The sequence below is a fragment of the Novosphingobium sp. BF6 genome (assembly GCF_058273105.1).
This window is the reverse complement of record NZ_CM177776.1, coordinates 1155037-1270379: the sequence shown is the minus strand read 5'-3', so window position 1 is coordinate 1270379 and position 115343 is coordinate 1155037. Positions and strand designations below refer to the sequence as shown.

At 64.0% G+C, this 115343-nt stretch carries 82 protein-coding genes, 1 tRNA gene and 1 pseudogene (2 of these 84 only partly in view); 40 read left to right on the top strand and 44 right to left on the bottom strand.

Annotated elements, in window-relative coordinates:
- The 4 genes in view from AC4D6D_RS20895 to AC4D6D_RS20880 are tightly spaced (at most 35 nt apart) and all read right to left on the bottom strand, a layout consistent with a single transcriptional unit that may run on beyond the window.
- Positions 1–6125: the 5' portion of an amino acid adenylation domain-containing protein gene (locus tag AC4D6D_RS20895; RefSeq protein ID WP_491327448.1), read on the bottom strand. The gene continues 736 nt to the left of window position 1, outside the view; 6125 of the gene's 6861 nt are visible here — the first part of the coding sequence; the start codon lies at positions 6123–6125; its stop codon lies off the left edge, out of view.
- A gap of 35 nt (positions 6126–6160) precedes the next feature.
- Positions 6161–9925: an amino acid adenylation domain-containing protein gene (locus AC4D6D_RS20890; RefSeq protein ID WP_491327447.1), complete on the bottom strand. Its 3765-nt coding sequence runs from the start codon at positions 9923–9925 to the stop codon at positions 6161–6163.
- Positions 9922–11523 carry an MBL fold metallo-hydrolase gene (locus tag AC4D6D_RS20885; RefSeq protein ID WP_491327446.1) on the bottom strand — a complete coding sequence of 534 codons (1602 nt, stop codon included), beginning with the start codon at positions 11521–11523 and terminating at the stop codon, positions 9922–9924. The genes AC4D6D_RS20890 and AC4D6D_RS20885 overlap by 4 nt, the downstream gene beginning before the upstream one ends.
- A complete protein-coding gene (locus AC4D6D_RS20880) occupies positions 11520–12248 on the bottom strand; it encodes a hypothetical protein (RefSeq protein ID WP_491327445.1) in 729 nt (242 codons plus the stop codon). The genes AC4D6D_RS20885 and AC4D6D_RS20880 overlap by 4 nt, the downstream gene beginning before the upstream one ends.
- A 541-nt stretch (positions 12249–12789) precedes the next feature.
- Here AC4D6D_RS20880 and AC4D6D_RS20875 point away from each other — a divergent pair.
- The 3 genes from AC4D6D_RS20875 (at position 12790) to AC4D6D_RS20865 (ending at position 18324) form a co-directional block, all read left to right on the top strand.
- Positions 12790–16470 (top strand): PAS domain S-box protein, encoded by a 3681-nt coding sequence (locus tag AC4D6D_RS20875; protein WP_491327444.1) that lies wholly within the window; start codon positions 12790–12792, stop codon positions 16468–16470.
- Between the two features lie 4 nt (positions 16471–16474).
- Positions 16475–16843: a response regulator gene (locus AC4D6D_RS20870; RefSeq protein ID WP_491327443.1), complete on the top strand. Its 369-nt coding sequence runs from the start codon at positions 16475–16477 to the stop codon at positions 16841–16843.
- A gap of 167 nt (positions 16844–17010) precedes the next feature.
- On the top strand, positions 17011–18324 hold the full coding sequence (locus AC4D6D_RS20865; protein ID WP_491327442.1) for an MFS transporter: 1314 nt from the start codon (positions 17011–17013) through the stop codon (positions 18322–18324).
- On the opposite strand, the gene AC4D6D_RS20860 is transcribed toward AC4D6D_RS20865, so the two are convergent.
- Positions 18321–18740 carry a MerC domain-containing protein gene (locus tag AC4D6D_RS20860; RefSeq protein ID WP_491327441.1) on the bottom strand — a complete coding sequence of 140 codons (420 nt, stop codon included), beginning with the start codon at positions 18738–18740 and terminating at the stop codon, positions 18321–18323. The genes AC4D6D_RS20865 and AC4D6D_RS20860 overlap by 4 nt on opposite strands.
- A gap of 76 nt (positions 18741–18816) precedes the next feature.
- Between AC4D6D_RS20860 and AC4D6D_RS20855 the strand changes: the two genes are divergently transcribed.
- The 3 genes from AC4D6D_RS20855 to AC4D6D_RS20845 all read left to right on the top strand — a co-directional run bounded on the left by AC4D6D_RS20855 (position 18817) and on the right by AC4D6D_RS20845 (position 22263).
- The gene (locus AC4D6D_RS20855) at positions 18817–19416 is read left to right on the top strand and encodes a DUF1826 domain-containing protein (protein WP_491327440.1); all 600 of its coding nucleotides are present in this window, start codon (positions 18817–18819) and stop codon (positions 19414–19416) included.
- Between the two features lie 112 nt (positions 19417–19528).
- A complete protein-coding gene (locus tag AC4D6D_RS20850) occupies positions 19529–20038 on the top strand; it encodes a CHAP domain-containing protein (RefSeq protein WP_491327439.1) in 510 nt (169 codons plus the stop codon).
- Positions 20039–20154: 116 nt separating this feature from the next.
- A complete protein-coding gene (locus AC4D6D_RS20845) occupies positions 20155–22263 on the top strand; it encodes a TonB-dependent receptor domain-containing protein (protein ID WP_491327438.1) in 2109 nt (702 codons plus the stop codon).
- Positions 22264–22403: 140 nt separating this feature from the next.
- On the opposite strand, the gene AC4D6D_RS20840 is transcribed toward AC4D6D_RS20845, so the two are convergent.
- Positions 22404–25577, bottom strand: a complete 3174-nt coding sequence (locus AC4D6D_RS20840; RefSeq protein ID WP_491327437.1) for a TonB-dependent receptor — start codon at positions 25575–25577, stop codon at positions 22404–22406.
- 155 nt (positions 25578–25732) lie between these two features.
- Between AC4D6D_RS20840 and AC4D6D_RS20835 the strand changes: the two genes are divergently transcribed.
- From AC4D6D_RS20835 to AC4D6D_RS20825, 3 genes are all read left to right on the top strand, one after another.
- Complete coding sequence (locus tag AC4D6D_RS20835; protein WP_491327436.1) at positions 25733–27670, top strand: rhamnogalacturonan lyase; 1938 nt, start codon at positions 25733–25735, stop codon at positions 27668–27670.
- Between the two features lie 180 nt (positions 27671–27850).
- Positions 27851–30625: an exo-rhamnogalacturonan lyase family protein gene (locus tag AC4D6D_RS20830; protein WP_491327435.1), complete on the top strand. Its 2775-nt coding sequence runs from the start codon at positions 27851–27853 to the stop codon at positions 30623–30625.
- Complete coding sequence (locus tag AC4D6D_RS20825) at positions 30622–31299, top strand: DUF6250 domain-containing protein (RefSeq protein ID WP_491327434.1); 678 nt, start codon at positions 30622–30624, stop codon at positions 31297–31299. Before AC4D6D_RS20830 ends, AC4D6D_RS20825 begins: the two co-directional genes overlap by 4 nt.
- Positions 31300–31353: 54 nt before the next feature.
- Here the strand turns inward: AC4D6D_RS20825 and AC4D6D_RS20820 are convergent, their stop codons facing one another.
- Both AC4D6D_RS20820 and AC4D6D_RS20815 read right to left on the bottom strand, forming a co-directional pair.
- A complete protein-coding gene (locus AC4D6D_RS20820; RefSeq protein WP_491327433.1) occupies positions 31354–32346 on the bottom strand; it encodes an alpha/beta hydrolase in 993 nt (330 codons plus the stop codon).
- Between the two features lie 136 nt (positions 32347–32482).
- A complete protein-coding gene (locus tag AC4D6D_RS20815) occupies positions 32483–33394 on the bottom strand; it encodes a LysR family transcriptional regulator (protein WP_491327432.1) in 912 nt (303 codons plus the stop codon).
- 96 nt (positions 33395–33490) lie between these two features.
- On the opposite strand from AC4D6D_RS20815, the gene AC4D6D_RS20810 reads away from it, so the two are divergent.
- From AC4D6D_RS20810 to AC4D6D_RS20800, 3 genes are all read left to right on the top strand, one after another.
- A complete protein-coding gene (locus AC4D6D_RS20810) occupies positions 33491–33820 on the top strand; it encodes a Cif family virulence factor (protein ID WP_491328785.1) in 330 nt (109 codons plus the stop codon).
- The gene (locus tag AC4D6D_RS20805) at positions 33817–34605 is read left to right on the top strand and encodes an SDR family oxidoreductase (protein WP_491327431.1); all 789 of its coding nucleotides are present in this window, start codon (positions 33817–33819) and stop codon (positions 34603–34605) included. Before AC4D6D_RS20810 ends, AC4D6D_RS20805 begins: the two co-directional genes overlap by 4 nt.
- 161 nt (positions 34606–34766) lie before the next feature.
- Positions 34767–35333: a DNA-3-methyladenine glycosylase I gene (locus tag AC4D6D_RS20800; RefSeq protein WP_491327430.1), complete on the top strand. Its 567-nt coding sequence runs from the start codon at positions 34767–34769 to the stop codon at positions 35331–35333.
- A 69-nt stretch (positions 35334–35402) separates the two neighbouring features.
- On the opposite strand, the gene AC4D6D_RS20795 is transcribed toward AC4D6D_RS20800, so the two are convergent.
- Positions 35403–36014, bottom strand: coding sequence for a glutathione S-transferase family protein (locus AC4D6D_RS20795; protein WP_491327429.1), 612 nt, complete (start codon positions 36012–36014; stop codon positions 35403–35405).
- A 109-nt stretch (positions 36015–36123) separates the two neighbouring features.
- Between AC4D6D_RS20795 and AC4D6D_RS20790 the strand changes: the two genes are divergently transcribed.
- A complete protein-coding gene (locus tag AC4D6D_RS20790; protein WP_491327428.1) occupies positions 36124–36828 on the top strand; it encodes a helix-turn-helix transcriptional regulator in 705 nt (234 codons plus the stop codon).
- A gap of 121 nt (positions 36829–36949) precedes the next feature.
- Here the strand turns inward: AC4D6D_RS20790 and AC4D6D_RS20785 are convergent, their stop codons facing one another.
- Entirely contained in the window at positions 36950–37411 is a 462-nt protein-coding gene (locus AC4D6D_RS20785; RefSeq protein WP_491327427.1) for a winged helix-turn-helix transcriptional regulator, read from the bottom strand.
- A 136-nt stretch (positions 37412–37547) separates the two neighbouring features.
- Between AC4D6D_RS20785 and AC4D6D_RS20780 the strand changes: the two genes are divergently transcribed.
- Together AC4D6D_RS20780 and AC4D6D_RS20775 are read left to right on the top strand one after the other, a co-directional pair.
- On the top strand, positions 37548–38690 hold the full coding sequence (locus tag AC4D6D_RS20780) for an MFS transporter (RefSeq protein WP_491327426.1): 1143 nt from the start codon (positions 37548–37550) through the stop codon (positions 38688–38690).
- Between the two features lie 329 nt (positions 38691–39019).
- On the top strand, positions 39020–39559 hold the full coding sequence (locus AC4D6D_RS20775; protein WP_491327425.1) for a lipocalin family protein: 540 nt from the start codon (positions 39020–39022) through the stop codon (positions 39557–39559).
- A 60-nt stretch (positions 39560–39619) separates the two neighbouring features.
- Here AC4D6D_RS20775 and AC4D6D_RS20770 read toward each other — a convergent pair whose 3' ends face one another.
- A complete protein-coding gene (locus tag AC4D6D_RS20770) occupies positions 39620–39976 on the bottom strand; it encodes a response regulator (RefSeq protein WP_491327424.1) in 357 nt (118 codons plus the stop codon).
- A gap of 488 nt (positions 39977–40464) precedes the next feature.
- On the opposite strand from AC4D6D_RS20770, the gene AC4D6D_RS20765 reads away from it, so the two are divergent.
- On the top strand, positions 40465–41238 hold the full coding sequence (locus tag AC4D6D_RS20765; RefSeq protein WP_491327423.1) for an autotransporter outer membrane beta-barrel domain-containing protein: 774 nt from the start codon (positions 40465–40467) through the stop codon (positions 41236–41238).
- A 62-nt stretch (positions 41239–41300) separates the two neighbouring features.
- Here AC4D6D_RS20765 and AC4D6D_RS20760 read toward each other — a convergent pair.
- Positions 41301–41553, bottom strand: a pseudogene (locus AC4D6D_RS20760) (integrase core domain-containing protein); the annotation flags it as partial.
- Positions 41554–41578: 25 nt separating this feature from the next.
- On the opposite strand from AC4D6D_RS20760, the gene AC4D6D_RS20755 reads away from it, so the two are divergent.
- The 5 genes from AC4D6D_RS20755 to AC4D6D_RS20735 all read left to right on the top strand — a co-directional run bounded on the left by AC4D6D_RS20755 (position 41579) and on the right by AC4D6D_RS20735 (position 46041).
- Entirely contained in the window at positions 41579–41932 is a 354-nt protein-coding gene (locus AC4D6D_RS20755) for an energy transducer TonB family protein (protein WP_491327422.1), read from the top strand.
- On the top strand, positions 41929–42306 hold the full coding sequence (locus AC4D6D_RS20750) for a hypothetical protein (protein ID WP_491327421.1): 378 nt from the start codon (positions 41929–41931) through the stop codon (positions 42304–42306). Before AC4D6D_RS20755 ends, AC4D6D_RS20750 begins: the two co-directional genes overlap by 4 nt.
- 234 nt (positions 42307–42540) lie before the next feature.
- Positions 42541–42771 (top strand): hypothetical protein, encoded by a 231-nt coding sequence (locus tag AC4D6D_RS20745; RefSeq protein ID WP_491327420.1) that lies wholly within the window; start codon positions 42541–42543, stop codon positions 42769–42771.
- A 290-nt stretch (positions 42772–43061) separates the two neighbouring features.
- Positions 43062–43421 carry a response regulator gene (locus AC4D6D_RS20740; protein WP_491327419.1) on the top strand — a complete coding sequence of 120 codons (360 nt, stop codon included), beginning with the start codon at positions 43062–43064 and terminating at the stop codon, positions 43419–43421.
- Between the two features lie 46 nt (positions 43422–43467).
- A complete protein-coding gene (locus AC4D6D_RS20735; RefSeq protein ID WP_491327418.1) occupies positions 43468–46041 on the top strand; it encodes an ATP-binding protein in 2574 nt (857 codons plus the stop codon).
- A 267-nt stretch (positions 46042–46308) separates the two neighbouring features.
- Here AC4D6D_RS20735 and AC4D6D_RS20730 read toward each other — a convergent pair whose 3' ends face one another.
- The 7 genes from AC4D6D_RS20730 to AC4D6D_RS20700 form a co-directional block, all read right to left on the bottom strand.
- Entirely contained in the window at positions 46309–47040 is a 732-nt protein-coding gene (locus AC4D6D_RS20730; protein ID WP_491327417.1) for a DUF899 family protein, read from the bottom strand.
- A complete protein-coding gene (locus AC4D6D_RS20725) occupies positions 47037–49376 on the bottom strand; it encodes a xanthine dehydrogenase family protein molybdopterin-binding subunit (RefSeq protein WP_491327416.1) in 2340 nt (779 codons plus the stop codon). The genes AC4D6D_RS20730 and AC4D6D_RS20725 overlap by 4 nt, the downstream gene beginning before the upstream one ends.
- The gene (locus AC4D6D_RS20720; RefSeq protein ID WP_491327415.1) at positions 49373–50359 is read right to left on the bottom strand and encodes an FAD binding domain-containing protein; all 987 of its coding nucleotides are present in this window, start codon (positions 50357–50359) and stop codon (positions 49373–49375) included. Before AC4D6D_RS20720 ends, AC4D6D_RS20725 begins: the two co-directional genes overlap by 4 nt.
- Positions 50356–50877 carry a 2Fe-2S iron-sulfur cluster-binding protein gene (locus AC4D6D_RS20715; RefSeq protein WP_491327414.1) on the bottom strand — a complete coding sequence of 174 codons (522 nt, stop codon included), beginning with the start codon at positions 50875–50877 and terminating at the stop codon, positions 50356–50358. The genes AC4D6D_RS20720 and AC4D6D_RS20715 overlap by 4 nt, the downstream gene beginning before the upstream one ends.
- A 353-nt stretch (positions 50878–51230) precedes the next feature.
- Positions 51231–51356, bottom strand: a complete 126-nt coding sequence (locus AC4D6D_RS20710; protein ID WP_491327413.1) for a hypothetical protein — start codon at positions 51354–51356, stop codon at positions 51231–51233.
- 155 nt (positions 51357–51511) lie between these two features.
- On the bottom strand, positions 51512–52639 hold the full coding sequence (locus tag AC4D6D_RS20705) for a glycoside hydrolase family 43 protein (RefSeq protein WP_491327412.1): 1128 nt from the start codon (positions 52637–52639) through the stop codon (positions 51512–51514).
- Positions 52640–52673: 34 nt separating this feature from the next.
- Complete coding sequence (locus AC4D6D_RS20700) at positions 52674–54305, bottom strand: alpha-N-arabinofuranosidase (protein ID WP_491327411.1); 1632 nt, start codon at positions 54303–54305, stop codon at positions 52674–52676.
- A gap of 304 nt (positions 54306–54609) precedes the next feature.
- Here AC4D6D_RS20700 and AC4D6D_RS20695 point away from each other — a divergent pair, with 304 nt between their 5' ends.
- On the top strand, positions 54610–55578 hold the full coding sequence (locus tag AC4D6D_RS20695; protein ID WP_491327410.1) for a glycoside hydrolase family 43 protein: 969 nt from the start codon (positions 54610–54612) through the stop codon (positions 55576–55578).
- Positions 55579–55652: 74 nt separating this feature from the next.
- On the opposite strand, the gene AC4D6D_RS20690 is transcribed toward AC4D6D_RS20695, so the two are convergent.
- On the bottom strand, positions 55653–58610 hold the full coding sequence (locus AC4D6D_RS20690; protein ID WP_491327409.1) for a TonB-dependent receptor: 2958 nt from the start codon (positions 58608–58610) through the stop codon (positions 55653–55655).
- A gap of 272 nt (positions 58611–58882) precedes the next feature.
- Here AC4D6D_RS20690 and AC4D6D_RS20685 point away from each other — a divergent pair, with 272 nt between their 5' ends.
- The 6 genes from AC4D6D_RS20685 (at position 58883) to AC4D6D_RS20660 (ending at position 68841) form a co-directional block, all read left to right on the top strand.
- Positions 58883–60100: a rhamnogalacturonan acetylesterase gene (locus AC4D6D_RS20685; RefSeq protein ID WP_491327408.1), complete on the top strand. Its 1218-nt coding sequence runs from the start codon at positions 58883–58885 to the stop codon at positions 60098–60100.
- A 138-nt stretch (positions 60101–60238) separates the two neighbouring features.
- Complete coding sequence (locus AC4D6D_RS20680; RefSeq protein WP_147220449.1) at positions 60239–60532, top strand: L-rhamnose mutarotase; 294 nt, start codon at positions 60239–60241, stop codon at positions 60530–60532.
- A 4-nt stretch (positions 60533–60536) separates the two neighbouring features.
- Positions 60537–63551, top strand: coding sequence for a glycoside hydrolase family 35 protein (locus AC4D6D_RS20675; RefSeq protein WP_491327407.1), 3015 nt, complete (start codon positions 60537–60539; stop codon positions 63549–63551).
- A 62-nt stretch (positions 63552–63613) separates the two neighbouring features.
- Positions 63614–64729, top strand: a complete 1116-nt coding sequence (bglB, locus tag AC4D6D_RS20670; protein ID WP_491327406.1) for a beta-galactosidase BglB — start codon at positions 63614–63616, stop codon at positions 64727–64729.
- A 2-nt stretch (positions 64730–64731) separates the two neighbouring features.
- Entirely contained in the window at positions 64732–67191 is a 2460-nt protein-coding gene (locus AC4D6D_RS20665; RefSeq protein ID WP_491327405.1) for a glycosyl hydrolase 115 family protein, read from the top strand.
- A 54-nt stretch (positions 67192–67245) separates the two neighbouring features.
- Positions 67246–68841, top strand: coding sequence for an MFS transporter (locus AC4D6D_RS20660; protein WP_491327404.1), 1596 nt, complete (start codon positions 67246–67248; stop codon positions 68839–68841).
- 16 nt (positions 68842–68857) lie between these two features.
- Here the strand turns inward: AC4D6D_RS20660 and AC4D6D_RS20655 are convergent, their stop codons facing one another.
- The 3 genes from AC4D6D_RS20655 to AC4D6D_RS20645 all read right to left on the bottom strand — a co-directional run bounded on the left by AC4D6D_RS20655 (position 68858) and on the right by AC4D6D_RS20645 (position 71564).
- Entirely contained in the window at positions 68858–69643 is a 786-nt protein-coding gene (locus AC4D6D_RS20655) for an IclR family transcriptional regulator (RefSeq protein ID WP_491327403.1), read from the bottom strand.
- Between the two features lie 110 nt (positions 69644–69753).
- On the bottom strand, positions 69754–71025 hold the full coding sequence (locus AC4D6D_RS20650) for an MFS transporter (RefSeq protein WP_491327402.1): 1272 nt from the start codon (positions 71023–71025) through the stop codon (positions 69754–69756).
- 447 nt (positions 71026–71472) lie between these two features.
- A tRNA-Ser gene (locus AC4D6D_RS20645) sits at positions 71473–71564 on the bottom strand.
- Positions 71565–72122: 558 nt separating this feature from the next.
- Here AC4D6D_RS20645 and AC4D6D_RS20640 point away from each other — a divergent pair.
- From AC4D6D_RS20640 to AC4D6D_RS20630, 3 genes are all read left to right on the top strand, one after another.
- The gene (locus AC4D6D_RS20640) at positions 72123–73064 is read left to right on the top strand and encodes a surface-adhesin E family protein (protein ID WP_491327401.1); all 942 of its coding nucleotides are present in this window, start codon (positions 72123–72125) and stop codon (positions 73062–73064) included.
- A complete protein-coding gene (locus AC4D6D_RS20635) occupies positions 73061–74050 on the top strand; it encodes a tetratricopeptide repeat protein (protein ID WP_491327400.1) in 990 nt (329 codons plus the stop codon). The genes AC4D6D_RS20640 and AC4D6D_RS20635 overlap by 4 nt, the downstream gene beginning before the upstream one ends.
- A gap of 622 nt (positions 74051–74672) precedes the next feature.
- Complete coding sequence (locus AC4D6D_RS20630) at positions 74673–75173, top strand: hypothetical protein (RefSeq protein ID WP_491327399.1); 501 nt, start codon at positions 74673–74675, stop codon at positions 75171–75173.
- 5 nt (positions 75174–75178) lie between these two features.
- Here AC4D6D_RS20630 and AC4D6D_RS20625 read toward each other — a convergent pair whose 3' ends face one another.
- The 3 genes from AC4D6D_RS20625 to AC4D6D_RS20615 are packed head-to-tail and all read right to left on the bottom strand — an operon-like array spanning position 75179 to position 79373.
- Positions 75179–77389: a CHASE2 domain-containing protein gene (locus tag AC4D6D_RS20625; protein ID WP_491327398.1), complete on the bottom strand. Its 2211-nt coding sequence runs from the start codon at positions 77387–77389 to the stop codon at positions 75179–75181.
- Positions 77386–78693: a FecR family protein gene (locus AC4D6D_RS20620; protein ID WP_491327397.1), complete on the bottom strand. Its 1308-nt coding sequence runs from the start codon at positions 78691–78693 to the stop codon at positions 77386–77388. The genes AC4D6D_RS20625 and AC4D6D_RS20620 overlap by 4 nt, the downstream gene beginning before the upstream one ends.
- The gene (locus AC4D6D_RS20615) at positions 78690–79373 is read right to left on the bottom strand and encodes a response regulator transcription factor (RefSeq protein WP_491327396.1); all 684 of its coding nucleotides are present in this window, start codon (positions 79371–79373) and stop codon (positions 78690–78692) included. Before AC4D6D_RS20615 ends, AC4D6D_RS20620 begins: the two co-directional genes overlap by 4 nt.
- A gap of 195 nt (positions 79374–79568) precedes the next feature.
- Between AC4D6D_RS20615 and AC4D6D_RS20610 the strand changes: the two genes are divergently transcribed.
- On the top strand, positions 79569–80630 hold the full coding sequence (locus AC4D6D_RS20610; protein ID WP_491327395.1) for a diguanylate cyclase: 1062 nt from the start codon (positions 79569–79571) through the stop codon (positions 80628–80630).
- On the opposite strand, the gene glgX is transcribed toward AC4D6D_RS20610, so the two are convergent.
- From glgX to AC4D6D_RS20585, 5 genes are read right to left on the bottom strand one after another with little or no spacing between them, the layout of a single operon-like run.
- The gene (gene glgX / locus AC4D6D_RS20605; protein WP_491327394.1) at positions 80599–82407 is read right to left on the bottom strand and encodes a glycogen debranching protein GlgX; all 1809 of its coding nucleotides are present in this window, start codon (positions 82405–82407) and stop codon (positions 80599–80601) included. The genes AC4D6D_RS20610 and glgX overlap by 32 nt on opposite strands.
- On the bottom strand, positions 82404–83867 hold the full coding sequence (gene glgA / locus AC4D6D_RS20600; RefSeq protein ID WP_491328784.1) for a glycogen synthase GlgA: 1464 nt from the start codon (positions 83865–83867) through the stop codon (positions 82404–82406). The genes glgX and glgA overlap by 4 nt, the downstream gene beginning before the upstream one ends.
- 16 nt (positions 83868–83883) lie before the next feature.
- Complete coding sequence (glgC, locus tag AC4D6D_RS20595; RefSeq protein WP_491327393.1) at positions 83884–85146, bottom strand: glucose-1-phosphate adenylyltransferase; 1263 nt, start codon at positions 85144–85146, stop codon at positions 83884–83886.
- Between the two features lie 28 nt (positions 85147–85174).
- Entirely contained in the window at positions 85175–87349 is a 2175-nt protein-coding gene (gene glgB, locus AC4D6D_RS20590) for a 1,4-alpha-glucan branching protein GlgB (RefSeq protein WP_491327392.1), read from the bottom strand.
- Positions 87346–89727, bottom strand: coding sequence for a glycogen/starch/alpha-glucan phosphorylase (locus AC4D6D_RS20585; RefSeq protein WP_491328783.1), 2382 nt, complete (start codon positions 89725–89727; stop codon positions 87346–87348). Before AC4D6D_RS20585 ends, glgB begins: the two co-directional genes overlap by 4 nt.
- 292 nt (positions 89728–90019) lie before the next feature.
- Here AC4D6D_RS20585 and AC4D6D_RS20580 point away from each other — a divergent pair, with 292 nt between their 5' ends.
- Together AC4D6D_RS20580 and AC4D6D_RS20575 are read left to right on the top strand one after the other, a co-directional pair.
- Positions 90020–91657 carry an alpha-amylase family glycosyl hydrolase gene (locus AC4D6D_RS20580; protein WP_491327391.1) on the top strand — a complete coding sequence of 546 codons (1638 nt, stop codon included), beginning with the start codon at positions 90020–90022 and terminating at the stop codon, positions 91655–91657.
- A gap of 50 nt (positions 91658–91707) precedes the next feature.
- A complete protein-coding gene (locus tag AC4D6D_RS20575) occupies positions 91708–92268 on the top strand; it encodes a nucleoside 2-deoxyribosyltransferase domain-containing protein (protein WP_491327390.1) in 561 nt (186 codons plus the stop codon).
- 6 nt (positions 92269–92274) lie between these two features.
- On the opposite strand, the gene AC4D6D_RS20570 is transcribed toward AC4D6D_RS20575, so the two are convergent.
- Positions 92275–93834, bottom strand: a complete 1560-nt coding sequence (locus AC4D6D_RS20570) for a carbon-nitrogen hydrolase family protein (protein ID WP_147220467.1) — start codon at positions 93832–93834, stop codon at positions 92275–92277.
- 118 nt (positions 93835–93952) lie between these two features.
- Between AC4D6D_RS20570 and AC4D6D_RS20565 the strand changes: the two genes are divergently transcribed.
- Positions 93953–94219 (top strand): hypothetical protein, encoded by a 267-nt coding sequence (locus AC4D6D_RS20565; RefSeq protein WP_491327389.1) that lies wholly within the window; start codon positions 93953–93955, stop codon positions 94217–94219.
- A 120-nt stretch (positions 94220–94339) separates the two neighbouring features.
- On the opposite strand, the gene queF is transcribed toward AC4D6D_RS20565, so the two are convergent.
- Positions 94340–94801, bottom strand: a complete 462-nt coding sequence (gene queF / locus AC4D6D_RS20560; RefSeq protein WP_491327388.1) for a preQ(1) synthase — start codon at positions 94799–94801, stop codon at positions 94340–94342.
- Between the two features lie 199 nt (positions 94802–95000).
- Here queF and AC4D6D_RS20555 point away from each other — a divergent pair, with 199 nt between their 5' ends.
- The 3 genes from AC4D6D_RS20555 (at position 95001) to AC4D6D_RS20545 (ending at position 98911) form a co-directional block, all read left to right on the top strand.
- A complete protein-coding gene (locus AC4D6D_RS20555) occupies positions 95001–96335 on the top strand; it encodes a hypothetical protein (protein ID WP_491327387.1) in 1335 nt (444 codons plus the stop codon).
- A gap of 80 nt (positions 96336–96415) precedes the next feature.
- Positions 96416–97642: a cystathionine beta-lyase gene (metC, locus tag AC4D6D_RS20550; RefSeq protein ID WP_491327386.1), complete on the top strand. Its 1227-nt coding sequence runs from the start codon at positions 96416–96418 to the stop codon at positions 97640–97642.
- Positions 97643–98125: 483 nt separating this feature from the next.
- Positions 98126–98911, top strand: coding sequence for an IclR family transcriptional regulator (locus AC4D6D_RS20545; RefSeq protein WP_491327385.1), 786 nt, complete (start codon positions 98126–98128; stop codon positions 98909–98911).
- A 222-nt stretch (positions 98912–99133) separates the two neighbouring features.
- Here AC4D6D_RS20545 and AC4D6D_RS20540 read toward each other — a convergent pair whose 3' ends face one another.
- From AC4D6D_RS20540 to AC4D6D_RS20525, 4 genes are read right to left on the bottom strand one after another with little or no spacing between them, the layout of a single operon-like run.
- Entirely contained in the window at positions 99134–100453 is a 1320-nt protein-coding gene (locus AC4D6D_RS20540) for a spinster family MFS transporter (RefSeq protein ID WP_491327384.1), read from the bottom strand.
- Positions 100454–100493: 40 nt separating this feature from the next.
- A complete protein-coding gene (locus AC4D6D_RS20535) occupies positions 100494–101540 on the bottom strand; it encodes an amidohydrolase family protein (RefSeq protein WP_491327383.1) in 1047 nt (348 codons plus the stop codon).
- Positions 101537–102868 carry a fumarylacetoacetate hydrolase family protein gene (locus tag AC4D6D_RS20530; RefSeq protein WP_491327382.1) on the bottom strand — a complete coding sequence of 444 codons (1332 nt, stop codon included), beginning with the start codon at positions 102866–102868 and terminating at the stop codon, positions 101537–101539. Before AC4D6D_RS20530 ends, AC4D6D_RS20535 begins: the two co-directional genes overlap by 4 nt.
- The gene (locus AC4D6D_RS20525) at positions 102858–103859 is read right to left on the bottom strand and encodes an MBL fold metallo-hydrolase (RefSeq protein ID WP_491327381.1); all 1002 of its coding nucleotides are present in this window, start codon (positions 103857–103859) and stop codon (positions 102858–102860) included. Before AC4D6D_RS20525 ends, AC4D6D_RS20530 begins: the two co-directional genes overlap by 11 nt.
- Before the next feature lie 82 nt (positions 103860–103941).
- On the opposite strand from AC4D6D_RS20525, the gene AC4D6D_RS20520 reads away from it, so the two are divergent.
- The gene (locus AC4D6D_RS20520) at positions 103942–104601 is read left to right on the top strand and encodes a TetR/AcrR family transcriptional regulator (RefSeq protein ID WP_491327380.1); all 660 of its coding nucleotides are present in this window, start codon (positions 103942–103944) and stop codon (positions 104599–104601) included.
- Positions 104602–104694: 93 nt separating this feature from the next.
- On the opposite strand, the gene AC4D6D_RS20515 is transcribed toward AC4D6D_RS20520, so the two are convergent.
- The 7 genes from AC4D6D_RS20515 to AC4D6D_RS20485 all read right to left on the bottom strand — a co-directional run bounded on the left by AC4D6D_RS20515 (position 104695) and on the right by AC4D6D_RS20485 (position 114055).
- Positions 104695–105654, bottom strand: a complete 960-nt coding sequence (locus AC4D6D_RS20515; protein ID WP_491327379.1) for a fumarylacetoacetate hydrolase family protein — start codon at positions 105652–105654, stop codon at positions 104695–104697.
- A 22-nt stretch (positions 105655–105676) separates the two neighbouring features.
- Positions 105677–106792, bottom strand: a complete 1116-nt coding sequence (locus AC4D6D_RS20510) for an FAD-dependent oxidoreductase (RefSeq protein WP_491327378.1) — start codon at positions 106790–106792, stop codon at positions 105677–105679.
- The gene (locus AC4D6D_RS20505) at positions 106789–107697 is read right to left on the bottom strand and encodes a VOC family protein (protein WP_491327377.1); all 909 of its coding nucleotides are present in this window, start codon (positions 107695–107697) and stop codon (positions 106789–106791) included. Before AC4D6D_RS20505 ends, AC4D6D_RS20510 begins: the two co-directional genes overlap by 4 nt.
- Positions 107698–107766: 69 nt before the next feature.
- Entirely contained in the window at positions 107767–110220 is a 2454-nt protein-coding gene (locus tag AC4D6D_RS20500; RefSeq protein ID WP_491327376.1) for a TonB-dependent receptor, read from the bottom strand.
- A gap of 531 nt (positions 110221–110751) precedes the next feature.
- Positions 110752–112098, bottom strand: coding sequence for a glutathione-disulfide reductase (gor, locus tag AC4D6D_RS20495; RefSeq protein WP_491325439.1), 1347 nt, complete (start codon positions 112096–112098; stop codon positions 110752–110754).
- A 125-nt stretch (positions 112099–112223) separates the two neighbouring features.
- Entirely contained in the window at positions 112224–113117 is an 894-nt protein-coding gene (locus AC4D6D_RS20490; RefSeq protein WP_491327375.1) for an SDR family NAD(P)-dependent oxidoreductase, read from the bottom strand.
- An 11-nt stretch (positions 113118–113128) separates the two neighbouring features.
- Positions 113129–114055, bottom strand: coding sequence for an SDR family NAD(P)-dependent oxidoreductase (locus tag AC4D6D_RS20485; RefSeq protein WP_491327374.1), 927 nt, complete (start codon positions 114053–114055; stop codon positions 113129–113131).
- 147 nt (positions 114056–114202) lie between these two features.
- On the opposite strand from AC4D6D_RS20485, the gene AC4D6D_RS20480 reads away from it, so the two are divergent.
- Positions 114203–115343 carry the 5' portion of an MFS transporter gene (locus AC4D6D_RS20480; RefSeq protein ID WP_491327373.1) on the top strand. 272 nt of this gene lie beyond the right edge of the window, so the window shows 1141 of its 1413 coding nt (coding positions 1–1141); its start codon is at positions 114203–114205; its stop codon lies off the right edge, out of view.

The window sequence follows — 115343 nt, the reverse complement described above, 5'->3', positions numbered from 1 at the left end:
GCCGCCTCTCCGCCAGGTGTCGTCAGGCGGTCCTGCTGGCGACGCAGGAATGTTATGTATTGCTCGCGGTCGCTGCGGGCCGGTGGAGCCCTCCCCTCCCCCAACGCCGCATAGGCGCGTTCCCAAGCCTTCAGCGTGAGATCCAGCGAAGCACCGTCCCAGACTGCATGGTGCGCCGCGCACAGCAGAACCGCCTCGGAACCTTGTACTTTGACCAAGACGAGGCGCACCAGGGGGCCGTGGAGAAGATCGAACGGTGCCAGCCCTTCGCTGCGCATAATCTCGGAAAGGCATGCCTCCAGGTCCGCCCCTTGATCGAGGTCGACGATCCGTAGTCGCGCCCGCGCAGAAGGTTGAGCGTCAATCCTTTGCACCAGCACGCCTGCTTCAAGTGCGAACGTGGTCCGAAAAATGTCGAACCTCTCGAAAACCGCAAAGAATGCTTGCTCGCAGCGCGAGAGATCGAGGTCGTCCGGAAGGCTGCAACGCTCGACCAGCGTATTCGGCAGTTCGGGCGACTGGAAATGTGCGATCGCCCAGAGACCCGCCTGCAAAGCAGATGCGGGATTAGTTTTCAGCGAACCGACCGGTTCATCGGCGCAGGACTGGGCCTCGGTGGTAAACAGCGCCGCGGCAAGGGCGCGCGCGGTCGGGTGCTCGAATATTGCCTCCAGTTCGAAGGAGCAGCCCAATCTGGCTTCTATTTCCGCAAAGACCCGGATGGCTGCAAGCGAATGGCCCCCGTGAGCGAAGAAGTCATCATCCGCACCCAACGCCGGCGCATCGATCGCGGATCGCATCGCATGGAGGATAGCGACGAGCGGCTCATCCGCCTCTGCATCGTCTGTTCCGATGACCGCATGGATCGGCTGAGAACGACCGGCATCGACCAGCTTGCCCGCCAGCGCAGCCATATCGACTTTTCCGTTCGACAGCCGGGGAAACGACTCTGTGATTTCGATCCTTGCCGGGAGCATGTAGGGGGGCAGACGTTCCGAAAGGATCGAACGTATCCGCTGCACCGATGTTGCAGGGTCCGAGACAACGACGATCAGTATCAACTCTTCCATGTGGTCGTCGCGGGGCGGGAGCACAGCCGCCTCCGTCACGCCCGGAACGGCGAGCGCCGCGATGCGTATTTCCTCCAGTTCGATGCGATGCCCATGATGTTTCACCTGTCGATCGCGGCGGCCCAGGAAGATCAGGTTTCCTTCTCCGTCACGGCGCCCGAAGTCGCCGGATCGATAGATGCGGGTGTCTGGAGCATGCGGCAGGAAAGCAAAGCGCGCCGCATCGCGCTCCGATGCATTGACATAGCCGAGGGCAACGGCGGGACCGCCGATGCAGATTTCGCCGATCGCACCGTCCAGTACCGGGCGCAGCCGGTCGTCCAAAATCCAGATCTTCTGATTACCGATTGATCTACCCACATTCTGAAGTGCCGTTTCCGCACCGAGCCGCTTGAAACTCGAAAATACCGTGGTTTCGGTGATCCCGTAGCCGTTCAGGAATGTGGTCTGCGGGAGTTGCGGCATGATCGCATGCAGCAAGGTCAAATTGACCGGTTCGCCTCCGAATACGACCCATTTCAACCCCGAGGCTCTCAAGCCGACGAGTTCCGGGGCAAGATGATCGAAAGCCGAAGGAACCTGGGAGAGCACCGTAATGCCGTCTTCGGATATCCGTTCGGCCAAGGCTCTGGGATTCCGGCGATCCCGCTCTCCGAGAAGAACGACCCTGCCTCCACGGGAAAGCGGCACAAAGGTTTCCCAGATCGAAAAATCGAAATGGAAGGCATGAAACACGCTCCAAGCCTCCTGCCCATGAGGCGCGATCACTTCTTCTGCGGCCAGAACCAACGATCGCGCCGAGGAATGCGCGACGAGAACGCCTTTGGGGCGTCCCGTCGAACCTGAAGTGTAGATGACATAGGCCGCATCCTGCGGCTGCACCAATCTGCGCGGCAGTGGTTCTCCACCCCGACGCCCCTTCTCGAGGGCGTCCAGGCAAATCCGCCTGCACTTCGGCGGAAACTCTGCCTGAATCCTGTGAATGCGATCCTCGACCACGGCGAGCGCGCCGCTGTCTTCCAGAAGATCGTGCAACCTTTGGGGGGGATCCGCAGGATTCAAGGTCAGGAAGGCATGTCCTGCCTTCAGGATCGCCAACTGGACCTCGACGATCCGATCGGTCCTGTCGAGGTGAATGGCGACGACCCCGCTCTCTTCCCCCAGTTCGTCCATCAGAACATCGGCCAGATGCGTGGCTGCAAAATCGAGTTCGCCGTAGCTTCGGCGCCGTTCGCCATAGACCAGCGCGGTTCTGTCCGGGGCATGCCGAGCCCACCGTTCGAAACCCGCATGCAGCGGCTGGTCATCACCGAGGAATTCATCGGTATCGGCGGCGGGGGTGAGTACATCGGCGACCGGGCAAGCCGGCTCCTGTCCGAAAACCTCCATCATCGCGCAGAACTGTTCAGCAAGTCTTCGTATCGAGGAAGCATCGAACAATGTCGCATCGTAATCGAGGCGCATCGTCCAATGCCCCGCCCGCTCCACGAAAGTGAAGATCAGGTCGAGCTTGCTCTGCTCCAGTTCCGTTTCCGCAAGGCGCACCTCGCCTGCAAGCGCTTTGCCGTGCTTTTCCGGCGTGTTCTGGACGACGACCATGGCATCGAAGAGTGCGCCGAGACCGGGCTTGTCGGATCTTGCGAGATCCCTGACGATGAGATCGAAGGGATAGAGTTGATGTTCGAGCGCACCAAGACAGGTTTCCCGGACACGACTCAGAACATCGAGGAAGGTGTCCTGTCCGGAGATCTTCATCCGCAGCGGCAGGCTGTTCACGAAACATCCGAGTTGATCCTCGAAGCATTGCCGGGTTCGCCCGGCAAAAGGCGCGCCAAGAATGAAATCCGATTGCCCTGACCAACAGTGGAGCAGGATCCCCGCCAGGCTCGTGAATGCCATGAAGGGGCTGGCATCCCGCCGTAAGGCCAGATCTAGGAAAGCGCCGGCGATCCCCGTCGGCAGGGGTATCTGCAATACAGCGGCCTCGCAGGTCCGGTCCATCCTGCGTGGGCGATCGGTCGGAAGCTGCAAACGATGCGGCAAGGGATCGAGGCTCGATTGCCAATAGTCACGCGCCAGTGCGCCCGATGGTCCCGCCAGCCAGCGGCTCTGCCATGCGGCAACGTTGCGGTGCTGCAATCGCAGGGGGTCTTCATCGATCGCAGCCCCCTGCAATGCCGCGCGATAGGCATCTTCCAGCGCATCGACAAGAAGCCCCATCGACCATGCATCGGTGATGACATGATGCTGGGTCATCCAAAGAACGTCAGGGGACCCGTTCGATCGCAGCAGACCTATTCGCAGCAGCGGCCCCGAGGCCAGATCGAATGGCCTGCCGTGCAACCGGCCCAGTACGTCCTCCTGCGCCATATCCACCGGTCGTTCAATCAACTCGGCCCGCAACATGCCCGGTGTGAAGGGATGTACGACTTGCTCCAGTTCCTGCCCCGAAAGCCGGAACGTCGTCCGCAGGATTTCATGACGTTCGACCAGACTGTCCAGGGCCCGCTGGAGCGGGGCAAGTTCCCAGCGCCCGGCAAGCCGGATATCGAGCGGAACATGATAGGCCAGTGACTTGCGCGCATCACGGCTGAGTATCCAGAACCGGCGCTGCGCATGCGTGGCCTTTCCATCCGCTTCCGCGTCGAAGTCGCCCGAATCCAGCGGCGGCGCTTGCGCAATGCGTGTCGCCAGATCGGCCGGGGTCGGCGCCTCGTAGACATCCCGCACCGTCAGCATCAGTCCCAATTCATCGGCAACCCTTGCGATCAGGCGTACGGCTGTCAGCGAATTTCCCCCTGACCGGAAAAAATCGGCATCGGGGCCATGCCTTCCCCCGATCAACGCACCGAAGACCTTGCAAACCCAGGACAGGACATCGGCCGCTTCGGCAACCGCTGATGCGAGTTCCGCGGGCGTTTCCACTTCGAGGAAAGTCCCCAGCGCCCTGAAATCGACCTTTTCGCTCGCATTGCGCGGTACTGCCGCGATTATCAAACACCGGTCGGGAATCATCGTCGCTGGCAAGCGCTCGGCGAGGAATGCCCTGACCTCTTCCGCCCGCAATTCCGCGCCTTCACGCGGCACTACGAAGAGAACAACATCTTCGCCACCGGATTCACTGCCAGAAACCTTGTGCAGAACGGCGTCGCCCACGCCGTCGCACTTTCGCGCAAGGTCGAGAATCGTACCGGGAGCGACGCGAACACCCCGAATCTTGATGAAAGCGTCGCTGCGTCCGACGAAATGAAGAACACCGGAACAAGATAAACGAGCCGTATCGCCCGAGAGATAACTACGCCGATTGCCCAAGGCGGGTACTTCGGCAAATCGCTGCGCGAAAGCCTCGTCGGGATCCAGGTAGCCCAGGGCGAGACAGGCCCCCGTCACTGCAAGCTCACCCTTCATGCCCAGCGGCATAAGTCGTCCAGAGCGGCTGAGGATATGGACGGCACAATTGGCAATGGGGCGCCCGAGCGGTGCCGGAGCTTCATCGGACAGATTCGTGCAGTCCTGCCAGGTCGCATCCACCGTCGTTTCGGTTGCTCCCCAGCCATTGATGAGCCGTGCCTTTCCGCCGCCCAGAACCTGACGGAACGCGCCGACCAGTGCCCCGGTCAGTTCTTCAGCACCGGCAAGCACCCAGCGAAGACTGCCTAGCTGCGCGGCGACACCGAAAGCCCGGCTATATTCCAGCAATGCCCTCAGCGGAGCGGGAACGAGATCGATGACGGTTACATGCTCTGCTGAAATGACCCGCACGACCGCCGCCGGATCGCGTTCTGCACCGGTCTCCAGAAAATGCGTTCGCCCGCCGACGCAGAGAAGGCGCAGCATCTCGCACCAGGCGGGATCGAAAGACTGCGCCGTACGGGCAAGCGATACGTCCTGCTCTCCCAACCGATAGACCAAAGCCAGCCAGCGCATCCGGTTTGCCATCGCCGCATGGGAAACCGCCAGACCTTTAGGCTCGGCGGTGCTCCCGGTCGTGAAGATCACATAGGCGATCCCATTGCCTCTCGCGCCCGGCAGACTGGACCGGGCATCCGGATCGTCGTCGATATCGGCGGTGGCATCGTCCATGTCTATCCAGACCTGCCCGCTTTCCAGGAAACCCGGAGCCGGCCCCTTGCCGATCACGATATCCGTTCCCGAAAGCCGCAACATGACCGTCAGGCGGTCGGCGGTCTGTCCGGGATCGAGCAGCAGGACTCCGGCACCGCAGCGATGGGCGGCCAGTATCCCTACAAGCAGTGCGCAGCTGCGATTCATGAACACCGCAATCGTCGAACCAGCGCCCACGCCTGCCGCAAGCAAGGCGCGGGCCTGCCGCGCGGAACGATCTTCCAACTGCCGATACGTCAGCCTTTCGTCCTTGCAGGACACGGCGATGTTTTCCGGCGTTCGAGCCACCTGATCCAGGAACAGGCCGTCGATCGTATCCGGACCCTCGAAAGCGATCGTGGGTCCGGCAATTTCGGCCAAGTTTAGAAAGTCTGCCTCGTCAAGCAAGTCGAGATCGTCAAGGGCAACCTCGGGTGCCCGAACCGCGTGCGCCAACAACCGCGCAGCGTGGACCGCGAGCCTCTCGATCACCGCAACGGGTGCAACACCTTCCACATGCACGCGCGTCCAATCGTCGCTCAACCACAAGGCGATGACGCCATGATGATCGCCTTGCCTGGCACATTCCCTGCTGCCGGTCAGAAACAAGTCGCCTGCGACAGGCTCCGCCGTCATGCACTCCCCGGTGTCGTCGCCTGCGGCCAGCAGCGCACCGAAACAGAGGCTGCCGCCAAGCTCTCGCCGGAAACGGACCCATTCTCCGTCCAGCCACTCGAACCGCGTGGTGACGTCTTCGTCGAGATATCGGTAAAGCAAGACATGTACGAGCGCGCGCAGGATGTCCTGCATGCTCCACTCGGCTTCCCGGCTGAATGAAGACAAGGCTTCGATCGCGGAATCCGAAAGTTGCACCGAACTTTCCGAGCGACCTTCGGCTCGGTCGTGCGGCCAGACAAGCCCGTTCGCGAGGCGATCATTCTGCGTCACCATGGGGCGCTGCGGAGCCGCGAACGCAGGATGGCCATTCATGAAATCTGCGCCATTTCCAGAACATTGGCCAGTTCATCCACGAAACGCGACACGAGGCGATCCGCGTCCTCGTCGGCAAGGCGTTCCCGGCGATACTCAAGACGCAGATCGCATCGTGCCGGAAACGCCGCGGGGTCGTAATCCACGAACAGCGTAAAGGCGTAATGGAACCGGTCCACCGCCTCGAACCCGACTTCTTCCAGTCCGCCGAAGCCGGACTTCGCATGGTGCATCTGGATGAAGTTGAAGCAGGCATCGAAAAGGTGATCGCGGCCCGCCTCTGCCAACATTCTGGCAAGCGGATACGTTTCGAACGGCGCCATGGCATCGAGTTCGGCTTGCACGGTATCGAGACGCGGCGGCGAGGCCAGGACAAAGGGAGCAACGTTCCAGAACAGTCCGGTTGCGCCCAGCGGATCGCTCAGCCGCGTGGAGCGCCCGTTGACCACGATGCCGATCGGCGGCGGCTTCCCATTGCCCTGCGCAAGTGCGGCCGCGAAAGCGGCCAGGCAGGCGGTCTTCGGACGAATGCCCTGCGTGCGCCCAAGAGCCGCCAATGCGGATGCAAGCGCCTCGGGAATTTTGACATCCTTGCGCGCGAACAATGCCCGGTCTTCCCCGGCCACGATCTGCGGAGCGGGGACGGGCGCAGCTCTACGCCACCGTTCACGCCAGAAGGCCAGCGCGGCACTCGACTGGCCCGCACGGACGTCTTCCGCCACGAATTCTCTATAGCTTGGTCCCGGAGTGACCTCGGCAAGTTCGAGGACGCCTTGCTTGGCAGCCGTGTAGAACGCGGCAAAATCGTTCTCGAGAAGAATGCTGCTCCAGCCGTCCATCACGGCATGATGCGCGGCCAATATCATCTCGAACGCATCCTCGCCGAGCAGAACGAGATGAAGGCGAGCGAAAGGCCCCGAACATTGACCGGGACGAAACCGATGCTTCCGCTCCCCCGCAAAGATTTCCGCTGCACGAGCAATGCGATGATCTTTTGCCAGAGCGGTGAGATCACTGACTTTCAGATCGAATGCGGCTTCCGGCAGCTCGACCTGAACGATTAAACCGTCATCGATGATCGCAAAGCCGGTTCGCAGGATCGGATGGCGGCGCACCAGTGCCTTTGCCGCAAGCGACAAGGCATGTCCGGATAGGCCTTCATCGCGTACCCGCCATCGGGCGAGACAATGATATACCCCGTGCGCAAGCGCGGGTGGCTCCTCTGCCCAGCGCAACATCAGCTGCTGCATTCCCGATATCGGGAATGCACGCTCCCATCCGGCGGGAAGCCGAGCCTGCTGGGTAGCACTCAGCGCCAGTTCGCCCTGGACGACGATCGGCGCCTGCCCTGCGGTGCGGTCGTCGAGAGCACGAGCGAGAGATTGCAGCGTCCGGTGGTCGAGCAGATCCAGCACATCGACCTCGAAACCCCGTTCGCGAAGCGAATGGACGGCCTGGATCATGCGGATGGAATCGCCCCCGAGCCGAAAGAAGTCCGCGTCCTCGTCGATATCTTCGATCTGCAGCGCCTCGCGCCAGACGTCGAGAAGCACGGCTTCGGTCGGCGATGTCACACGAAACGCAGCCTGCGCGGTTCTCATGGCCTGCGCCTGCCGATCGAGGCCGGACGGATCGACCTTGCCGTTCGGCTTGCGGGAAATAGCTTCGATCGCGTGAAGCTCGGCGGGAATCATGTATCCGGGAAGCTTGCTCTCAAGCCCACGCCGCACCTCATCCTCGATCCCGGCATGTTCGCGATCTGCCGGAACGAAGAAGCCCTGAAGCCGCCCCTTGGTCAGGATGACCGCCGCTTCCTCGACAAGATCGATAGCGAAGAGCGCCCGTTCGATCTGTCCCAGTTCGACCCGCCGGCCACCGATCTTCACCTGCTCGTCACGGCGGCCCAGATAGTGAAGCTGCCCTTCGCTGTCCCATGCGGCGAGATCTCCGGAGCGATAGTGCCGCAGACCGTCCGGGCCGGTCGAAAAACCGCCGGTGTCATATGCGGCGGCGCCAAGATAGCCTTGCGCCAGCCCTGTTCCGCGGATCACCATTTCCCCGATCACGCCGCGCGGCACAGCCCTTCCAAGCGGATCGATGATCTCAACGGATTTGCCCGCCGATGGTCGTCCGATCGGCACCCGGGCCGCAGCGAAATCCGGCGGCACGTGATAAAGACTGGTGTTGACTGATGCCTCGGTCGGCCCGTATCCATTGAAAAGGGACAGTTTTCCGGCCAATCTCAGGAAATCCCGCGCACGTGCCGGTTCGGCAGCGGAAATCGCCACCCTGAGGTCCGGAAGAGTTTCGGGCGTCAGCATAGCCAGGAACGGTGGCGTCACCGTCAGCAGGCTGACCCTGTTTTCGCGCAGGCAAGCCAAAAATGCAGCCTGATCCTGCAAGGCACCCTCGGCCGGACAGACCAGGGTTGCCCCGGCGGCCAGTGGCGTGAAGATATCAAGAAGCCCGCCGTCGAAAAACGGAGCCATGAACATCAGGCAGCGATCCCCGCTCCCCACTTCCATCTGCCTGACATGATCGACAACGGTATTGGCAAGTCCTTCATGACCCAACAGGACACCTTTCGGCCGACCTTCGGATCCCGAGGTGAAATATACCGCGGCAAGATCGTCGGGCGCGGGCAGGTAGGGCACTTCGCCGGGTATTGTATCCCACCCGGCGGCCTCCAGGGCCGGACAGATCACCGAAGCATCAGAAAGATCGAATGCCAGATCGACCCGGCTCGGCGGCACGAGAACCGCCCTTGCAGCCGATTGGGCCAGAATGTCCGAAATGAACTCGGTCGGCGCCGCCGGATCGAAGGGCACCACGCTGGCCCCGGACAGCAATACCCCAAGAAACGCGATTACCGTCTCGCTGGAACGCGTCGCCGCGATCGCAACACGTGCACCGCTCCCAATAGCGAAACGCGAAGTCAGGTGGCCGGCAAGCTGCAAGGCCTCGGCTTCCAACTCAGCATAAGTATGAGTCCGTGACGGCGAGATCAGCGCTACGGCCTGGGGCGTCTTGGCGGCCATGTGCCGAAACAGGCCCGCAAGCGTGGCGCCGGCCCCGCTTGGCGGCCCGCCTTGTCCGAACCTTGCAAGCTCCTCCCGTTCGCTGGTGCCGCACATCGCAATGTCGCCAATCTCGACCTCCAATCTCGCGAGACCATCCAGGATCACGTCGAGATGACCGGCCAGCAGCACGGGAAATCCTTCAGGCAGGACACCTTGCGGATCATCGAGGCGATACTGGCCCTTGCCATCATCGCCGAAACGAAACACCAGGCAATCGGGGCTGTCGCTTTCGTGCGCACCATGAACCCGCCGGTCCCAAACAAGCGCAACCACATTGTCGGAGCGAACGGAGGCCGGCTCCCGGTCGTAAGCGCTCTCCGCGACTTGCTGAGATTGCAGAAGCCACTCCCGGCCGTTCATGCGCTCATCCATATCGTAGCGGAAATGGATGAAACCGTCCTCGGCACTTGCATCCCGCCCTGCCCCCAGGGGCGGCCCGGCGAACTCCACGGGCGAGGCGCCGTAGCGATGAAAGACGAGGGCAAGCGCACCTTGCAGGACGGCGAGTTCCGACAGGGGATCACCACCGCAGACCCGGTCGAGAAATGCTTGACTGCCGTCCGAAAGGACAAGCGGCCAACCGCCAACGGGTGCAGGACTACCGCCTCCGAGGAAGAGGTCGCTGCCGGCTCGCGGCTCTGACGCTTCGGACGCACGGATAACCGACGATGTCTCGGTCACAGACAGATCTCCCGCTGAAGATACAGACGCTCGGCCTCACGTCCCTGCGCGATGCAGGCCGTTACGAAACGGTCGGATTCCACCATCGCCAGATCGCCATCCTGATATTCGAGATCGAGGATGTGCCCCACCCAGGGCTCCGCGCCCATCGCATAGACGTAGACGCGGGATGGGTCGAAACAGCTGACCATATCCAGCCCCTCGGCGGCATTGCTGCCGCGCCCGCGACGTGCCTGGTCGTTTTCACGGGTCGTCCGGTGATCGAACAATGCGCCATAGACCCACGACAACGGAGCCCCTTCGCATTCCATTCCCAGAAACAGCGTATCCACCGGGCCCGTAAGTGCACGAATATTGCGGTAAAGCTCCGGCGACAGGTTACAGCTATCGGCCGCTATCAGCATGGTCGCAGTGCCCAGGCGCAAGTGGTAGGTCGTCTTGCTCTGGACCAGAAGATCGTGATGCTCGCCGATGAACGGAAGCGCTGTCAGTTCCCCGTCTGGCCCAAGACGAACGCTTTCCAGTTCGCTCAGGCTTAGAACGTCCTTGAAGCCGAGTGCGGCCAGCATGAGTGCCAGCGACGGGTCCTGCAACGAACCGCCGGTATTGCGGGGTACGATTACCCGGCCGATGCAATGGCGCAGTTGCAGCAATGTCTCGAGAACGACATGGTCATGGTGGGCATGGGTGATAAACACGAAGTCGATGCGCTCGGGAAGATCCTGAAAACTGAAGCGCGCGGGTCCTTCTTCGCCCCCGTAGCTCACCAGCGGGTCGACGAGAATCGAAATGCCGCCGGCTTCGATCAATAGACAGGCATGGCCGAAATAGCGGATCCTAGGCCGGTTTCCCTGGTAGGAAGGTCTGGGCGGCGGCGGCTGTTCCGTCAGCAACGACATGAGTTGGCCAACCTGCCTTTCGTCAAGCACGCCGCCGAAAGCATCGCACAGGCATTCCAGCGAAGTGGCCTTCGTCCGCGCTGAAAACAGCGTATCCAATGCCGGAGAAGCGAAGGAAATCGGGATGTCCAGCGCCCGGGCATCCGGGAGGCGGGGGGTCGAAAAGACGAACGGCCGCTTTTCCTCCTGCCGCGTGATCTTCAGGGAAAGCATCTGCTGCCCGTCGTCGTACAGGGGACTGCTGTAGAGCAGCGCTTCGAAGAAGCGGAAATCGGGCCGATGGTGGCGGTCGTAATAGAGTTCGACCCGCCCTCGCAAAATTTCCGGCACTTCGCGGTAGAGGGCTTCGAGCGAGCCGCCCTTGCCCTGTTCCCGTAGCAGCGCGCCCAGATCCCGAACGGCCTGCGTGAAGGCCATTTGCGCGGCGCATCTCTCACGGGTCTGCGTGACAAGAGTTGCGACCTCCGGGACGAGGTCGGCGGAAAGATCGATGAAAGGGCCGCTTCGCAAAAGAGGATTTCGCAGCGATGCCGCATGAAGGTCTGGCGACTTCACGAAGGATTCCATCGCACGCAACTGGCGTTCGACGACAGTAAAGGCCGCAGTGCCCGGCGATATCAGGTTTGTCCATGCGAACCACCTGCCCACCAGCGGTTCCGCCTGAACGTCCTGGCGAAGGAACAGATTCCCGCTTTTCATGCCTGGTGGAGTACCCGGGGCGAAAGGCGTCTGAGAGCGGAGAAAACCTCGGCGAAAGACGAAAGGACGAAATACCTCGGCTGCAACTCCCTGGGCTGGAAGGACGCTTCCAGTACGCGATCGAGATCGAACGCTTCAATGTTCGCCGCCGCCTCCCGAATATTGCGCATTTCGGCAGTGGACGTGACGATCGCGGCGCCGAGAACTTTGACGAGGCCATCCTCCCTGACAAGGCCGGTCTCAAACGTGAACCAGAACAGCGCCGCAAGACGCCGCATCAGATCGCGGTCAAAATTTCCCCTGAGCGCCACTTCCCCGAACAGACGATGAGCCAGAGCGCCCCGCCTGGTAAGAAGGTAAGGCACATGCCCATAGATATCGTGAAACATGTCGGGCAAGGCGGCGAATTCAAGTTCGGCGCGCGATCGTATCTCTATCGCGACGGGAAAGCGCTTTCGGGCAACTTCCCTGAAAAAGAACGCGTCGTCACTCAATCCGCTGGCCGCCGTCAGTTGCCAAGGCGTGTGAAACAGCAAACGCCTGTTTATCGCGGAAAGGCGGGACAGGGATCTGGCATGACGGTCAAGCTTCTCCAGCCCATAGAGGTATTCGCGGCAGGCATTTGCACAGACGTTGCGGTGATGGCGGGCGACCAGAAGTCGCCACGTTTCGCAATCGGTTTGCGAGTAATCGCTGGACGATCGAGCGCTTTCAATTGTCAGCATATGGCCATTCACCCGCAAAGACCGAACCATGGCTACATCTACGAACAAACCCTCATAAACTTAAAACGAAGAGGATTTTCCAGATCGCATTTTACTTATCGAATCAAGAAATTTCAGCAAATCTATCGAAATAGATCGATCACACAATATTAAAGTGAAAATAAACTTTGCACCAAAATGGTTGTTTCTATTTTTTAATATGAAACCGGCAAATCACGCGCAGCACCCGCGCGACATTGCCTTCCACGCCATCGTCGAGATTCATTATTAACTGACGAACCACACACAGCGAATTGGCGCTCCACGGAACGACCGCGCAAAACCCACCTGCCCCCTCAGCCGCCTTGCCGAGAAAGCCCTTCGAAAGTGCGGTGGCATGACCGCGATCTCATTGAAATGTACCAATCCGGGAACCGCGAACCGGCAGGCGTGTTTTGCCCTTCGCAATTGCCTCGGTTATGCCGGTAAGCAGGGGCAGAAGGTAAAGGGCGGAATGAAACGGCGCGGGCGTTAACGGGTGGGCGCACAGGAGATGGGGTCGATGAAGGGCATGGCGGGCAATGCCGAGGGGTTTCTGTCCTGCGGCGGTGATCTCGCGCGCCGCATTGCCGTGTTCGACTGGTCCGCAACCCCGCTCGGCCCGATCGGGGCCTGGCCCGCCAGCCTGAAGCAGACCCTGGGGTTCATGCTGCCTTCGCCGGTGCCGCTTGTCCTGCTCTGGGGCGAGCAGGGCGTGATGCTCTACAACGACGCCTATTCCCGCTTCGCTGGCGCGCGCGACAGCCGCCTGCTCGGCTCGAACGTCCGCGACGGCTGGGAAGAAGTGGCCGACTTCAACGACAACGTGATGAAAGTCGGCCTTGCGGGCGAGACACTCAGCTACCGCGACCATGTCCTGACCCTGCACCGCGACGGCCATCCGGAACAGGTCTGGCTGAACCTCGACTACTCGCCCGTGCCCGGCGACGACGGCCAGCCCGCGGGCGTGATCGCCGTGGTGGTCGAGACGACCGAGGCCCATGCCGCCCGCCAGGCCCTGCTGCAAAGCGAGACCCGGCTGCGTTTCCTCGACGACCTCGGCCGTAGGGTAAGGGACTGTCCCGGCGCGGATCAGATCCTGGCGATCACCGCGCGGATGACCGCCGAACATCTCGGCGTCTCGCACTGCGCCTATGCCGACATGGACGCCGACGGCGACGGTTTCACCATCCGGGGCGACTGGCACGCGCCGGACCTCTCCTCGATCATGGGGCACTACAGCCTCGCCGATTTCGGCGCGCGGGCCGTGAGCGACCTCAATGCCGGACGCCCGCTCATCATTGCCGACAACCGCCGCGAACTGCCGCCGGAGGAGGCGCGGACCTTCCAGAACATCGGCGTTATCGCCACGATCTGCATGCCGCTGGTCAAGGAAGGTCGCCTCACCGCGCTGATGGCGATCCACGACCGCGACGCCCATACCTGGAATGACTACGAACTCGGCGTGATCCGCGAAGTGACCGAGCGGTCCTGGGCCCATGTCCAGCGGGTCGGCGCCGAAGGGCAACTTCGCGAGCGTGAGGCCTTCAACCGCCAGATCCTCGACAGCGCGATCGACTACGGCATCGTCGCCACCGATCCCGAGGGGCGGATCACGCTCTGGAACGCGGGCGCCGCCGCGATGCTGGGGTGGAGCGAGGCGGAAATGCTGGGCCAGCCGATGGCCACGTTCTTCACGCCCGAAGACCGCGACCTCGGTCGCCCCGCCGCCAAGCGGCGCGAGGCACTGGATACCGGCCGCGCCCATGACGCCCGCTGGCACTTGCGCAAATCTGGCGAGCGGTTCTGGGGCCTCAGCGAAATGACCCCGCTGCGCGATGCGGCAAGCGAAGCGATCGGCTTCGTCAAGCTCATGCGCGACCGCACCCCGGAGCATCGCGCGCAGGAAGCGCTCAACCAGAGCGAAGAACGCCTCCGCCGCGCCCAGCGGGCAGGCGGCGTTGGGCTGTTCTCGATCGACATCCCGGCCAACAGCATCGACGGCACCGAGGAATTCTGGCGCATATACGGCATCGATCCGGCGCAGGAACCGGGCGGCGTCCCCACAACCGATCGGATCGAACAGCTGGTCGTCAAAGATGACCACCACCTGGTCTCAACGCAGTCGCGGCGAAAACAGGGGGAAGCACAGCTCGATGTCGAGTACCGCATCCACCGTGCCGACAACGGCGAGGAACGGGTGATCGCGCGCAAGGCCGATTTCGAATACGACGCCCACGGTCGCCCCGCCCGGATGATCGGCGTGGTGCAGGACGTGACCGACCGCCGCCGCATCCAGCGCGCGCTGGAAAAGAGCGAGGCGCAGTTCAGCACTCTCGCCCAGAACATGCCCAACCAGGTCTGGACCGCCCGCGCCGACGGGCGGATCGACTGGATCAACGACCGCGTCTACATCTACACCGGCCGCTCTCGCCAGAGCCTGGGCAGCGAGGGCTGGACTGAGGCACTCCACCCCGAGGACCGTGCCGAAACCCAGGAAAAATGGGCGCGCTCGGTGGCCACCGGTCATGTCTTCGAAACCGAGTTCCGCCTGCTTGACGCCCATGGCGGTTATCGCTGGCACCTCTCCCGCGCGCTGCCGCTGGTCGATCTGAGCGGCGAGATCAGCGCCTGGATCGGCACCAATACCGAGATCGAAGCGCAGAAGCAGGCCGAGGCCGCCTATGCCCAGGACCGCGACCGCCTTTGGTCGATCAGCCGCGATCTCATGTTGGTCTGCGATCATTCGGGCATGATAACCGCCGTCAATCCCTCGGCCGAGCGGCTGCTCGGCTGGCACGAGGGCGAGATGCTGGGCCGCCGCATCGCCGCCTTCATCCACCCCGACGACCGCGCGGTGACGGCTTCGGCGCTGGCGCGCATGGCCGGCAGTGTCGTACCGGAAGCCGAGGCCGAAGCCGAGACCGTCGCTTTCGAAAACCGTCACCGCACGCGCGGCGGCGACTATCGTCTGATCGCCTGGACCGCCGTGCCGGACGGCGACCGCATCCACGCCGTCGGCCGCGACGTTACAGAACAGCGCGCGGTAGAGGATGCCCTGCGCCAGAGCCAGAAGATGGAAGCGGTAGGTCAGCTCACCGGCGGTATCGCCCACGACTTCAACAACTTGCTGCAAGGCATTACCGGTAGCCTCGACGTAATGCACAACCGGCTGGCGCAGGGGCGCACCGCCGATCTCGAACGCTGGCTCCAGGGCGCCCGCACGTCGGCCGAGCGCGCCGCCTCGCTTACCCACCGCCTGCTCGCCTTTTCCCGCCGCCAGCCGCTCGATCCGCGGCCGGTTCGCGCCAATCCGCTGATCGCCTCGATGGAAGACCTGCTGCGGCGGACCCTGGGCGAGCATATCGACCTCGAATTCGTGCTCTCCGGCGGCCTCTGGCAGACACGCTGCGATCCCAACCAGCTGGAGAACGCGATCCTCAACCTCGTCATCAATGCCCGCGATTCCATGCCGGACGGCGGCAAGCTGACGATCGAGACCTGCAACGCCCATCTCGACGAGCACTACGTCGCCCAGCAACGCGACCTGCGTCCCGGCCACTATGTCTGTATCGCCATCAGCGACACCGGCGTCGGCATGAGCCGCGAGGTGGCAAGCCGGGCCTTCGAGCCCTTCTTCACCACCAAGCCGACCGGCCAAGGCACCGGTCTCGGCCTCTCCATGATCTATGGCTTCGCGCGGCAGTCGGAAGGTTATGCCCGGATCTATTCCGAGGAAGGCATGGGCACGAGCGTCAAGATCTTCCTGCCCCGCCATCGCGGCGTCGAGGACCGGATGCACGGCGAGGACGAAAGCCCTCACCTTCCGGAAGCCGTCGAGGGGGAGGTTGTACTGGTGGTCGAGGACGAGTCCGTCGTGCGCGGCCTCATCATCGAAGTGCTGGACGAACTGGGCTATACGGCGATCGAGGCGGTGGACGGCCCTTCCGGCCTCGAAATCCTGCAATCCGGTCGGCGTATCGATCTGCTTATCACCGATATCGGCCTGCCGGGACTGAACGGCCGGCAGGTGGCAGACGGCGGACGCTCGGCCCGACCCGGCCTCAAAGTGCTGTTCATGACCGGCTATGCCGAGAATGCCGCCGTTGCCTCCGGTTTTCTCGAACCGGGTATGGCGATGATAACCAAGCCCTTTGCCATGGACACGCTGGCGAAGCGGATTCGCGAAAGCATCGAGGATTGAGCGCATGACCGAGGGGAATTCCGTGGAGGGGCTGCGGGTGCTGGTCGCCGAGGACGAAGTGCTGGTGGCGATGCTGCTGGAGGAGATGCTGGACGATCTCGGCTGTCGGGTCGTCGGCCCGCATGCCACGCTGGCGGATGCGCTGGAGGCCAGCCGCGAGGGCTCGTTCGATGTCGCGGTGATCGATATGAACCTGGCGGGCGAGCGTGCCGATCCGGTCCTGGCCGAACTCGGCGCACGGGCCGTGCCCTTCGCGATCGCCAGTGGCGGCAACTGGGACCTGCCGCATCCGCCTGCCTTCCTGCTGAACAAGCCTTATACCTTCGCCCAGCTTGCCGAGGCGGTGAAAGCACTGGAGCGGGCGCGAGGATAAGCGGCACGATCTGCGTCCCGCTTTCTTCAAGCCAGCCGCAAGGAAAGGGGAGCCGCGCCTTCGGGAGAACGACGAGGGTTCGGAGTCGAGCCGCCTTCACTGGACCTCACCCAAGAATTCCCATACCTCTCCGTCTGTTCCGACGGCCAAGAGAAAGCGTATCTGCGATGTCGACAATCCCGGCGCCTCTCTCCGTTCCAGCCGCGCCCGACCGGCGCCAGAGGCTGAAGGCCATCGTCGCAGGCTCCACCGGCAATCTCGTCGAATGGTACGACTGGTACGCCTATTCCGCCTTCACGCTCTATTTCGCACCGCACTTCTTTCCGGACGAGGACCGCACCGCCCAGTTGCTGAGCGCGGCGGCGATCTTCGCGGTAGGCTTCCTGATGCGCCCGGTCGGCGCCTGGCTCATGGGCATCTATGCCGACCGCAAGGGGCGCAAAAGCGGGCTGACGCTATCGGTCGCGCTGATGTGCGCGGGGTCGCTGCTGATCGCGGTGACGCCTTCCTACCAGTCGATCGGCATCGGCGCGCCGCTGCTGCTGGTGCTGGCCCGGCTGATGCAGGGACTGTCGATCGGCGGTGAGTACGGCGCCAGCGCCACGTATCTCTCGGAAATGGCGGGACGTGAGCGGCGCGGCTTCTATTCCAGCTTCCAGTATGTCACCCTGATCGCCGGGCAACTGGTGGCGATCTGCGTGCTGCTGGTGCTTCAGGCGCTGCTGACCGAAGCGCAACTCGACGCCTGGGGCTGGCGCATTCCCTTCGTGATCGGCGGCGCGCTGGCGATCCTGGTGTTCCGCCTGCGCCGCGGCATGGCCGAGACTCACAGCTTCGAAAAGGCGCGCGCCGAGGGCGCCCCGCAATCGGGCTTCCTCGAACTGATCCGCCGCCACCCGCGCGAGACCCTGACGGTCATGCTGCTGACCGCAGGCGGCACGATCGCCTTCTACGCCTATTCGATCTACATGCAGAAGTTCCTGGTCAACACTAGCGGGCTGAGCCGCGAGACCGCCTCCGAGATCAACGGCGTAACGCTGTTCCTGTTCATGCTGCTCCAGCCGCTGGCGGGCGCGCTGTCCGACCGGGTGGGGCGCAAGCCGCTGATGGTGGGCTTCGGCCTGTTCGGCGTGCTCTGCACCTATCCGATCTTCGCCACCCTGGCGACGACCCGCGACCCGCTCGTGGCCGGAGCGCTGGTCATGGCAGGGCTGGTGATCGTCACCGGCTATACCTCGATCAACGCGGTGGTGAAGGCGGAGCTGTTCCCCGCCCACATCCGCGCGCTGGGCGTCGCCCTGCCCTATGCGCTCGCCAATACGCTATTCGGCGGCACGGCCGAGTTCGTAGCGCTGTGGTTCAAGCAGGCCGGGATCGAGCAAGCCTTCTACATCTACGTCTCGGTGATGATCGCCATCTCGCTGGTGGTCTATGTCCGCATGCGCGATACCCGGGACCATAGCCTGATCCTGGAAGATTAAGCGCAGCCCAGCCGCTTGCGCCAGTTCCAGGCGTGACCGGCCACCAGCAGGACGCTGCCTATCACCGTCAACCCGGTCTCTCCCAGCGGAAGATCGGCATGGAACAGCGCCAGCACGAGGCAGACGATCCCCGCCGTGCCGAGCAAGACCGGCCCCGCCCCGCCATGCCGCCGATAGCCGAGCACAAACGCCGCCAGCGCCGCCGGTGCCACCAGCCCCAGCGCCGCGAGGTGAAACACCTCCGACTGGAAGAAAGCCCCGAGCAGGCCGGGCAGCAGAAACAGCAGGAGCGGCAGGGCAAGACAGTGCACCATGCAGAGGGTGGACGCGGATATCGCCGTCGATTCCACAATGTCGGCCAGAAAGCGCCCCCGGATGCTGACGACATGGCTCCGGGGTTCGCAATGCTCGCTCATCGAAATCGGCTCCAGCTTGATTGAGTTATGTTACAACATTACATGGCGATGCATTCTCCGTTGAAAAGGCCTCTCCGTGAAAAAAGACTGCGACACGCTTCCCCCCATCACCGTGGCCACCGGCCCCCACGCCGAGGTTCAGCGGGAGATCGTCAGTGACGGGATCGATCTCGCCATCTGGGAGCGCGACCTCGATCCGGCACTGGTCCGGGAAATCTCGGCGCTGGACCTTGATAGCATCGACGACCTCCTGCTGGCCTGCGATACCGGTGATGCTGAGATGCAGCTAAGCGCCCTGTTGAGAGACAGCGGCTATCCGGAAAGCCCGCTGCTCTGCGCCGACATCGCCGCGCTGGCGGCGCGCCACGCCGCCCTGCTAGGCCGGCGCCGCGTCGGAATCAGGCTGGAAGTGGTCGAGACCGATGCCTGCCGCAAGTTCCATGCGGACTTCGTGACAGTGCGAACGATCACGACTTATCGCGGACGTGGAACCCAATGGCAGCGGGTCGATGAAGCCGACGATCAGTCGATCAACGAAATGCGCCCCGGCACCGTCGGCCTGTTCAAAGGCCGGCTGCTCCAAGGCGAACCGTCCATCCTGCACCGGTCTCCACCCATCGCAGACTCGGGCGAATCCCGGCTTGTGCTGGTTATCGACTCGATCGCAAGCGGCTAAGCGCCGCCCAGCCGACGCGGTTCCCTCCGCCGCGACGAACGGTGCTTCCCGTGCGATCACATCGCCGGGACCGGGCTACCTTCGGAAGCCAGAGACGTTATAACGTCTCTCCATGAAAAAGGTTTCCCTGGTCGCAGCCACCATCCTTTCCCTCGCTCTTCAGGCTCTTGCCACCCCGGCACTGGCCCAGCATCTGCAGTGCGTGCCCTATGCCCGCGCGCAGTCCGGGATCGGCATTCACGGCAATGCGGCGACATGGTGGGAACAGGCCAAGGGCACCTACAAGCGCGGCCATATGCCCGAGCCGGGTTCGGTGCTGGTGTTCAAGTCCACCGGCGCGATGCCCTACGGCCATGTCGCGATGATCCGCGAAGTCGTGGATTCGCGTCATGTCATGCTCGACCATGCCAACTGGTCCGGCCCCGGAATGATCGAACACAACGCGCTGGCGGAAGACGTCTCGGAAGCAGGCGACTGGAGCAACGTACGCGTGTGGTACGGCCCGAGCCATTCGCTCGGCTCGCGCGAAAATCCCACGTTCGGTTTCATTTACGGCAGCAGCGCCCCTGCCCCGGAACTCGCCACCGCGAAGGACGACGATGCGCCGAGCAGCGCGGGCTGATTATCGCTTCCGAGATTTCCAGATTGTAACATATTGATAACAGGGCACTCACCCTGTTGTGTAATGTTATCACATCACACTAAACGAAACCTCCTTTCCGATCCCAGGGGGTTTTCTTGTCCGTCCGTATCCTGCACCGATCCGCCGTTTCCCTGCTTGCCCTGATCCCGGCTACCGCTTTCGCCGAGGCACCCGCCCCGGAATCGCGTGAGATCCTCGTCACTTCCGCACCGCTGGAAGAAAGCATCGACGAAACGGCCACCCCGGTCGTGACTCTCTCCGGCGACGAACTCGCGCACCGCCGCCAGGGCACGCTCGGCGAGACGCTGGCCGGTCAGCCCGGCATCCACTTCGACAACTTCGGCGGCGGCGCCAGCCGTCCGGTGATCCGCGGTCAGACCTCGCCGCGCGTGCAGGTCCTGTCGGACAGCACCAATGTCCAGGACGCCTCGGGCATCTCGGCCGACCACGCCATCACCGGCGAGCCGCTGCTCCTGCGCGGTATCGAAGTGCTGCGCGGCCCGGCAGCCCTGCTCTACGGCGGCGGCGCGATCGGCGGCGCGGTGAACCTGCTCGACACCAAGATCCCGACCGCGATTCCGGCGAACGGCATTTCCGGCGCCGGCGAGGCCCGGCTCGGCACCGGCGACGACGAGCGCTCGGTGGTCGGCGGCGTCACCGTGGGCAGCGGCGCGCTGGCCCTGCGCCTCGAAGGCGCACACCGCGAGGCGGACGACTACCGCGTTCCCGGTGCCTTCGGTCAAAAGCGCGTGCCCGGATCGTGGAGCGAAAGCTCGACGTTCACTGCAGGCGGCTCGTGGGTCGGCGCGGACGGCTATCTCGGCGTCGCCTACACGCGCGTGACCGGCAGGTACGGCCTGCCCGGCCACAGCCACGAATACGAAAGCTGCCACACCCACGGGCCCAGCCTGCACTGCGGATCGCACGACGATCACGACGACCACGATCATGGCGAAGAAGACCACGATCATGAGCACGAAGAGGAAAACATCTTCGTGAAGATGCGCAGCGAGCGCTTCGACATTCGCGGCGAGTATCGCGATCCCCTGCCCGGCTTCGAGCGCGTCCGTTTCCGCATGGCCCACACCAATTACCGCCATGACGAGATCGAGCACGACGAAGTCGCCACCGCCTATCGCAACAAGGCCTTCGACTTGCGCTTCGAACTGACCCACAAGGCTGTCGCGGGCTTCCGCGGCGTCTTCGGCGTCCAGCATTCGGACAGCACCTTCAGCGGCATCCATTCGGTGGTGCAGGACGACGTGACCACATACACGCCGTTCGACATCAGCAATACCGCGCTGTTCCTCCACGAAAGCCGCGAGTTCGGCCCGGTCCGCATCGAGGCCGCCGTGCGCCAGGAATGGCAGCGCATCCGTCCGCAGACATCGCTGGCCGCCTTCATGCCGACGACCGCGCACGATCCCTTCTCGGTCTCGGCCTCGGCGCTGTGGAAAGTGGCGGACGGCTACTCGCTGGCCCTCTCGCTCGCCCGCTCGCAGCGCGCGCCGAACGTGCAGGAACTCTATGCCTTCGGCCCGCACTTCGCCTCGAACACGTATGAGATCGGCATGGTGACGGGCCGCACGTTCGAAGGCATGGCCTCGACCGAGAACCGCCTCGAAACCGGCAAGTCGATCAACCTGACCTTCCGCAAGACCAGCGGGGTGACGACCTTCACGGTGGGCGCCTATCACCAGAAAGTGGACAACTACATCTACGGCCAGACCCTCGATCAATACGAGGACTTCCGCCTGATCCACTACGTCGCCGCCGATGCCACCTTCACCGGCGTGGACGGCGAAATCCGCCATCAGGTGATCCCGCAGATAGGGGTTGCGCTCTTCGGCGACTACGTGCGCGCCAAGCTGAAGAACGATCTCGGGAACCTGCCCCGCATCCCGCCCGGCCGCCTCGGCACGCGCGTCGATGCCGCAAGCGGACCGTTCACGGCGGAGGCGGAATATTACCGCACTTTCAGGCAAGACCGCATCGCCGACTTCGAGACGGAAACGCCGGGCTACGACATGCTGAACCTGACGCTGTCCTACAAGCTCGACCTCGGCACCGACCGCTGGGCCGAACTCTTCGCGCGCGGAACCAACCTCACGAATTCCTTCGCGCTCAACCACGCCTCTTTCGTGAAGGACGCCTCGCCGCTGCGCGGACGCAACTTCGTGTTCGGTTTGCGCACCGCGTTCTAATGCAAGAACCCGGACAGACGCGGCTGGAGGGTGCCGCATCTGTCCGGGTTCAAATTCCCACCGCCCCCGACGCCACGGTCCCTGGGCGGACGGCGCGGTGGGATGAAGGAGGAGAGTTCCCGCTCTCCCCCGACCTCGGATCAGAGCTTGGCCTGAACGCCGATGAACATGCGGCGTCCGGGATAGTAAAGGTCGACCGGCATGTCTTGATTAATGTAAACCTTCGAGTATTCTTTGGTTATGTTCTGCATCTCAAAGAACACGTTAAAGTGATACTTCGGGAAGCGCAGCGTCACCTTGCCGTCCAGATAACCTTCGCCCTTGCGATAGAGCGGATTATTGCCGTTGGTGGCGCTCAGTACGGTATCCAGCCACTTCGATCGGTAGTTGTAGCTCAGGCGCGCATTCAGGAAGCCCTTGTCGTAGAACACGCTGGCATTGTAGGTGAACTTAGAAAGACCGGGATATTCCTTGAGTTCGCCGCCCGTTGCGCTGTTGGTCAGGTTCGTGCGGATCGCGCGGGCATAGGTCATGTTGCCGGTCAGGCCGAAGCCGTCGAAAGGCTGCGGCAGGAAGGTGAAAACCGTCTGACCGCTCACCTCGATACCGTCGAGCAGAGCGCCCTGCCCGTTGACCGGCTGGCGTACCGTGTAACCGACACCGTCCCCGAACAGGTCGACATTGTTGCGCACCACGTTCTGGATCACGAAGCTGGATTCGTACTTCTTGTAGTAACCCAGGCTGATCATCGTATCGGCATTGGGGTACCAGGCGAGGTTCACTTCCCACTGGTCCGCGCGATAGGGCTTCAGTGCCGGGTTACCCGCAGTACAGATATCATCGACACCGGTAATTGTCTGGTCGTCCACGCAGTTGATGTTCGGCACCAGGTCGAGCGGACGCGGACGTGCCAAGTTCTTCGCATAGTTGGCACGCAGCGAAAGTTCGGGGGTGATTTCGAGGTTGGCGTTGAAGGCTGGCAGGAAGTCCGCGTAAGTGTTCGAGAGGCGCGCTTCCTGCGCCGCGATCACCACGGTTTCCGTGCCCCCCGTGGCATTGAAGCGAGTCACGCGGCTGACGTTGGTGCCAAGCCCTTCGTCCTTGGTCCAGGTCCAACGCAAGCCCGCGTTGCCGGTAAGGCGCATGCCGAGGACTTCGGTGTCGATATCTGCCATGATATAGCCCGCCACCACGCTTTCCTTGATAAGCGCGCTCGGGATCTGGGGCAGTCCGTTCGCCTCACGCACGAGATCGTGGTTGAACCCGGACAGATCGTAGATCTGCGACAGCACGTCAGCATCGAAGGACGGATAGGCCAGCGTCGTCGGCATGCCGGAAGGCGCACCCTTCAGGCCGGAAAACAGCGGTGCGCCGCTCAGGCTACCGCCCAGCGAGGACAGCAGCGACTGATACTGGGCAGGAGTGATGTACCAGGTATTGCCGTTACGCACTTGCGCCGGGTTGTCCTGGATCACCGTGGTGTAGGAGACATTGGCGCTCTGCTGGTAGGTCATCGTCGCCGGATCGATCAGACGCGAGCCGCCGCCCTGGTAGTTCACGAATTTCTGGCGGCGGGCCTGCGCACCGAATTCGAACTTGCTGACGATCGGGTGATCGATCTCCCACTGCGCATCGAACTTGAGCTGGTCTTCGGAGTTGCTGAACTCCGCCGGGCGATACTGGAGCGCCGGGCCGTAAACCGGCAATGCCTGCCCGTTGGCTCCCGTCCGCGTGAAGTCCGTATAGACGGAAGGGTCGCCCGGATCGAATTCCGATGGGAACGAGAAGACCGGCACGCCCTGCGCGTTATTGCGATCGATCATGATCCCGGCGACGCTCGTTCCCAGCGAGATCAGGTTCGTCTGCTGGTCGGTCGTCGCCTTGGCGTGAGACCCCATGAAATCGATCCGCAGTCGATTGAGATCCCAGCGAAACCCGCCTGAGAAATATTTAGAATCCTGATCGAAGCTGAAATCGCGGCGCTGGACGCCGATGATATTGGCCGCACCGTTCCAGTTGGGATTGGCTGCGGTGCCGACGTTCACGGCATTAAGCGCAGTCTGGATGCTGGTGACGACATGGTTCTCGTTGACGGCCGAAGTGCCGAGTTGCACCCGCCGACGCGACGTGGCCCCGTTAAGTCCGGCCGCCAGTGCCGGATCGAGGTTGAAGCGCTCGATACGACCAAGGTCCACCGAGTAATTGGTGTCCTGCAGGTTCTGGTTGCGCTTGTTGATCTGCGCTTCCGCATAAGCGCGGAAGTTGTGCGCCACTTCGTATTGGAGCACGAGATTGGCCGAGATGCGCTTGTCATCGCGTTCCCAGGAACGATAACGCGGAACTGTCGGCGCCCAGTCGAAGAACTGGGTTTCGCAGGCGAGACGGCGCGCGGTGGCGGCAGAGGCGTTAGCCCCACCGACATTCGCGCAGCTCTCATAGGTATTGAAGTTCGCGTAGAGCGGATCGGCGACGGTCTTCTCAGTGGAATGGTCGAAGTCCGCCAGACGCGACCAGTTCGTGTTACTGATATAGTCCTGTCGCGTGTTCACGTCGCTATAGGTCACGTTCAGCAAAGCGCCCAGACCGTCGAGGAAGAACTTCGGCGTACCCGCGACGAAGGTGACGCGCGGGCGCCAGGTCTCGGTCGTATCGAGGTTCTGCATCGAGGCAACCGCCGTCACTAACGGCTGCTTCAGATCGAGCGGCTTGCGAGTCTGTACCCTGACGGTACCGCCGATGCCGCCTTCGGTCAGATTGACGGCATAACCCTTGTAAACGTCTATCGACTGGACCAGCTCGGTCGCGAATTCGCGAAAGTCGCCCGAACGATCGCCATTCGCGCTGACCTGGCTGACGCCGTTGATCTCGATGCGGTTGAGATCGGGTTCGACGCCGCGGATCGAGACCTTAACGCCTTCACCGAAGTCGCGGGTGAGCTGGACGCCCGTGATGCGGGCGAGCGAGTCGCCGATGTTCTTGTCCGGAAAGCTGGCGATATCGTCGGCGACGATCGAGTCCACGATCGTGTTCGCCTCGCGCTTGCGATTGGTCGCCGATTGCAGCGAGGCGCGGGTGCCGACGACGACGATGTCGTTGGCGGTCGTGATGATCTTTTCGGCGGTCTTGTCGTCGATGCGGGAAGGCGCCTGTTCTTCTCCAGACTGGACTTCCGCTTCCGAATTAGTCTGAGCAATAGCGGGGAAGGAAACCGCGAGAGATCCCGCCAAAGCCAATGCCGACACCCCTGAGAATGCGCGGCGCGAGTACTTTGAAATCAATGAATTTCTCGTATTTCCAATGGCATGCTTGCGCATATCCGGTCCCCTCTTTTAGACCTGCCGATACTGTCTGCCCGGTTTCTGCGGACACCGATCGAATCAGTTTCTAGACGAAGACTTATTGATCCGATATGTGGGATGCAATGCTATAATTTGGAAGAAACCAGTTCCACCTCGGGAGGACGATGCCCATGACGGCCAAAATCCGCGCTCTCGCGCTGCTTACGGCACCGCTGCCCCTGCTCGTTTCCGCCCTGCCCGGGCAGGCCGCGACTCCAGCCCCGATTACCGCTCAGCGCATAGCCGCCGAAACGCTCGATCGCGGCGCCGTGGCAGTTCCCGCGAAGGACGGCGGCATCCTCGTAAGCTGGCGTTTGCTGGCCAGCGATCCAAAGAACGTCCGCTTCCGCGTACTGCGTGACGGCAAGCCGCTGCACGTCACCAAACCGGGCGAGGCAACGACTTTCGTCGACACATCCGGAACCGTCGCAAGCCGCTACGCCGTCGAGCGCATCGGCGACCGCGCCGGACCCAAAAGCGCCATGGTCTGGGACAAGGGATACCTGTCGATCCCTCTCGAGCCGCCGGCAGACGGCGTGACACCGGCGGGCGAGGCCTATTCCTACACCGCCAACGACGCCAGTGTTGGCGATCTCGACGGGGACGGGCAGTACGAGATCGTGCTCAAGTGGGACCCGACCAATAGTCACGACAATGCCCATACCGGCTATACCGGCAACGTCTTCCTCGATGCCTATCGCCTCGACGGCACGCGGCTCTGGCGCATCGATCTTGGCCGCAACATTCGCGCAGGAGCGCACTATACGCAGTTCCTGGTCTTCGATTTCGACGGAGACGGCCGCGCCGAAGTGGCGATGAAGACTGGCGACGGCACGGTAGATGGCACCGGCAAGGTGATCGGCGATGCCTCCGCTGACTGGCGCAGCAGCGGCGGCGAAGTGCCGCAGCAGGACAAGACCGGCGCCAAAGTCCTGCCGGACGGCACCAAAGTCGCACCGATGCAGGGCCGCATCGTCAAGGGACCGGAGTATCTCACCGTGTTCGAGGGGCTGACCGGCAAGGCGCTGGCCACCGCGCCTTACGATCCGCCGCGCTATCCGGGCGGCAACCCGACGCCCGAACAACTCGCGGCGACATGGGGCGACGGCTATGCCAACCGCTCCGACCGTTACCTCGCAGGCGTCGCCTATCTCGACGGGAAATTGCCGAGCATGGTCTTCGGGCGCGGCTACTATGCCCGCACGGCGCTGGCCGCCTGGGACTGGCGCGGCGGCAAGCTGACGCAGCGCTGGCTGTTCGACAGTTCGGCACCCGGCAATGCCGACTATGCCGGGCGCGGCAACCACCAGCTTTCGGTGGCAGACGTAGACGGCGATGGGCGCGACGAGGTGATATACGGCTCCATGGCCGTCGATGACGACGGCAAGGGTCTGTGGACCAAGCCGCTGTTCCACGGCGACACCATGCATGTCAGCGACCTCGATCCGGCGCGTCCCGGCCTCGAAAAGTTCGGCGTCTTCGAGGATATCCGCCGCAACGGCGGGCTCGGCTCGGCACTGCTCGATGCGCGCACTGGCGAAGTGCTCTGGACCACTCCGGCCGAACAGGACACCGGGCGCGGCGTCGCTGCCGATATCGACCCGCGCCACTACGGCGCCGAGTTCTGGGCCTCCAACTCCGACCGCCTCTACGACACCAAGGGCCGGGAAATCGGCCCGCGCCCGCGCCAGATGAACTTCGCGATCTGGTGGGACGGCGACCTGCTGCGCGAGCTGCTGGACGGCACCACGATCTCGAAGTGGGACTGGGAGCGTGGCACTTCGGTTCCGCTGCTCTCGCCGGAGGGGCTTGCCTCGAACAATGGCACCAAGGCCAATCCGGCGCTCCAGGCCGATCTCATCGGCGACTGGCGCGAGGAAGTGATCTGGCGCCGCGCCGATAACCGCGAACTGCGCATCTACACGACGCCCTATGCCACCACGCACCGTTTCGTCACCTTGATGCAGGACCCGGTCTATCGGCTTGGCGTCGCCTGGCAGAACACCGCCTACAACCAGCCGCCGCATACGAGCTTCTACTTGGGTGCCGGGCCGAACGGGGAGCGGTAAGGAACGGACCTTAGTCCCATACCCTAGCGTCATCCTGAACTTGTTTCAGGATGACGGGGCTCAAAGGCCAGCGGGTTACAAGGCCACAAACGCTTCATCCCGGTTGACGATTATGTCCATATGATGAAATATCATCCCACATAAAGCGTCCCGCGAGACGCCGCACCCAAGGGAGAGACAATGAGCAAGCTGGTCTGGAGCCGCCGCGAGATGCTGGCCCAAACTCTGGCAACGTCGGCAATCGCCGGTTCCATGGCGCTCACGGCCGAGCGGGTCAATGCAGCCCCAGTCGCCGCTAAGGAACCGCTGAATTCCGGCATTGCGCCGGGCGACGACGTGGTCTGGCTCGACGGCAATGCACCCTCCGCACACGAAGGCCAGTCGTGGGGCCAGCCATGGCCACGCGGCACCCGGCTCGACAAGCGGGGCTACGTTCTCGAAGGCGCTGGCGGCGCGCGGGAGGCGGTGCAGACCTGGCCGATGGCGTGGTGGCCGGACGGCTCGATCAAGTGGACCGGACATGCCGCCCCCGCCAATGGCGCGCGCTCCGGCGCACTGCGCGTCGTTCCCGGCACTGCCAAACCCGCGCAGACGCTCTTCGTGCGCGAGGCTGGCGATGCGATCACCGTCACCGTGGGCCGGACCGTCTGGACTCTGGGCCGTTCGGGCGAGGCGCTGATCCGTTCCGCCACCGTCGGCTCAGCCGAGGTACTGCAATCGGTGCGCCTGCTCGCCAGCGCACAAGACCGGCCCGATGACGAGGACGGCGCACCTGCACTGGCCCGCTGGACCAGCGCCATCGAAAGCGCCACGGTCGAACAGAACGGACCGATCCGCGCCGTCATCAAACTCGACGGGCGCCATCGCGGAACCGAAGGCGACTGGATGCCCTTCTCCGTCCGGCTCTATTTCCACGCCGGGTCGGACAGCGTGCGGCTGGTCCATTCGATGATCTTCGATGGCGATCCCGCCAAGCGCTTCATTCGCGGGCTGGGCCTCGAAGGCGCAGTGCCGATGCGCGACAAATTGCATGATCGTCATGTCCGCTTTGCGGGCGAGAACGGCGGCCTCTGGGGCGAGGCCGTGCGCCCGCTGACCGGCCTGCGCCGCGATCCGGGCAAGGCGTTCCGCGATGCACAAGTGGCAGGCGCGGCAACGCCCCCGCTCGACCAGATGGGCGCGGCGGTGCGCCAAAACATCGACTACATTCCCGCATGGGGGGATTTCCGCCTGCGCCAACCCAATTCGGACGGCTTTTCCATCATCAAGCGCACCAAGCCGGGCTGCGGCTGGATCGATGTCGATACGGCAGGGCGGGCGCCGGGGCTCGGCTATGTCGGCGGCCCGTCCGGCGGCGTCGCTTTCGGAATGCACGACTTCTGGCAGCGCTGCCCGGTCGGCCTCGACATCGCCGATGCGGCTGGCGACACCGCGCGCTTCACCGTCTGGTATCACGCCCCCGATGCCCCGGCGATGGACTTGCGCTTCTATCACGATGTCATGGGCATGGAGAGCTTCGAAGCGCAGAACCTTGGCCTCGATGTGACTTACGAGGACTACGAACCGGGCTGGGGCGATGCCTCCGGGATCGCACGCACCACCGAATTCCGCATCTGGGCCTTGCCCGCCACGCCGCCGCGCGAGCGTCTGGCCGAGATGGGCAAGGGCCTTGCCACGCCGCCGCGCCTGGTCGCCAATGTCGCGCGGGTCCATGCCGCAGGGCTGTTCGGTCCGTGGAGTCCGATCGCCGCCGGCGGACCTTTGCGGAGCAAGATCGAGACGCGGGCCAAGCAGGAACTCGATTTCTACATCGGGCAAGTGGACCAGCGCCGCTGGTACGGCTTCTGGAACTACGGCGACGTCATGCACAGCTATGACAACGACCGGCACGTATGGCGCTACGACATCGGCGGCTTCGCGTGGGACAACAGCGAACTTTCGACCGACATGTGGCTCTGGTACGGCTTCCTGCGCACCGCCCGCGCCGACGTGTTCCGCCTTGCCGAGACGATGACGCGGCATACCGGCGAGGTGGACGTCTATCACTCGGGGCGTTTCAAGGGCCTCGGCACCCGCCACGGCGTGCAGCACTGGGCGGACAGTTCGAAGCAGCAGCGCGTGTCCAATGCCGCCTATCGCCGCTTCTACTACTACCTCACCACCGACGAACGCTGCGGCGACCTGATGCGCGCCTTGGTGGACAGCGACCAGGCCTTGAAGACGGTCGATATCGGCCGCAAGGTCCTGCACCGCGCCGATGCCAGCAAGCCCGCCGCCGGAACCGGCGCGGTCGTGGCCGACCAGCCGCTTCGCGAGGGGCAGGTGTTCATGCAGTTCGGCACCGTCTGGGGTTCGATGCTGGGCGCATGGCTGACCGAGTGGGAGCGCACGCGCGACACCCGCTGGCGTGACCGGATCGTCGCGGGCATGCGCTCGATCGCGGCCATGCCCAAGGGCTGGCTGGCGGGCGGCGGCGTCTTCGACCTTGCCAGCGGGCGCTTCGTCAGCCCCGGCGACACGGTCAACATGAGCCATCTCAACGGCGTGTTCGGGGTGTTTGAGATCACTGCCGAACTGCTCGAACTGCTCGACGAACCGGCGTTCCGCAAAGTCTGGCTGGACTATTGCGAACTCTACAACGCGCCCGAGGCGGAGTTCCGCGCCCGTACCGGCGCATCGGGCAAGGGCCGCGCGCTGACGCAGGCGCATTCGCGCTACACCGCTTATGCGGGCGTGCAGCTCGGCAAGCCGGAACTGGTGAAGCGCGCATGGGGCGAGTTCTTCGGCGCGGGCGACCGCGAAGGCCGCGACCAGTCGCGCGGCGCGCGCAAGGTGGCAGGCGCTGCCGTGCTCAAGCCGGTGGACGAGATCGCCGAAGTCTCCACCAACGATGCAGCACAGTGGGGCATTGCCGCGACCGTGAACCTGATGCTGATCGGGGATGCGCTGGAGTGAGGAACCTCGCCGCCGCCCTGATGCTCGTGTCACTGTCGGCGGCGGCAAACCCGCCAACGGACGACTTTCGCCACGGGCTCTCGCACTGGCGCGTCGAGGCGGAAGCACCCTCGCGCGTCACCGTACAGGGCGGCGTGATGGACATCGACACGCCCGAAGGCCTCTCGGTCTGGTGGGGTGAGGAACTGCGCGGCCCCGTCGCCATCGAATACGAGGTCATGGCGGTGTCGGCGGGCGGGCCGAACGACGCGGTGAGCGACGTCAACGCCTTCTGGATGGCCACCGACCCCACCGTGCCGGACGGGTCGCCCTTCGCGCGCCCCCGCAGCGGCGCTTTCACCGACTACGACACGCTCAAGACCTACTACCTGGGCATCGGCGGCAATCGCAACACCACCACGCGGATGCGCCGCTATGTAGGGGAACCCGGCAATCGCCCGCTGCTCCCCGAGCATGATCGGGCGGATCCGGCGGCGCTGCTCGTGGCCAATCGCTGGGTGCCGATGCGGCTTGCCACCGATGGCGCGACAGTGACGGTGGACTTCGGCGGCAAGCGGCTTTTCACGATGATCGACACCGCGCCCTACCGCCGCGGCTGGTTCGCCGTGCGCACGACCAAGAGCCACTTGCGCATCCGCAATTTCCGGATCGTTCCGCTCGGAACCGGACGCTGAGGAGCCGCAAGATGGCTCCTCACTCCACGCCCCCTTGATCCACCGACTCGTCACTCACGCCCCGTCGGACGGAATCCGCAGGCCATGCCGCGCCGCGAAGCGGGCGAAGCGCGTAAGCCACAGCCCCGCACGGCCATCCGGCTCGAACAGCGGTGCGCCGTGGCCGCCCTTCTCGATCACATGGAGTTCGGACGGGATCTTCGCCGCCCGGCAGCCCTCGAACATCGCAAGGCTGTTGCCGCAATCGACCACCGCATCGTCGGCGGCATGGCCCAGCAGGATCGGCGGCGTGGTCGCCGGAATATCGAGGTTCACCGAATAGCGGCGCGACAGGTCTTCGCTCGGATTCGCGCCCAGCAGTTCCCGGCGCGACTGGCCATGGGCGAGCGGCGGCACCATGCTGACGACCGGAAAGAACATGCCCGCCACGATCGGCCGTGCGTCCTGCCCATCGGCGGCGTCGACCGGATCGTAGACCGTGGCCGCAAAACGCGTCGCGAGGCTCCCGCACAAGTGCCCGCCCGCCGAAAAGCCGATGGCGGCGATGTTGGCGGGATCGACCTTCCACGTCGCGGCATGGGCGCGGATCACCCGCATGGCGCGCTGGGCGTCCTGCAGGGGCGTGTCCGGACCGCCGGTCCAGCCGTCGTGCGGCAGGCGGTAGAGCAGTTCGAAGGCGGTCACGCCCTGTCCGGCAAACCAGCGGGCGATGGCCGATGGTTTCATTCCCATGGCAACGCGGGCATAGCCGCCGCCCGGAATGATGAGCACCGCCGCGCCGGTCGGCTGCGCCGCCGGACAGACCGTCAGCATTGGCGTCTCGACATGCGGCCAGGCGATGTCGTCCGGATTGTCGGGGCCGGAGCGCAGCACGCTCTCCTCCTTGACGCCGCCCTTGGGCAGGCCCGGCGGGGAACCGGGCCAGATCGGAAAACGCTCGCCCACGGCGATGCGGCCCTGCGCCGCGGCCATTACCTGCCCCGGCAACAACGGCGCAGCTGCCAAGGCAGTCAGCGAACCCAGAAACCGACGGCGATCATTCGACATATTGCACTCTCCCTGGAAGGTCTCTTTATGCATCGGAAAATATTGAAATTCAGCCGTACTTTTCGGCGCATGGGGCGCACGGCATGATCGCCGCCTCGCTGCTCCTGCTGTCCGCCGCGGGCGCGCACCAGCGGACTCAAGCCGATGTGAGCCGTCCGGCGGCGAAGTCGCGCGCGAGCGCGATAAAGGCTTGGAAGGCCGCGGAGGAATTGCGCCGATTGGAATAATAAAGGCACAGCGGCGCAAGCGGCGGTGTCCAGTCTTCGAGAATGCGCACGAGCCGTCCCGCCGCGATATCGTCGCGTATATCGGTTTCCATGAAATAACCGATCCCTACGCCGTTCGTGACCGCGATCCGGGCCAGCGAGGCTTCGTCGAGGGTGATCGGGCCCTCGACGTCGAGCTGCAATTCTTCGCCGCCCTTCTCGAACCGCCATCGGAACAATGCGCCGTTGGGAAGCCGGACGCGGGCGCAGGGATAGGCGAGCAACTCCTGCGGCACTTGAGGGATCGCCCTGCTTTCGAAAAAGGCGGGGGATGCGGCCACCGCCATGCGTCGCAGTTGACCAAGCGGTATTGCGATCGCGTCGCTGGGTACCAGGTCCGCGCTGCGCACGCCCAGATCGAAGCCCGCCGCCACGACGTCGACAAGCCGCCCCTCGGTGACGAGGTCGATATGAACCTGCGGGTAGCGCTGCAGATAGTTCAGGACCAGCGGCGCCATGATTTCGCGCGCCGCCGTCGCGAAAGCATTGATGCGCAAGGTGCCGGACGGCGTCTCCTGCTGGGAACGCGCCGTATTCATCGCTTTTTGGATGTCCTCAAGCGCCGGCTTGATCTGTGCGACGAATATCCGTCCGGCATAAGTGAGCGAGACGCTGCGTGTGGTGCGATTGAATAGCCGCACGGCGAGTTCCCGCTCAAGCTTGCCCACCGCGTTGCTGATGGCCGTGGTCGACATGCCGAGATCGAGCGCCGCCGCTCGAAACGAACCGCACCGAACGATGGCGAGAACCGCCTCAAGCTCAAGCAGTGAATGGCGATTCATTGTCCCGTTCTCCGTGACACCACATGCCGATTTGTCTCGATTATCAGGCGAAAAGTCCATCGCTAAGTAAGCATGGTCACCGTGGAGGAGATGAACATGTCAATGAACTTACCCAAGCCGATCGCCGACTTTGTCGAGGCAAACGCCCGCCTCGATATCGACGGCATGTTGAAGCCTTTCCTGCGCGACGCTGTCTGCATCGACAATGGCAAGCATTTCGAGGGACAGACGGCGATCCGCCAGCTGTTCGAGGAAGAAGTGATCCCGGTAAGGGCAATCTTCACGCCCGATACTGTTCGGGAAGAAGACGGCGATGTCGTCATCGAAGGTCCCGCCCAGGGTGACTTTCCGGGTAGCCCGCTCCGCTTCACCTATCGCTTCACGCTTGTGCACGGCGCCATCGAGACACTAGAGATCACGGTATGAACGTCAAAGCCGATCCCACCGAGTTCGCCGGCAAGCGCGTTCTCGTCAGCGGTGGCACCAAGGGGCTGGGGCGCGCCGCTGTAGAGCGTTTCCTGGCCGGCGGAGCCCGTGTCATCGCCGCCGCCCGCACGATCGGGGATCCCTTGGAAGGCGTCGAGTATGTGCAGGCGGACCTGACGACCGCGGAGGGCGGCGAAGCGCTGGCAAGGGCAGCGCTGGAACGGCTGGGCGGCATCGACATTCTCGCCCATGTCATCGGCGGCTCGGCCTCGCCGGCGGGCGGTTTCGCCGCGCTGACCGATGACCACTGGCTTGCCGAGCTGAATCTCAATCTGCTGGCGACGGTCCGGCTCGATCGGCTGTTGATCCCGCAGATGATCGAGCGGCGCGAGGGCATTGTGGTGCACATCACCTCGATCCAGTCCGTCCTGCCGCTGCCCGAATCCACCACCGGCTATGCCGCCGCAAAGGCCGCACTGAGAACCTACAGCAAGTCGATCTCGAAGGAGCTCGGTCCCAAGGGCGTACGGGTCAACTCCGTCTCGCCCGGCTGGATCATGACGGAGGCGACCGGAGACTTTCTCGAAACGCTTCGGGCTGCCAATGGCGGCACGATCGAGGACGCGCGTCAGTCCGTGCTTGATGCCTTGGGCGGGATACCGATCGGACGGGGAGCCGAGCCCGAAGAGGTGGCCGATCTCATCGCCTATCTCGCCTCAGACCGTGCCGCCGCGATCCATGGCGCCGAATTCGTCATCGACGGCGGTACGGTTGGCACTGTATGAGGCCATGTGTCTGCGTTCGCGTAATAACCGTCGTCGGGAAATCCTACCTGTTCAGTTGAGTGCGCCCGGAACCGCCTCTGGCCGATTGATAAGTCCGTCGCGACTTGCCTGATACAGGCAGGCCACAATCGAGGGCCGCTATTGAAAGACTGCCTCTGCCCATGTCGGATACTCCATCTCTCGAACGCTGCGGTTGGGCACAAAACGATCCGCTGATGCGGGATTATCATGATGCCGAATGGGGCGTGCCGCAGCGTGATCCGCGGATGCTGTGGGAGATGCTGATGCTGGAGGGATTCCAGGCAGGCCTCGCCTGGATCATCATCCTGCGCAAACGCGAGGCATTTCGCCAAGCGTTTGCGGACTTTGATCCGGTGAAGGTCGCCGCCTTCGATGAGGCTGATGTGGCGCGGCTGATGTCCGATCCCGGCATCGTCCGCGCCCAGGCCAAAATCCGTGCGACGATCGCAGGTGCCCGGATCTACTGCGAGATGGCCGAACGCGGCGAAAACTTCGCGGAGTTCTGCTGGTCCTTCACGGATGGCAATACCGTCAAGAACCCCGGTCGGGAGTGGATCGCCAAATCTGCGCTATCTGAAACCATCTCCAGGGAGATGAAGCGGCGGGGCTTCAAGTTCGTCGGACCGACTATCGTCTACGCCTGGATGCAGGCTATCGGCATCGTCAACGATCATGAAGCGACATGCTTCCGGCGAAGTGTCACTTGAACCGCACACAGCAGCGAACGGCCGCTCCCTTGCGATTTCGGCTACCGCCAGTCCGGCACCCGCAAGGGTTCAGCTGGAGGTTTGTAATCCGGACTGATCGTCCAGCACCACCCCGCGGATCGCTGCGGGTCGGCTGCGGCATCGCGCGACATAGGCATCCAGCGCTTGGTCCGCCGGGAAGGCCTGGCGACCGAAACCAAGCGCACTGCCGATCAGGAGGTCGGCTGCCGTAAAAACGTCGCCCATCATATAAGGGCCGCGTGCGAGCGCGCCCCGCAGCCGGGAAACCACAGCGTCATGATTGCGCTGCTTCTGAGGTGATTCATCAAGTTCGCCGGACAGGCCCGCGAACAGCGCCTGCTCCAGCTCGGTCGCGTACCAGGCGATCCAGGTGAGATATTCGCCCCGGCGTGGATCGCCTGATACAGGCGCCAGTCCTGCCGCAGGAAACGCATCGGCCAGATAAAGCACAATCGCCACGGATTCCGTGATCAGCGCGCCGTCATGGAGAATGGCCGGCACACGCTTGTCCGGATGGGGGTTGGCAGCGTCGGGCTGGCCCTCGCCGGTCATCGGCCGAAAGATGGAAACAGGCTGGATCTCATATGGAACGCCCAGTTCCTCCAGCAGCCAGACGATACGGGACGACCGCGATTGCGGCGCGTGAAACAGGGTAATCATAGAATAGCATCTCCGCTGGTGGGCAGTAACTCCAGCGATCGGCATCGTGGAGCGATTTCCCTTGTAAGGGCGGCCTACTGACAGCATTCTGTCAGCAGGAGACAAGGCCATGCGTCGAGCGGACAGATTATTCCAGATCATCCAGATATTGCGGCGCTCCTCCCGCCCTGTGACGGCTGCCGATATCGCCCGTGAACTCGAAGTGTCGCCGCGCACCGTTTATCGCGACGTCGCGGACCTGATCGCCCAGCGTGTACCCGTGCAAGGCGAGGCCGGGTTCGGCTACATCCTGGACGATGCCTTCGACATGCCGCCGTTGATGCTGACCGCGGACGAGATCGAAGCGGCGGTGCTGGGCGCGCAATGGGTCGCGGGGCGCGGCGATCCGGCGCTGGCAAATGCGGCCCGCGATCTGATCGCAAAGATCACCCGCGTCGTGCCCGAACGGCTTCGCCCGATCATCGTCCATCCCGCCATCGGAACGCGGCCCGGCAACGCACCGGCACCGGACCGCATCGATCTGGCGCGTACCCGCGAATGGATACGGGCTGGTCGCAAGATCAAGATTGAGTATCTCGATCAGCATGGGATCCCGACCGTCCGGGTGGTCTGGCCTATCATTCTCGGCTTCCTTGACGACACGCGAATGCTTGCGGTGTGGTGCGAGCTACGGCAGGATTTCCGCCACTTTCGCGCCGATCGGATTGCAACCGCCACATTTCTCGACGAGCAGTATGCGGCGCGGCCCGCTACGCTGCGCCAGCGCTGGAAAAGGGATATGGAGAAAAGGCGTAGTATGGGCGATGCAGCTTGAGCTTGCGTACTAACGCCACTCAACTTCGACCCATTACCGGCATTCAGACCGTTATTTCGACCGCGCAACTGCTGAACAACGGCTTGTACCGGGACGCCCATTCACGCGCTGACTGGACCGATCATGCCAGCGGCGACTGGCCTACCCTGATGACGGCTGTATCGTCCCATTCGAGCGTACGCCCATCGGACGCGCGTAACGCCAAGGGTGCCACAGGCAAGCAATAACGGGTATCGACCAGAGATGAATGGCGCTCGGTCGGGCCGTAAAGCTGCACCTCGCCCCACTGTCGTAAGGCAGCCACGACGATGTGCAACGCCTGTCCCTTTGCGGTCAGAACATACTCTCGATACGCACTGCCGTCTGACGCCGGCTCCATCTTGAAGATGCCACGCTCGACTAAGGCACGAAGCCTGGCTGCCAGCATCCCTTTCGCGATGCCCAGGCTGGCTTGAAAGGCTGTAAAGCGCCGGATGCCCTCCAAGGCGTCGCGAATGATCAGCAGAGACCACCAGTCGCCGATGACGTCGAGCGAGCGCGCCACCGGGCATGGAGAATGATCGAGGCTGGCGCGCTTCACCATATCGTTGCTCCCAAGTGGTTCGTGTTTCGAACTGGATCACGCTCGATACTAGTCTCAATATAAGACCATGTATAGACGCAACCAACGCCCTCGTCCCGGCTCACCTGGCCGTGTGTCAGCAAGGACCACGATCATCATGGCCGTTTCAGCCGGTTTGGCGGTCGCCAACGTCTACGCTGTGCAACCGCTGCTGGACCTCATCGGCGCGAGCTTTTCTATGGAGGTAGCAAGTCTTGGCCAGGCGGTGACGCTCACGCAGATGGGCTATGCGATCGGATTGATCCTCCTGGTGCCGCTGGGCGATCTATTGGACCGCCGTCGTCTGATCATCGGCCAAACTGGCCTTTCGGCACTGGTGCTTGCGGGCGTTGCCATATCCGGATCGCCAACGCTGTTTCTGATGACGCTCGCAGCGGCCGGGGTACTGGCGGTGACCGTTCAAACCCTCGTTGCATTTGCCGGCGCGCTGGCTTCGCCTGACCAGCGCGGTGCAGTCGTCGGCAAGGTAACTGGTGGCGTCGTCATCGGGATTCTCGCAGCACGCGTTGTTTCGGGAAGCCTTGGCGACCTGATCGGTTGGCGTGCGATCTACGTGATCTCGGCAGGTCTCTGTTTGGCGTCAGCGCTGACGCTGAGCGTCGCGCTGCCTCAAGATCCGGGACGCTCCACGAACCGCAGCTATGGCGCAATCCTTCAATCGCTGCCGACGCTCTTGCTGCGCGATACGGTACTTCAGTTTCGCGCGGCCCTGGCCTGCGTTATTTTCGCAGCGTTCAGCGTGTTCTGGACGCCCTTGGTATTTGCCTTGACGGCGGAGCCCTTCCAGCTTTCCCATACCCAGATTGGATTGTTCGGATTGATCGGCATCGCCGGGACTATCGGCGCCCGGGGAGCAGGCAGACTGGTCGATCGGGGGCGGGAGCGATGGGTAACAGGAACGGCCCTGGCGTTATTGTGCTTGTCCTGGGCATTCATCATGCTGTTGCCGCGATCGCTCTGGTGGCTCGCTGTCGGGATCGTCCTTCTAGACCTGGCAGTGCAGGCCGTGCATGTCACGAACCAGACGCTGATCGTTGGCCGGCAGCCGGATGCCGCCGGCCGCATCATCGCGGGGTATATGGTGTTCTATTCTGTCGGGAGCGCGGCGGGCGCCGCCGCATCAACGTACGTCTATAGTCTTTGGGGCTGGAACGGCGTTTGCTTAACCGGTTTCTGCATCAGCATCGCCGGGCTAGCGCTCTGGATCTACGTTGCCATCTCGCGTGCCCCGGCGCACTGAACCCATCCTCGAGAGATCGATCGAGGCGCGGTAGCAGGCCACTAGTCCGAGCCGAGGCGCTGATGAGGGCATGACACCGGCGTCTCGGACTTTGCCTGACTTCCGCAGCCCAAGGGACCGTAGAGCATAGAAGCCCATCGGGCCGATTATCGAGGCCCGCAGCGGCTCAGGTCATCTGATGCGGGCGATCCAAAGCCTTGGTCCAAACCGCTCCTGCGCGATGTTGCTGGGGACGCCGCCCAATTCAATCCGCCAGACGTTGCCTGTCGGCGACACTGAAACCGGATCGGTTCCCATCGCTTATCAATGCTGCAATCACAGGAGTCGTTATGCGCAAATCTACTATCGCCCTTGGTCTGGTCGGCACCACGCTGGTGATGGGTGCCTTCGGCTGTGTTCCGCGCCCCGGCCCCGTCGGAAACAATGCGGTTCCACAGCCCGCGAAGCCGATCGACGTCGTAAGATACATGGGCCGCTGGTACGAGCAGTTTCGTTACGAGGCTTCCTTCCAGAAGGACATGGACGGCGTCATGGCCGAGTATTCGCTCAGCGACGACGGCACGGTAAGGGTCGTCAATCGGGGCCTTCGGAACGGCAAATGGAAGCAGTCGATCGGTAAGGCCAAGATCGTCGATGCAGACAGCAAGGCCAAACTGAAGGTTTCCTTCTTCCGACCATTCTACGGCAATTACTGGATCCTCGATCATGGCGAGGAATACGAATGGTCGATCGTCGGCGAACCCTCGGGACGCTACCTGTGGGTTCTCACGCGCGAAGCCCGACCCGGCGCCGACCTGCTTGAAAATCTGAAAGCGCGCGTGGAAGCGCTGGGATACGATTGGTCACTTGTCCGCAAGACCCAGCAATAGGTACAGAAAAACCGCGCTCGCCGGCTTCACCTGTCACCGGGAAGATGCTGACGGGCGCTCTTATGCCGCGACATTGCTATCGCATGTTTCGAAAAGCCGGATTACCGCCGTCTGTCGCAGCGCGACAAAGCCTCTTCGATATGCTTGCGTCCGGCCAATTTCGTCTACCCTGCACTGTCCACAATCGCGCGCAGCGTCGCGGCAAGATGATCGACGGTCAAGGGCTTGGCGATCAGTTCGACGCCGAAGCGCTTCTTCTGCAAACTTGCGTCCGTTGATATCGGGCATGACGATGTCGGTGAACAGCAATGCGATCTCGGGATGCGCATCCAGCAGCCGCAATGCCGCAACAGCGCCATCCGCCTCCACAACCAGGTAGCCCAATTCACCGATTTTGTGGCTTGGTTCGATCGCCACAAATTGGAGTGCGATCTCAATCTTGTCATTCGGCCGATCCGCGAATCATCACCCGCGACCGGCATGTTTGCTCCGGAGGGCCCTCTCTGGTGTGGAAGCGCAGGCAGGGTGTTTCCATCCAACAACGGCGGGGCGTGTCTCCGCCGTTCGGATCGGGTATCTCGCGAATGTCAGATGGCGATAGAGATATCCAACCCGAGATAGCCGAACACGGCTCGTTCCACGCGCTTTTCAAGACCTGCCATATCCGTCTCTCCGCGCTCTCCGGCAGCGTCGTTGATGCCTTTGATGATCGCCAGGCAGTCGGCTGCCGTGGTATCCGGCGGATCAGGTAGCGGGCCCGGCGTTCCGGTCTACGAGGCCTATGGACAGGCCCTCCTGACTTTCAACGAGCTTGGTACGATGCGCCAGCGCATCGGCGACCGTCTATCAACAGCCAGTACCGACGGACACCCCTCAAGCATCTGGGGGCACATGGAAGGCCGCGCTTGCGCCCCAATGCGGTCCTATCCACCAGCAACAGTGACGTGAACGTCGATAGCTGGAAGATGGAGCTGGGCGCCGACCATGTGCTTAGCCAGCGCAGCGACGGCGCGACCCTGATTCTGGGTGCAATCGGCGGATACAGCGAAGCCAGCGCCAAAGTCGCATCGGTCTATGGCGACGGCAGCATAAAGACCAAGGGCTACAGCCTCGGCGCTACGCTGACCTGGTTCGGTTCGCAGGGCTTCTATGTCGATGGCCGCGGCCAGTTCACCTGGTTCGACAGCGCGCTGATGTCGGCGACCCTGGGCAGGCTGGCCAAAGGCAACGACGGCAACGGCGAAGCCTATAGCCTTGAAGTCGGCAAGCAGTGGTCGCTGGGCGGTCGCTTCTCGCTGACGCAGCAGGTCCAGATGGTCTATTCCACCGTCAGCTTTGAACGTTTTGTCGATCCTCACGGTGCGAACGTCTCGTCGCAGCTCGGTGACAGTCTGAAGACCCGCTGGGGCATCTCGCTCGATCGGCAGGATGCGAAAAGCATGGTCTATGCGGTAGCAAGTCTGAGCTACGAATGGCTTGATGGCACCGCGGCAGATATCTCTGGGGCCGCCATTGCACGTCGGAGTGACCGTTTCTGGGGCGAACTGGGTCTCGGCGCGAACGTCATCCTTGCCAGCCGCCTGACGTTCTACACCGAAGCAAGCGGCAAGACCTCAGCCCACGACTTCGGTGATAGCTACGCTTTGAAGGCCAACGCCGGGCTTCGGCTGGCGTTCTGATAAAGCGAGGGCGCCTGTCGGAAGGCAGGCACCTGATCTGGCCTCCATTTCACCGGACACCTTCAGGACGTTGCAACCTGAGCCGCTCGAAACTCGCGTGGTGAGCGCATCTTGAGGCCCGAGTGGGGGTGGTAGGTTGTTGTAGTCCTCGATCCATGTATCGATCAATGCCAGCGCTTCAGCAGCATCCCACAGCGGTGAGACGTGGACGTAGTCGCGCTTAAGCGTATACACGAAGGCTTCGGAGATGCCGTTGCTCTGCGGGCTCTTCACTGGCGTAAAGCACGGTTTGAGGCCGATCTGTCGAGCAAAGATGCCAAAAGCCGCAGATCCGCCTCCCGTGCAGCCCGAAATCGCCGCGCCCAAAACCATACCGGCACCGCCCGCTCCGCAAGTGTCGAGCAATGCCGCCAATAGCTGGGAAGGGCGCGTTCTTGCCCGGCTCAACAAATATCGGCGATATCCTCTCGCAGCTCATGCCCGCCGTCAACAGGGCGTTCCCTATATCCGCTTCACGATGAACCGGGACGGGCGTGTGCTGTCGACCAGTCTCGAACGTTCCTGCGTTTTTCCGGAACTCGATCGCGAAGCTCTTGCACTGGCGAAACGCGCCCAGCCATTGCCCAGTCCGCCGAAGGACAAGCCCGGCGATACGTTGGAACTGGTCGTTCCAGTCGAATTCTTCATACGTTGAAAGTGATCCGGGTGAACTTCAGCAACCGGATTTTGCGACACCGTCCTAGGATCGAACAGCGCGTACTAGCCCTTCTGCGAGGCGGGGAGGTTCTTGAAGAGAGGCAAGGCCGCCCGGATACCTTTCGTCGCCTGAGGCAAATCGCTGGGCGAAAGGGCTACGTCATTCTCTCAGCCAGCGCGGGCTATCTCGGCGATGATGAGCTTACGCTTCTGGGATGGATTGCCGCTGCTCAGCGCACCACGGCCAGCCACCTGCAGCGTGCGGATAGATGCCTCCTTGCAGCCCTGCAGCGCTGTGCCATTGTGCTTGAAGAAGAGGGGCTGCGATTACGTCCGCTGACGCTCTACAAGCATTGGTTGGTCGAAGGTTAGCTTGCTTGCCTTAATCCCACGTTTGACGACGGCTTTTGGAGCTCGGCCGGTAAATAGCGAACGACCGAGATAGGCAGCCTAGCTGCCCCCCCTGCCCTGCACTCCCAATCCGAAACCACCGACAAAGCGGCCGTCGACGCGGCCAAGCGCCCTTGCCGATCCTGCCGTTTGATCCATCAAATTTGCGAGCGAAGCTCTGCTTGCTTAGCCGCCAACAACGGCTAAGCGGGGTGTATGACGGCATCCGATCTCGAACACCTTCTTATCGCCCGCCTCATCCGGGAGAGAGGCGGCACGACGCAGACATGGCGGCGGGCGCTTGGCAAGGTCATCGTGCGCGACACGGCGACGCATGCCCATTGCAATTGGGATGTCAGGCTTAGTGGCACTGATGCGCAGCGCAGTGCAATCGAGCGACTGCTCGACGATGTGCGCCTTGAGTATTCGATCGTGACCGCCGGTTGAGCACCTAACCTCGCCGACATCCTGCACGAATGGACGACCAATGCCGTCAAATACGGCGTTCTGGGTCCACGCTCAGGAACTCTTTGCGTCCGGTGGACTTTAGGCGCCGAGGGAATCGAACTGGTATGGAACGAAATTGGTGCCGATACGCTTGAAATGGCCGAAGGGTCGGGATTTGGAACGCTGCTGGTCACGACTTCGGTCCGCCAGCTTGGAGTCTCGATATCGCATGGAGTGCATGAAGGTCTCTTCAGCCTCAGCTTGCGACTACATGGCAGCGTAACCGTGCGATGAATGATAGGGTTCTGATTGTCGAAGATGAATTGTTCGTGGTTCTCGACCTGGAAGATCTCGTCGCCGAGGAAGGGCTTGGAGTATCGGCGCATTGCGGCACCGTTGCCGCCGCGATGAAAGCGATCGAGCGCCAGTGTCCGCGCTGCGCTATCCTCGATGTCCAGCTTCCGGACGGCGAGGTCTTTCCCGCCGCCGACAGGATGCACGCGATGAACGTACCGTTGATCTTCCATTCCGGGCACGCGAACGAGGCGGCTTTGCGGTCACGCTATCCCGATGCGCAGATCTGCCGAAAACCCAGTTCGCCCTCGCAGATGCGCAGCGCCCTGCGCAAGGCGGTAGCCGGGCTGGTGTGAACCTGTCTTTCGAGCCGGGTAGTTCCGGGTGCGGGAAAGTTCGGCTATGGAAGCCGGACGATCGGGCGCGCAAGAACTGAACGCCGACATCTTCGAACCGCTGTCAGGATTCTGTTTCATGCCCACCGCGCGGATTATCGGTCACCTGACGCCTTCTGCCGATCTCTCTTTCCTCAATGGCGGAGGCATCTGCGCCGACCTGATCCTTGCGGCGGACTGGTCCATTTCGCCGCTTGGACCGATCGAGCTCTGGCCCCGGTCCCTCACCGGCGCGCTTTCGATCGTCCTGCGCGCGCAGGTTCCCATGGCTCTGCTGTGGGGACCGGACGGAGTCATGTTCTATAACGATGCCTGTTCGCGCTTTGCAGGCGAATGTCATCCTGCTGCTCTGGGATCGGCAGGCGGGGAAAACTGGCCTGGATTTGCCTCCCTCCGGGAAACGGCCATTACAGCCGGCCTCGCCGGCGACCCGGTGCATTGCCGCGACAGGGAAATGACGCTGCTGCGAGGCGGCGCGCCTGAAACGGTCTGGGCCGATCTCGATTTCTCCCCGGTGCCTGGCGACGCGGGGACGCCCGAAGGCATACTGTGCATTTTCACCGAGACCACGCAGCGCGTCGCGGCGGAGCGGCGCAGCGCATTTCTGCTGTCCCTGTCGGACGATCTGAGATCGCTCAAGACTCCCGCCGAGATCACCGATCTGGCGGCCCGGCGCATCGGTGAACTCCTCGGCGCGAGCCGGGTGTTTTACGCCGAGATCACGAGCAGCGGCATGATGACCGTAGAGCGCGACTACGCGCGCAGTGTCGGCTCCATTGCGGGCGTCCATTCGCTCGCATCCTTCGGCCCCGACCTGTTGGCCGCATACAGGAACGGAGCACCGGTGGTGGTGCGCAATGTCGGCGCGGACGAGCGGCTGAGCGAGCCGGCACGATCCGGTCTTTCAGCGAGAGAAGTCGGCGCCTTCATCGACGTCGTCCTGTTCGAGGAAGAGCAATGGGTCGGCCTGCTCGCCGTGCAGAATGCCGTGCCGCGCATCTGGACCGAGGCCGAGGAAACACTCGTCCAGGAAGTGGGGGAGCGGGTCAAGGCAGCCATCGAACGCGCCCGCGCAGAGCGGGATCGCCTGTGGGACCTGTCGCAGGATCTGCTCGCCCGGGCGGATGCGGCAGGCATGATGTCGGCAGTCAATCCGGCCTGGACACAGGTTCTGGGCTGGAGCGAGAACGAACTGCTCACCCGGGGATATGCAGGTTTCATGCATCCCGATGACCGGGCCGCTTCGCTGGAGGCTATCGCTCTGATGGCGCAGTCGCATCGGCCCACGCGCTTCGAGAACCGCGTTGCCGTGCGGGAAGGCGGCTGGAAGAGCATCGAATGGACGGCGGCGCCGGAACCCGACGGTCTCAACTTCGTGGCGGTCGGCCGCGACCTTACCGAAGCCAAGGCGCGCGAGAGCGAGCTGGAGACTGCGCGCGAGGCGCTGCGGCAGAGCCAGAAGATGGAAGCGATCGGGCAGTTGACCGGCGGCATCGCGCATGACTTCAACAACATGCTCACCGGCATCATCGGCGGTCTCGATCTCGTTCAGCGCAATATCGCCTCCGGCCGGCTGGACCGGGTGGATCGCTATATCGATGCCGCCAACACGTCCGCGCAGCGCGCCGCGGCGCTGACCTCGCGCCTGCTGGCATTCGGGCGGCGACAATCGCTCGATCTGCAAGTCACCGACGTCAATGCGCTGGTCACCGGGATGAGCGAATTGCTGGCCCGAACGCTCGGCGAACAGACCATGCTGGAAAGCCACCTGCGCGAAGACCTGTGGACGGCCTCGACCGACAGCAACCAGCTCGAAAGCGCCCTGCTCAACCTCTGCATAAATGCGCGGGACGCCATGCCCGGCGGTGGCAAACTGACTGTCGAGACCGACCATGTCCATCTCGACGAGCGCTACACCCGCGACCATCCGGAGGTCGCTCCGGGCGAATACGTGGTCCTCAGCGTCAGCGATACCGGCATCGGCATGGCACCTTCCACCGTCGAGAAGGCCTTCGAGCCGTTCTTCACGACGAAGCCGGTCGGTCAGGGCACGGGTCTTGGCCTGTCAATGATCTACGGATTTGCGCGCCAGTCGGGCGGCCATGCACGCATCTACAGCGAGGTCGGGCTTGGCACGACCGTCAAACTGTTCCTTCCCCGCGCTGAGGGCCGTGCGGACATGGAATCGCAAAGCGCAAGCCAATATCCGGCCGGGCTCGGCGAAACCGTGATGATCGTCGAGGACGATCCGTCAGTGCGACTGTTCGTGACCGAAGTGCTGCGCGAGATCGGCTACAAGACGATCGAGGCGACCGACGCCCAGACCGCTATTCCTCTGCTGCAGGCGAAGGGGCCTGTCGATCTGCTGGTCACGGACGTCGGCCTTCCCGGTCTCAACGGCCGTCAATTGGCGGAAATCGCACGCGAGGCCCGGCCCGGGCTGAAAGTTCTTTTCATCACCGGGTATGCGCAGAACGCCACGGTCCGTTCGGGATTTCTCGACGAAGGCATGGAGATGTTGACCAAGCCGTTCTCCGTCGAGGCGCTGGCGATCAAGATCAGGGATATGGTCGGCGACTGAACGCCGCCGCCATGTCCACCCCTATGTAACGCCTTGTCATCGCGCTCGAATTCGAATTTCCGCTCGCTCAGTGAATGATTTCGGCACCGCCTTCCTAGACCGGGGTGATCCTGTCCCGAAAATGCATCTAGCGAGAATGAATGAAAGGAAACTGGCAAAATCGAAGCTGAGTTTAGCTGGAGATTTTGCATCAAGAAGTCGAAGTGCACAGCGAGCAGATCGCGTTTGCGCTGCGCCAGGCGGAGGTCGGCACACCGGGCCTTGCGCTCATTCGTACCACACTTTGGGAAAGAAACTGCCGCGTCCCTCGGGCGTCATGTCGAGGAGGCCCCATAGCGGATTTGCGGCATCGCCTGAGCGGTGGTGCTGCCCGGGCTCCGAGGGGGCATACGTCATCTCGCTACCCCAGAAGTGACGGATAGTGCTGCCATGTTCCCGATGAAAGACGTTATAGATCGTCTCGTCCCAGTCTTTGCCGGCGGCAATGCCGTGGGCGCTGCGCATTTCGGGTGACAACCTGCTCGTATCTCCGAAGTAGTCCGAAGTGTAATTGTTGCCAGCAGCGGACAGCATCCTGAGGTGATCCCAGCCGCGAATGCGCGCCCACTCAACCAGCCGGGCAAGCGGCGACTTCGCGACGATGTATAACGAGACCCGCTGTTCGACGTGCCGTCCTGCACCATTCATGCCGTCGAGCAGATGCGTGCATCCAGGACAAGGCAGGGCCTTTTCCGGGCCATACATGAAGCTGTAGAGGATCAGTGTCTCGTGGGGATGGAACAGCTCGCTCATCCGCACTTGCTCTGGCATTCCGTGTTCGCCAATCCGCTCGAAGACATAGTCCTCCGGCACAGCGCCGCCGGGCGGTAATGCGCGACGCAGGGCCGCGACCTTTTCACTGTGCGCGCGCAGCTCGATCTCCGCTTCCAGAAGCGCATTGCGCGCCTGACGGTAAGCTGCACTTTCATTGGGATAGGAAAGATGTGCCATGATCTTCATCCTGAGAGAAGCTTGTCGAGTGTGATCGGCAAGTCGCGCACGCGATTGCCGGTCGCGTTGTAGACGGCGTTGGCGACTGCGGCGCCGGTGCCGGTAATGCCGATCTCGCCGATGCCGCGCGCGCCCATCGGGGCGTGGGGGTCAGGGATGCCCGTCCAGATCACGTCGATTTCCGGCACATCCATATGCACCGGCACATAGTACTCCGACAGACTGGGGTTCATGACCCGTCCCTTGCGCTCGTCGAACTGCGCCTCCTCCATCAGCGCGAGACCAAGGCCCATGATAATGCCGCCGCGGAACTGGCTCGTCGCAGTCTTGGGATTGAGAATGCGCCCGCAATCGAAGGAGCCGAGGAAGCGGCTGATGCGCGGCTCGCCGGTCACGGCGTTCACGCGCACCTCGCAGAACATCGCGGCATGGCTATGCATCGACCAGTGCATCGTCTCCAGCGGCGGCGGCCCTTCGGCCTCGACGCTGACCGTCTCCCGTCCCGCGCGAGCGAGGATGGCGACATAACTCTCATGCCTTGTCGGATCGTCGGCCTTGCACAGCCCTTCCTCGCGACTGACGACATCGTCCGACCCGAGCCCGGCAAGCGGAGAATCGTTACCGGCCAGCTTGAGCAGCGCCTTGACCAGATCGCAATGCGCAGCGCCCACCGCCGCACCGATCGCCGCAGTCTGTTGCGATCCACCCGCGAGAACGACGCCAGGCAAAGTGGAGTCGCCATAGTTGAAGTTCACGCGGTCGAGCGGCAGCCCGAGACGCTCGGCGGTGACCTGCGTTTGCGCAGTCGCAGTGCCCATGCCCATCTCGTGCGCCGCGATGTCGACGATCGCATGACCGTCACGCGTGAGCGTGATCCGCGCGGCGCCTCCGGGCATTCGGTAATAGGGATAAGTGCCTGTGGCGCAGCCCATCCCCACAAGCCATTCGCCTTCCCGGCGCATGCCCGGCCGAGGGTCCCGCCGCGCCCAACCGAAGCGCTGCGCGCCGTCGCGCCATCCCTCGACGATGTGGCGGGACGAGAACGGCAGGCCGGTACTCGGATCTTTTTCCGGCTCGTTGCGGATGCGCAGTTCTACCGGGTCGATGCCAAGCGCCTCGGCCAGTTCGTCCATCGCGCTCTCCAAGGCGAAAGTGCCGACCGATTCCCCCGGAGCGCGCATGAAAGTGTTGGCCAGCATGTCCAGTTCCACCATCTGCACGTCGAGCTTCAACGTGTCCGAAGCGTAGGCGCTGCGGCTGGGCAGGATGAACGGCTCCGGCATCGCGTTCGTCGCGGTCTTGATGGTGACGCCGGTGTGGATCAACACCTTGAGCTTCCCCTCGCGGTCGGCCCCGAGCGCCACGCGCTGTTCGGTTGGCGACCGACCGCCGACGACGCGATAGACACCCTCGCGCGACAGGACGAGGCGTACGGGACGGCCTGTGACTTTGGCAGCCATGGCCGCGAGAACCTGATGCTGCCACAGGCACTTGCCGCCGAAGCCCCCGCCCACGAACGGTGAGGTGATGACCACCTTGTCCTCGGGGATGCCGAACATCTGCCCTATCGACCAGGCGGTATGGGCGACCAGTTGCGAGGCATCATGGATGCGCAGCACCTCGTCCTGCCAAGCGGCGGTGACACCGTGGAGTTCGATCGCATTGTGGTTGTGGCGCGGCGTCAGATACGTTGCGTCGATGCGCACCTCGGCCTCTGCCAGCGCCACCTCGGCATCGCCGCGCTCGTCATGCAGGGGCTGGCCCATGAACATCGCGGGCCGCGTGCCCTGCCCGCGTGCCTCGGCGAAGGAAGTGAGGGCAGGCTTCTCCTCGTAAGTTACGCGGATGAGCGAAGCCGCATGGCTGGCCTGCTCCTGCGTTTCGGCGAGCACGACCGCAACGGGCTCACCGTTCCAGCGAACGTCATCGCCCTGCATGATCGGCAAGTCGTCCCCACCCGCCGCCTTTGGCGCCGACATGAACACCGGCGGCGGCGCGAGGCGCGGGGCGTTGCGATGGTCCATCACCGCGACAACGCCGGGAGCGGCCTCGGCCGGCGCGGTGTCGAGGGCGGTGATGCGACCCTTGGCGATAGTGCTGAAGACCAGCGCGGCATAGACCATGTCGTCCATCGGGAATTCCGCGGCAAAGCGCGCCTGCCCGGATACCTTGAGCGGTCCGTCGATGCGCGACAGCGGCTTGCCGACGTGACCGTAGCGCTCGCGGATCAGGGGATCTGGCTCGCCTCCCGGGATCCAGCTATCGGGGGCAAGCGCCACCGCCTTTGCCATCGCACCCTGCACCGCACCCTGGATCGCCTGCTTGGCATCGCCGACAATGCTCATGCGATTTCTCCGGCGAGTTCTTCAAGCACGGCGACCATCGTGCGACGCGCTAGCTCGACCTTGAAGGCATTGCCCGACAGAGCCCTGGCCTCGGCAAGTTCCGCATCGGCCGCCATGGCGAAGGCTGACGACACTGGCGGACCGCCGAGCAGCACGGCCTCGGCCCGCGTCGCGCGCCACGACTTGTGTGCTACACCGCCGAGCGCGATGCGCACGTCGCCGACATGCCCGTCCTCGACTTCCAGCACAGCCGCGACCGAAACCAGCGCGAAAGCGTAGCTCGAACGGTCGCGCACCTTGCGATAGGTCGAACGCGCCTTCCCAGGCAGTGGCGGCAATTCGATGGCGGTAATGAGTTCGCCGGGTTCCAGCATGGTCTCGATGTCCGGCCGGTCGCCGGGCAGGCGGTGGAGGTCCGCCAGCGCAATGCGGCGCTCGCCGCCATCGCCGCGCAGATGGACCACGGCATCCAGTGCGGAAAGCGCCACACACATGTCGGAAGGATGCACGGCCACGCACGACGTCGATGCGCCGAGGATCGCGTGATTGCGATTAAAGCCGCCGATCGCATCGCAGCCCGAGCCCGGACTGCGCTTGTTGCAACGCGATCCCGCGTCATCGTAGAAATAGGCGCAGCGCGTGCGCTGGAGCACGTTCCCGCCGACCGTCGCCATGTTGCGGATCTGGGCGCTGGCACCCGAAACGATCGCACGGGTGAGCAAGGGGTAGCGTCGACGCACCCGGCTATCCTCGGCGAGCGCGGTATTGCGTACCCCCGCGCCGATCAGCAGGCCATCGCCGGGTAGGTCCTCGATCTCGCGCGAAAGTCCGGTGACATCGACGAGGCTCGCCGGCCGTTCGATTGTCTCGCGCATCAGATCGACGAGATTGGTGCCGCCGCCGAGGTACTTTGCACCGTCAACAGCACCCTGCCGAACGGCATCGGACGTATCGATGGCGCGCGCATAAGTGAACGGGTTCATTCGGCTGCCTCCACGAGCGGTTCTTCAGCGAATGTCTCAGCGATGGCCGCTATGATGCCGTTATAGGCCCCGCAGCGGCACAGGTTGCCGCTCATCCTCTCGCGCAGTTCGTCATGACTGAGTTCTATACGATCTTCGGAGAGATCGGCGGTCACATGGCTCGGCACCCCGCGCGCAATCTCCGCGGCCATGCCGACGGCCGAACATATCTGCCCCGGCGTACAGTAGCCGCACTGGAAGCCGTCATGCTCGACGAAGGCCTGCTGCAAGGGATGCAGGTCTCCCGGCGTCCCGAGCCCTTCGATGGTCGTGACCGAGCGTCCCTCGAACTGGACGGCAAGCGACAGGCAGGACAGAATACGTTCGCCATCGACAAGCACGGTGCAGGCGCCGCAAGCTCCCTGGTCACATCCTTTCTTCGTGCCGGACAAGTGCAGATGCTCGCGCAGGAAATCGAGCAGGGATACGCGAGGATCGCGCGGGATACCGGCGACCTCGCCATTGACGGTCATGGCCATGCGCGCTCCTCTCGCAGGCATGCCTGACGTGGCACTGCCTCGCATGCGCATAACCCGCCTGAGCCCGATTGGTGCCCGGTCGCCGCTCATCGGACGGATAGGTGCGACAGTGCGTTATCGGCTCATCAGGTCGCGACGGCGCGCGCGAAACGGAACGGGCCAATAATAGAGATCGAAGTCGGCCATGGCATGCAGGCTCCCCATTCAAGACAATGTGGGATTCAATGCATCGCCCGCCGCCTCGTTTCGCATCTCGACCCGGCGCTTGCTCGCTCTGCCGGAAAGCAGAGCGAAGCCCGCATAATCGGCATCACCGTCGATCTCCCCATCGACAAGGCCTATGCTTTCGCCAGTCAGCCCGAGAACTTTCCGGTGTGGGCGGTCGTCGTGTCGTCGTCGCCGCCAAGATACTCATCAACAATATCGAGGTAGCTTCGCTCGACGACAACTTCTTCGCAACAAAGGTCGATGCTTTTCAAGGAAATCAAACATCACGTCCATGACCAAGAGATATCTTCGGAAGTTCTGCCAAAATCTATGACCCGCCCTGTCCCCGCAACAGCCGATGGTAGTGCCGGAGGCCGTCTGCACGAATGTATCCGGCCTTTTGCGGGTAGATTATCGGCGTAATCCATCACTTATTCAAAAAATATGCCTCAAGGGAATCGGCTTCGCTTGTCGTGATCGGCATCACTGCTCCATGCTTTGGCCCCGTGAAGTTGGTTGCCTTCATCGGAGAGCCGGCCTCGTTAAATCGGCCGAGGTTGCGGAAGTGTTTGAAATCCGTCGTCTCGGAAAATCCCATATTGTTGGGCTTGGCGCCGAAAACGTCATACATCAGCACATAAGTACTCGTGCCGGAGCGGCGCCAGAGGTTGGGTGCTTCGGTTCCCACCGTCTCCGGATCAATGGGCGTAGGATCAAACTTGTATCCCCCGTCGATCCTGTCCGAAACCGCCTGTTTAAGATGACCGGGCCGCTCGTGCGCGACATAGAACAGGTGGAACTTACCTCCGATCCGGGTGATATCGCCGTCGATCGAACCGACGTTCGGCTTCGGATAGGTGAACAGTGGACGTGGCGACTGGGTTAGCGTCGTGAAGGCATCGTCGGCGTAGGAGTACACCATGTGCTCCGTGCCGGCGCCATCGCGGGTGGTGTAGTAAACCATCATCTTGCGGGTTTTCGTATCGTAGATCGTTTCCGGCGCCCAGGCCGCACTCAGGTTGGCGGTTTCGGGAAAGAGCTTGTCGATATGAACGATCGCGTGCGTCCAGTGGATGAGATCGCGGGACTTCATGAAGATCAGCGAGCGGTTATTGCCCCAGCCATAGCCTTCCTTCGGGCGCTCCCACTCCGTCTTTCTCAGACCCTCGCGCTGGGCATAGATGTGAAGATCGGTCATGCTGAGATAGAAGGCACCGTCCGGACCGCGCACGATATGCGGATCGCGAATGCCCTTCTGCTCCGCGATGTCTCGCCCCTTCAGAACCGGGTTGCCGCCATTCACGTCCGTGAAGGTGTAACCGTCCCGCGAGACGGCGATATGCAGCGAATGCGTCTCGTCCTTGAAATAGACCAGAAGGTAAGCCGTGAGCGTGCGGTCGGATGGAACCGGCAATGCCTTACGGGCGGCAAGGCTCGGCACGATCTCAAGCTGCTTTTCAGAGCCTGCCCCGCCGGGCTGCGCTATGCCTGGCACGGCCGCAACACCTAATGCGGTGAGCCCAGCCGCGACCAGTCCGACAACCTTTGCCTTCATTTCATCTCTCCGCTTGATGGACGTATTGGGCATTTCACTCGACTTCGAGCACGGTCACCGACTTCGACGGCAGAACCAGTTCCACATCGCTGCCCGACAGGCGCACCGGCAATGGACGCGGCAGGAAGGGATCCCGCTTGTCGAACGTGACACGGGTATCGATGCGATCAGCGGTGAGCACCTGCGCAGCGGCCCCGCGCCAATGGCCACCGTCCAGATGGATGGTCACCCGATTCGGCCGGGCCGGATCGAGATTGGCAATCGTGACGTGCACTTTGCCGCCCGCATCGCGGGATGCCGACAGGTCGATGCCGGGCAGGCGAACATCGCCCTGAACGTAGTCCGGCGTCTCGACCCTGGCAGGCAATGCCTGCGCCCCCTGATGCACCTTGTACATATCGAAAACATGGTAGGTCGGCGTGACGACCATCTGGGCACCGCGCGTCAACACCAGCGACTGGATGACGTTCACCATCTGCGCCAGATTCGCCATTCTCACCCGGTCGGCATGCCGTTGGAAGATATTGAGACTTTTCGCCGCGACCAGTGCATCGCGCAGGGTGCTTTCCAGATAGAGCTGCGAAGGCGCATCCTTTTCGCTTTCGAACCAGCCGCCCCACTCATCCACCGCGAGCGCGACGCGCTTGCCCGGATCGTAACGGTCCATGATCTCGGAATGGCGGCGGATGATCTCGTCGGTCAGGTCGGCGCGGGCGAGAGCCGCCGCCCAGCCGTTTTCATCGAAACCGACATTCCGTCCCTTTGCATGCCAGTCGTTGCCCGCAAACGTATAGAAGTGCAGCGACAGCCCCCACATCAGCGGCTTGTCCATCGTCAGCGCGAGCGGCGTGGGCTGCGGGCGCCACACCATAGCCTGCGCCATCACACGATCCGTCCACGCGTAATCGTCGGTGTCTGCCCCCACCGCAATGAGCTTGGCGCGCTCTCCGGAATAAGTGCGCAGAAAGGCCGCATAGTGTCGGAATGCCGCAGCATAGGTGTCGGCGGTCATGTTGCCGCCGCAGCCCCAGCTTTCGTTGCCCACCCCGATGAAGGGCACTTCCCAGGGCAAGGCGCGGCCATTGGCCGCCCGCTCCTGCCCCGGAGCACTGTCTTGCGGAGCGGTCATGTAGCGCAGCCAGTCGTCCGCTTCCTGCACGCTGCCGCTACCCAGATTCACCGAAACGAACGGCCTGGCCTCGATCTGGCCGAGGAAGTCCATGAATTCGTGCGTGCCGAAAGCATTGGTCTCGGGCGTCTTGCCCCAGGCTGCATTGAGCCCGCGCGGGCGCTTGTCGGCCGGGCCGATGCCGTCGCCCCAGTGATAGCCGTCCGCGAAACATCCGCCCGGCCAGCGCACGACCGGTACTTTGATGCGGCGCAGCGCCGCGACGACATCCGATCGGATACCGCGCACATTGGGGATCGCGGCATCGGGACCGACCCAGATCCCCTCGTAGACGCCGCGCCCGAGATGCTCGACAAACTGGCCATAGATGTTCGGATCGATCGTCGGGCCGGTTGCGGATGCCGAGATGGCAACTTGCGAACGAAGCTCGGTAGCCGCCTTGCCCGTTTCCGCAGCCGCGCCACCGATCGAAACCACAAAGCTGGCAAGGGCCATCGCCGCCAGCGTCCGTTTCCCCTGTTTTCGGGATATCCGCACCGTCACCACTCCTCGCATCCTCCAGCGCATTGATGGCTTGCGCAAACTGGCTGGTCAATCATATTAAGGAATTGAATTCCATATATCGAAACGAAATATATTGCCGAATTATCATGCCGGGATGCTGGGCAGGGCCCCCTTTCGATCACGACGAACGACACGACGGGCAACGCTTCCACGTGATCTGGCTGTCGCCGATGATGCGTGCTCCAGATCGCGGAACTGAAGGAGAAGACGGCGTGACCACCATGACCCGCGACAGCCCCACCCATGTCCGGCTTATCTCGCCAAAGGAGGTGCGACGATGAATCTGTTGCTTGATCGCCGCGCGATCTGCCTCGGCGCCACGGCGCTGGCGGGCTGCGCCACCACGGGCATCACGCCGTCCGAACCGGAAGGCCCCCTGCTGTTCGCCTATTTCAGCACCGGCAAGAGCGAGGCCGACGGGTTGAAGCTGGCCGTGAGCGAGGACGGCCTCGCCTTCCGCATGCTCGGCGGCGGCAAGCCCTTCCTCGTGCCGCAAGTGGGCGAAAAGAAGCTGCTGCGCGATCCCTTCCTCTGGCGCGGCGAGGGACCGGACGCGCCGTGGCACTGCGTCTGGACCACCTCTTGGGAGGGCGTGACCATCGGCCACGCCACCACGCGCGACTTCGTGAACTGGACGCCCCAGCGGGCGATCCCGGTCATGGCCTCGGTGCCGGGAACCCGCAACTGCTGGGCGCCCGAGGCGATCTACGACCCGGCCACACGCCGCACGATAATCTTCTGGTCGAGCACGGTCGATGGCCGTTTCACCGAGACAGCTGGTACGTCGGAGAGCAGCTACAACCACCGCCTCTGGTACACCACCACCGCCGATTTCGAGACTTTCGCACCGCCGCAAGTGCTCTACGACCCCGGCTTCAGTGTAATCGACGGCACGTTCGCCCATGCCCCGGACGGCGGCCTCTGGCTGGTGGTCAAGGACGAGACGGTCGAACCGCCGCGCAAATGGCTGCGCGCCGCTTCCGCCCGCGGACCGCTCGGCCCCTTCGCCTCGCCGGGCGAGCCGTTCACCCCCTCGTGGGTCGAAGGTCCGATGACCACGCGGATCGGCGAGGAACTGGTCTGCTACTACGACGTCTACCGCGACGGTCGCTGGGGCGCGAAATCCACGCGCGACATGGTGCATTGGCAGGATGTCGGCGACCGCCTCGCGATGCCGCAGGGCGCGCGTCACGGATCGCTCGTGCGGATCGACCGCAAGCTCGCCGCCGCTCTCGCAAGCGCCTGAAAAAGCGGCTCCCGGATGGAATATCCGGGAGCCGTCAGTTCCGGCGTGGGAGGGCCCCGCCGTACCTTGCAAAATCAGAACTTCACGTTGACACCTGCAGAGATCGTGCGACCGACACGGGTCTGGAACAGCGTGTCCTGGCGCTGGCTGTCGGTGTAGAGGCTGTTCTGCTCGTCGGTGAGGTTGGTGCCCTCGACGATCAACTTCACATTATCGGTCAGGTTGTACGAGGCCGAGGCATCGACGAAGGTGGTCGCGTGGTTGCCTACCAGATCGCTGCCGGGCGAGGCCGGAATGCCGCGAATGAACGGACCGCGATAGTTGATCGTGCCGCGGATCGAGAACTTGTCGTTCTCCCAGTAGAGCGTGCCGGAAGCCGTGTCCTTCGACAGTCCCACCAGGTCGTCCTTCACGGTAACGGTGCAGGCACCGTTCGCGCTGGAGAGGCAGTAATTGATCTTCGACATGACGTGGGTGTAGTTCGCCAGCACGCCGAAGTGGCTGATGAAGCCGGACGTGAAGTTGAACGGAATCTGCGCGTTGAGTTCGATGCCCTTGAGCGGGCCGCCCGGCGTATTGGTGGGCGTGGCAATATTGAACAGTTCGTCCGGCGTGGTGTTGCTGCCGGTCAGCAGTTCGTTGGGCAGGCCCAGCGTGTTGAACGGCACCAGTGCGTTCACGCTCTGCACGTAAGTCTTGATGTCCTTGTAGAAGAACGCGGCCGAAAGCAGCGAGCCGGGGCGGAAATACCATTCCACCGCCGCGTCGAACGTATTGGCACGGATCGGTTCGAGCAGCGGATTACCCAGCGAGCCCGAACGGGTGACGGCGTTGATCGCCACCGTCGGCACCAGCTGGGTCAGCGCCGGGCGCGACAGGACCTTGGCCGCCGAAAGACGAAGCAGCAGGTTCTGCACCGGCTCGATCACGATGTTCGCCGAAGGCAGCCAGTCGTCATAGCTGCGCGCGACGGAGCGATACTGCCCGGTAAGGCCGGTGGGCGAGGTCGGGTCGGACAAGTTGATGAAGCCCGAGGAGCGCTGCCAGGTGTGGATATAGCGAACGCCGACATCGCCGCGCAGGCCGAAGCCCACGGCATCGGAGAAATCGAACGTGCCCATCACGAAGGCGCTGCTCTGCTGCTCCTTCACACCGGGGTTGGTCTCGCCGCAACCGGTGCAGGTGCGCGCATCGAAAAGGTTGTAGGTATCGGCCAGCTTCTGCCAGTCGAGCGTCGCCCAACTTGCCGGCGCGCCGTTGCCCCAGAGGCTGTCGACGCCGGTGATCTGCCTCGTCAGGCTGGCCAGCGAGGTTCCCGCAGGCAGTGCCTGAACCAGGGTATCGGCGGTGTAGTAAGTCGTGAAGCGCTGCTGGAATTCGCTCGAACGGAACTGGCCGCCGAAGTGCAGCTTGAAGGCGTCGGAGAACTCGTAATGCGCGTTGAACTCGCCGAGCATGCCCTTGGTGGTGTTGCTGGCGGGCTTGCCCTGAAGGCTGAAACCGCCGGTGACGACGCCCGCACCGGGCGTCGGGCCGTAGAGGAAGGTGTTCGGATCGGACACGTCGAAGCCGAAGCCCAGCACCGGGGTACGCCCGCCGCCGGTATAGTCGATCGAGAAGTTGTCGGTATCGAGCGCATCCATGAAGTACTGCATGCGAACCTTGTCTTTCCACACCGACTCGTTGAGGCCTACTTTGGCATCGACGGTCAACCGGTCGCTGAACCGGTGCATGAAATTGAGATTCGCCTGCTTGAACGTCGTCGAATACTTGGAGTGCAAGCCTTCCGAGCGGACGTCCACACCATCGAGAAGGGCATATTCCACCGAGCCGAGATCGGAAAGCTGCACGTCCTTCAGCGACATCATCGGATAGCCCTGGTTCGACGCCGAGCGGCCGAACGAGATCGCCTCGATATAGTTGTCGTCGCGGGTGACGTTGAAGCGCGAATAGAGCAGGTCCAGCGAAATGTCGGTATCGTCGTCCGGCTTGTATTGCAGGGTCAGCGTACCGCCGATGCGCTCCTGCGTCTGCGCGGAATTCAGGTAGCGCGGGATGCGCGGGAAGAAGGCGCCGCTGCCGGGCGTGTTCGGCAAGTCGTCGCGGCGGGCGTCGTAGACAGTCTGGTAGGCCGCCGGGTCGCTGGTGCGCGGATTGCCGGTCGAGCAGTTCGCCGCGCTGGCACCGGTCGTGGCGCTGTTCGCCGGGTTCTGGGGGGTAAAGCCCAGCGGCGAGCAGAACATGCCGTTCTGGTTGGCGGAAAGAATATCCACCGCCGAATAGCCGACTTCGCGGGTATGGCGGCGCTGATAGGCCAGCGAGCCGAGAATGCCGAAGCCGCTGTCCCCGAACTGCTTGGACACGAGCACCGAAGCGCGCGGATCGACTTTCTTCGACAGTTCGTTCCACACGCCGCGCCCCGTGGCGGAGAGCACGAAGTCCTTGTTCTGGTCCATCGGCTTGGGCGCGCTGAGGTCCACGGTGGCGCCCAGCGAGCCTTCCTCGACATCGGCCGAAGGCGTCTTGCGCACGGTCAGGGCCGAGAAGATTTCGGTCGGGAACACGTTGAAGTCGAAGCTGCGACCGTTGTTGCCCGCGCCGTAGATGTCGGAACCGCCGGTTTGCGCCGCGGCTTCCATGCCGTTGATACGCACGCGGGTGAAGTCGGCGCCGAGGCCGCGCACCGAGATGTTCTTGCCTTCGCCGCCGTCACCGCGCTGAAGCGCCACGCCGGGAATGCGCTGCATCGATTCCGCCAGGTTGGAATCGGGGAACTTGCCAAGGTCCTCGGCCTTGATGGTGTCGATCGCGGCGGTTTCGACGCGCTTGTCGGCAAGCGCCGCATTCAGCGAAGCGCGAAAACCGGTGACGATGATCTCGGAAGGACTGGGCGAACTGCTTTCCTGCGCGGAGCTGCCGGCGGCCCCATCCTGCGCGGACGCCGCTTGCGGCATTGCAACAAGACATGCGGCGATCAGCGCGGGAACCGAAGCACGGCTGCACATGACGGATTTCGAGAAAGCCCTTCCCATTTCCTCACTCCCAATTTCTGTTCTTTTCGAAAATTGCCCACTATGTGGGATTGAGTTCTGCAATATACCGCATTTCCGCTCAGTTCCAGTCAAAATCGCTTCAAATCCGTCCTCACTCGAAATTTCCACGAAGACAGGCACCGGCCCGTCTCACTTCGACCGGCAGGCGGTGATTGACTCTGCCACCTCCCGATATATGCTTCAACAGACCGTGATATGGGACATATTGAAGCGATAATTCCGGCAGATGTCCCAAGAGAGGATGATCCGAAATGCCCCTGAGTTCGACGCTCGCCCTGGCCCTCGCCGCGAGCGCTCCGGTCGCGCCGCCTGCGATCGATATCGATCTGGCCGGCAAGCTGCCCGAGGAAATGCCAAACTACCGCCCCGGTGGCAGCGGCATCGAAAAGCGCGATGCCTCGGGCGGCTTTCTCTATTCGATCGCCTTGCCGGAAGGCATGTATCGCGTGACGCTGACGTTGGGCGACAGGCACGCCGCAGGTCGAACGACCGTCAAGGCCGAGAGCCGCCGCCTGTTCCTGCGCGATGTCGCCACCCGGCGCGGACAGACGGTGAAGCGCAGCTTCCTCGTCGACGTGCGCGATGCCCGCCTGCCTGACCAGCCCGCCAATGCTCCGCGGTTCGGCGGCACCGTGCTGCTTGACGAGCGCGATCTCGCCAGCTTCAGCTGGGACGACAAGCTGACTCTGGAATTCCTAGGCCAACCGCGCGTCTCGGCCATTCATATCGAGCCTGCGACTGCCCCGCGTCTGTTCCTTGCAGGCGATTCGACCGTAGCGGACCAGTACAGCGAACCGTTCGCCAGTTGGGGCCAGATGCTTCCCGCCATGCTGGACGACCGCGTCGTCGTCGCCAACCACGCCAAGTCGGGCGCGACGATGAAGTCCTTCATCGCCCAGCTCCGCTTCTCCAAGCTGCTGACCCAGGTGCACGCGGGCGACTGGCTGTTCATCCAGTTCGGTCATAACGATCAGAAGGCCGAATGGCCGATGACCTATCTCGATCCCGAACTGACATATCCCGCTTACTTGCGCAGCACCATCGCCGAAGCGCGTCGGCGCGGGGTTCATCCCGTGCTGGTAACTTCGCCCGAGCGCCGCAACTTCGACGCGAGCGGAAAGATCAAGGACACGCTCGGCGCCTATGCCGGGGCCGTCCGCAAGGTCGCTGCCGAAGAGAACGTGCCGCTCATCGATCTCAACCGCGACAGTATCGCGATCATGCAGGCACTGGGACCGGACATTTCCCCGCGTGCCTTTGCCGAGAACGGCAAGGACCGGACCCATAACGACAACTACGGCGCCTGGCTTTTCGCTGCCGCCATCGCCCGCCAGGTGGCCGAAAAGATTCCCGAACTCGCGCCTTACGTCACGGTCCGCGACTTCGACCCCGCCCGCCCGCCTCTGCCCGAGACCCTGACGATTGCGCCAAGCCTGCCGCTGGAGAAAAACAAACCGGAAGGAAGCTAAGGACGAATGGCGCCAGAATCCCGATTGACGGAAGCGAGAGGACGGGTTACCAAATATCGGTATTGACATCCATATAATGGAACAAATGGGAGAGCCGGCGTGCCGGATATTGGAACGGGATCCATCCACGCCTTCAGGATGCAGTTGAAGCCCGGCACGGTCGAGGAATACCGCCGTCGGCACGACGCGATCTGGCCCGAACTCTCCGCCCTGCTGACTGAAGCGGGCATCCGCGACTACTCGATCTTTCTGGACGAGGACAGTCTTGCCCTCTTCGCGGTACTGCGCCTGCTGCCGCAGAACAGCCGCGAGACCCTGCCCGATCATCCGGTGATGCGCCGCTGGTGGGATTATATGGCGCCGCTCATGGAAGTGGAGCCGGGCAATCGGCCGGTCGAATGGCCGCTCCCGCTGCTGTTCCACATGGATTGACCCGATGAAACGCACGTTCCTGACGGCCCTCCTGCTTTCCACCATTCCGCTGCCCGTTCTGGCGCAGGATGCGAAGCCGACCGCCGACCTTTCCGCCCCGGTCCAGACTTTCGGCCGCGTCTCGTTCGATGCACGCTCGCTGATGATCGACGGCAAGCGGCAAGTGATCTGGTCGGGCGAGTTCCATCCGTTCCGCCTGCCCAGCCCCGATCTCTGGCGCGACGTGCTGCAGAAGATGAAAGCCAGCGGGTTCAACACCGTCGCGCTCTATTTCGACTGGGGCTACCATTCGCCCAAGCAGGGCGTCTACGATTTCAGCGGCATTCGCGATCTCGACCGCCTGCTGACGATGGCGGAGGAAGAGGGCCTCTGGGTCATGACCCGCGCCGGGCCTTATGTGAACGCGGAACTGTCGCGCGGCGGCTTTCCGGGCTGGCTGGTCAACCAGAAGGCCCGCGCCCGCACCGACGATCCCGAATATCTGGCGGCCGCCGACGAATGGCTGACCCAGATCAACGCGATCATCGCCCGCCACCAGATCAACGGCGACGGCAAGGGCCATAAGGGATCGGTGATCCTTCACCAGATCGAGAACGAACTGGCGCTGACCACGCCCGCGCAGCGCCGCTACATGGACCACCTCTACGCCAAGGCGCGCGCCGACGGCATTACCGTGCCACTTTTCCACAACGATCAGGGCCGCAACGGCTACTGGGTGCCGGAAAGCTCTACTGTCGAGAAGGTCGTCCACGGCCCCAACGACATGTATGCGTTCGACGGCTATCCCGGCGGCACTTGCACCGTGGAAGGCAAGCCGACGCGCAGCGTGGCCGCGCCGGACTGGGGCTTCTACGGAACCGGCGGCGCCAAGGGTGGTGCCTCCGCTTCGCCGAAGACGCCCGGATTCCTTGCCGAATTCGGCGGCGGCTGGTTCGATTACTGGGGATCCAACGGCGGCTACGAGTGCAACGCGGTCCAGCGCGGCAAGCGGTTCCAGCGGGTGTTCTACGGCACCAATCTGGCCAACGGTATCGGTATCCAGAGCTTCTACATGACGTATGGCGGCACCAGCTGGGGCTGGCTGCCCGCGCCGGTGGTTTTCACCAGCTACGACTATGGCGCCGCCATTTCCGAGGCGCGGAACCTGCGCGAAAAGGCGCTGGAGATGAAGCAGCTCGGCGGATTGATCGCCTCGGTCCCGGACCTTGCGGGCATGATCCCGGCGGGCGCGCCTGAGGTCTCCTCGCCCAATATTCAGGTCTACCACAACAAGAGCCCGGAGAGCGATGCGCGCTTCCTGCTGGTGGCGCACAAGCCGTCGAACGGCAAGACCGACGACAGCTTCACGGTCACCGCCGCGCTGCCGGATGGGCGCTATACTTTCCCGATGCGGCTCAATGGCTTCGATGCCAAGTGGCTGGTGGCCGGAGTGAACCTTGGCGGGCAGCGGCTAGTCTATTCGACCTCCGAACTGCAATCCGCATCCAAGGCTGGAAGTGCCGACCTGCTGCTGCTTTACGGCCGTGCCGGGGAGCCGGGCGAGACCGTCCTGCGCTATGCCTCGCCCCCGCAAGTCACGGTTGTGGAAGGCGCGGCAGAAACCGCCTTCGACGTCGCAAAGGGCGACCTGAAAGTCACCTACACCCACACAGGCCGCACCGTCCTGCGCCTGACCGGCGGCGGGCGCAACGACCTGATCCTGATTCTTGCGGATGAGGCCGAAGGCACCCGCTACACCCGCGTCGAATCGCCGGCAGGCCCCGTTCTCGTGCGCGGTCCGCAGTTGGTCCGTCACGCTTCGCTCAAATCCGGCGCGTTGGCGCTGACTGGCGATACCGGGGAGGCGGGCGGTCTCGAAGTCTGGGCACCCGGCGCCGTTCGCGCGCTGACGTGGAACGGCGCGCGTGTCCCTGCCAAGGCCTCCGCCGTGGGCAGCCTCGCCTCCACCGCGCCGCTGTCCGGCCCTGCCCCGGTCGTGCTTCCTGCCCTCACCGGCTGGCGCATGGCCAAGGGTTCGCCGGAGGCCGATCCGAAGTTCGACGACAGCACCTGGCAGGCCGTGGGCGGGAATCGCCCCAATGCCACGATCACCCAGCGCCCTGACGGCCAGCCGAACATGGCCATGGATGCCTATGGCTTCCACGAGGGCGACGTCTGGTATCGCGGCAAGTTCGAGGGCGCATCCGGCGCCAAAACCGTCTCGCTGTTCTACGGCGCGGGCGGCTCGGGGCTGGTGCAGGCATGGCTGGACGGCAAGTTCATCGGTCAGGCCGAGACGCCGAGCGGCCTCCCCCGCCCGATCACCACCGGCACCGTCACGCTGGACCTGCCGCCCGAGGCGCAGGCGGGCGGAAGCCATGTACTTTCGGTCATGGTCCGCAACAACGGCCATAACTGGGACCTTGATTCCGACGACTTCCACAAGGAAGCGCGCGGACTGATCTCCGCCTCGATCTCGCAGCCCGGCGGGCGCAGCTTCGCCGTGCCGATCGCGTGGAAGATCCAGGGCCAGCGCGGCGGCGAGGACATTGCCGACCCCGTGCGCGGCCCCGCCAATAACGGCGGTCTCTATGGCGAGCGCATGGGCTGGCACCTGCCGCTGTTCGACGACAGCCGGTGGTATGCCGCGCAAGTGCCCGCCGCCAGTGCGGAGCCGGGCACGACATGGTATCGCAACCGGTTCGATCTGGCCGTGCCCAAGGGGCAGGACGCCACCATCGCGCTGGCCTTCGGCGATACCGAGACCCCGCGCTCGGCCGCGCAGTACCGTGTGCTGATCTTCGTCAACGGCTGGAACATGGGCCAGTTCGTCGCCCATATCGGCCCGCAGCGCGTGTTCCCGATCCCCGAGGGTATCCTGAACCATCACGGCACCAACCATGTGGCGCTGGCTGTAACAAGCGACGGCGCCCCGGGCGACGCGCTGGAGGCGGTGAAGCTCGTCACCCTGCACAATGTCAGGGGCGGAATTCCCGTGAAGACGGTGCCCGCCCCGCAGACCCCGGCAGAGCTCAAATGAGCCGCCAACCCCTCATTCGGCGCTCCGCGAGCGCCCCCAGAACCATGACCAGGAGACCTTAATTGGCTGCGCTTACGCACGACATTCCGCGCGTGGAAGTCACCGACGCCATCGGCAAGCTGATGCACAATCTCGTCCATATCAAAGACGAGACCGGCGAGTTCCTGCTGCACCTCGAAGACGGCCGCGTGATCGACACCAAGGGCTGGGCCGGATGGGAATGGACCCACGGCGTCGGCCTGTTCGGCATGTGGCGCTATTTCGAGCAGACCGGCGACGAGACCGCGCTGAACATCATCCGCCAATGGTTCGAGGACCGGTTCGCGGAGGGGACCCCCACCAAGAACATCAATACGGTGGCCCCCTTCATCACCCTCGCCTACCTTTACGAACTGGACGGCGACCCCAGCTACATCCCCTATCTCGACACCTGGGCCGAGTGGCTGATGGCACCGGACGGCTTGCCCAAGACCGAGGAAGGCGGCTTCCAGCACATCGTCTACAACGACGAGAATCCCGGCGAACTCTGGGACGACACGCTGATGATGAGCGTGCTGCCGCTAGCCAAGATCGGCCTGCTGCTGGATCGCCCGCAGTATATCGAGGAAGCCAAGCGCCAGTTCCTCGTCCACATCAAGTATCTTGCCGACAAGAAGACCGGCCTGTGGTTCCACGGCTGGGACTTCAACGGTCGCCACAACTTTGCCGAAGCGCTCTGGGCGCGCGGCAACTGCTGGGTGACGATCGCCATTCCCGAGATCATCGAACTGCTCGATCTCGAACCGGGCGATGCCTTCCGCTCGTTCCTGATCGACACGCTGGCAGCGCAGGTCCGCACGCTCGCCGCCACGCAGGACGCCGAAACCGGCCTGTGGCACACGCTGATCGACGATCCGACGAGCTATCTCGAAGCCTCGGCCACGGCGGGCTTCGCCTATGGCATCCTGAAAGCCGTCCGCAAGGGCTACCTGCCGCGCGAACACGAGGCAGTTGGGATCCGGGCAGTGCGCGGCGTGCTCGCCAATATCGACCCCGCGGGCGAGCTTCAGCAAGTCAGCTTCGGCACCGCGATGGGCGATACGCTGCAGTTCTACAAGGACATAGCGCTCACCTCGATGCCTTACGGACAGAGCCTCGCCATCTGCGCGCTGGCCGAGTTCCTGCGGACCTATATCTGACGATGCGCGCGGCAGGCGCCCTGTTGCTGGCGGCGGGTCTTGCACTCGCCCACCCGGCGCAGGCGCATGCCGCGAAAGGCGATGCCGCATGGGTGCACTACGCACCTATGCCCGGCGACTTCGCGCTGGCGGCACGGGGCCGGGTCGCGCAAATCGTGACCGCGCCCGAAGATCACGACCTCGTCCGCATCGCCGCCGAGAGCCTGCGTGCCGACCTCTCCTCGGTCACCGGCGCGCAGGGCCAGTCCGACACGCAAGTCTGGATCGGCACGCTGGGCCGCAATCCTGCCATCGACCAGCTAGTGGCGACCGGCAGGATCGATGCGAAAAAACTGCGCGGCTCCTGGGAGAGTTTCCTGATCGTGCCGGTTGCCAATCCGGCTCCCGGCGTGCGGCAGGCACTGGTCATCCTCGGCAGCGACCGGCGCGGCACCGCCTACGGCACTTACGAACTCTCCCGCACCATCGGCGTGTCGCCATGGCACTGGTGGGCTGACGTGCCTCCCGAGCACCACGACGCACTTTATGTCTCCGCCAGAATACAGCGCTTCGGGCCGCCCTCGGTCCAGTATCGCGGGATCTTCATCAACGACGAGGACTGGGGTCTCGTCCCCTGGGCGCAAGGCACGTTTCCCGATGAGCCTGCTCCGGGACCGAAGACCTACACCAAAGTCTTCGACCTCCTGCTACGGCTGCGGGCGAACACGCTCTGGCCCGCCATGCATAAGGCCAGCCGCGCCTTCAACGCCGATCCCGCCAACGCCGCGTTGGCGGAGCGCTACGGGATCGTCATGGGCACCAGCCATGCCGAACCGATGCTGCGCAACAATGTCGGCGAATGGACCGGCAAGGCGGAGGACTTCAACTACCTGACCAACCGCGACGCCATAGGCGACTATTGGCGCGCGCGGGTAAAAACCAACGCCGCCGACGAGACGATCTGGACGCTGGGGCTGCGCGGCATCCACGACAGCGGCATGATCGGCCCCAAAACCGACGAAGAACGCCGCCGCACGCTGGAACAGGTTTTCGCCGACCAGCGCGCGATGCTGCGGGAGGCCGGAATTCCGCAGGCGCCGCAAGTCTTCACGCCCTACAAGGAAGTGCTCGACATCTACTGCGCCGGACTGAAAGTGCCGGACGACGTGACCCTGATGTGGACCGACGACAACTTCGGCTACATCCGCCACTTCCCCGATCCCGCCGAACGCGCGCGCAGCGGCGGGAACGGTGTCTACTACCACCTCTCCTACCTCGGCGCGCCACTCTCCTATCTCTGGCTTTCGACCACCCCGCCTGCCCTGATCCGCGAGGAGATGGGTCGCGCCTGGGACAAGGGCGCGCGCCGGATGTGGATCGCCAATGTCGGCGACATCAAACCCGCCGAACTTGCGATCGACTACTTCCTCAGCCTCGCCTGGGATATCGAGGGGACGCGCGGCCAGTCCACCGAGGCATGGACGCGGCAATGGGCCGAACAGGCGCTCGGCAAGGGCACCGGCGCGGAGGCTGCGGCGATCCTCGGTGACTACTACCGCCTCAACTTCGCGCGCCGTCCCGAACATCTCCAGTGGTATCTGCCGGGCGAGAAGCCCCATGCCAGCCCGCTCTCCATTACCGAGGCCGATGAGCGCCTGGCCGGATTTGCGGCAATAGAGCGGCGCCTCGCCGCGCTGCGCCCGCTGGTCCCGGCGGACCGTCACGACAGCTTCTTCGAACTGCTGGACTATCCGGTCTCCGCGTCGGCCGCCGCCAACCGCCGCTTCTTCGCCGCCGAGGCCCACGATGCCCTGCGCGACCGCGATCCGGCGGAAAGCTGGCGCCGCGCCCGCATCGCCGCCGAAGCGGACGGCATGTTGACCGCACTGACCCACCGCTACAACCGCGAGATCGCGGGCGGCAAATGGCGCGGAATCATGGCGGTGGAACCGGCAGACGGCCAATGGCGCAGCTTCCGGCAGAGCCTGCCGGTCGTGCTCGCTCCGGCCTCGATTCCGGATGTGGCGCCTTCCGCAGCCGCGCCGTCGCCCGCCACCGCAGGGCCGCTCCTTCGCCCCGACCAGTTCCTGCCCGCAAAAGGCTGGCGACGGATCGAAGGGCTAGGCCGCAGCCGCGCGCTGCTCGGTGCCGGTGCGCCTTCCGCACCTGCGCGGGCAGCAATCACCCTGCCCGCGGGAAACTGGCAGGCGGTGATCGACCTGCTGCCACTCTATTCTGCCGACAACGATGGCATTCTGCGCCTGACCGTCCGCATCGACGGCAAGGCCGAGACGCTGGAACTGCCCCGCCACACCGGCGACCGCAACTGGGCCATGGCGGTGCTCGACAACCGCATCGCCCGCCCCCTGAACGGCACGCTCGGCGCAGGCCGCCACGAGATTTCGCTCGAAGCCGGCGATCCCGCCGTGATGATCGAGGCGATCCGCTTCATACCTGCTGACAAGTCAATTACTCCGACTTAATAATCGTATCCAAGCGGGTCGCCCAAGCAGGCAGGCCCGGCAAAGAACAAGACGGTGAAGGATCCTGTAGTGCCCGAAAGCCAGAAGACGGCCGCGCGTCCCGTACGCCTGCGAAACTACCTCGCTTACGGCTCCAACGATGTCCTTGGGGCCGGATCGATGGCGGTGATCTCGGGCTGGGTGCTGATCTTCTACACGCAGTTCTGCGGACTTTCCGCCGGACAGGCCGCCACGATCTTCGCGGTGGCCCGTGTGCTGGACGCCTTCGCCTCGCCGATGATCGGCTATATCTCCGACCACTTCGGCACGACCGCGCTCGGCCGCCGGTTCGGACGGCGGCGCTTCTTCATCCTCGCGGCGATCCCGCTGCTGCCCAGCTTCGGCCTCATGTGGCTGCCGGGGCAGAGTTTCTGGTACTACCTCGTCAGCTACGTGCTGTTCGAGCTGATCTACGCGATGGAGATCATCCCGTTCGAGACGCTCGCCGCCGAAATGTCGAGCGACTACCGCACCAAGGCCAAGTTCGCGGGCTGGCGCATCCTGTTCGGACAGGCCTCGGCGATCCTGGCGGGCTTCCTGCCGCTCTGGCTGATCGAGGCGCTGGGCCGCGACAGTGCCGACACCTTTTTCTACATGGGCCTGATCTTCGCTGGACTGTTCATGGTGACGGCAGCCATGCTCTACCTGTTCAGCTGGGAGCGCCACGGCCCCGGCGGCATTCCACTCCCCCCCGAACAGCGCCACTCGGCCGGACCGCTGGAGGCGCTGAAGGCGCTCTACCGCAACCTGTTCTCGACAATGCGCATCCGCGCCTTCCGCCTACATCTGGGCATGTATCTGGGCGGCTACATCAGCCAGGACGTGTTCAACGCCGCCTTCACCTTCTTCGTGATCTTCGCGCTGGCCGGAACCACTGCCGCCGCATCCGGGCTGCTGGGCACGATGTACATCGTCCAGTTCCTGGCGGTCATCATCGCCATCAACATGGCCCTGCGCGCCTCGCCCAGCCGCGCCTACCAGATCGCCGCCGCCAGCTTCGCGGCGGGCGCACTCACCCTGATCGGCCTCTGGGCGCTCGGCATCACCGCCGCCAGCCACATGATCTGGCTGCCGATCGTGCTGGCAGGCCTCGGACGCGGCGCGCTCAACTACATCCCCTGGGCGACCTACAATTACATGGCCGACGTCGACGAGATCGTCACCGGCAGCCGCCGCGAAGGCAGCTTCGCCGGAGTCATGACTTTCGTGCGCAAGGCCACCCAGGCCGCTGCGGTGGCGGGCGTGGGCTTCGTGATGCAGGCGGGCGGCTTCGTTTCCGGAGCGGTGCAACAGTCGGACGGGGCAATCAGCACCATCGCCCTGCTGCTGGGGATCGGCACCGTGGGCATGCTGGTGTTCGGCGTGATCGTCTCGCTGCGCTTCCGCCTCTCGCCCGCGACCCACGCCGTGCTGATGCACGAAATCGAGCACTTGCGCTCCGGCGCCCGTACCCCGACCAGCGTCGAGGCACAGGCCGTGGTGGAAGACCTCTCAGGCTGGCATTACGAACAGCTCTGGGGCCGCAATCCGCTGGTCGAGCAGGAAGCCGCGAACGGCGATGCCGGATTGACCAGCAGGCCCCCATCGTTGCCCACGTCGTCCCGGACCTGATCCGGGACCACGCGAATTACCCGCGCGGCGCGCGATAGCCCACGGCTTCGCCGATCTTGTCCGCCGTGGCGACGATCGCCGCCACCAGATCGCCGACGATATCGTCGGTCAGGTAGTGCGCCGCGCTGGCGATAGAAATGGCGATGCAGATCTGGCGCCGGGCATCGCGGATCGGCACGGCCAGCGAGCGCACGCCGTCGCCCAGTTCGCTGTCATGCAGCACATAGCCCCGCGCCTTGTGCTCGCGCATCAGCGCCACATATTCCTTGACCGCCTTGGCCGGGACCCTGCCGCCATTGGGGCCGCCGTTCGCGGCGCGGTAAAGCTCTTCCCAGACCGCCTCGTCCTCGTCGAGCAGCAGCGCCTTGCCGAGGCCAGTCTCGGCGATCGGTCGGCGATCGCCCGGCGCGGTCGCCACGCGCAGGCGCTGGCGACCGGTCACGCGATCGAGATGGCGGGACCAGTCGTCCTCGCGCTTGCCCACGAAGACGCAGAAGCCCGTCTCGTCGGACAGCTTTTCCATGAATGGTCGCGCCACGCGCACGAAATCGATCTGCTCGGTCGCCATGACGCCGAGTTCGAGGAGCTTGGGACCAAGCCCGAAGCCATCGTTGGTCACCGAAAGATAGCCGCGCGATTTCAGCGCCTGCACCAGGCGGTGGGCGGTGGTCTTGCTCATGCCCAGCTTGCGGGCGAGATCGGCGGCGCGGATCGGGCCGCCGATCACTTCGTCCATGATGTCGAGCGCTCGCATCAGCGTCTGCGTGCCCTTGACCTCAACTTCGGGCTTGTCCGTCATCATTGGCATCTTTCCCAGCTCGACCCACTTTGCGGGACGATACTCCACTTGTTCCACCATGCTCTATACTTTGAAGCGTGGCGGTCAATGGCCGCTGGGTCTCGTTTGATTCCTTAGACGAACCGGGCCTCTGTATCCCTGCGGATCGACAACAGGCCGACGAGGCTGAGCACCGCTGCCACCGAGATATAGGCGCCGACGTAAAGCACCCCGCCTTCGTCCGCGAGGGTCTGGGCAATCGCCGGAGCAAAGCCGCCGCCGAAAATCCCGCCGACGTTGAAGGCGATAGACGAGCCGGTATAGCGAACCCGCGCGTCGAACAATTGCGGCAATAGCGAGGCGATTGGGCCGTAGACGAAACCCATCGTAAACAGGCCGAGACACAGGAAGGCGGCGATGATCCCAAGCGAACCTGCCGCGAACATCGGCCCCATCAGCAGCCCGACAACCACCGCCCCCGCGCAGCCTGCGATCAGCACCGTCCGCGAAGACCAGCGATCGGAAGCATAGCCGGCGATCACGATGCCCAGCGCCATGAACAATATCGCAAAAAGCTGCACGCCAAGGAAGCTCTGGCGGTCGTAGCCGAGAGTCTGGGTGCCGTAGCCGAGGGCGAACGTGGTGGTGAGGTAGTAGATCGCAAAGCAGGCGATCACCGCAAAAGTGCCAGCCAGCGTCTGGCGCATGTGGGTGCGGAACAGCTCGACGATCGGGATCGACTTGGGCGGCGCATTGTCCAGCACGGCTTCGAAAGCCGGGGTTTCCTCCAGCTTGAGGCGAATCCACAGGCCGAGGCCAACCAGCACGGAACTCAGGAGGAAGGGAATACGCCAGCCCCAGGCCAGGAAATCCGCATCACTCAGGGTCACGCTGAAGATCAGGAACAGTCCGTTGGCGGCCAGGAATCCCACGGGCGCGCCGAGCTGCGGGAACATCCCGAAGCGCGCGCGCCAGCCCGGTGGCGCGTTCTCCACCACCAGGAGCGCGGCACCGCCCCACTCGCCACCGAGACCCAGCCCTTGCGAGAAACGCATCAGGCACAGCAGCAGCGGAGCAAGCCAGCCAATGCTCTCGTAAGTGGGCAGCAGGCCGATAATGACGGTCGCCCCGCCCATCAGCAGCAACGAGGCGACGAGCGTGGACTTGCGCCCGACCCGATCGCCGAAATGGCCGAACAGGGTAGCGCCCACGGGCCGCGCGATGAAGGCGATGGCGAAGCTGGCATAAGCGGCAAGGCGCTGCACCGAAGCGGATTCCGCCGGAAAGAACAGCGGGCCGAACACCAGCGCCGCCGCAGTCGCATAGATGTAGAAGTCGTAGAACTCGACCGCCGTACCCACGAGACTGGCGGCCAGCACGCGCCTGTTGCTGCGGTAGACGTTCACCGGAGCAGCCCCGCACCGCTGCCGTACGTTCCTACCGAACTCATCCATTCAACCAAGATTCTGGCCCCTTGAGAACCGCTGATACTCAAGCCGCCCGCCTTAGATTAACCCAGCGAAGTTTAAAGGCCAAATTTACGCAATAAAATTACAAAGCGAATATCGGTCGGGCATTCCGATCGCCGCGGCCGGACAGGTTCGACAGCCTTGCGAAAGCCCGGGTCGAAATCCGCGCAAGGATCACGGGAAAGCGGCACGTTCGACGAAGCCGATATCGAATGAATGGGAAGATGTGACTGTCGCCGGGCGCCGGGCAGACCGCTTCTGCCTCCAGGCGCAAAAGGCCGCCGAACCCATATCCGGCCGTATGAAGCGTAAAGCTTTATACGAACACAGATATGGGAATGGGCTGAAACCTAAGCCTTGAAAGCACAGGAACCTGTGCAGCCATGGCGGAGACGGAGGGATTCGAACCCTCGGTACCCCCTTAAGAGTACGACGGTTTAGCAAACCGCTGGTTTCAGCCACTCACCCACGTCTCCGGCTGCGGCCTAGGCCCGTGCAACTACGGTTTCCGACATTTCTTGTCAACGCAGTACGCGCGAAAATCGCGGAACCCGCAGAGAACCGGCGTACAGGGCGCTGCAAGGCCTATCCGAAGAGGATCCGCACCCAACTTTTCCACAGCAAACGTCCGAATCATCATGAGAAATGAAGGATCGCATCCCTGACTCGAGCACGGCCGGATCGTCATCTGAGAGACCATGAGCCATAGCCGTAACGCCGTAGCGCCATTTCTCCAACGAGGGCTTTTCTGGCATCTCGCCTGTGCCGTTGGCATCGCGCGATCCCTTGCCCCACACCGTAGCCGGATGGCAGTACATAAAGGGGGCGAAGATTTTGCCTGCAGGAAACGCCGTGCCAACCGTTTGAGAAAGCGCAGCATTCATGATGGAGTTGCTCGATGAACGCAGTGAAGCGGCTGGTTGTGGGCTCGCCATGGATCAATCCGGCCTTTGGCTCGTCCGACCCTGCCCAAGATTAGCGCGTGGCGGCAAGCGGCACGCGACCTTCCTTCTACACAGAACCGGAGACCTCCGATGAAGCCATGGGTAGCGGCTCCAGCCCTTGCTTTCTCCACGTGCCTCGCGGCATGCCTGTCCTTCCCCGCAGAAGCCCGCTCCTCGCAGTGGTGGTACGTCGCGCAAGGCGCCGACAAAGTGCTGTTCGTGGATGTGGAATCGATCCAGAGGGGCGGCGATACCGTTCGCTACGAGGCCAGCCAGGTCCTGCGCGAAGAGGGAAACCCCGCAGCCTCGATCCGTGCCTACATGCGCACCGACTGCCGTGCACGAACCGAAAACTGGGATATGGTCATGCGCTACGGTCCGCACGACGAACGCCTCGACGAAGCCGCTCTGGCTTATGACGATCCCGAACCGGTCGGCTCCGGTACGCTCGGCGAAGCGCAGCTGGAATTCGTCTGCGCCTCCGATCCCGCCACTACCGGCGGCTTTCCAATCGCCATCGATGAAGTCGCCTTCGCCGAAGCGCTGATCGCCGATACCGATGCTTCGGAAAGTCCCCGCGCCGTCCACGAAAGGATGCGCGCCGATCCGAAGGTGCCGGTCATCCGTTCGACCGCCCCCGCGCCCGAGACCTTCGGCACTCGGCAAAGCACGGAGGCAGGCGATGCCGTCGTGCCGCCGCGCGACTATGCCAAGGGCACACACGTGCCCGAGGCCGGTAACTACGACGCCGACGAAAGCGGAACCATTTACGACATCGCCTATATCGGCATCGAGGACGGCGAAATGGTGTTCGAACGGCGCGGCTACGGCATCGGCGATCTTGCCCGCGCCAGCAGCGCCCAGGAAATGCGGTTCCCGCTGACGCAGAAGGATGTTCGCATCCTGGATATCGGGATCGAAGTCATCGAGGCCACGCCGCAGACCCTGCGCTTCCGCGCAAGCCGCATTTCCAGGGACGAGGAGGTCGAGGCGGGATTCCCCTGCCTCGATCCGGCATGTACCGCCCGATGAAAGGCGCATTCCGGCACGTCGTCCTCGCACTCGCGGCACCTTGGCTGATCGGCGCGGCGCCTGCGGAAGTGCCGAGCGGACATGTTGCCGAGTTTGACGGAAAGGCCGATCTCGTCGACGATCTCACGGCGCAATGTGCGCAGGACGACGCCGATGCCTGTTTCCGGCTTGGCACCATCCATGCCGAAGGTGACGGCGTCCCGCAGGACCAGACCCGCGCGACGCCGTTTTTCGCGAAGGGATGCCATCTCGGCAACGTGAAGGGCTGCACGATGGCCGGTCTCGCCTATGGCAGCGGGCAAGGCGTGGAGCGATCGCCCGAACACGCCGCATCGTACTATGCCCTCGCCTGCACCGGTGGCGAACCGACGGGCTGTTCGAACCTGGGCCTTGCCTATGTGAACGGCGACGGCGTCGATCGGGACGAAGCTTATGCCACCGCCCTGTTCACCCAGTCCTGCGATGCGGGCGGCAGGGCCGGTTGCGCCAATCTCGGCGCATCCTATTCGCTGGGCAAGGGCGTACCGCGCGACCAGCGCCGGGCGGCCGACCTGTTCAGGCAGGCCTGCGACCGGGACGATCAGCACGCCTGCTACAATCTCGGCGTGCTTTACCGCGACGGGCTCGGGATGCGGCGAGACTATCGCCGCGCCGTTTCGCTGTTCGAACAGGCCTGCAACGTGGATGACGCCAGCGCTTGCGGCAATCTGGCGATGATGGTCGACGACGGGCGCGGCACACGCAAGGACCGCCAGCGGTCGCTGGGCCTGTTCGAGAAAGCCTGCGAGCTTGGCGAGGCCGAAAGCTGTTTTACCCTCGGCAGGGCCTATCAGACCGGAAACGGCCGCGAGCGTGACGATCGTCGCGCCGCCGCGCTGCTCGAACGGACCCTGGAACTGGCCCCCGATACGCCCTCCGCGGAGAGTGCCCGTAAGGCGCTCGCCATCGCCCGCGCCGCGGCGGATCAGGCGGAAGACGGCCAATGAAAGGCCGTTTCTTCCGTTTCTCGCAGTCCTTGCGGCCATGCTCGCGGCATCCCCGGCAAGCGCCCTGAGCAGGCCGGACGAGGAGATGATGGAGGCGCGGCGCAACCTGATGGCCGTCTTCCCGCAAGCGCTAGACACGAAGCGATCTCCGCGTGAACCATCTCATGGGGAAAGGATGGGCAACGACTCCTCGGTGGCAGTCGGGAAGACTGAGCCGTCGCCCTTCGGGCCCTTTAACGATCCGTCCCCTGCAGAGCCATAGCGGAGACAATTGTTTACATTTGCATTCGGCCGCCAACGACCGAACGAGGTCTGCGCGCGCGGAAGAAAATGGCCTCGCTCTGGGGAGGAATGATAGAGCGAGGCCGGAGGTGGCGTCCGGTTCGAATCCGGATCACTTCGCACCTCGATCGCCAAACATGGGGTGTTCGTGCTGGCGCGGGGGTAGTGCAGCGGCGCGATCGACGTGACCGCAGCGGGTCTCTGCGGCCTGCACAGCATAAGCGAAAACCCGCAGGAACGATGTAAAGCAGTGTAAATTCGCGAGCGAGGCAGTTGCCTCTCCGCCGCGCGCTTTTCTACGAGACCATTCGTCCCTCGCAGGCTTGAATCGGAAATGACAATGAAATTACCCGTTTCGCTGCTCCTGCTGGGATCGGCCGGCCTGCTGTCCGCCTGTGCATCGCCGCCGAAAGCGGCGCTCCGGACAACGGGTACCATGCCGCAGGCGGGCGGCATCGAACTCGTCGGCGCAGCTTCAGGCGACAGCGCATGGGGAACGGCGCTGCTAGAGAGGCTCGCCGCGCGCGGCCTTTCCCGCTCCCGAAAGCCCGATTACTTCGTCCAGTTCACGAACGCGCTCCTGCCCGGCCGGACAGGCCTTTTCGCGCCCGAGAGCGGAGCCGACGAAAAGACCTGGCTCGTATCGCCCACGCGGTCCCGGCCCATCGACCAGCGGGTCTACACACTGGTCGTTTCGGATCGCGCGACCGGACGCGAACTCTACCGCCTTGTCGGACAGATGCCGGTCCGGCGTGGCAAACCCGGAAGCGAGGATCGGCTTTCCCAAGCCTTCCTGGCAGAGCTGGGCAGCGCGGCCGAGCCGGAAACCGCCGGACGGTAGGTTCGTCAGGACGGCGTTCGATCCGCAAGCGGCAGGATCAGCGAGAACGTCGCGCCCCGCCCGACCTCGCCGAGGCAGCGGACCTCGCCGCGATGCCGCACCACGACGGTATGCACGAAGCTGAGGCCCAGTCCGACCCCGTCCATGCGCCGACCGGCTCCCAGCGGTCCGCGATGGAAGCGTTCGAACAGCCGGTGGCGATGTGCCTCCTCCAGTCCGGGTCCTTCGTCCGAGATCGCACAGAACGCGCGCGGCTCGCCATCCGGTTCCTGGCCCACCGTACAGCGGATACGGCTTCCTGCGGGGCTGTACTTGATTGCATTGTCGAGGAGGTTGATCAGCGCGCGAGTCACCAGGGAGCGCTCCACCCGGACGATCAGGCGCTCGTCCTCGCCGTAAGTGTCGATCGAGATCGACCTGGCGGTGAGCTGCGGCCAGAGATCGTCGATGGCGTCGATCATCATGTCGCCCAGCGCGACATCCTCCAGCGCATATTCGAGGCTTTCGGCGCGGGCGAGCTGCACGAAACCGTCTGCTAGGCCAAGCGTCCGCTCCGCATAGTGGCGGATGCGCCGCGCCTCGTCCGGCGCGATGTTCTCGCTCGGCGCGGTTTCCAGAACGGCGAGGATCGAGGCCTGCGGGGATCGCATGTCGTGGGTCAGCAGTTCGAGGATATCGTCGCGCTGGCGCTGCGCGGCCTTGGCCTCGCTCACGTCCATGAACTGGACGATCCAGCCGACGAAACCGCCGCCGGCGGTAAGCTGGGGAGCGAAGCGGATCGTGAAGAAATGGCCGTCCTCGGTTATCGCATCGAAGCTCAGCGGCCCCGCCGTTGGGCCGACGGGAAAGCGGATCGGCTCCTGCGATCCTGCCTGCCGGAAACGGGTGAGCAGAGCGCCCCCCTTGCCCGGCTCGTCGCCCTGGACATGCTCGGGGCCGAACAGCCTGTCCGCAGAGGCGCTGGCGAGCAAGATATCGCCGTGGCCGTTGGTGACGAGTGTGGCGTCCGGCAGCTGGTCTAGCCGTTCGGCGACGAAACGCTTCATGTCGCGGTTGCTGGCGATCGCGGCGGTCAGCAGCGCAATCGTCGAGGGCAGCGGCTGGCGGCCTTGCCTCGCGGGCGGCGTGAAGATCGTGGAATCGGCTGCGAGGCGCAGCAGTTCGCCGTGCATGAACTGCTGCGTGATCGCGAGCTGCCGCCATCCCCAGATCGGATAGGCGACGCAGAGCGCCAGGATCGGCGTGGCTGGCGGCAGCCAGACCCTTCCCATCAGCAGCAACAGCCCGGAGAGCACGAGAATGCCTGCGGTCCCCACGGCAAGTCCGAGCGCCGGGGAGAGGCGCGGAAACGGCCCCATTAGCAGCATGAGCAGCCAGACCGGCACCAGCGCGAAACCGATCCGCGCGGCGTTCCCCGCTTTCCCGATCATCAGGTTGCCGAGCAGGCCATGCAGGAACTGGGCGTTGATTTCGAGGCCGGACATCGTACCCCGGCCGGGCACGGGATAGCGCGGACCGATCCCGGCAGCCGTAACGCCGACCAGCACGACCTTGCCGCGCAAGGCCGCACCCGGCCCCTTCCCGGCAAGAAGCGAGGCGGCCGATACGCGGGGCCACTGCTTGCCCGAGGTAAAGGGGATCAACCGCCCCGCGCCGGGGTCAGGCACGCTCCTGCCGAGACTGCCGTGAACTTCATCCATCAGGTGAAGCCGTGAACCGAGCGGCGACGGCGCCGAACGCATCACGCCGTCGGGATCGACGAGGAAATCGGTGAATCCGGTTCCTCGCGCAGCATCGCGCAAGGGGGCGATCGGCTCCACCACCTTCGGGCCCGCCCCGAGGAAGAAGGGAAGGGAGACATTCCCCGCCCGCGCCACCGCTCCGGCCAGCCCGGCATCGCCCTGCGGCGTCCCCGGCTCGGTGAAGAGCGTGTCGTAGACGATCGCCTGCGGCGCCGCCTCGTGCAGCCGGTCGACGAGCTGCGCGTGGAGGCTGCGATCCCAGGGCCAGCGCCCGAATTGCGCAAGAGCGGCATCGTCGATCTCGACCAGCGCGATCCGGCCGTCGGAGCGCGGCGGATCGAGTTGCAGCAATCGGTCGTAGGCGGCATTGTCCAGCCGCGAGAGGGCATTGCCGATCGTCAGGATCACCGCCAGCAGGCTGACGAGTACGGCAATGATCCACCATTCGGTCTTGAGGCGAACCGCGAGGTTCACTTGACCGTCCCGACCCGCAGCTCACTGGTGGGCGACCATTTCGTGTAAACCTGCCCGTCGGCGGTCTCGATGCTCATGACCCGCCAGTAGTAGGTCCCCGCCGCCAGATCGGTGATGACGAAGGCGCCTTCGGTCAGGCCGGTCTGATCGACGAGCGGCGCCGAGCCGTCGGCACTGCGGGACAACTGGAAGCGGAAGCTGGCATTCGGCGCATCCGGCGCCTGCCAGCGAAACAGGAATTGCCGGTATCGGCCCGCCCGGCTTTCCTCAAGGCTGGTGCGCAGCCGGTTTAGTCGCCGCTCGAAGCTGTAGGTCGAGGCCAGGCCTTCGAGATCATGGTCGTCGATGGCGGCCAGACGAACGAAGTAGGTGCCGCGCGGCAGACCGGGGAATTCCGCAAACGGCGTCGGCGCATAGGCTTCGTCCAGCACGTCGAGGAAACCGGCATCGCGGGCGATCTGGAAGCGATAGCGCCCCCCTCCCGCGACGGGCCGGGCGGCGAAGGCCAGCCGCTCCTCGGTCTGGGACCTGTCCGGCGAGACAAGATCCGGCGGCGCCAGCAACGGCACCGGCGCGGCAAGCGTGTCGCTGGTGCCGAACCCCGCTGCGACGGCCTGCTCCCGCTCCCGCTCTCGCGCCTCCCGGAATGCGACTTTGCCTTCGGACACTTCGACTTTCGTGGCACCGCTCGCGGGATCGTAGCTCGTGCGGAAACGGGTTCCGCGCACCGAAGTGATGGCGCGGGGGGTGAGGAACTCGAACGTGCTGTGCGGGTCCGTCATCGGCGTGACGACACCCGAGGCCTGCCCCTTCTGGACCACGAAACGGCGCTCGACGGATTGTGCCAGCAGGGTGCGGCGCAGGCGCTCCACCCGCACACGGCTTCCCGGTGGAAGGGCGACGGCCGTATTGTCCGGCAGGCGCAGCGAAACGAAGGACCGTGCGCCGGTCTCGATCAGGTCACCTTCGCGAACCTTGAGTCCGACCGAGGCTCCGCGCACGCCGACAAGCACGGAACCCCGGTAGCTCTGGACGACGGCCTCGATCTGTTCACGGCGCAGCATCGAACGGGGTATCTTGAGCACGCGGCCCACGGGTATCCGCCGGGGATTCCCGATCCGGTTGAGCTTCTGGACCGCCGGATAGCTCGCGGGATCGGCGAAATAGCGCCGGGCAAGATCGTAGAGCGTATCGTTGCGGTTGACGCTGTAGCTGATGTGCTCCGGCGCTTCCGCGCGGAGACCGGCGGATGCGGCCAGCAGCAAGGCGGACAGGGATGCGCGGCAGAGGAAACGGGCGTTCAAGTCAGGGCTTCCAGACGATAGCCATAGGAGTAGATCGGCGAGAGCTTGAAGCCGTTCGCCGGGCGCAAGTTGAGCTTGGTGCGCACGTTCGAGATATGTGCGTCAAGCGTCCGGGTCGGCAGGTTCGGCCGCACGCCCCAGATCGCTTCGAGCAGATAGGCCCGCGACAGCGCGCGGTTCATGTTCCTGAAAAGCAGCGTGGCCAGCGCGAATTCCTTCGCCGTGACCGCCACCGCCTCCCCCCGCAGTTCGATCGTTTCCGCGCGGCTGTCGAAATGATAGGGACCGAAAGTCTCGACCGGGTTCGCAGAGACCGGATAGGCCCGCCGCGCCACGGCTGCGACCCGCGCCAGCAGCACGGCACTGGACACCGGCTTGATGACATAGTCGTCGGCACCGGCGGACAGCCCCTCCACGATGTCCTCTTCCGCCGACCGGCTCGTCAGCATGAGCGCGGGTGGCCTGCTGTCGAGATTTTCGCGCATCCAGTCCAGAACCTGGAGCCCTGACATGCCCGGCACTTTCCAGTCGAGAATCAGCATGTCGAAGGTTTCACGGCGCAACTGTTGCAAGAGGTCCCGGCCGTCCGCGAATACGACGCAGCTATTGCCGCTCGCCAGCAGCGATTTCTCGACATAGCCGGCAAGGGCCAGATCGTCCTCCAGGATTGCAATCCGCATTCGCGCTCCGCTCTGCTTCGCCACGGCATTAAAGCCCCGCGACAAGCATATCAGCGCAAACGGCGCCGGGCAGCAGCCCTTCAGCGGGTTTTACAAGGTTTTACAAGCGTCACGATTTTGCATTCCTTTACATGACTTTTGAACACCGTTGGGGGAACCGGAACGCTTGTAAGATCGAACAGGAGGGTGGATTTCATGGAAAGAGCCGTCTGCGCGGACGACGATGCCGACAATGTGCTTCCGGAAAACCGCCACGACCGCTCCTCTCATGCATACGCCCCCACGCCCGTCGTCGGTCGATACTTCGAATCCGTTCCCTTCGCTCTCGCCGTGCTGGATCGCGCCCGTCACGTCGTCTTCATAAACCGGCAGATGGCCGCAGTCGCCGGTCGTTCGGTAGAGGAGCTCGACGGATGCAGCGTGCTGGCGCCATTTCCCCAGCTCGGTCCGATCCTGGAGCGGTGCTACGGATCGGCCGCGCGCGGCGATCCGCTGCCCGATACGCGGATCTCCTGGCAGGGCGCCACCTACCTGCTCACGTTCAGCGTGACTTACGATGGTGAAGGGCTGGTCGCGGAACTGCTGATCGGCGCGCTGAACATCACGCGGGAAGCCCGGATCGAGGCAAGTCTGCGTCAGTCCCGCAGGCAGCTCCTGTCATCCCTGCGTACCGATCCTCTCACCGGGCTGCTCAACCGCAACGGTCTGGCGAACGCGCTTTCCAAGGAGTTACGGCGCAGCCATCGCGACGGAACGAGCATGGCCCTGCTGCTCGTCGATGTCGATTATTTCAAGGACTACAACGACTGCTTCGGCCATCTTGCCGGAGACCGCTGCCTGGTCGCCATCGCCGGAGAGATCGGCCGATGGGGCCGCCGCGCAGGCGATGCCGTGGGGCGTTTCGGCGGCGAGGAATTCGTCATGGTCCTGCCTGATACCGATGCTCTCGGCGCGCTGCGCGTCGCGGAAAACTGCCGACTGGCGGTCGAACGCCTGTCCCTCGATCACCCCGCAAGCCCGTTCGGACGGATCACCGTCAGCATCGGCGTCACGGTCAGTACCGGCGGGCAAGTGGAGGCCGACCATGCCGCCCGCTGCCTCGGCGCCGCCGACCAGGCCCTTTACGAAGCGAAGGACGCGGGACGCAACACGATGCGTTTCAGCCATGTCGCCGCCCACGAGGAGGACCACGGGACGCGGCCGAGCGAGCGGCCGCTTCCACTCATCACGTCCGGACTTCACGCCCCGTCCGAATGACCGCTGTTCGTGCTCCACGGTCCAGCGTCACGCTTTGGCCGCCCGCTTCCCAGGCGAGACGATCGCCGCCCGGCCTTTCCCAATCGGCTACGGACATGTCGGCGCCCTCCCCGTTGAGCCAGCGCAAGCCCGCAGAGAGGCGGGCAAAGCGGGACGGATCGGCCAAGCGGATCGCCGCCAGTGCGGCGGTGTGATCTTCCAGTTCCACGTCCCGGTTTTCCCAATCGACCCAGCCGATGGCATTGTCCTGGCAATAGGCATTGTTGTTGCCTTGCTGGGTGCGGCCGAACTCGTCACCGGCCGTCAGCATGATCGTACCAGTCGAGGCGAAGAGCGTGCCAAGCAGCGCCTTGATATCCGCCCGGCGCGCGGCGAGGATCGCCGGATCGTCCGTCAGGCCCTCCACACCGTTGTTCCAGCTGAAGTTTTCGCCGTGACCGTCGCGGTTCTGCTCGCCGTTGGCCTCGTTGTGGCGATGCTCGTAGGATACGGTATCGGCAAGGGTGAAGCCGTCGTGCGCGGCCAGGAAATTGATCGAACGGCTGGATGACCCCGGCGACACCGGGTCGAAGATGTCGCTCGATCCCGCAATCCGGGTGGCGAGTTTGCCGATGCCCTCCGCGCCTTTCCAGAAGCGGCGGACATCGTCGCGGAAGCGATCGTTCCATTCGAGCCAGTTCGGCGGGAAATGGCCGAGTCGATAGCCGCCCGGCCCGACGTCCCACGGCTCGGCGATCATGATGCGCGTGCACAGGACGGGATCGTCCGCGATCTCCGCGAAGATCGGCGCGGCGGGATTGAACCCCGGCCCTCGCGCCAGCACCGGGGCGAGGTCGAACCGGAAGCCGTCCACGCCGCAAGTCTCGACGAAATGGCGCATGGCATCGAGGGCTAGGCGTCGGACGGCAGGATTGGCGAAGTCCAGCGTGTTGCCGCAACCGGTATCGTTGATCAGCGTGCCGTCCGGGGCATGGGCATAGGCGGCGTTGTCCAACCCGCGCAGGGAGATCGTGCCGCCCTCCACGTCGCTTTCGCCGCTGTGGTTGAAGACGAGATCGAGCAGGACCCCGATCCCCTCGGCATGAAGCGCGGCGACGGTGCTGCGCAGTTCGGCTACCCCGCCGGGGCACAGGCCGGGATCGAGCGCCATCATCGCCACCGGATTGTAGCCCCAGGCATTGACGAGGCCGAGCGGCGGCAAGTGCCGTTCGTCGATCCAGGCCACGATCGGCATCAGTTCGACAGCCGTGACGTGCAGCTTCTTCAGATGCGCGATCACCGCCGGATGGGCGAGCCCTGCCACGGTGCCGCGCATCGGTTCGGGCACTTCGGGATGGAGCCGCGTGAAGCCCCTGACGTTGAGTTCGTAGATCAGCCCGCCATGCACGAAATGCGGCGGGGTGAGCGGGAGCGGCGTGATCGCGGCAGGCACCACCGCGCGGGGTACGAGGTCCGCCGTATCGACGCCGAATGCGGCCAAGCGACGATCCTGCACGAAGCGGCGGTCCAGCTCGGTCGCATAGGGATCGACCAGCAGTTTCGCAGAGTCAAACCACTGCCCGCGTTCCGGAGCCCACTCTCCCGCTGCACGATAGCCGTAGCATGTGCCGGTCAGATCGCCGGGCAGTTCCAGCACCCAGTCAGAACCGTCACGCTCCATGGCACGGCGCTGCTCGCCGTCGCCGCCGAAGAGGCAGAGCCAGACCTGGCTCGCCAAAGGACTGCGGACGGTAAAGTGCGTCCTGCCCGCCCCGACTGAGGCGCCGAGCCTGCTCATGCCAAGAGGGCGCGGTAGAGATCGGCATAGGCCTGCCCGCTCGCGGTCCAGGAGAAATCGCACTTCATCGCGTTCTTCTGGATCGTGCGCCACTGCTCGGACCGGCCGTAGAGATCGACCGTGCGGGTCAGCGCGGCGGAGACCGCATCGTAGTGCACCCCGTCGAACTGCACGCCGGTCGCGACACCGGCAGCGAGCGCGGCGGGGTTGGCGTCGATCACTGTGTCGGCGAGGCCTCCCGTGCGCGCCACGACGGGAACGCAGCCATAGGCCAGGCCGTAGAGCTGGGTCAGTCCGCAAGGCTCGAAGCGCGAGGGCACGAGGATGGCGTCACCACCGCCCTGCATCCGGTGCGAGAGCGCTTCATCGTAACCGATGCGGACGCCGATCCGCCCCGGATGGCGCGCGGCGGCGGCATGCAGGGCCTGCTCGATGGCGGCGTCGCCGGACCCCAACAGCGCCAGCCGCCCGCCCAGACCGACCAGATGGTCGAGCACTTCCAGCAGCACGTCCATGCCCTTCTGCCAGGTGAGCCGGGTGACGACGATGAACAGCGGGCCGTCATCGCGGTCCAGCCTGAACTCGGCCTCCAGTGCGCGTTTGTTGGCGCTGCGCCGTTCCAGCTTGCGAGTATCGTAGCGCGCGGCGAGCGCGGTGTCTCCGACAGGATTCCACATCGCCGTGTCGATCCCGTTGAGAATGCCGGAAACCGCCCTGCCGCGCGCGACGATCAGGCCCTCCAGCCCCATGCCGAAGGCCGCCGAACGGATCTCGCGCGCATATGTAGGGCTTACCGTCGTCACCGCATCGGCGCAGGCGAGGCCGGCCTTCAGCATGCCGATGCCGCCGTGATACTCGATGCCGTCGATCGACCAGGCCTCGCGCGGTAGGCCGAGGCGCGGGAAAGTTTCGGCGCCGAACCAGCCCTGAAAGGCCATGTTGTGGATGGTGACGATCGACGGCACCCGCCCCGCATCGCCGCCGAAGGGCGCGAACCTCAGATAGGCGGGGGCCATCGCCGCCTGCCAGTCATGGGCATGGACAAGATCGAAACGCATGGCCTTGCCCCGAACGACCACCGCACCGCCCGCGATATCCGCCGCCGCCCGGCCCAGCGCCGAGAAGCGTTGCCAGTTGTCCGCCCAATCCTGCCCCGCCGCATCGCCATAAGGCGCGCCGACACGGGCAAAGAGCGCCGGTGCGTCAAGCACGAGCAGCGGATGCCCGTCGATCTTGCCCGTCAGCAGCCGCGCGGGAACGCCCAGCAGCGAGTCCCAGGCATGGACACTGCGGAGCCGACCCAGTTCCTTCAGCACCGAGGGATAGCCGGGCAGCAGCGTCGTCATCTCCACGCCGTGCCCGGCGAGCGCAGCCGGAAGCGCGCCGACGACATCGGCCAGCCCCCCGGTCTTGACGAGCGGCACGGCTTCGGAAGCTACGGAGAGGACTTTCAACGATATTCCCTTTTCAGGCGGATCACAGGTTCAGCCGGTCGATCATCGGCTTGGTGATGAGGCAGACGCCGTTGTCGGTCCTGCGAAAGCGGCGGGCGTCGAGTTCCGGGTCTTCGCCCACCACCAGTCCTTCCGGGATGCGCACGCTGGAATCGATCACCACGCGCGACAGGCGCGCATTGCGACCGATGTTGCAATAGGGCAGGATCACCGCCTCGTTCACCGAGGAAAAGCTGCCCATCTTCACCCCGGTGAACAGCAGCGAGCGCCGCGCGAGAGCGCCAGAGACGATGCAGTCCTGGCTGATCAGCGAGGAGATCGCCTGCCCGCGCCGCCCTTCCTCGTCGTGGACGAACTTGGCGGGCGCGGCGACAACGGTGTCGGTCCAGATCGGCCAGTCGCGGTCGTACATGTCGAGCTTGGGCACCGTGTCGGTCAGGTCGAGATTGGCCTCGAAATAGGCATCCACCGTGCCGACGTCGCGCCAGTATTCCTCGATCTCCTCGGCGGCGCGGATGCAGGAATTGGTGAAGCGGTGGGCCTGCGCTTTCCCGTGCTTGACGATGTAGGGGATGATGTCGCCGCCGAAGTCGCGTTTGGAATCCGGCTCGGCGGCATCGCGGCGAAGCTGCTCGAACAGGAACTCGGTATCGAAGACATAAATGCCCATCGAGGCCAGCGCGTGGTCCGGATCGCCGGGGATCGAAGGCGGGTCCTTGGGCTTTTCGAGGAACGAGGTGATGACGTCGTTCTCGTCGACATGCATGACGCCGAAGGCGGCGGCGTCCTTGCGCGGCACCACGAGGCAGCCGACCGTCACGTCCGCGCCCGAGTTGACGTGCTGTTGCAGCATCAACTCGTAGTCCATCTTGTAGATATGGTCGCCGGCCAGGATGACCATGTACTTCGGGCTGTAGGCGGCGATGATGTCGATGTTCTGGAACACCGCGTCCGCCGTGCCCTCGTACCAGAGCAGTTCGGAAATACGCTGGCTGGCGGGGAGAATGTCGAAGCTCTCGTTGCGCTCGGGACGCATGAAGTTCCAGGCGCGGTTCATGTGCCGGATCAGGCTATGCGCCTTGTACTGCGTGGCGACGCCGATGCGGCGAATGCCCGAGTTGATCGCGTTCGACAGCGCGAAGTCGATGATCCGGCTCATGCCGCCGAAATAGACCGCCGGTTTGGCGCGGTTGTCCGTCAACTCGGCCAGGCGGCTGCCGCGTCCGCCGGCAAGAACATAGGCCATGGCATCGCGCGCGAGTGGCGATCCGGTCGGCGTCCTCATTGCACTCACTCTCCTTCGTATTACCGTTTCAGCCCGCGTATTCGAGCATGATCGTTGCCAGAGGCGGCAGCGTCACCATGGCTTGCCCGTTCGCGGCTTCGACCTGCCCCAGGTTGCCCTTTCCGCTTCCCCCGTAATGCGGGGAATCGCTGTTGAGGATCTCGTTCCATGTGCCGTCATGCGGCAGCGGCAGTCCATACCCCGTCAGGGTAGCGGGGGTCATGTTGGCGATCACCGCGACCGGCCGCGCACCCGGCGCCTTGCGCAGCCAGGCAAAGACCGAATTGGCGGCATCGTCCACCACCAGCCACGCGAAGCCGTCACCGTCGCAGTCCCCGGCATGAAGCGCAGGCTTCTCGCGGTAGAGACGGTTGAGGTCCTTCACGAGATTGCGGATGCCTTCGTGCGCGGGGGCCTCGCGCAGGTCCCAGTCGAGCGCACGCTCCTCGCTCCATTCGCGGCGCTGGGCGAACTCCTGCCCCATGAACAGCAGCTTCTTGCCGGGATAGCCCCACATCATCCCGTAATAGGCTCGCAGATTGGCGAACTTCTGCCAGTCGTCGCCGCTCATCTTGTTCAGCAGCGAGCCCTTGCCGTGGACCACTTCGTCATGGCTGAGCGGCAGGACGTAGTTTTCGCTGAAGGCATACATCAGGCCGAAAGTGATATCGTCGTGGTGGTAGCGCCGATGCACCGGGTCGCGCGCCATGTAGCGCAGCGTGTCGTGCATGAAACCCATGTTCCACTTGAAGCCGAAGCCCAGCGCGGTCGTCCGCTTGCCGTCTTCTGCTTCGTAGGCAGGCTGGGTGACGCCGGGCCAGGCCGTGGATTCCTCGGCGATCGTGAAGACTCCGGGATGCTGGCCGTAGAGCGCGCGGTTGGTGGCGCGCAGAAAATCCACCGCCTCCCAGTTCTCGCGCCCGCCCTGGGCATTGGGTATCCACTCGCCGTCCTTGCGCGAATAGTCGCGGTAGAGCATCGAGGCCACCGCATCCACGCGCAGCCCGTCGACGTGATAGCGCTCGGCCCAGAACAACGCGTTGTTGACGAGGAAGCTCTGCACCTCGCGGCGGCCGAAGTTGTAGATCAGGGTGTTCCAGTCCGGCTGGAAGCCAAGGCGCGGGTCCTGATGCTCGTAGAGCGCGGTGCCGTCGAAGCGGACGAGGCCGTGCTCGTCGGTCGGAAAATGGGCGGGCACCCAGTCGAGGATCACGCCGATCCCCGCCCGATGCGCACCGTCCACGAAACGCGCGAACCCGGCCGGTTCGCCGAAGCGGGCGCTGGGCGCATAGAGGCCGGTTGCCTGATAGCCCCACGAGGGATCGTAGGGATGCTCGCTGATCGGCAGGAACTCGATATGGGTGAAGCCCATCTCGACGACATAGGGAATCAGCCGGTCCGCCAGATCGTCCCAATTCAGGAACCAGTTCCAGCGGTCGCGCTGCCAGGACCCGGCGTGGACCTCGTAGATCGACACTGGCACCTTGCGCGGATCGACTTTGGCCCAATGCGCGCGGTGAGCCTCGTCGCCCCAGTCGAGTTTCGCGGGGTGCGCGGTCATAGAGGCGGTGGCCGGGCGGATTTCCGACATGAAGGCGAAGGGATCGGCCTTGAGCGGCTGGACCATGCCGTCGGCGCCGACGATATGGTACTTGTAGGCGCGATAGTCGGCTATGTCGGGAAGAAAGATTTCCCAGACGCCGATGTCCCTGCGGTCGCGCATGACGTGGCGCCGCGGGTCCCAGTCGTTGAAATCGCCGACCACGCTGACCAGCCGGGCATTGGGCGCCCAGACCGCGAAGTGGACGCCGCTGGCGCCCTCGTGGCGGATGATATGCGCACCCAGCTTGTCGAAGAGGCGGAAATGCGTGCCTTGCGCGATCAACAGGTCGTCGAGCGGACCCAGCACCGGGCCGAAAGTATAGGGATCGGTGACCAGCCAGTCGCTGCCTTCCGCCGAGCAGCGGTAACGGATCGGCTGCGGCTTGCCGAGCAGCTTGCCCTCGAACAGGAAGCGATCATCGACTTTGCCGAGCGCACCCAGCCGACGGCCGTCGAGGCTGAAGGCCTCCACCGTTTCCGCACCCGGCAGGATCGCGCGGGCGTGGGAGCCGCCGGGGCCGGGATGGAGGCCGAGAAGCGAAAACGGGTCGGCGTGCGTACCTTCCAGCAGGGATTCGAGAGCGCTTTCGGGTGGGTTCACAGGACCTTCCAGATGTCTTTGGCATACTCGGAAATCGTCCGATCCGAGGAGAACCAACCGACATTGGCAATGTTCCTGATGGCCGAGGCACGCCAGCCCGCCACGTCTTCCCAACGCGCGTCGATCGAGCGCTGGGCGGCGGCATAGCTGTCGAAATCGGCCGCGCATAAGAACCAGTCATGGTCGTGGATGCCGCCGATCAGGTCCTTGTAGCGACACGGATCGTCGGGCGAGAACACGCCGGAGGAAATTGCCGAGAGCGCCTGGCGCAGCTCCCGCGAACCGTCGATCACCTCGCGCGGATTATAGCCGCTCGCCCGCTTGGCCGCGACTTCCTCCGCGGTGAGGCCGAAGATCACGATATTGTCGTCTCCGACGTGATCCTTGATCTCGACATTGGCGCCGTCGAGCGTGCCGATGGTCAGCGCGCCGTTGAGCGCGAACTTCATGTTGCCGGTGCCGGAAGCTTCCATGCCCGCCGTGGATATCTGCTCGGAGAGGTCCGCCGCCGGGAAGATGCGCTCGCCCAGGCTGACATTGTAGTTCGGCACGAAGACGACCTTGAGCAGCCCGCCCACCGAAGGATCGGCGTTGACCCGGCGGGCGATGTCGTTGGCCAGTTTGATGACCAGCTTGGCATTGTGATAGCTCGGCGCTGCCTTCCCGGCGAAGATCTTCACGCGGGGCACCCAGTCGCGCTCGGGATGGCTGCGGATCTGGTCGTAGAGCGCCACCGTCTCGATCAGGTTGAGCAGCTGGCGCTTGTATTCGTGGATGCGCTTGATCTGCACGTCGAACAGGGCGTCGGGATCGAGGCGCACGCCCATCGTCTTCCGGATATAGTCCGAAAGCGCCGCCTTGTTGGCCCGCTTCACCTCGGCCACGCGCGCGCCGAACTGCGTATCGCCTGCGAAGGCGTTGAGATCGGACAGCTTTTCCGCATCGTCGAGGAAGCCGTCGCCGATCGCCTCGCGGATCACTCCGGTAAGGCCGGGATTGCACTGCTGGAGCCAGCGGCGTGGGGTGACGCCGTTGGTCTTGTTGTTGATCCGGTCCGGATAGAGCTTGTGGAGGTCGGCAAAGACCGTCTTCTTCATCAGTTCGGTATGGAGCGCGGCCACGCCGTTGACCGAGTGCGCGCCGACGAAGGCGAGGTTGGCCATGCGCACACGGCGCTCGCCGCCTTCGTCGATCAGCGAGATCGCGGCGATCTCGGCGTCGTTGCACCCGGCCTTGCGGGCCTCGCGCAGGACGCGGCTGTTGATCGCGTAGATGATCTGCATGTGGCGCGGCAAGAGGCGCTCGAACAGCGGCAGCGGCCAGGATTCCAGCGCCTCGGGCAGGAGCGTGTGGTTGGTGTAGGACACCGTGCGGCGGCAGAGGTCCCAGGCCTCGTTGAACTCCAGCCCGTTCTCATCGACCAGCAGGCGCATCAGTTCCGCCACCGCGACCGAAGGGTGTGTATCATTGAGCTGGATCGCCACCTTGTCCGGCAGGGTGCGGATATCGCCGTCGTACTGGATATGGCGGCGCACGATGTCCTGGATCGAAGCAGCGGTGAAGAAATACTCCTGCCGCAGGCGCAGTTCCTGACCTGCCGGGCTGGAATCGGCGGGATAGAGCACGCGCACGAGACTGTCGGCCCGCACCTGCTCGGCCAGGGCGCCGAAGTGGTCGCCCGCATTGAAGGCATCGAGCCGGATCGGGTCGAGCGGGCTGGCGGTCCAGAGACGCAGGGTGTTCACCCGCTTGCCGCGCCAGCCTACCACCGGCGTATCGATCGCCGTCGCCTCGACCTGCTCGGCCGGGTGCCAGAACACCCCGTCACCCTCGGCCACGACTTCGCCGCCGAAACCGATGCGATAGGTGCTTTCGAGCCGCTCGAACTCCCAGGGATTGCCGTGGGCCAGCCAGGTTTCCGGCAGTTCGACCTGCCAGCCGTCGTCGATGCGCTGGCGGAACATGCCGTTCACGTAGCGGATGCCATAGCCGTAGGCAGGGATGTCCAGCGTCGCGAGGCTTTCCATGAAGCAGGCCGCCAGCCTTCCGAGGCCGCCATTGCCCAGCGCCGCGTCCGGCTCCAGTTCCTCCAGCGCGGCAAGGTCGAGACCGTGGGCGCGCAGGGCCGCCTCGAACTCGCGGGTCATGCCCATGTTCGAGAGCGCATCGCGCAGCAGGCGACCGATCAGGAATTCCATCGAGAGGTAATAGACCCGCTTGCCGCCCGAATCGTACGTGCGGCGGGTGGAATCGATCCACTTCTCGATGATCTCGTCGCGCAAGGCGAGGATCGAGGCGGTGTACCAGTCATGCTGCTTGGCCGCGCGCTCGTCCTTGCCGACGCGCTGGCGCAGCACCCGCACGATATGCTTGTCCATTTCCGAGGGGATAACAGCCTCGCTGCTGGAAACAGGATCGGTCGCCACGGGCACACTCCTGGTCAGGCCGTGACAGTCTCTTTCTCGCAAAAGCCCTGCAATCGGCGTCGTTTAGAGCCGGGATAACGCGGCATGCGCTCCGCAGTTTCCCTTGCTTTCCATCATGGCTACCACAGCCTTGCCATGCGGCAAGGGCGATTGTGCGGCGCCGCAAAAAATTCGCGCGGCGCCCTCGGCAAGGACGGGGCGGCGGTGGTATGACCTCGGGCAACCCCATTCGCGGAAGGTACGCATGAGCCTGACCGAAACCGAAGACAGCTCTCTCACCCTGACCGTCACAGAGGCTCCGGACCGGCCATGGTGGCAAGGTGCGGCGATCTATCAGATCTATCCGCGCAGCTTCCAGGACAGCAACGGCGACGGGGTAGGCGATCTCGCCGGGATTACCCGCCGCCTGCACCATGTCGCCCGGCTCGGGGTGGACGCGATCTGGATATCGCCCTTCTTCACCTCGCCGATGCGCGACTTCGGCTATGACGTCGCCGATTACTGCGGGGTCGATCCGGTGTTCGGGACTTTGGCCGATTTCGACGCACTCATCGCCCATGCCCATGCGCTGGGGCTGAAAGTCATCATCGACCAGGTCTATGCCCATACCTCGGACCTCCACCCCTGGTTCGCGGAAAGCCGCGCCGACCGGGGCAATTCCAGGGCCGACTGGTACGTCTGGCACGATCCGAAGGAAGACGGCACGCCGCCCTGCAACTGGCAGTCGGTCTTCGGCGGCCCGGCCTGGACCTGGGACGCCCGCCGCCGCCAGTACTACATGCACACGTTCCTGAAGGAGCAGCCGCAGCTCAACATGCACAACCCCGCAGTGCAGGACGCGGTGCTGGACGCGGCGCGGTTCTGGCTGGAGCGCGGGGTAGACGGCTTCAGGCTCGACGCGCTCAACCACGCGATGCACGACCCGCTGCTGCGCGACAATCCTCCCGCCCCCGCCGACGGTCGCATCCGCACCCGGCCCTTCGACTATCAGCTCAAGACCTACAGCCAGTCGCATCCCGACATGACAGGCTTCGTCGAACGGCTGCGTGCGCTCTGCGACCGGTTCGGTACGGTCCATACCGTCGCCGAGATCGGCGGCGACCATCCCCAGGCCGACCGCCGTGCCTATACCGCGGGTGAGCACCGGCTCAACAGCGCCTACGGCTTCGACTTCCTCTACGCCCCTGCCCTCACCGCACAGTTCGTCGCCGAGACGCTCGGACGCTGGGAACTCGGCCCCGATGAAACCGGCGGCTGGCCGAGCTGGGCCTTCGAGAACCACGACGCGCCCCGCGCCGTTTCCCGCTGGTCTGCACCGGAGCACCGCGCGGCCTTCGCCCGCGTGAAGATGGCCCTGCTCATGGCCCTGCGCGGCAACGTGATCCTCTATCAGGGCGAGGAACTCGGCCTCGTGCAGGACGAAATCGCCTTCGAGCAGTTGCAGGATCCCGAAGCCATCGCCAACTGGCCGCTCACTCTCTCACGCGACGGCGCCCGCACGCCGCTGCCCTGGGAAGACGCCCCGCTCGGCGGCTTTACCACGGGCGAGCCGTGGCTGCCGCTCTCGGCGGACAACCTCGCCCGCGCCGTGGCGGCTCAGGAAGGCGATCCCGCCTCACTGCTCCATTTCACGCAGAAGGTTCTCGCGCTGCGCAAGGCACATGCACCGCTACACCATGGCACTTTGACCGAATGCCGCGCGGACGGTCCGCTGCTGTCGTTCGAGCGCACGGAAGGGGCGGAGCGCCTGCGCTGCCTGTTCAATCTCTCACCCGATCCGCTTACCCTTGGCGAAGCTGCGGAAGGCAAAGTGCTGCTGGCCGTCAACGGAGCGACCGCCACCATACTGCCGCCTTTCGGCGCACTCTGGCTCCAACTCTGACATGCGGTTTTCGCTGGCGGCGGGCGGCGCCTCGCGGCTAGAGGCGGTCCATGAAGCCTCTCCTCGTTCTCGCCGCCCTGATCGGCGCCGTTTTGCTGCCAGCAGCGGCCATGGCTGACGCCGTCGTCGTCACCTCCCCCGAGACGCTTCCGGCCCGGCACGACCGTCCCCGCGTGTTCCTCGGTGGCAGCATCGACATGGGTTCGGCGCCGGACTGGCAGAAGCAGGTGATCGCTGCCCTGCAAGGCGAGGATGTGGTGCTGCTCAATCCGCGCCGTCCCGATTGGAACCCGGCCTGGAAACCGGAAGCGAGCGAGCCGGAATTCCGCCGCCAGGTCGAATGGGAACTCGCGGCGTTGGACAGTGCGGACGTAGTGATCCTCTACCTTGCGCCGGGTTCGCAGAGTCCGGTCAGCCTGCTCGAACTCGGCCTCCATGCCCGCTCCGGCAAAGTCGTGCTGCTCTGTCCGCCGGGGTTCTGGCGCAAAGGCAATGTCGACATTACCGGCGAGCGTTACGGCGTGAAGCAGGTCCAGAGCCTCGACGAACTGATCGCCGAGACCCGCAAGCGCGTAGCGGAAGCAAGGCAGCGCATCGCTGCGCGGAAGTAAACCGGCCTACTGCTGCGTCCACTCCACGCGGTAAAGGTCGAAACGCCGGTCCTTAAGGTTCTGCACCGCGCCCGATTGGCGCGCGGTCAGCAGGGCATCGAGGCTGAGGTCCGCAATCGCAATCGTCTCGGTGTTCGCGGCCGTATCCGCCGCCACGCCGTCGCGCGCAAAGGGGAAGTCCGAGGGCGTCAGGATCGCGCTTTCGGCATAGTGCACATCCATGTTCTCCACGTTCGGCAGGTTGCCGACGACGCCCGAAGTGACAACGTAGCACTGGTTCTCGACCGCCCGTGCCTGGCAGCAGTAGCGCACCCGCAGGAAGCCCCGGCGCTCGTCGGTGCAGAACGGCACGAAGAGCATCAGCGCGCCCTGGTTGACGAGGTGGCGGGACAGTTCGGGGAACTCGCTGTCGTAGCAGATCATCACCCCGATCGGCCCGCAGTCGGTGGGGATCACATTCGCGCCGTAGCCGCCCTTGATGTTCCACCAGCGGCGCTCGGACGGCGTGGGGTGGAGTTTCTGGGTCTCGTGCGTCGAACCGTCGCGCAGGAAGGTATAGGCGATGTTGCGGATCTCGCTCTTGCCCTGGCCCAGCTTGACGCGGGTGGGATGCGAGCCGCCGATGATGTTGATGTTGTAGGATACCGCCATGCGCTGCATGAATTCGACGAAGCGCTCGGTATATTCCGCAATCTTCTCGATCGCCTCGACCGGCTGGAGCTTCTTCTCCTCGATCGACAGCAGTTCGAGCGTGAACAGCTCGGGGAAGGCCACGAAGTCGCTCTCGTAGTCGGCGGCGACATCGATCCAGTATTCGACCTGGGCCTCGAACTGGTCGATGGTCTCGATCTTGCGCATCTGGAACTGCACCGTGGCGACGCGCACGCTCGAGGGTACCCGCTCCTTGAGACCGGGAACCGACTTGCCGGTATCGAGCGGCGCAAGCGGATTGGTCCAGTACATGAGGACCGCGTTGCCGCCGCTCTCGCGGTCGGTGGGGATATAGTCCGGCAGGATGCCGCGCGGCTCGTAGCCTTCGTTCATCTGGAAATTGATGACCTGGTCGCGGATCTTCTTCTCGCGCACAGCCTGCACGTAGTCGGCCGGATCGGGGTAGGCGCGCTTGCGACGGTAGTAGCCCGGCATGCGACCGGCGAAGGCAATGCCCTTCAATTCGAAATACTGGCACACCTCGCGGCGCTTGCGATAGAGCCGCTGGCCGATGCGCAGGCGGCGGTAGTCGGGATCGACGCAGACCTCGAAACCGTAGAGCACGTCGCCTTCGGGCGCGGGAGGACGGCCGTAGCCGCCGTTGCTGATCTCTTCCCAGGTATGCGGCTTGAACGCGAGGTCGGCGGTGACGATCATCGTCGCGCAGTGGCCGACGACTTTGCCTTCGTATTCGGCGACGAACTGGCCTTCGGGGAAATTGATGATCTGGCCGCGGATCTCGGCGCGGGTGAAAGCGTCGGCCTTGCCGTAGACTTTCACCGAGAGCCGCGCGATGGCCGGGGCGTCGCCGACAGTGGCCGGGCGGATGATGAGCTTGGCTTTGGTCTGGTCCATGGACCGAATTCTACGCACGACGCGGCGAAGGGTTCCAGTCCCGAAAAAGACTCTTTTCCCGCCGCTTGCGGGATATTTTCGGCGCGGCGCCCGTTATCGGTCTCGAAAGGAGAGACCTGTGAGCACCACACTCATCGCCCTCGCCCTGTTCGGTTGCAGCGACGACGGATCGGCCTGCGAAAGGCTGTCGGCTCCCGTCCAGACCTACGAAACGCGCACCGAATGCACCGCTCGCCTCGACGATGCCCTGGCCACCGAAGCGGCGCTCAAGGCCGAAGCGCCCACGGTCTACGCCCAGTGCCTCCCGAACCGCCAGCTTGCCTCGCTCGGAAAAGGAACGATCGACCTGCGCCGAGTCAACGGAGTGCAGTTCGCGGCAAAATGACGCAGATACGTAGCCCGGCATGGACCTCGGGAATGCGAGCCTCGCGTTCGCTCGATCCGGAGGGAAAGTCCGGGAGCATAGGGGCGTCGGCGCAAACCGGCGCCCCTGCTTACGTCGGGTTCAGCCGCGACCGCGATAGCCCTGAACGCCCTGATCCGGCACCCAGAGGCCTTCCGGTGCCGCGCCGGACTGCCAGAACACGTCGATCGGGATGCCTCCGCGCGGATACCAGTAGCCGCCGATGCGCAGCCAGTGAGGTTTCATTTCGTCGAACAGGCGCTGGCCGATGCCTACCGTGACATCCTCGTGGAAGCCGTTGTGATTGCGGAACGCACCGAGGAACAGCTTGAGGCTCTTGGATTCGACGATGGTTTCGCCCGGCGCATAGTCGATCACCAGATGGGCGAAGTCGGGCTGGCCGGTCACGGGGCAGAGCGAGGTGAATTCCGGCGCGGCGAAGCGCACCAGATAGAGGCTGCCCTGACGCGGATTGGGAACGTAGTCGAGCACGGCCTCTTCGGGCGAAGCCGGCAGCGCACTGGTCTGGCCGAGATGCAGCGGAGTCATGGAAGTGTCAGTCATGCCGGACTTGATAGGTGTCCCGGCCTTCCGCTTCAACCCGCTGCGACGGGGAAAGCGGTTCCGGCGAGATTGCCCGAGAGGCACGATTTCGGCTATGATCGCCCACGTCTTGCCGCGCGGACCTTCGGCATTAACGCAGGGTTCAGCGCGTGGTCCATTTGGGATCGGTACAGAGGCTGGGAGCTTGATGCGGGGCATTGTGACTAAATTCGCGACACCACTTTCACGCGCAGCGCTTGTCGTCGGCCTTCTGGCAGGACCGACGACGGCATTCGCGCAAGGCACATGGAGCCTGCCTCCGGGCCAGCAGGAAGGCCAGAGCGCGCCCCGTTCGCAAGGGCCGGTCGATCCGCAGAACCCCAACGTCTCGCCGCGCGATACCGCGCCTGAAACGCCTGCGGCCGCGCCTTCCGCCCGGCCGACGCCGGTTCCGACCATCGTCGCGCCGCCCCCTCCGGCCGTTCGCGTTACCGAGCGTCCGCAGCCCCGCGCGTCGACTGCACCTGCTCCGGTTCCTTCGGCTACCCCCGCACGCCCCGCCGAAGCGCCGCGGGTGGAGGCGACCACTATTGCCGCGCCCTCATCGGCCGTGACGCCCTCCCCCGAGCCGGGTCCGACGGCCCCGGCGACCGGCGAGACCATCGCGCCGCAGGCCGTGCCCTCCGCAGCGCCCGAAACCGCCGTCCAGCCCGCCACCACGCCGCATTGGCCGGAGTGGTGGCTCGCCATCCCGGCGGCGCTGGTCGGGGTGGGTATCGGCGTCTTCGCCCTGCTGCGCCGCCGCCGCGCACCCGCCACCGCCTGGGAAGAAGCCGGTCTCGAACCGGAAGCCGAACCTGAGGACGAAATCGCCGACGAGGCGGCGGATACACCTTCGACCGTCGCCGCTGCCGAAGCCGTCGCCGCGCTCGATCCGGTTCCTGCCGTCTCGCCGATCCCGCGCGTGCAGCCGCCGCGCAATCCCGAACCGCAGCGCCGTCCTGCACCGCAGCCCACGCCGAGTCCCACTCCTGCCGGTCCTGGCGTGATCGCGGTTCATTTCGAGCCGCTAAGCCTGCGCCTCTCGCTCGTTTACGCGACGCTGCAATATCGCCTCACGCTCTCGGCGCCGGAAAGCGGCCTGTCGCAACAATGGCGCGTGCTGGGCGACATGATCTCCGCCCACGCATCCCTGTCGCAGGGCGAGCAACTCGCGCCCGATCCGGCAGCCCTGCCGCTGAAGCACACGCTCGAAGCCCTCGCGCCCGGCGAAACGCGAGAGATCAAGGGCGAACTGCAGTTGCCGCTGAACGCCATCCGCGTGATGCGCCAGGGCCAAGCCAGCCTCTTCGTACCGCTGGTGCGCCTCTGCCTCGCCGGCGAGCAGGGCCATCTGGAGCGCCGGGTCTTCACCTTGGGCGTTCCCGGCGAAGGCTCCGGCCTCGCCCCGATCCGCCTCGACACCGGCCCGCGCGACCATGCCGCCATTTCCGTCCGAGAGATCGAAGCCGCCCGAACCTTGGGGCAAGACCCCAATTCACCCATCGCGGCCTGAAGGATCGGGATAACCGCCCTTGCCTCTCGACCCTGCCCACACGCCGCGTTAGGTCTACGCGCTCAAGAGCGGAGAGCATTTTGAGCGATTTGGACAATTTCGACGAGCTGGCCCCCTTCACCAAGCTGGTCGGCGGCGGGCGCCGCAAGGAATGGACCGGCGCGGTCGTCAACCCGCCGGTCTGGCGTGCCAGCACCCATCTCTATGAGAACACCGCCGCGCTCGCCGAAGGGCCAAGCCGTAACGAGGACGGCCGCTTCTTCTACGGCCGCCGCGGCGCTCCCACGCAATGGGCACTCTGCGAGGCCCTGACCAAGATCGAGCCGGGCGCCCACGGCACCGTGATCTATCCCTCGGGCGTCGCCGCATTGGCCGGGGTCATGCTCGCGGTGCTGCGGCCGGGCGATGTCGTGCTCATCACCGACAATGCCTATGACCCGACCCGCTCGATGGGCACCGGCATGCTCACCGACTTCGGCATCGAGACCCGCTTCTACGATCCGCTAGACATTCCGGCCTACGAGGCGCTGTTCTGCGAACGCACGCGCGCCGTGCTGATCGAGGCGCCGGGCAGCCTGTCCATGGAAGTCTGCGACGTGCCCGAACTCGCGCGCATTGCGCGCGAGAAAGGCGCCGTCTCGGTGCTCGACAACACCTGGGCCAGCCCGCTCGGCTTCGCCGGGCTGGAAAAGGGCGTGGACGTGACCGTCATGGCGCTCACCAAACATGTCGGCGGCCATTCCGACCTGATGATGGGCAGTGCCAGCGCCCGCAAGGACCTGTACGACAAGCTGCGCAAGCGCTCGCAGGACCTCGGCATCGTCGTCTCGCCCGACGACGCCGCGCTCGCGCTGCGCGGGCTGCGCACGCTTGGTGTCCGCCTGCGCCAGGAGGCCGAATCCGCACTGATGATCGCGCGCTGGCTCGAAAACCGCCCTGAAGTGGCGCAAGTGCTCTGCCCGATGCTGCCCGGCTCGCCCGGCCACGATATCTGGGCGCGGGACTTCACCGGCGGCTGCGGCCTCTTCAGCTTCGTGTTCAAGGGCGGCACCCCGGCGGACCGCAACCGCTTCATCGACGCGCTGAACCTCTTCGCGATCGGCTATTCCTGGGGCGGCTTCGAAAGCCTCGTCGTGCCGATCGAACCGACCCGCCACCGCGACATCATGCCCTGGCCGCCCGAACAGCAGGACAAGGCTGACCGCTACGGCGTGCGCCTTGCGGTCGGCCTCGAAGACGTGGGCGACCTGATTGCCGATCTCGATCAAGCCCTCGCCGTCATGCAGCACGCCAGGACCGGAGGATGAGCACTCCGGTCGCCCGAATGGTGATGGCAGGCCCGATGCCCATCGCCGCGAAGCGTCACGTACCTCCCTCGCGGCGGCCGATCAGCCGCTGGCGGGAGCGGACGCGATCTGCTCGCCCGTGCGCTTCGAATTTGCCAGATGCCTGCCATTCCCGCTGAAGGCGTTTTCCGGGACGGGACAAATACATTTGATCCGTCTTCCGCAGCACGACTTCGTCATTGGGCCGCGCTACCTCACCATCATTCTACTGCGCCGGAGTCCAGAAACATGACGGTCTGGCAGTTTGTGCCGCAGTCGGTACCGAAACACCCCCGATCTCATACCGTCGGCATCTCCATCATCAGCCGGAAGGGCAGTTTGCCTGCGATACGTCACGCATTATGGAACGCCTTTTAAATTGCACCACATTGTGAAATTCAGTATCCTGCCACAAGTATAGTACCTCGCCCCGGCCCATCGGAGCGGTCGTTCCGGAGCAAGACCTTGAAATCGCAAACCGTCGCCCCGGAACCGAGCGCCAGCAATGTCAAAGGCGCGCAAACGCTTATGCGCGCTCTCGATATTCTCGATGAGGTTATCGCCGGTCCCGTTCGATCCGCAGACCTTGCGCGCAAGCTCGACATCAGCAAAACCACGGCACATCGGCTGGTACAGGCCTTGCGTTCGCGCGGCTACCTTTCCATCACCAAGGACGGCTTCGCCCTCGGCCCCAAGTTGTTGCAATTGGGCGTGCACGCAACCGAACAGATCGATTTTGTGCGGGTGGCGACGCCATTCATGACCGAACTGTCCCACGAGACCGGCTTTTGCGTCTTTGTCGGCAAACGCGAAGGCGATTGGTCGAGGCATCTGGAACGCATCACCGGTACGCAGCGCCTTCGGGTCGCAACCGCTCCGGGAGACCGCCGTCCTATTGCTGAAACGGGGCTGGGCAAGGCACTTTTACTCGACGAACCCGAAGACGTCTGGGAAGTGCTTTACCGCCAATCGCGAGAAGGCAGCGTGACCAAGAAGGAAGTCGCCGCTTTCGTTTCGCATATGCGCCAGCACGCGTCGGCTGGATACGTCCAGCACGACAGCGAACTCGGAGATAGCGTACGCTCAATCGCGGTGCCGATCAGGGACGCTCGCGGTAAAATTGCGATCGCGATCAGTGTCGCCAGCGCCGCGCATTACCTGACCGACCAGGTGAAACCCTCACTCACTGCTGCAATTATCGCCACGGCCGCCAAAATCGGGGAGGCCGTCGGACAGACGCAGAGCCGCTGAGCGTTGAAGAAGGCATAGATTCTGCCGCGCGGCATGCGGGAGTGCTTCGCCTCCACATCACGCGCGGACAAAGTCTGGCCTCGAGAGGCGGCGGAGGTGATTGTCGATAACTGCGCATAACGCACGCGGCCATTCCTGGTCACCGGGGCCGGGGAACAGGTCGCCCGGCACCGGCCAGTCTCAGGAACCAGTTGCAGCCCCGCGCGGTCGCTCGGCGGCCGCCTAATGCTGCACCAGCCGTTCACCGGCTTTGGACCAATCGGCCGCAGGTTCGTTCGTTGCGCCGAGTTGGCGGTAGGCTACGAGCAGCAAGGCCGCGCCGATCAACGGCGAAAGCAGCAGCGTCCCCAGGCCGTAGCGGAGCGATTCCGCATCGTAGTAAGGAGCCAGCCAGTCGCTGGTCACACCGACGACAAAAGGAGCAAGGGCGCTGCCGATCAATCCGTAGGCTACCAGCATCAGCGTGGAGGCAAGAGCCCGGCTGCGGGGACCGACCATACTGGTTCCGTATGCGAAGCAGGGTGCGACACCAAGCGACATCAGGAAGTTCATGATCCCTGTCGCGACCAGCGCGCCTTGGATGGTCGGCGCAAACAGAAACATGATCAGAAACGGGACCGAACAGGGGCTCGCGATCAGCGGCACGAGCAATCCGGCGCGCTCGTTGCGGTAACGGCGGATCAGCCAGCCTGCAAGCACGCCGCCAAGCACGGTGCCCGTGATCCCGCCAATCCCCACTGTCGGCCCGATGATGGCGCCGACCTGGGCCAGAGGCACACCATGGCTTCGCTGGAAAAAGGCCGGCCCCCAAGTGCCCAGCACCGCGCCGATCGTGCCCATGAAGCCGACGCCGAGCGACATTGTCGTGAAGCCGGGAGTGGTCAGGATCGTGCCGATATTGGCAATGGTTCCCTGCTCCGTGCCGGAACGGCACGGGTCCGGGTCGTCGAAGCGCCGCACCGGATCGCGCACTGCGATCACGATCCAGAGTATGAGCGCGACACCGCTTGTCCCGCACAGCACGAACATCGCGCGCCATCCGTAAGCCGCGGCGAGCAGGCTGGCCACAATCGATCCGCCGATCAGCCCAACGAACGCACCGGACTGAAATACCGCGATCGAGCGCGGCCTGTCGGCCGGTGTACGCATGTCGGGAATCATCGATAGCGCCACGGGGAAGACCGTAGCCTCGCCCGCGCCGACCAGAATGAGCGCAAGAGCCAATGTGGCAAAGCCGGAGGCAAAGCCGATCAATCCCGTCGCGAGCGACCAGCACGTCACGCCCAGTAGAAGGATCACCTTGCGATTACCGCGATCGGTCCAGTTGGCGATCAACACTCCGGCGACCAGGTTGAAGGCGGTGAAGATGGCACCGTTGAGGAGCGAGACCTGGGTGTCGCTCAGCATCAGGTCGCGCTTGACCGGTTCGACCACCACGCCCAGCAGCGCGCGGTCGCCCCAGCTCAGCGTATTGGCCAGAAACAGCGCGAACAGTGTGGCCGGTTTTCGCCAATCGCCCCTGATGGTCTGGTGCTCGATCATTCGCGTTCTCCCATTCGCGTCATTGTCTCTCGGGCCGTCTTCAGTCGATGCACATCCCCAAGAGTTCCGCTGCGTTCAGACCCATGATCTTTGCCTGGTCCTCGTCGGACAGGCGGCTATGGAAGCCGACCGGGTCGGGTTCGGCCATGTCAAACGGATAGTCGCTGCCAAGGCAGAGCCTGTCGGCCCCGTGGCTGCGAACGAGTTGTTCGAGCTGGTCCCGATCGAATACGAGCGTATCGAGCCAGAGCTTGCGCAAATAGCTTGAGGGCTCATGCCGGCAATGCTCCGAACAGTCGCGCCGCGCGCGCCAACCATGGTCCATGCGGCCCCAATAGCCGGGGAGGTAGCCGCCACCGTGCGCGACGCAGATCTTCAGTCCGGGATGGCGATCGAGCACGCCGCCGAAGATGAGATGGCCAATCGCCAGCGTCGATTCGAGCGGATTGCCGATGAGGTTGTTGAAGTAGTATTCGCTCATCCGCTGCGCATGGGTGAAACCCAGCGGGTGGAGAAAGATGAGAATGTCCAGCTCTTCCGCCGCAGCCCAGAACGGGCGGAAGCGTTCGTCATGAAAGTCGACGCCATTGACATTGGAGCTGATCTCGATCCCGCGAAGGTCGAGTTCCTTCACGCAGCGCTTCATTTCCTCGACTGCCATCTCCACGTTCTGGAGCGGCACGGTGCCCATGCCGATAAAGCGGTCGGGATTGTCGGCGACGGCGGCGGCCATGCCGTCGTTCACGGCCCGTGCGGCGTCACGACCGGTTTCGGGATCGACGTAATAGAAATACTGCCCCGGACTGGGGCTGAGCGCCTGCACATCGATTCCCAGGCGATCCATGTCCTGGAGCCGGGTGTCGACGGTGTTGAGCGTGCGCCCCATCGCACCGAACATCTCGCGATTGACTTGCGATGTCCTGGCGCTGGTAAAATCGTTGATGCCGGGGGGCGGTCCGGGGTATTTCGCCTGTACGATGGCGTCGGCGGCGGGAATGCCGAGATGGCAGTGAATGTCGACGACGAGGTGCTTGCCGCGCGCGGCGACACGGATCGGGCGCCTTTCACCGCAAGTGCTGATAGTCATGATGATGCCCTCGTTCCGGCGGGAAGGATCGTGCCGCTGCAGTCGCCGAAGCCGATCGGACGGAAGCCATCCGCGTGCGCACGGCCCCGAATTGTCAGCGTGTCTCCGTCTTCCAGCATGACCCGTTCGCTGCCATCCGGCAGCCTCAGGGCCTGGCCGCCCGGCGTGGTGATTTCGGCCAGGCATGCGCGCGATCGCTCGGAGGCGCCGGATACCGTTCCGGTCGCAATGAGGTCGCCCGCCTCGAGCGGGGCACCGCCGCTGGCCTGATGGGTGACCATCTGTGCCAGCGTCCAGTAAAGATCGGAGAGTTCGGTTTCGGTGACGCGCAGACTCGCGCCGCCCGAAGTGACGAGATCGGCAGTCAGGGTTACGCTGATCGCGCCGTGGCTCCGGTCGGGCCCGGCGAGCAGATAGGCGGGTACTTCCGGCTCGCCTTCGTTCCTGCTGCGTGCCTTGCAGCGGAAGGGAGCGAGCGCTTCCATGGTCACGATCCACGGGCTGACCGTCGTCAGGAAGCTCTTGCCCAGATGTGGCCCCAGGATCATCTCGAAGTATTGAATGGCGCGCGCCGACCAGTCGTTCACGAGGCAACAGCCGAACAACAGGCCTTCGGCTTCCTCCGGCCGCAGCGCATGCCCCAGCCGATTGCCCGGCCCGCGCAGCCATGCTCCGAACTCGAGCTCGAAATCGAGCATGGGTTCAGGGCCGAACGCCAGGTTTGCGCTGCCGGGCGGCGTTTCGAACTGTCCGGTCGGGCGAACCACCGGCCTGCCGCTGGCCATGACGGAACTTGCGCGGCCATTGTAGGCCACGGGAAGCGTCATGGCGGCCAGTTTGGGCGGATTGCCCCGGCCCATGCGGCGGATATGGTCGATCGAAGTGCAGAAGTCTGTAAAGGCGGTCGGACGCAGCGGCATCACCAGTTCGGCTTGCGCCATGGGAATGAGCACCGAGGCCAGTACGGCCGGATCGCCCGGCCCTCCTTCGCTGAAAAGATCGGAGAGACGCGCGCGCAGCGCACTGACGGCTGCGGGCGCGCAGGTCAGGAGCGGAGCAAGTGAGGGCCCGGCAGCGGCTCCGGCCGCCTCCATGGCAAACCCGTCCAGCAGGCCCGTCTGCAGCAGGGCGGCCAGGTCGATTATCTCATCGCCCAGCGCCACTCCGCCTTGCGTCGGCGCGCCGGAGCCTGACGCGCGGCTGCGGAACTGCCCGAAGGGCAGGTTCTGGATCGGAAAGTCCTGCGCCTCGGCATTGGCCGAGGCCAGCCAAGACCGGCGCGCCGGATCGTGCGTGGCGTTGACTGCAAGCGCGGTATCAGTGCGCATGGCCGCTTCCCGTCTGGCAGCCGCATTCCTTCTGCAACGTCTTCTCACGGCTGTACCGCCCCATCTCGCCGAACAGATCCCGCCCGTCCTCGGGCGGGATCGGCGCACCCCACTGGCGATAGAGCGCAAAAACATTGGCGACGATGCGTTCCGGATCGGTCCAGCCGTCGTAGGCACGCATGTCGATATCGCGGCCGGCGTCTTTCCAGCCCAGCCCCGCTTCGAAGCGAGCGCGGGCTTCGTCGCGGACGTATTCGAAATAGCCCTTGAGGTTTGCCACTGCCCCCGTGTCCGTGATGGGGCCATGGCCCGGAACGACCACTTCGGGGGCGAGGTCGATGATGTATTGGCAGGCGGCGATCCAGTTTTCGACGGGGCCGTCCCAAATGATGGGATGCCCTTCGTTGAACAGCAGGTCCCCGGTAAACACGACACGGTCCTGCGGCACCCAGGCGATCGTGTCGGATGCGGTATGCGCGGGTCCCAGATCAACGAGATCGACCTGCTTGTCGCCTACGGTCAGGCTGAGGCAGCGTTCGAATGTGCGCGTAGGCATGGCAACGGAATCGAGGTCGGACCAGTCGAACTTGCGGCCCATCGTTTCGTAGAGGAACGCTCCGGCATCCCCCATCTTTTCCCAGTTGTCGGCAAGGCTGGCGAACTGACGCGGATTGAACTGCTTCATTTCGGCGGCCGTTTCGTGCGTCGCGATGATTTCCGCGCCCTCGATCAGGCCGTTGCCGACGAAGTGATCCGGGTTGGCGTGGGTGTTGACCAGCCGGTCGATACGATCGCCGCCGGGCACGCGCGCAAAGTCCCGGAGCATTTCGCGAGTCAGCGAGCGACTCATCAGGGTATCCACGAGCAGGGTTTCCCCTGCCGACACGATCAGTCCGGCATTGGACCAGCCCCAGGTACCGTCCGGCTGGACATAACCGTAAATTCCATTGCCGATATCGTGCACGCCATGCCGGAAAGGCCAGTTTGCCATTCTCATGCTCTCCTCTACCGGGATCGGTTCTAAGGTATAAATTCCTGTTCTAAAGAATTATGTTTGCGGCTAACGGCACAGCATGGAAAAAAAGACCGTAACCAAGCGTGGTAAGGGCCGGCCGACAGCCGACGAGAATGGCGTCGGCCGCGAAACCCTGATCGATACGGCGGCCCGGCTGCTGCAGGAGCTGCCGCCGGCGCAGGTCTCGATCGCGGCGATCGGGCGGGAAGCGGGTGTCGACCCCGCCCTGATCCGTTACTATTTCGGTAATCGAGAAGCCTTGCTTTTCGAAGTCGCGCAGAAATTCGCGCAGCCCGCACAGGACGCGGCGCACCAAGACGAAGCGGTCGAGAACTGGGACGCAGCGGCGCAACTGGAAACCTTCATCCATCGCACTTTCCGCTTCACGCGGTCTGCCAAATACATGCAGCGCCTCATGATCGAGGAACTGGGCACCACCAAGTCCCCCGTCATCCAGCAGAAGCTCAAGGAATGGCAGCGGACGCCCGTCGCGTTCTACGAACGGCTGCAGGCTCGGGACGGCGGCGAGAAGCTCAGCGAATTCGACGCGCTGTTCCTGCATCTGGCCGTGGTCGGGATCAGCGATTTCTTCCAGGCCGGGTCCGCCGTGGTGAAGATGCTGGCTTCCGACGGCACGGATATCGAAGAGCTCGAGCAGCACTTCGAGGCCTTCGTCGTGCGCCTGCTGCTCGACGGCCTGCGCCGCCGGAACGATTGATGCCGCCCGGGTCGCGAACGAAGCGGACGAGGTGCAGGTCGATCGCCGACGGCTTTCCGGTAGCATCTATCCGACCCCTGCGCTAAAGGCGCGTCACACTTCGGCGACGCAGGGATTGCGCTGAAGGCCCAGTCCGGTAATCGATCCCTCCATTACGTCTCCGGCCTTGAGATGGATGCCGAAGGCCGAACCGTTGCCGTAAGGCGATCCGGTGCAGAGCAGGTCACCCGGTTCCAGAACGACCAGTTCGGACAGGAAGGCGATCTGCCGCGCGATGCTGATCATCATGTCCGATGTGCTTTCGTCCTGGTATAGCGTGCCGTTGACCGACAGGCGGATGTTCAGCGCATAGGGATCGGGGACGCGGTCCCTCGGCACGATAAGCGGACCGAACGGCAGGAAGGTCGGGAAGCTCTTGCCCGCGAGCCAGTCGGGGCCGATGGCGGAGCCATCGCGCCGGAAGATCAGTTCGCGGGCCGTCACGTCGTTGACGATGGCGAAGCCGGCGACATGATCCATCGCCTGTTCGGAGCCGACATGGCGACAGCGCTTGCCGATAACGACGCCGAGTTCCAGTTCCCAGTCGGGCTTCTGGACATTGCGCGGCAGGATCACGGTGTCGTTCGGGCCGATCACGCTCGAGGGCAGCTTGATGAAGCAGAAGGGCGTTGCGTGCGCGGCCCTCTCGTCCATGATCTTCTCTGCGTTGGCGCGCAAATCCTCCGGCGACATGCCGTCCTGTTCCGCCGTCTGCATCGAAGGATCGCCCATCATCAGGCCGATCACGTGCTTGCGGTAATTGGCGCCGGTACAGAAGATCTGGCGCGGTATGTAGGGGGCCAGCGCTTTGCGCGGGTCGAATGCGATCGATTCCGGCCAATCGGCATTGCCGAGGCGGGCGATCGCCTGTGCCGTCTCGTCCCAGCGCTCGAGCAAGGCGAGCATGTCGCCCTCGATACCGGCGCGAAAGAGGGGCAGCGCCCGGTCTTCCCGGACGAGTACGGGCTGCGGCTTACCGTCAAGCGACAGGGTCGCCAGTCCAAGATTGCTCATGACGTCCACTTTCCCGGTCTTCTCAATAGGGTTGCTGCAGGCGGGCCATGGTATCGCCCAGCATCGTGTTGGCTGCGACCTGATCGCCGCCGTTTATTTCGATCTCACCGATGCGAACGGAATTCTCGACCACGAGCCGGGCGCGCTCAAGACGGCGCGCCATGAAGGATTCCAGCGCTGCACCGACATCCTGCGTGCGTGCTATCTCTTCCGCCAGCACGAGCCCATCCTCGACCGCCATGCCCGCGCCCGATGCCATGTGCGGCGTCGTTGCATGGGCGGCATCGCCGATCAGGACCACGCGTCCCTTGAACCACGGCTCGGGCAGGAGGAGCCATTCCAGCGGACGATAGTTTACCAGCGAATGTTCGCCGAGCGCCGCGCGGATCTGCGGAACATAGCCGCCAAACGGCTCCAGCAGGGCCTTCAGGTGATCGACTTGCTCGGCCGGCTCGAACCGGCGGTTGTCGGGCACGTGCTCCAGTACGAAGAGATAGAGCTGCGTTTCCGAAATCGGATTGAACCCCAGCTTCACGGGACCGCCGAAGACCATCTCTGCCCGATCCACGCCGGGCGGGCGGTCGGCGATGGCCCGCCAGCACCCCTGGCCCGTGAAGCGGGGCTTGTCGGCGTTGGGAAAGAGCATCGACCGGGTGTCGGAATAGATTCCGTCCGCGCCGACCACCAGTTTGTAGTGCCCTTCGCTCCCGTCGTCGAACCGCACCCTCGCCGTCCTATCGGTTTCGGTGATCTCGGTCGCGCGCAAGCCCAGCCGCACCGGAATATCGGCACGGCGTACATGGCTGGACAGTATCTCGTGCAGGGCAGGCCGCATGATCCCGCCGCTCGAGCGGATGGGCGCGGGGTTCGTGTCCGCCGGAACTTCGAACAGCAAGGAACCGTCGATCGCCCTTCCACGCATGCCAGAGCCGATATGCCCGCACGCCCGAACCTCCTCGAGGATGCCGAGATCGTCGAAAGCGCGCAGGGACAGGCCGGTAACGCTGATCCCGGCGCCGTAGACCCGCCAGCCCGGATCAGCATCTATCAGTTCCACTTTCGTGCCGCTGCGCGCAAGCGCAAGGGCGGCGGACATCCCACCGACGCCGCCGCCGATGACCAATACAGTCTCGCTCATTTCGGAACCTTCCAAAGCCCAGCGTCGGGACTCATTTCCGCATGGGGCTTGTTGCCGGCAATGATGCGCCCGGTTCCCCACTGATCCATCACCTCAAGGCCCGGGGTGTAGACCGTGGGCTGCCAGCTTCCCTCATCCACCATCTCGAGATCCGACGTGTATTCCACCGTGTTCTTGTTCGGCGTCGAATAGTAGCTGAACGTGTTGTTGCCGGCAGTGTGGCGGCCCGGCCCCCATTGCAGTTCCACGCCGGCTTTCGTCAGCTTTCCGAGGCCCTTCATCAACGCATCGACGGAGGCGACATCGAAGGCGACATGGTTGAGTGCAGGCGGTCCGGGCAGGATAGCCAGACGGTGGTGGGCCGGGTTACACCTCAGGAAGACCATAAAGTCGCCAAGCCAGTCGGACAGGCGAAAGCCCAGGGTTTCGCGGTACCATGCCTCCAGGTCCTTGTGCCTTGGCGAATGCAGCACGACATGACTGATCTGCAGAGGAAGCAACTCCTGGTCGACCGCCGTACGGCAGGCGCGCGGCGTGGCTTCAGCCACGATTTCAACGGCCCGCCCCTCCGGATCGAAGAAGCGAAAGGCATATCCGCCACCCGGAGCGGCTGACGGCCCCGGTTCGCATATGATCTGCGCGCCGCTGGCCAGAACCTGCCCATGGAGCGCATGAAGTTCCGCGAGGCTGGCCGCGGTCAGGCCGATCAGGTCGGTCTTCTTCTCGTCGTCCTGACGCAATCTCAGGACATAGGGGTGCGGGGATGCGGCCGCCGCAAGATAGACCATCCCGTCCACCTCGGCGACTTCGACAAGCCCCCAGTCCTCGCGAAAGAAGGCGCGTTCACTATCCAGGTCCGGCACCGCCAGCGCAACGAATTGCAAGTCATTCACGGAAGCCGTCATGGTATTCCCTTCTCGATTTTCATGCTCCGATTCCTGAATCTGGCAATTCCAGGTTTCAAGATGGTCGGCTCAGAAGCGTACATTGGCGCGCAGGCCATACGTGCGCGGTTGCTCCGCGTTGGCGACGAAGAGATTGGCGTTGTTGATGGTGGCGCCGATCAGTCTGCGGCTGTTGCCGAGGTTGAAGACATAGGCCGTGACCGACCACGCTTCGCCTGCGTCCGCCACGGTCGCAGAGACGGTGCTGACGAAGTTGGCCTTGCCGCGAAGATAGGTCAGGTAATCGGCGCTGGAATAGGTCGTGCTGCGGTATCGTGTGCCCGCCTGCAGGACCAGGTCGACGCCGCCCATCGGCACAGTCTGCTGACCGTTCAGCGTGAAAGACCACTTGGGTGCGTTGAAGGCCGGTCGGCCCGAGCAGTCGACCTGGTAGACGCCGTAGCTCGTTCCGCCCGGTGTCGTCTGGGTAGTCGGAGTGTAGGAGCAGGCGGTGTTGGGCGGCATCCCCTGGTTCGGGGCATAATAGACGAAGCTGTCATAGCGCGTATGCAGGTATTGCACGCTACCCGACAGCAGGGTGTTGGGCGTGGCCTTGAACTCGACGTCCAGGTCCGCGCCCTTGATCGTGCTGGAGCCGATGTTGCGCGTCAGCAGCACCGTCGAGGGCGGATCCCCAAGGTCGTATCCGAACTGGCTGAACTGCTGATTGCGGTATTTCCAGAGGAAGGCTTCGAGATTGACTTGCAGGCGGCCGTTGATGAACCGGTTCTTCGAGCCGACGGTATAGGCGTCGAGCGTCTCGGGCCTGTAGGACTCCAGTCCGCGGGCGAACGAAAATCCACCCGCGTGATAGCCGGTCTCGAAACTGGCGTAGAGCATGTTGACCGCGGAGAGATCGTACTGCGCCGCCAGGCGGTACGTGAATTTCGTGTTTTTCAGTCCGGACGCGATCCTGATGGGCGAGAGCAGGACGAACGGTGCGGTCTGCGAGCCGCCGAAGGCGGGGGGCAGAACGAAGAGCGGCACCGGCGTCACCGGTACGCCGGCATCGGCATAGAAGCCTTCCACCGCCGATCCGCTCGTGGCCAATGGCGTGAAGGGAAGCGTCGGACAGCTGTTGCCCAGCGACGGGTTGCCGCAGAAGAGGATGTAGACGTTCGAAATACCGTCGAATCTCTTGCGGTCCGACGTGTAGCGGCCTGCCGCGGTCAGCGTTAGCTTGTCGATCGGGCGGAACGAGACCTTGCCGAAACCGGCCCAGGATTTCGTCTGCGTCTCGAAGTCCTGGTAGGGGGTAAGCGCGAACTGATTGTAGTAAGCCCCGGCCTTGATCTTCTCGTCGAAATACATGCCGCCGACAAGGTAATCGAGCGAGGTCGACAGTTCACCGGACCACCGTGCCTCAAGGCTGACCTGCCTGTCATTTTCCTTAGACCCGGCTTCGCGGAATATCCCCGTGAAGCTGTAGTCAATGTGCGCTTCGCGCCAGGCGGGCTGGATTGTCAGCGTACCGGCATCGGTCTTGTAGTTGAGTTCCGCCGTAATGCCCCAGTAGTCGTTGTCGTTGTTCGAAACCCCGTCCGCCACGGCTCCGGCCCGACCGGCCTGGTAGATGAAGCGGCTGGCGAGATAGGCTTGCGACTCGACATCGCCGATGCCCTTCTGCGGTGAGTAACCCGAAGGCGTGAAGCTGTACCCCGCAAAGCCGCTCGCGCCGTATGTCGGGTCGAGCGCGCCGAGATAATAGCCCGAGGCGCTTGCCCCGCCCTGGTGCGAATAGTCGGCGGAAATCCGCAGATCGAGATTATAGGACGGCTCCGCGTAGATCTGCAGACGACCACCGTATTCGCGCTGGTTGCCCGTTCCATCGCTGAGGAAGGCATCATGCCGCGAAAGATTGCCTGACAGGCGCATGGCAACATTGGCCCCCAGGGGCACGTTGAGGGCAGCCTGGGCTGTCAACCAGTCGTAATTGCCGTAGCCAGCAGTGACGTCGCCGCTCGACCTGCCCAATACGGGTTTGTTGGGAATGACGTTGATTGCCCCGCCCGTGGCGTTGCGACCGTAGAGCGTTCCCTGAGGCCCCTTCAGCACCTCGACGCGAGCGAGGTCGTAGAACATGCCCGAAGTCGAACTCGGGCGCCCGATGTAGACGCCGTCATAGTTGAAGGCGATCGCGGGGTCGGAATAGGCGTTTACGGTGTTGTTGCCGACGCCTCGCACGAAAAAGGCGGTCGTGCCGCCTGCGCCGCCCACCGCGGCCAGTGCCGGCGATGCTCGCGCGAGATCCTCGGCCCGGGTAATGATCTGCTGTTTGAGATCGTCGGTGGAGACGACGTCGATCGGCACCGGCGACTTCTGTGCGCTTTGGCTGATGCGTTCGGCAGTGACGATGATATCGGCCAGCACGGCGTCAGGCTTCTCGGAAGAATTCTCCACCTGGGCATGAGCGGGCAAGGACGGTGCGATCGTCAGTATCGCGCTTATGGCAAGGCCAGACACACCACGTCCGATGGCGTTCATCGCTTCTCTCCTCCCAAAGTAGCCAGATTTATTCCCGGTCGTAGGATTTATAATTCCCGCTAACATGAATTATGGAGTCGATCAATGCACTCGATCGACGACGCGGTAGATTTTGCTGCCGGGCCGCAACCGACTGCGAACTGCGCGGTCAGGCACCGCTCCGAGCACATCCGCGCATTGTGGCTAGACCGCGATTTGACCGGTTCGAAAGCTCGGCAAACAGGCGATGTTGCGCTCGGCGTTCACGCCCTGTGGCGCGTGAAAAATTCATCGCGCGCTCGGTTGTACGACCGCAGCCTCGGGCAAAGCGCGAGGTCGCGGGAACGAGCCTCACTTTTCAGGTTGAGAAGCGGTACGGGCGCCGCAAAAGCCCATCTTCTTTGGGACCTGATTAGGTGCCCGTCCTTTACGAGCGCCAGGACTCGCGGACTTCCATCTCGGCCAACGTCTTTGCACCGAAGGAGCGGGACATGCCCATCAACCGCTTAACGATCGGGACAGCCAACCCACAATCGCGCCGTAGCCCGCCAATCACTTCATCAGCACAAGCTCTTCCGACATCGTCGGATGCACGGCGACGGTCGCGTCGAAATCGGCCTTGGTCAGACCCGCCTTCACCGCGATGGCGGCGGCCTGGATGATCTCCGGCGCTTCCGGCCCGATCATGTGCAGGCCCAGCACGCGGCCGGTGTGCCCTTCGCAAACCATCTTGTAGAGCGAACGCTCGTTGCGGTGGGCGACGACGTTCTTCATCGGCCGGAAGTCGCTCGTGTAGATCTGCACCTCGCCGTATTGCTGGCGCGCCTGCGCTTCGGTCAGGCCCACGGCACCGATCGGCGGATGGCTGAACACCGCCGAGGGAATGCAGCCGTAGTCCACCGTCGTCGGCTTGCCGCCGAACACGGTATCGGCAAAGGCATGGCCCTCGCGGATCGCCACCGGGGTCAGTTGCACGCGGTTGGTGACATCACCCACGGCGTAGATGTGATCGACATTGGTCTGCGAATATTCGTCGACCAGAATCGCGTTCTTGTCGTCCAGTTCGACGCCGACGTTCTCCAGCCCCAGCCCTTCGACATTGGGTACGCGGCCAGTGGCGAACATCACGCAATCGACTTCGAGCGGCTCGTGGTTGGTCATCGAGACCGTGAGCGAGCCGTCCGCGTTCTTCTCGATGCCCCGGAAGTCGGCATTGAAGCGGAAATCGATGCCCTTGGTCAGCGAGATCTGGAGCAGGCGATCGCGCATGGATTCGTCATAGCCGCGCAGCAACTGGTCCGAGCGGTTGATCAGCGTCACCTTCGAACCGAACTGGTGGAAGATGCCCGCGAACTCGTTGGCGATATAGCCCGCGCCCGCGATCAGGATGCGCTCCGGCAGCGCATCGAGATGGAAAGCCTCATTCGAGGTGATGCCATGCTCGTGGCCGGGGCAGGACGGGATCAGCGGACGCGCGCCGGTGGCGATGAGGATGACTTTCGCGGTCTTCTTCTCGCCGCTGGCCAGGGTGATTTCGTGCGGACCGGTGATCGTGGCGCGCTCGTGAAAGATCTCCACCTGGTTGTTCGAAAGCGTCTGCGTGTAGAGACCGTTCAGCCGGTCGACATCGCCCAGCACGTTGTCGCGCAGCTTGATCCAGTCGAACTTGGCTTCCGGAATGTCCCAGCCGAACTGCCTGGCGTCCTCCAGATCCTCCGCGAAGTGCGCGCCGTAGACGAGCATCTTCTTGGGCACGCAGCCGCGGATCACGCAGGTGCCGCCGACCCGGTATTCCTCGGCAACCGCAACGCGCGCGCCGTGCGCCGCCGCGATCCGGCTGGCCCGCACGCCGCCCGATCCGGCGCCGATGGTGAAGAGGTCGTAGTCGAATTCTGACATGCGGCCTGGCTCCAATTATAAACAACGAATGCAGGACCACAGCATTGGCAAAGAGCAATTGCCGCGATCGCATCGACAGGACAGATTTTGAGGATGGCGTCCCCCGCGCCGTGGCAAGCTCTTTTCTAGCCCACCTGCCGAGCCGCCTCGCGCGCTTCCCTGTAGCGGGCCCGGCGGCCATCCTCGATCTTCAGCCGTTCATCCAAACCCGGATCAGGCGGATATTGCCGGAATTCGTCGATCACTTCGGCGAAAACCTCCGCCAGTTCCTCACGGAATTCGGGATGCGAGAACACATAGAAGCGGTTCTCCCTAATCGCGTCGATCGTACGCCGAGCGATGACTTCGGGTTCCATACCCGCCTGATGGACGTGTTCAAGCTGGCTGACAAACGCCACATTCACCGCCTTCGCGCCTACTTTCAATGCTTCCGGTCGGATCTCGTCGCTGGCGTAGATATGCGTCTTCACCAAGCCCGGACAGAGCATCGAAACGCCGATCCCGTGCGGCGCAAGGCTGTAGCGAAGAGACTCGCTCAGGCCACGTACCGCGAACTTCGTCGTGTTGTAGATGCCGGGCACCCCGCTGCCGAGAAACGCCGCCATCGACGCGGTATTGCAGACATGGCCGCCCTGCCCGCGCTGCTTCATGCGCGGAACGAAAGTCGCGATGCCGTTGATGACGCCGTGCAGATTGACGCCAAGCAACCAGTCCCAGTCGTCATAGGACGACTCGTCGATCGACTGGAACAGATTGACGCCCGCATTGTTGAACAGCAGACTTACCGGGCCCAGTTCCCGATCCGCCGCTTCCGCAAACCCCTCGCGCGAGGAGACGTCCAGCGGCACGCCGATCACCGGCTGGTTTTCCAGCGTCTTCAGCACCTCGGCGATCGCATCCTCGCGCACGTCGGCGATGGCGACCTTGCAGCCTTCCGCCAGCAACGTCCTTGCCAGACCTAGGCCGACGCCGTTGGCTCCACCTGTAACGAACGCCGTCCTTCCTGCCAGATCCTTCATCCCGATCCTCCTCAGGCTTCTGCGCGCTGATCGGCGCGGAGGCGGTTCTGCCGTGCGATCTCTTCGGTGATGGCCGGATTTCGGAACAGAATTGCGAAGGTACGCTTATATTCTTCGTTGTCCGGAAGCTGGGTCTGGACTGCCGCAGTGGTCGCCTCTCCGCGTTCGCGAACACCTTCCAGAAACTCGCCGTGGGTGAGGATGTAAAGCTCGTCGTTGAGGATACCCTCCAGCACCCGCTGCCCTACTTCCTCCTTGGTCTGGTAGAGGTGGAAGAACTGACCGCCCCCCTGACGGCCCTTGTCGGCCTCGGCATAACCGGTGGCTCCAAGAGTGTCCGGACGGGTCTTGCTCGCCTCGGCAATGTTGGACTGGACCGCCCCCGGGCAGAAGGCCGAACAGATCACCCCGCGCGACTCCAGCTCGGGCCGCATGCACTCCATCATCGAGGCGACCGCCGCCTTGCCGGAGGAATAGATCGTCGTTCCCGGCGCAGGCACCAAGGCCGACATCGAAGCGGTGTTGACGATATGCCCACCTTCGCCATGTGACAGAATTTTAGGCAAAATCGTGACAATTCCGTTGATCGTGCCGCCCAGGTTGACGCCCATGACCCAGTCCCAGTCGGCAAAGGTCGCCACATCGGTCGGCCCGACGACGGCGACGCCGGCATTGTTGCAGAGCAAGTGAATCCTGCCGAACTTCGCCTCGGCTTCATCGGCGGCGGCGGCGTAGGCGGCACGGTCGGTCACGTCCAGCCTGATGGCCAGCACCCGTTCGCCGCCGCCCAGTTCGGCCACGGCCTCGTCAAGGTGGTCCTGGCGAATATCGGCGATGGTCACGTTCATACCCGCGCCCAGCAGGGCCTTGGCGATGCCGAGCCCGATGCCGCTGGCGCCGCCGGTAACGAAAGCGGTTTTCCCGGGAAGATCCTGCATGTCCTCTCTCCTGTTTCGATATGTTTTTTCGTGCTCGAAGCGAATCTGAACTCTTTTGTTCACCATCGCAAGATTGTATGCAAGGCTAACAATCACGAATGAGCCTATGTCGAAGACGACAGGGCGAGAGAATGGATGGGAGAGGCCATGGCGGTAGCAGCAGCCAGCATTGCGCCAATCAAGGAACAGGCATCGGAAAGTGCCGCTCCGGGCGGCGAAGAACGCAATTGGCCGGGTTCGGCCTCTGCTTACTGGGCGCTGACGGTCATCGTCCTCGCCACCTTCCTGACCTTCTTCGACCAGGTCGTGTTCGGCATGCTGGCCGAGCGAATCAAGACCGATTTCGGGCTTACCGATTCGCAGCTCGGCTTCCTGGCCGGACCGGCCAGCATCATCTGCTACCTCTTCGTCGGCATCCCGCTGGCGCGCCTGGCCGACATATGGCCGCGCAAATACGTGCTGGCAGGCGGAGTCACGGTGATCGGCTTCGTCACGATGCTCGGCGGGATCGCACAGACTTTCACGCAGTTCGTGGGCAGCCGCGTGTTCCTGGCGGCGGGTGGCTCGGCCCATGCACCCTCTTCGTACTCGCTGATCGCGGACATGTTTCCGCCGAAGAAGATCACCCGTGCCTTCGCGATCCTGCAATTCGGCTTCATCGGCGGTTCGACGCTCGGCCCGCTGGTCGGCGGCCAGCTCATCGCCCTGACCGCGCACTGGGCGCCGACCGACCTCGGCCCGCTGCGTATCCTCGGCTGGCAGTGGATCCTGGTGTGGATCGGAATTCCCGGCTTCCTCATCGCCCTGCTGTTCCTGACCGTGCGCGAACCGCAGCGGCTGGTCCGTCACGACGCCGCACAGATCCCGGAGGACGCATCGCTCGGCCGCCGGATGCTGACCTTTACCGGCCTTGACGCCGCCAAGGCGATCCGCGCCAACCGCAAGGTCTATTATCCGCTGTTCCTCGGCCTTGCCCTCAGCGCTCTGGAAAGTTTCGGCCTCGCCTTCTGGCGCGTGCCTTTCCTGATCCGCACTTACGGCTGGACCGAGGCGCAGATCGGCGCCGTCACTTCGGTAACCGTGCTGGTCTCCTCGCTGCTGGGCCTGCTGCTGGGCGGTACTTTCGTCGAATGGCTGGCCAGACGCCACAAGGACGCCAACGTGCGCGCCGCCTTCGTGTGCTTCGCCGTCGTCACGGTCTGCTCGATCCTGGCGCCGCTGATGCCGAGCGGGCTGCTCTCGATCCTGGTCATGTCGTTCGGCGCGATGTTCGGGATTGCCGGCGCCG

Excerpts from the sequence above, each read along its gene's own strand:
- AC4D6D_RS20885 (WP_491327446.1), bottom strand. The coding sequence starts at position 11,523 with ATGAAAAGCGGGAATCTGTTCCTTCGCCAGGACGTTCAGGCGGAACCG.
- AC4D6D_RS20880 (WP_491327445.1), bottom strand. The coding sequence starts at position 12,248 with ATGCTGACAATTGAAAGCGCTCGATCGTCCAGCGATTACTCGCAAACC.
- AC4D6D_RS20875 (WP_491327444.1), top strand. The coding sequence starts at position 12,790 with ATGAAGGGCATGGCGGGCAATGCCGAGGGGTTTCTGTCCTGCGGCGGT.
- AC4D6D_RS20870 (WP_491327443.1), top strand. The coding sequence starts at position 16,475 with ATGACCGAGGGGAATTCCGTGGAGGGGCTGCGGGTGCTGGTCGCCGAG.
- AC4D6D_RS20865 (WP_491327442.1), top strand. The coding sequence starts at position 17,011 with ATGTCGACAATCCCGGCGCCTCTCTCCGTTCCAGCCGCGCCCGACCGG.
- AC4D6D_RS20860 (WP_491327441.1), bottom strand. The coding sequence starts at position 18,740 with ATGAGCGAGCATTGCGAACCCCGGAGCCATGTCGTCAGCATCCGGGGG.
- AC4D6D_RS20850 (WP_491327439.1), top strand. The coding sequence starts at position 19,529 with ATGAAAAAGGTTTCCCTGGTCGCAGCCACCATCCTTTCCCTCGCTCTT.
- AC4D6D_RS20840 (WP_491327437.1), bottom strand. The coding sequence starts at position 25,577 with ATGCGCAAGCATGCCATTGGAAATACGAGAAATTCATTGATTTCAAAG.
- AC4D6D_RS20835 (WP_491327436.1), top strand. The coding sequence starts at position 25,733 with ATGACGGCCAAAATCCGCGCTCTCGCGCTGCTTACGGCACCGCTGCCC.
- AC4D6D_RS20830 (WP_491327435.1), top strand. The coding sequence starts at position 27,851 with ATGAGCAAGCTGGTCTGGAGCCGCCGCGAGATGCTGGCCCAAACTCTG.
- AC4D6D_RS20820 (WP_491327433.1), bottom strand. The coding sequence starts at position 32,346 with ATGTCGAATGATCGCCGTCGGTTTCTGGGTTCGCTGACTGCCTTGGCA.
- AC4D6D_RS20815 (WP_491327432.1), bottom strand. The coding sequence starts at position 33,394 with ATGAATCGCCATTCACTGCTTGAGCTTGAGGCGGTTCTCGCCATCGTT.
- AC4D6D_RS20810 (WP_491328785.1), top strand. The coding sequence starts at position 33,491 with ATGTCAATGAACTTACCCAAGCCGATCGCCGACTTTGTCGAGGCAAAC.
- AC4D6D_RS20805 (WP_491327431.1), top strand. The coding sequence starts at position 33,817 with ATGAACGTCAAAGCCGATCCCACCGAGTTCGCCGGCAAGCGCGTTCTC.
- AC4D6D_RS20800 (WP_491327430.1), top strand. The coding sequence starts at position 34,767 with ATGTCGGATACTCCATCTCTCGAACGCTGCGGTTGGGCACAAAACGAT.
- AC4D6D_RS20795 (WP_491327429.1), bottom strand. The coding sequence starts at position 36,014 with ATGATTACCCTGTTTCACGCGCCGCAATCGCGGTCGTCCCGTATCGTC.
- AC4D6D_RS20790 (WP_491327428.1), top strand. The coding sequence starts at position 36,124 with ATGCGTCGAGCGGACAGATTATTCCAGATCATCCAGATATTGCGGCGC.
- AC4D6D_RS20785 (WP_491327427.1), bottom strand. The coding sequence starts at position 37,411 with ATGGTGAAGCGCGCCAGCCTCGATCATTCTCCATGCCCGGTGGCGCGC.
- AC4D6D_RS20780 (WP_491327426.1), top strand. The coding sequence starts at position 37,548 with ATGGCCGTTTCAGCCGGTTTGGCGGTCGCCAACGTCTACGCTGTGCAA.
- AC4D6D_RS20775 (WP_491327425.1), top strand. The coding sequence starts at position 39,020 with ATGCGCAAATCTACTATCGCCCTTGGTCTGGTCGGCACCACGCTGGTG.
- AC4D6D_RS20745 (WP_491327420.1), top strand. The coding sequence starts at position 42,541 with ATGACGGCATCCGATCTCGAACACCTTCTTATCGCCCGCCTCATCCGG.
- AC4D6D_RS20740 (WP_491327419.1), top strand. The coding sequence starts at position 43,062 with ATGAATGATAGGGTTCTGATTGTCGAAGATGAATTGTTCGTGGTTCTC.
- AC4D6D_RS20735 (WP_491327418.1), top strand. The coding sequence starts at position 43,468 with ATGGAAGCCGGACGATCGGGCGCGCAAGAACTGAACGCCGACATCTTC.
- AC4D6D_RS20730 (WP_491327417.1), bottom strand. The coding sequence starts at position 47,040 with ATGAAGATCATGGCACATCTTTCCTATCCCAATGAAAGTGCAGCTTAC.
- AC4D6D_RS20725 (WP_491327416.1), bottom strand. The coding sequence starts at position 49,376 with ATGAGCATTGTCGGCGATGCCAAGCAGGCGATCCAGGGTGCGGTGCAG.
- AC4D6D_RS20720 (WP_491327415.1), bottom strand. The coding sequence starts at position 50,359 with ATGAACCCGTTCACTTATGCGCGCGCCATCGATACGTCCGATGCCGTT.
- AC4D6D_RS20715 (WP_491327414.1), bottom strand. The coding sequence starts at position 50,877 with ATGGCCATGACCGTCAATGGCGAGGTCGCCGGTATCCCGCGCGATCCT.
- AC4D6D_RS20705 (WP_491327412.1), bottom strand. The coding sequence starts at position 52,639 with ATGAAGGCAAAGGTTGTCGGACTGGTCGCGGCTGGGCTCACCGCATTA.
- AC4D6D_RS20695 (WP_491327410.1), top strand. The coding sequence starts at position 54,610 with ATGAATCTGTTGCTTGATCGCCGCGCGATCTGCCTCGGCGCCACGGCG.
- AC4D6D_RS20690 (WP_491327409.1), bottom strand. The coding sequence starts at position 58,610 with ATGGGAAGGGCTTTCTCGAAATCCGTCATGTGCAGCCGTGCTTCGGTT.
- AC4D6D_RS20685 (WP_491327408.1), top strand. The coding sequence starts at position 58,883 with ATGCCCCTGAGTTCGACGCTCGCCCTGGCCCTCGCCGCGAGCGCTCCG.
- AC4D6D_RS20680 (WP_147220449.1), top strand. The coding sequence starts at position 60,239 with ATGCAGTTGAAGCCCGGCACGGTCGAGGAATACCGCCGTCGGCACGAC.
- AC4D6D_RS20675 (WP_491327407.1), top strand. The coding sequence starts at position 60,537 with ATGAAACGCACGTTCCTGACGGCCCTCCTGCTTTCCACCATTCCGCTG.
- AC4D6D_RS20665 (WP_491327405.1), top strand. The coding sequence starts at position 64,732 with ATGCGCGCGGCAGGCGCCCTGTTGCTGGCGGCGGGTCTTGCACTCGCC.
- AC4D6D_RS20655 (WP_491327403.1), bottom strand. The coding sequence starts at position 69,643 with ATGATGACGGACAAGCCCGAAGTTGAGGTCAAGGGCACGCAGACGCTG.
- AC4D6D_RS20640 (WP_491327401.1), top strand. The coding sequence starts at position 72,123 with ATGAAGCCATGGGTAGCGGCTCCAGCCCTTGCTTTCTCCACGTGCCTC.
- AC4D6D_RS20635 (WP_491327400.1), top strand. The coding sequence starts at position 73,061 with ATGAAAGGCGCATTCCGGCACGTCGTCCTCGCACTCGCGGCACCTTGG.
- AC4D6D_RS20630 (WP_491327399.1), top strand. The coding sequence starts at position 74,673 with ATGAAATTACCCGTTTCGCTGCTCCTGCTGGGATCGGCCGGCCTGCTG.
- AC4D6D_RS20615 (WP_491327396.1), bottom strand. The coding sequence starts at position 79,373 with ATGCGGATTGCAATCCTGGAGGACGATCTGGCCCTTGCCGGCTATGTC.
- AC4D6D_RS20610 (WP_491327395.1), top strand. The coding sequence starts at position 79,569 with ATGGAAAGAGCCGTCTGCGCGGACGACGATGCCGACAATGTGCTTCCG.
- glgX (WP_491327394.1), bottom strand. The coding sequence starts at position 82,407 with ATGAGCAGGCTCGGCGCCTCAGTCGGGGCGGGCAGGACGCACTTTACC.
- glgC (WP_491327393.1), bottom strand. The coding sequence starts at position 85,146 with ATGAGGACGCCGACCGGATCGCCACTCGCGCGCGATGCCATGGCCTAT.
- AC4D6D_RS20585 (WP_491328783.1), bottom strand. The coding sequence starts at position 89,727 with ATGGACAAGCATATCGTGCGGGTGCTGCGCCAGCGCGTCGGCAAGGAC.
- AC4D6D_RS20580 (WP_491327391.1), top strand. The coding sequence starts at position 90,020 with ATGAGCCTGACCGAAACCGAAGACAGCTCTCTCACCCTGACCGTCACA.
- AC4D6D_RS20575 (WP_491327390.1), top strand. The coding sequence starts at position 91,708 with ATGAAGCCTCTCCTCGTTCTCGCCGCCCTGATCGGCGCCGTTTTGCTG.
- AC4D6D_RS20570 (WP_147220467.1), bottom strand. The coding sequence starts at position 93,834 with ATGGACCAGACCAAAGCCAAGCTCATCATCCGCCCGGCCACTGTCGGC.
- queF (WP_491327388.1), bottom strand. The coding sequence starts at position 94,801 with ATGACTGACACTTCCATGACTCCGCTGCATCTCGGCCAGACCAGTGCG.
- AC4D6D_RS20540 (WP_491327384.1), bottom strand. The coding sequence starts at position 100,453 with ATGATCGAGCACCAGACCATCAGGGGCGATTGGCGAAAACCGGCCACA.
- AC4D6D_RS20535 (WP_491327383.1), bottom strand. The coding sequence starts at position 101,540 with ATGACTATCAGCACTTGCGGTGAAAGGCGCCCGATCCGTGTCGCCGCG.
- AC4D6D_RS20530 (WP_491327382.1), bottom strand. The coding sequence starts at position 102,868 with ATGCGCACTGATACCGCGCTTGCAGTCAACGCCACGCACGATCCGGCG.
- AC4D6D_RS20525 (WP_491327381.1), bottom strand. The coding sequence starts at position 103,859 with ATGGCAAACTGGCCTTTCCGGCATGGCGTGCACGATATCGGCAATGGA.
- AC4D6D_RS20520 (WP_491327380.1), top strand. The coding sequence starts at position 103,942 with ATGGAAAAAAAGACCGTAACCAAGCGTGGTAAGGGCCGGCCGACAGCC.
- AC4D6D_RS20515 (WP_491327379.1), bottom strand. The coding sequence starts at position 105,654 with ATGAGCAATCTTGGACTGGCGACCCTGTCGCTTGACGGTAAGCCGCAG.
- AC4D6D_RS20510 (WP_491327378.1), bottom strand. The coding sequence starts at position 106,792 with ATGAGCGAGACTGTATTGGTCATCGGCGGCGGCGTCGGTGGGATGTCC.
- AC4D6D_RS20505 (WP_491327377.1), bottom strand. The coding sequence starts at position 107,697 with ATGACGGCTTCCGTGAATGACTTGCAATTCGTTGCGCTGGCGGTGCCG.
- AC4D6D_RS20500 (WP_491327376.1), bottom strand. The coding sequence starts at position 110,220 with ATGAACGCCATCGGACGTGGTGTGTCTGGCCTTGCCATAAGCGCGATA.
- gor (WP_491325439.1), bottom strand. The coding sequence starts at position 112,098 with ATGTCAGAATTCGACTACGACCTCTTCACCATCGGCGCCGGATCGGGC.
- AC4D6D_RS20490 (WP_491327375.1), bottom strand. The coding sequence starts at position 113,117 with ATGAAGGATCTGGCAGGAAGGACGGCGTTCGTTACAGGTGGAGCCAAC.
- AC4D6D_RS20485 (WP_491327374.1), bottom strand. The coding sequence starts at position 114,055 with ATGCAGGATCTTCCCGGGAAAACCGCTTTCGTTACCGGCGGCGCCAGC.